At 71.9% G+C, this 113708-nt stretch carries 106 protein-coding genes, 2 tRNA genes and 1 pseudogene (1 of these 109 running past the window's edge); 71 read left to right on the top strand and 38 right to left on the bottom strand.

The features are described 5' to 3' along the window. The 3 genes from AB0J72_RS04075 to gatA form a co-directional block, all read left to right on the top strand. Positions 1–838: the final stretch of a bifunctional diguanylate cyclase/phosphodiesterase gene (locus AB0J72_RS04075; RefSeq protein ID WP_363394195.1), read on the top strand. 1172 nt of this gene lie to the left of the window's left edge; the window shows 838 of its 2010 coding nt (coding positions 1173–2010); the start codon falls outside the window, past its left edge; it ends in the stop codon at positions 836–838. A gap of 249 nt (positions 839–1087) precedes the next feature. Further along, on the top strand, positions 1088–1387 hold the full coding sequence (gene gatC / locus AB0J72_RS04070; RefSeq protein WP_344508144.1) for an Asp-tRNA(Asn)/Glu-tRNA(Gln) amidotransferase subunit GatC: 300 nt from the start codon (positions 1088–1090) through the stop codon (positions 1385–1387). Positions 1388–1390: 3 nt separating this feature from the next. After that, positions 1391–2866, top strand: a complete 1476-nt coding sequence (gene gatA, locus AB0J72_RS04065) for an Asp-tRNA(Asn)/Glu-tRNA(Gln) amidotransferase subunit GatA (protein WP_363394192.1) — start codon at positions 1391–1393, stop codon at positions 2864–2866. A gap of 44 nt (positions 2867–2910) precedes the next feature. Here the strand turns inward: gatA and AB0J72_RS04060 are convergent, their stop codons facing one another. After that, positions 2911–3087 (bottom strand): DUF4236 domain-containing protein, encoded by a 177-nt coding sequence (locus AB0J72_RS04060; protein ID WP_344508140.1) that lies wholly within the window; start codon positions 3085–3087, stop codon positions 2911–2913. A 77-nt stretch (positions 3088–3164) separates the two neighbouring features. On the opposite strand from AB0J72_RS04060, the gene gatB reads away from it, so the two are divergent. Continuing rightward, positions 3165–4658: an Asp-tRNA(Asn)/Glu-tRNA(Gln) amidotransferase subunit GatB gene (gene gatB / locus AB0J72_RS04055; RefSeq protein ID WP_363394189.1), complete on the top strand. Its 1494-nt coding sequence runs from the start codon at positions 3165–3167 to the stop codon at positions 4656–4658. A 63-nt stretch (positions 4659–4721) separates the two neighbouring features. Here the strand turns inward: gatB and AB0J72_RS04050 are convergent, their stop codons facing one another. Both AB0J72_RS04050 and AB0J72_RS04045 read right to left on the bottom strand, forming a co-directional pair. After that, positions 4722–6359, bottom strand: a complete 1638-nt coding sequence (locus AB0J72_RS04050) for a metallophosphoesterase (protein WP_363394186.1) — start codon at positions 6357–6359, stop codon at positions 4722–4724. After that, on the bottom strand, positions 6356–7471 hold the full coding sequence (locus tag AB0J72_RS04045) for a PQQ-dependent sugar dehydrogenase (protein ID WP_363394642.1): 1116 nt from the start codon (positions 7469–7471) through the stop codon (positions 6356–6358). Before AB0J72_RS04045 ends, AB0J72_RS04050 begins: the two co-directional genes overlap by 4 nt. A gap of 154 nt (positions 7472–7625) precedes the next feature. Here AB0J72_RS04045 and AB0J72_RS04040 point away from each other — a divergent pair, with 154 nt between their 5' ends. Genes AB0J72_RS04040 through AB0J72_RS04030 form a run of 3 tightly spaced genes read left to right on the top strand, consistent with a single transcriptional unit; the run spans position 7626 to position 10242 of the window. After that, positions 7626–8117, top strand: a complete 492-nt coding sequence (locus AB0J72_RS04040; protein WP_363394184.1) for a SigE family RNA polymerase sigma factor — start codon at positions 7626–7628, stop codon at positions 8115–8117. Next, positions 8114–9340 carry a hypothetical protein gene (locus AB0J72_RS04035; RefSeq protein ID WP_363394181.1) on the top strand — a complete coding sequence of 409 codons (1227 nt, stop codon included), beginning with the start codon at positions 8114–8116 and terminating at the stop codon, positions 9338–9340. The genes AB0J72_RS04040 and AB0J72_RS04035 overlap by 4 nt, the downstream gene beginning before the upstream one ends. Before the next feature lie 17 nt (positions 9341–9357). Further along, positions 9358–10242, top strand: coding sequence for a 2-hydroxyacid dehydrogenase (locus tag AB0J72_RS04030; protein WP_363394178.1), 885 nt, complete (start codon positions 9358–9360; stop codon positions 10240–10242). On the opposite strand, the gene AB0J72_RS04025 is transcribed toward AB0J72_RS04030, so the two are convergent. Then, complete coding sequence (locus AB0J72_RS04025) at positions 10236–10595, bottom strand: PH domain-containing protein (protein ID WP_344508130.1); 360 nt, start codon at positions 10593–10595, stop codon at positions 10236–10238. The two genes, AB0J72_RS04030 and AB0J72_RS04025, sit on opposite strands and share 7 nt — an antisense overlap. A gap of 192 nt (positions 10596–10787) precedes the next feature. On the opposite strand from AB0J72_RS04025, the gene AB0J72_RS04020 reads away from it, so the two are divergent. After that, complete coding sequence (locus AB0J72_RS04020) at positions 10788–15437, top strand: hypothetical protein (RefSeq protein WP_363394175.1); 4650 nt, start codon at positions 10788–10790, stop codon at positions 15435–15437. A 68-nt stretch (positions 15438–15505) separates the two neighbouring features. Here AB0J72_RS04020 and glyA read toward each other — a convergent pair whose 3' ends face one another. After that, entirely contained in the window at positions 15506–16768 is a 1263-nt protein-coding gene (gene glyA / locus AB0J72_RS04015) for a serine hydroxymethyltransferase (protein ID WP_363394173.1), read from the bottom strand. 178 nt (positions 16769–16946) lie between these two features. Further along, positions 16947–18791, bottom strand: a complete 1845-nt coding sequence (ilvD, locus tag AB0J72_RS04010; RefSeq protein WP_363394170.1) for a dihydroxy-acid dehydratase — start codon at positions 18789–18791, stop codon at positions 16947–16949. 227 nt (positions 18792–19018) lie between these two features. On the opposite strand from ilvD, the gene AB0J72_RS04005 reads away from it, so the two are divergent. Genes AB0J72_RS04005 through ilvC form a run of 3 tightly spaced genes read left to right on the top strand, consistent with a single transcriptional unit; the run spans position 19019 to position 22454 of the window. After that, positions 19019–20899, top strand: coding sequence for an acetolactate synthase large subunit (locus AB0J72_RS04005; RefSeq protein WP_363394167.1), 1881 nt, complete (start codon positions 19019–19021; stop codon positions 20897–20899). 1 nt (position 20900) lies between these two features. Continuing rightward, entirely contained in the window at positions 20901–21419 is a 519-nt protein-coding gene (gene ilvN / locus AB0J72_RS04000; RefSeq protein ID WP_344508120.1) for an acetolactate synthase small subunit, read from the top strand. 21 nt (positions 21420–21440) lie between these two features. Then, entirely contained in the window at positions 21441–22454 is a 1014-nt protein-coding gene (ilvC, locus tag AB0J72_RS03995) for a ketol-acid reductoisomerase (protein WP_344508119.1), read from the top strand. Between the two features lie 35 nt (positions 22455–22489). On the opposite strand, the gene AB0J72_RS03990 is transcribed toward ilvC, so the two are convergent. Next, positions 22490–22867 carry a TipAS antibiotic-recognition domain-containing protein gene (locus tag AB0J72_RS03990; RefSeq protein WP_363394163.1) on the bottom strand — a complete coding sequence of 126 codons (378 nt, stop codon included), beginning with the start codon at positions 22865–22867 and terminating at the stop codon, positions 22490–22492. Between the two features lie 313 nt (positions 22868–23180). On the opposite strand from AB0J72_RS03990, the gene serA reads away from it, so the two are divergent. The 3 genes from serA (at position 23181) to AB0J72_RS03975 (ending at position 27125) form a co-directional block, all read left to right on the top strand. After that, positions 23181–24791: a phosphoglycerate dehydrogenase gene (gene serA, locus AB0J72_RS03985; RefSeq protein ID WP_363394160.1), complete on the top strand. Its 1611-nt coding sequence runs from the start codon at positions 23181–23183 to the stop codon at positions 24789–24791. Positions 24792–24932: 141 nt separating this feature from the next. Further along, positions 24933–25961, top strand: a complete 1029-nt coding sequence (locus tag AB0J72_RS03980; protein WP_344508113.1) for a 3-isopropylmalate dehydrogenase — start codon at positions 24933–24935, stop codon at positions 25959–25961. Between the two features lie 66 nt (positions 25962–26027). After that, positions 26028–27125, top strand: coding sequence for a branched-chain amino acid aminotransferase (locus tag AB0J72_RS03975; protein WP_363394157.1), 1098 nt, complete (start codon positions 26028–26030; stop codon positions 27123–27125). 77 nt (positions 27126–27202) lie between these two features. Here the strand turns inward: AB0J72_RS03975 and AB0J72_RS03970 are convergent, their stop codons facing one another. Further along, the gene (locus AB0J72_RS03970; RefSeq protein ID WP_344508109.1) at positions 27203–27403 is read right to left on the bottom strand and encodes a hypothetical protein; all 201 of its coding nucleotides are present in this window, start codon (positions 27401–27403) and stop codon (positions 27203–27205) included. A 980-nt stretch (positions 27404–28383) separates the two neighbouring features. After that, positions 28384–28914 (bottom strand): carboxymuconolactone decarboxylase family protein, encoded by a 531-nt coding sequence (locus AB0J72_RS03965; protein ID WP_363394152.1) that lies wholly within the window; start codon positions 28912–28914, stop codon positions 28384–28386. A gap of 370 nt (positions 28915–29284) precedes the next feature. On the opposite strand from AB0J72_RS03965, the gene cimA reads away from it, so the two are divergent. Continuing rightward, positions 29285–30886, top strand: coding sequence for a citramalate synthase (cimA, locus tag AB0J72_RS03960; RefSeq protein WP_363394150.1), 1602 nt, complete (start codon positions 29285–29287; stop codon positions 30884–30886). A 38-nt stretch (positions 30887–30924) separates the two neighbouring features. Here cimA and AB0J72_RS03955 read toward each other — a convergent pair whose 3' ends face one another. Continuing rightward, positions 30925–31416 (bottom strand): hypothetical protein, encoded by a 492-nt coding sequence (locus AB0J72_RS03955; RefSeq protein WP_363394148.1) that lies wholly within the window; start codon positions 31414–31416, stop codon positions 30925–30927. A 135-nt stretch (positions 31417–31551) separates the two neighbouring features. Continuing rightward, complete coding sequence (locus tag AB0J72_RS03950) at positions 31552–32562, bottom strand: endonuclease/exonuclease/phosphatase family protein (RefSeq protein ID WP_363394146.1); 1011 nt, start codon at positions 32560–32562, stop codon at positions 31552–31554. An 88-nt stretch (positions 32563–32650) separates the two neighbouring features. Between AB0J72_RS03950 and AB0J72_RS03945 the strand changes: the two genes are divergently transcribed. From AB0J72_RS03945 to AB0J72_RS03925, 5 genes are all read left to right on the top strand, one after another. Further along, positions 32651–33418, top strand: coding sequence for a prolipoprotein diacylglyceryl transferase family protein (locus AB0J72_RS03945; RefSeq protein ID WP_363394143.1), 768 nt, complete (start codon positions 32651–32653; stop codon positions 33416–33418). Next, entirely contained in the window at positions 33415–33789 is a 375-nt protein-coding gene (locus AB0J72_RS03940) for a hypothetical protein (RefSeq protein ID WP_363394141.1), read from the top strand. Before AB0J72_RS03945 ends, AB0J72_RS03940 begins: the two co-directional genes overlap by 4 nt. 85 nt (positions 33790–33874) lie before the next feature. Continuing rightward, positions 33875–35431, top strand: coding sequence for a radical SAM protein (locus AB0J72_RS03935; RefSeq protein WP_363394138.1), 1557 nt, complete (start codon positions 33875–33877; stop codon positions 35429–35431). Continuing rightward, entirely contained in the window at positions 35428–35694 is a 267-nt protein-coding gene (locus AB0J72_RS03930) for a hypothetical protein (RefSeq protein ID WP_344508095.1), read from the top strand. Before AB0J72_RS03935 ends, AB0J72_RS03930 begins: the two co-directional genes overlap by 4 nt. A 105-nt stretch (positions 35695–35799) precedes the next feature. Next, complete coding sequence (locus AB0J72_RS03925; RefSeq protein WP_363394136.1) at positions 35800–36081, top strand: hypothetical protein; 282 nt, start codon at positions 35800–35802, stop codon at positions 36079–36081. A gap of 406 nt (positions 36082–36487) precedes the next feature. Here the strand turns inward: AB0J72_RS03925 and AB0J72_RS03920 are convergent, their stop codons facing one another. Beyond that, positions 36488–37024 (bottom strand): CYTH domain-containing protein, encoded by a 537-nt coding sequence (locus AB0J72_RS03920; protein ID WP_363394133.1) that lies wholly within the window; start codon positions 37022–37024, stop codon positions 36488–36490. Between the two features lie 174 nt (positions 37025–37198). Then, a complete protein-coding gene (locus AB0J72_RS03915) occupies positions 37199–37969 on the bottom strand; it encodes a 3-methyladenine DNA glycosylase (RefSeq protein WP_363394130.1) in 771 nt (256 codons plus the stop codon). A 30-nt stretch (positions 37970–37999) separates the two neighbouring features. Here AB0J72_RS03915 and AB0J72_RS03910 point away from each other — a divergent pair, with 30 nt between their 5' ends. Continuing rightward, positions 38000–39352: a gluconolaconase gene (locus AB0J72_RS03910; RefSeq protein ID WP_363394127.1), complete on the top strand. Its 1353-nt coding sequence runs from the start codon at positions 38000–38002 to the stop codon at positions 39350–39352. Here the strand turns inward: AB0J72_RS03910 and AB0J72_RS03905 are convergent. Then, a complete protein-coding gene (locus tag AB0J72_RS03905; protein WP_363394125.1) occupies positions 39336–41372 on the bottom strand; it encodes a glycogen debranching N-terminal domain-containing protein in 2037 nt (678 codons plus the stop codon). The genes AB0J72_RS03910 and AB0J72_RS03905 overlap by 17 nt on opposite strands. A 23-nt stretch (positions 41373–41395) precedes the next feature. Between AB0J72_RS03905 and AB0J72_RS03900 the strand changes: the two genes are divergently transcribed. The 3 genes from AB0J72_RS03900 (at position 41396) to AB0J72_RS03890 (ending at position 43851) form a co-directional block, all read left to right on the top strand. Beyond that, positions 41396–42064, top strand: a complete 669-nt coding sequence (locus AB0J72_RS03900) for a hypothetical protein (RefSeq protein ID WP_363394122.1) — start codon at positions 41396–41398, stop codon at positions 42062–42064. A gap of 78 nt (positions 42065–42142) precedes the next feature. Next, positions 42143–43048, top strand: a complete 906-nt coding sequence (locus AB0J72_RS03895) for an ATP-binding cassette domain-containing protein (protein ID WP_363394119.1) — start codon at positions 42143–42145, stop codon at positions 43046–43048. Then, positions 43045–43851 (top strand): ABC transporter permease, encoded by an 807-nt coding sequence (locus tag AB0J72_RS03890; RefSeq protein ID WP_363394116.1) that lies wholly within the window; start codon positions 43045–43047, stop codon positions 43849–43851. Before AB0J72_RS03895 ends, AB0J72_RS03890 begins: the two co-directional genes overlap by 4 nt. Positions 43852–45453: 1602 nt before the next feature. Here AB0J72_RS03890 and AB0J72_RS03885 read toward each other — a convergent pair. From AB0J72_RS03885 to AB0J72_RS03870, 4 genes are all read right to left on the bottom strand, one after another. Next, positions 45454–45526, bottom strand: a tRNA-Glu gene (locus AB0J72_RS03885). Positions 45527–45593: 67 nt separating this feature from the next. After that, positions 45594–45665, bottom strand: a tRNA-Gln gene (locus tag AB0J72_RS03880). 74 nt (positions 45666–45739) lie between these two features. Continuing rightward, the gene (locus AB0J72_RS03875; RefSeq protein WP_344508050.1) at positions 45740–46528 is read right to left on the bottom strand and encodes a fumarylacetoacetate hydrolase family protein; all 789 of its coding nucleotides are present in this window, start codon (positions 46526–46528) and stop codon (positions 45740–45742) included. A gap of 10 nt (positions 46529–46538) precedes the next feature. Continuing rightward, the gene (locus AB0J72_RS03870) at positions 46539–47762 is read right to left on the bottom strand and encodes an FAD-binding protein (RefSeq protein WP_363394113.1); all 1224 of its coding nucleotides are present in this window, start codon (positions 47760–47762) and stop codon (positions 46539–46541) included. A gap of 114 nt (positions 47763–47876) precedes the next feature. On the opposite strand from AB0J72_RS03870, the gene AB0J72_RS03865 reads away from it, so the two are divergent. After that, a complete protein-coding gene (locus tag AB0J72_RS03865) occupies positions 47877–48410 on the top strand; it encodes a hypothetical protein (protein WP_363394111.1) in 534 nt (177 codons plus the stop codon). A 13-nt stretch (positions 48411–48423) separates the two neighbouring features. Here AB0J72_RS03865 and AB0J72_RS03860 read toward each other — a convergent pair whose 3' ends face one another. From AB0J72_RS03860 to AB0J72_RS03845, 4 genes are all read right to left on the bottom strand, one after another. Further along, complete coding sequence (locus AB0J72_RS03860) at positions 48424–48801, bottom strand: hypothetical protein (protein WP_363394108.1); 378 nt, start codon at positions 48799–48801, stop codon at positions 48424–48426. Between the two features lie 77 nt (positions 48802–48878). After that, a complete protein-coding gene (locus tag AB0J72_RS03855; protein ID WP_363394105.1) occupies positions 48879–49445 on the bottom strand; it encodes a DUF305 domain-containing protein in 567 nt (188 codons plus the stop codon). Positions 49446–49504: 59 nt separating this feature from the next. Beyond that, on the bottom strand, positions 49505–50245 hold the full coding sequence (locus tag AB0J72_RS03850; protein WP_363394102.1) for a lytic polysaccharide monooxygenase: 741 nt from the start codon (positions 50243–50245) through the stop codon (positions 49505–49507). A gap of 124 nt (positions 50246–50369) precedes the next feature. Beyond that, positions 50370–51242: a LysR family transcriptional regulator gene (locus AB0J72_RS03845; RefSeq protein ID WP_363394100.1), complete on the bottom strand. Its 873-nt coding sequence runs from the start codon at positions 51240–51242 to the stop codon at positions 50370–50372. A 70-nt stretch (positions 51243–51312) separates the two neighbouring features. Here AB0J72_RS03845 and AB0J72_RS03840 point away from each other — a divergent pair, with 70 nt between their 5' ends. Both AB0J72_RS03840 and AB0J72_RS03835 read left to right on the top strand, forming a co-directional pair. Then, a complete protein-coding gene (locus AB0J72_RS03840) occupies positions 51313–52260 on the top strand; it encodes an FAD-dependent oxidoreductase (protein WP_363394097.1) in 948 nt (315 codons plus the stop codon). A 7-nt stretch (positions 52261–52267) separates the two neighbouring features. Then, complete coding sequence (locus AB0J72_RS03835) at positions 52268–52645, top strand: YccF domain-containing protein (RefSeq protein WP_344508034.1); 378 nt, start codon at positions 52268–52270, stop codon at positions 52643–52645. On the opposite strand, the gene AB0J72_RS03830 is transcribed toward AB0J72_RS03835, so the two are convergent. The 3 genes from AB0J72_RS03830 to AB0J72_RS03820 all read right to left on the bottom strand — a co-directional run bounded on the left by AB0J72_RS03830 (position 52642) and on the right by AB0J72_RS03820 (position 55655). Next, on the bottom strand, positions 52642–54525 hold the full coding sequence (locus AB0J72_RS03830) for a hypothetical protein (RefSeq protein ID WP_363394094.1): 1884 nt from the start codon (positions 54523–54525) through the stop codon (positions 52642–52644). The two genes, AB0J72_RS03835 and AB0J72_RS03830, sit on opposite strands and share 4 nt — an antisense overlap. 73 nt (positions 54526–54598) lie before the next feature. Continuing rightward, positions 54599–54904, bottom strand: a complete 306-nt coding sequence (locus AB0J72_RS03825; RefSeq protein WP_363394091.1) for a hypothetical protein — start codon at positions 54902–54904, stop codon at positions 54599–54601. A gap of 64 nt (positions 54905–54968) precedes the next feature. Beyond that, complete coding sequence (locus AB0J72_RS03820; RefSeq protein WP_033357786.1) at positions 54969–55655, bottom strand: IclR family transcriptional regulator; 687 nt, start codon at positions 55653–55655, stop codon at positions 54969–54971. Positions 55656–55704: 49 nt separating this feature from the next. On the opposite strand from AB0J72_RS03820, the gene leuC reads away from it, so the two are divergent. From leuC to AB0J72_RS03805, 3 genes are all read left to right on the top strand, one after another. Further along, complete coding sequence (gene leuC / locus AB0J72_RS03815; protein WP_363394088.1) at positions 55705–57117, top strand: 3-isopropylmalate dehydratase large subunit; 1413 nt, start codon at positions 55705–55707, stop codon at positions 57115–57117. 25 nt (positions 57118–57142) lie between these two features. After that, complete coding sequence (gene leuD / locus AB0J72_RS03810; RefSeq protein ID WP_354888817.1) at positions 57143–57730, top strand: 3-isopropylmalate dehydratase small subunit; 588 nt, start codon at positions 57143–57145, stop codon at positions 57728–57730. A gap of 140 nt (positions 57731–57870) precedes the next feature. Further along, positions 57871–58509, top strand: coding sequence for an HU family DNA-binding protein (locus tag AB0J72_RS03805; protein WP_363394085.1), 639 nt, complete (start codon positions 57871–57873; stop codon positions 58507–58509). Positions 58510–58570: 61 nt separating this feature from the next. Here AB0J72_RS03805 and AB0J72_RS03800 read toward each other — a convergent pair whose 3' ends face one another. The 5 genes and pseudogenes from AB0J72_RS03800 to cofC form a co-directional block, all read right to left on the bottom strand. Then, the gene (locus tag AB0J72_RS03800) at positions 58571–59440 is read right to left on the bottom strand and encodes an NUDIX hydrolase (protein ID WP_363394082.1); all 870 of its coding nucleotides are present in this window, start codon (positions 59438–59440) and stop codon (positions 58571–58573) included. Next, positions 59428–60777, bottom strand: coding sequence for a CHAD domain-containing protein (locus AB0J72_RS03795; RefSeq protein ID WP_363394079.1), 1350 nt, complete (start codon positions 60775–60777; stop codon positions 59428–59430). Before AB0J72_RS03795 ends, AB0J72_RS03800 begins: the two co-directional genes overlap by 13 nt. Before the next feature lie 61 nt (positions 60778–60838). Then, a pseudogene (locus tag AB0J72_RS03790) lies at positions 60839–63121 on the bottom strand (RNA degradosome polyphosphate kinase); the annotation flags it as partial. A gap of 153 nt (positions 63122–63274) precedes the next feature. Beyond that, positions 63275–63472 carry a cold-shock protein gene (locus tag AB0J72_RS03785; RefSeq protein ID WP_344508022.1) on the bottom strand — a complete coding sequence of 66 codons (198 nt, stop codon included), beginning with the start codon at positions 63470–63472 and terminating at the stop codon, positions 63275–63277. A 263-nt stretch (positions 63473–63735) separates the two neighbouring features. Continuing rightward, on the bottom strand, positions 63736–64356 hold the full coding sequence (gene cofC, locus AB0J72_RS03780; RefSeq protein ID WP_363394077.1) for a 2-phospho-L-lactate guanylyltransferase: 621 nt from the start codon (positions 64354–64356) through the stop codon (positions 63736–63738). 73 nt (positions 64357–64429) lie between these two features. On the opposite strand from cofC, the gene AB0J72_RS03775 reads away from it, so the two are divergent. The 4 genes from AB0J72_RS03775 (at position 64430) to AB0J72_RS03760 (ending at position 68418) form a co-directional block, all read left to right on the top strand. Beyond that, positions 64430–65137 carry a lysophospholipid acyltransferase family protein gene (locus tag AB0J72_RS03775; protein ID WP_363394075.1) on the top strand — a complete coding sequence of 236 codons (708 nt, stop codon included), beginning with the start codon at positions 64430–64432 and terminating at the stop codon, positions 65135–65137. A 75-nt stretch (positions 65138–65212) separates the two neighbouring features. Next, positions 65213–66250 carry an NAD(P)H-dependent glycerol-3-phosphate dehydrogenase gene (locus tag AB0J72_RS03770; protein ID WP_363394073.1) on the top strand — a complete coding sequence of 346 codons (1038 nt, stop codon included), beginning with the start codon at positions 65213–65215 and terminating at the stop codon, positions 66248–66250. Positions 66251–66260: 10 nt separating this feature from the next. Then, the gene (locus AB0J72_RS03765) at positions 66261–67370 is read left to right on the top strand and encodes a cystathionine gamma-lyase (protein ID WP_363394070.1); all 1110 of its coding nucleotides are present in this window, start codon (positions 66261–66263) and stop codon (positions 67368–67370) included. Between the two features lie 61 nt (positions 67371–67431). Further along, complete coding sequence (locus tag AB0J72_RS03760; RefSeq protein ID WP_363394067.1) at positions 67432–68418, top strand: D-alanine--D-alanine ligase; 987 nt, start codon at positions 67432–67434, stop codon at positions 68416–68418. A gap of 26 nt (positions 68419–68444) precedes the next feature. Here the strand turns inward: AB0J72_RS03760 and AB0J72_RS03755 are convergent, their stop codons facing one another. Continuing rightward, a complete protein-coding gene (locus tag AB0J72_RS03755; RefSeq protein ID WP_363394065.1) occupies positions 68445–68957 on the bottom strand; it encodes a DUF3515 domain-containing protein in 513 nt (170 codons plus the stop codon). Then, positions 68958–69191: an Lrp/AsnC ligand binding domain-containing protein gene (locus tag AB0J72_RS03750; RefSeq protein WP_203846267.1), complete on the bottom strand. Its 234-nt coding sequence runs from the start codon at positions 69189–69191 to the stop codon at positions 68958–68960. Positions 69192–69355: 164 nt separating this feature from the next. Here AB0J72_RS03750 and AB0J72_RS03745 point away from each other — a divergent pair, with 164 nt between their 5' ends. Continuing rightward, positions 69356–70318: a thiamine-phosphate kinase gene (locus AB0J72_RS03745; protein ID WP_363394061.1), complete on the top strand. Its 963-nt coding sequence runs from the start codon at positions 69356–69358 to the stop codon at positions 70316–70318. Positions 70319–70346: 28 nt separating this feature from the next. Beyond that, positions 70347–70814 (top strand): GNAT family N-acetyltransferase, encoded by a 468-nt coding sequence (locus AB0J72_RS03740; RefSeq protein ID WP_363394058.1) that lies wholly within the window; start codon positions 70347–70349, stop codon positions 70812–70814. A 74-nt stretch (positions 70815–70888) separates the two neighbouring features. Here the strand turns inward: AB0J72_RS03740 and rpmB are convergent, their stop codons facing one another. Further along, positions 70889–71080 (bottom strand): 50S ribosomal protein L28, encoded by a 192-nt coding sequence (rpmB, locus tag AB0J72_RS03735; protein ID WP_033357799.1) that lies wholly within the window; start codon positions 71078–71080, stop codon positions 70889–70891. Positions 71081–71297: 217 nt separating this feature from the next. On the opposite strand from rpmB, the gene AB0J72_RS03730 reads away from it, so the two are divergent. Continuing rightward, a complete protein-coding gene (locus AB0J72_RS03730) occupies positions 71298–73391 on the top strand; it encodes a DAK2 domain-containing protein (protein WP_363394055.1) in 2094 nt (697 codons plus the stop codon). A 5-nt stretch (positions 73392–73396) separates the two neighbouring features. Further along, positions 73397–75595 carry an ATP-dependent DNA helicase RecG gene (gene recG / locus AB0J72_RS03725; protein WP_363394052.1) on the top strand — a complete coding sequence of 733 codons (2199 nt, stop codon included), beginning with the start codon at positions 73397–73399 and terminating at the stop codon, positions 75593–75595. A 364-nt stretch (positions 75596–75959) separates the two neighbouring features. On the opposite strand, the gene AB0J72_RS03720 is transcribed toward recG, so the two are convergent. After that, positions 75960–76118, bottom strand: a complete 159-nt coding sequence (locus AB0J72_RS03720; RefSeq protein ID WP_363394050.1) for an LPXTG cell wall anchor domain-containing protein — start codon at positions 76116–76118, stop codon at positions 75960–75962. On the opposite strand from AB0J72_RS03720, the gene AB0J72_RS03715 reads away from it, so the two are divergent. The 11 genes from AB0J72_RS03715 (at position 76105) to mutM (ending at position 84032) form a co-directional block, all read left to right on the top strand. Further along, on the top strand, positions 76105–76803 hold the full coding sequence (locus AB0J72_RS03715) for a hypothetical protein (RefSeq protein ID WP_363394047.1): 699 nt from the start codon (positions 76105–76107) through the stop codon (positions 76801–76803). The genes AB0J72_RS03720 and AB0J72_RS03715 overlap by 14 nt on opposite strands. Further along, positions 76782–76916, top strand: a complete 135-nt coding sequence (locus tag AB0J72_RS03710) for a hypothetical protein (RefSeq protein ID WP_363394044.1) — start codon at positions 76782–76784, stop codon at positions 76914–76916. The genes AB0J72_RS03715 and AB0J72_RS03710 overlap by 22 nt, the downstream gene beginning before the upstream one ends. Before the next feature lie 711 nt (positions 76917–77627). Further along, positions 77628–78194, top strand: a complete 567-nt coding sequence (gene rsmD, locus AB0J72_RS03705) for a 16S rRNA (guanine(966)-N(2))-methyltransferase RsmD (RefSeq protein ID WP_363394040.1) — start codon at positions 77628–77630, stop codon at positions 78192–78194. Positions 78195–78251: 57 nt separating this feature from the next. Beyond that, complete coding sequence (gene coaD, locus AB0J72_RS03700; protein WP_344507994.1) at positions 78252–78737, top strand: pantetheine-phosphate adenylyltransferase; 486 nt, start codon at positions 78252–78254, stop codon at positions 78735–78737. Positions 78738–78825: 88 nt separating this feature from the next. Next, positions 78826–79326: a hypothetical protein gene (locus AB0J72_RS03695; protein WP_344507992.1), complete on the top strand. Its 501-nt coding sequence runs from the start codon at positions 78826–78828 to the stop codon at positions 79324–79326. 82 nt (positions 79327–79408) lie between these two features. Next, positions 79409–79972 (top strand): YceD family protein, encoded by a 564-nt coding sequence (locus tag AB0J72_RS03690; RefSeq protein ID WP_363394036.1) that lies wholly within the window; start codon positions 79409–79411, stop codon positions 79970–79972. Positions 79973–79977: 5 nt separating this feature from the next. Next, positions 79978–80151, top strand: a complete 174-nt coding sequence (gene rpmF / locus AB0J72_RS03685) for a 50S ribosomal protein L32 (protein WP_033357807.1) — start codon at positions 79978–79980, stop codon at positions 80149–80151. Between the two features lie 13 nt (positions 80152–80164). Then, positions 80165–81229, top strand: a complete 1065-nt coding sequence (locus tag AB0J72_RS03680; RefSeq protein ID WP_363394034.1) for a phosphate acyltransferase PlsX — start codon at positions 80165–80167, stop codon at positions 81227–81229. A gap of 50 nt (positions 81230–81279) precedes the next feature. After that, positions 81280–81963 carry a ribonuclease III gene (gene rnc, locus AB0J72_RS03675; RefSeq protein WP_363394640.1) on the top strand — a complete coding sequence of 228 codons (684 nt, stop codon included), beginning with the start codon at positions 81280–81282 and terminating at the stop codon, positions 81961–81963. Further along, complete coding sequence (locus AB0J72_RS03670) at positions 81956–83122, top strand: mannosyltransferase family protein (protein ID WP_363394032.1); 1167 nt, start codon at positions 81956–81958, stop codon at positions 83120–83122. The genes rnc and AB0J72_RS03670 overlap by 8 nt, the downstream gene beginning before the upstream one ends. A gap of 43 nt (positions 83123–83165) precedes the next feature. Further along, positions 83166–84032 (top strand): bifunctional DNA-formamidopyrimidine glycosylase/DNA-(apurinic or apyrimidinic site) lyase, encoded by an 867-nt coding sequence (gene mutM / locus AB0J72_RS03665; RefSeq protein WP_363394029.1) that lies wholly within the window; start codon positions 83166–83168, stop codon positions 84030–84032. A 941-nt stretch (positions 84033–84973) separates the two neighbouring features. Here the strand turns inward: mutM and AB0J72_RS03660 are convergent. Further along, positions 84974–85729, bottom strand: coding sequence for a spherulation-specific family 4 protein (locus tag AB0J72_RS03660; protein ID WP_363394026.1), 756 nt, complete (start codon positions 85727–85729; stop codon positions 84974–84976). 26 nt (positions 85730–85755) lie between these two features. Further along, complete coding sequence (locus tag AB0J72_RS03655; RefSeq protein ID WP_363394023.1) at positions 85756–86412, bottom strand: CAP domain-containing protein; 657 nt, start codon at positions 86410–86412, stop codon at positions 85756–85758. Between the two features lie 421 nt (positions 86413–86833). Between AB0J72_RS03655 and AB0J72_RS03650 the strand changes: the two genes are divergently transcribed. The 3 genes from AB0J72_RS03650 (at position 86834) to AB0J72_RS03640 (ending at position 91647) form a co-directional block, all read left to right on the top strand. Further along, a complete protein-coding gene (locus AB0J72_RS03650; RefSeq protein ID WP_363394020.1) occupies positions 86834–87028 on the top strand; it encodes a hypothetical protein in 195 nt (64 codons plus the stop codon). A gap of 453 nt (positions 87029–87481) precedes the next feature. Continuing rightward, positions 87482–91054, top strand: a complete 3573-nt coding sequence (gene smc, locus AB0J72_RS03645; RefSeq protein ID WP_363394018.1) for a chromosome segregation protein SMC — start codon at positions 87482–87484, stop codon at positions 91052–91054. After that, positions 91051–91647, top strand: coding sequence for an HAD-IA family hydrolase (locus tag AB0J72_RS03640; RefSeq protein WP_363394016.1), 597 nt, complete (start codon positions 91051–91053; stop codon positions 91645–91647). The genes smc and AB0J72_RS03640 overlap by 4 nt, the downstream gene beginning before the upstream one ends. Here the strand turns inward: AB0J72_RS03640 and AB0J72_RS03635 are convergent. Then, positions 91644–92126, bottom strand: a complete 483-nt coding sequence (locus AB0J72_RS03635; RefSeq protein WP_360559614.1) for a glutathione peroxidase — start codon at positions 92124–92126, stop codon at positions 91644–91646. The genes AB0J72_RS03640 and AB0J72_RS03635 overlap by 4 nt on opposite strands. A 141-nt stretch (positions 92127–92267) precedes the next feature. On the opposite strand from AB0J72_RS03635, the gene AB0J72_RS03630 reads away from it, so the two are divergent. The 5 genes from AB0J72_RS03630 to AB0J72_RS03610 are packed head-to-tail and all read left to right on the top strand — an operon-like array spanning position 92268 to position 98847. Next, positions 92268–93710, top strand: a complete 1443-nt coding sequence (locus AB0J72_RS03630) for an aldehyde dehydrogenase family protein (RefSeq protein ID WP_363394013.1) — start codon at positions 92268–92270, stop codon at positions 93708–93710. Next, a complete protein-coding gene (locus AB0J72_RS03625; RefSeq protein ID WP_363394011.1) occupies positions 93707–95173 on the top strand; it encodes a sugar ABC transporter ATP-binding protein in 1467 nt (488 codons plus the stop codon). The genes AB0J72_RS03630 and AB0J72_RS03625 overlap by 4 nt, the downstream gene beginning before the upstream one ends. A gap of 32 nt (positions 95174–95205) precedes the next feature. Continuing rightward, positions 95206–96135 (top strand): ABC transporter permease, encoded by a 930-nt coding sequence (locus AB0J72_RS03620; protein WP_363394009.1) that lies wholly within the window; start codon positions 95206–95208, stop codon positions 96133–96135. Continuing rightward, positions 96132–97055, top strand: coding sequence for a substrate-binding domain-containing protein (locus AB0J72_RS03615; protein WP_363394007.1), 924 nt, complete (start codon positions 96132–96134; stop codon positions 97053–97055). The genes AB0J72_RS03620 and AB0J72_RS03615 overlap by 4 nt, the downstream gene beginning before the upstream one ends. A 10-nt stretch (positions 97056–97065) precedes the next feature. Further along, a complete protein-coding gene (locus AB0J72_RS03610; protein WP_363394005.1) occupies positions 97066–98847 on the top strand; it encodes a discoidin domain-containing protein in 1782 nt (593 codons plus the stop codon). A gap of 51 nt (positions 98848–98898) precedes the next feature. On the opposite strand, the gene AB0J72_RS03605 is transcribed toward AB0J72_RS03610, so the two are convergent. After that, a complete protein-coding gene (locus AB0J72_RS03605; protein ID WP_363394003.1) occupies positions 98899–100563 on the bottom strand; it encodes an alkaline phosphatase D family protein in 1665 nt (554 codons plus the stop codon). 172 nt (positions 100564–100735) lie between these two features. On the opposite strand from AB0J72_RS03605, the gene ftsY reads away from it, so the two are divergent. The 14 genes from ftsY (at position 100736) to rplS (ending at position 113548) form a co-directional block, all read left to right on the top strand. Beyond that, complete coding sequence (gene ftsY / locus AB0J72_RS03600; RefSeq protein ID WP_354888750.1) at positions 100736–101965, top strand: signal recognition particle-docking protein FtsY; 1230 nt, start codon at positions 100736–100738, stop codon at positions 101963–101965. Between the two features lie 54 nt (positions 101966–102019). Then, positions 102020–102808: an aminoglycoside phosphotransferase family protein gene (locus AB0J72_RS03595; RefSeq protein WP_360559622.1), complete on the top strand. Its 789-nt coding sequence runs from the start codon at positions 102020–102022 to the stop codon at positions 102806–102808. Positions 102809–102984: 176 nt separating this feature from the next. After that, a complete protein-coding gene (locus AB0J72_RS03590; RefSeq protein ID WP_363394000.1) occupies positions 102985–104379 on the top strand; it encodes an ammonium transporter in 1395 nt (464 codons plus the stop codon). A gap of 27 nt (positions 104380–104406) precedes the next feature. After that, on the top strand, positions 104407–104745 hold the full coding sequence (locus tag AB0J72_RS03585) for a P-II family nitrogen regulator (RefSeq protein ID WP_033358035.1): 339 nt from the start codon (positions 104407–104409) through the stop codon (positions 104743–104745). Positions 104746–104754: 9 nt separating this feature from the next. Further along, entirely contained in the window at positions 104755–107004 is a 2250-nt protein-coding gene (locus AB0J72_RS03580; RefSeq protein ID WP_363393998.1) for a [protein-PII] uridylyltransferase, read from the top strand. Positions 107005–107051: 47 nt separating this feature from the next. Next, positions 107052–108587, top strand: a complete 1536-nt coding sequence (gene ffh / locus AB0J72_RS03575) for a signal recognition particle protein (RefSeq protein WP_363393996.1) — start codon at positions 107052–107054, stop codon at positions 108585–108587. Then, the gene (locus tag AB0J72_RS03570; RefSeq protein WP_363393995.1) at positions 108571–109665 is read left to right on the top strand and encodes an amidohydrolase family protein; all 1095 of its coding nucleotides are present in this window, start codon (positions 108571–108573) and stop codon (positions 109663–109665) included. Before ffh ends, AB0J72_RS03570 begins: the two co-directional genes overlap by 17 nt. Next, positions 109662–110312: a DUF402 domain-containing protein gene (locus AB0J72_RS03565; protein ID WP_363393993.1), complete on the top strand. Its 651-nt coding sequence runs from the start codon at positions 109662–109664 to the stop codon at positions 110310–110312. Before AB0J72_RS03570 ends, AB0J72_RS03565 begins: the two co-directional genes overlap by 4 nt. Before the next feature lie 2 nt (positions 110313–110314). Further along, positions 110315–110968 (top strand): DUF402 domain-containing protein, encoded by a 654-nt coding sequence (locus AB0J72_RS03560; protein ID WP_363394638.1) that lies wholly within the window; start codon positions 110315–110317, stop codon positions 110966–110968. A gap of 154 nt (positions 110969–111122) precedes the next feature. Then, positions 111123–111593 carry a 30S ribosomal protein S16 gene (gene rpsP, locus AB0J72_RS03555; RefSeq protein ID WP_360559628.1) on the top strand — a complete coding sequence of 157 codons (471 nt, stop codon included), beginning with the start codon at positions 111123–111125 and terminating at the stop codon, positions 111591–111593. Then, positions 111568–111825: an RNA-binding protein gene (locus AB0J72_RS03550; protein ID WP_033357826.1), complete on the top strand. Its 258-nt coding sequence runs from the start codon at positions 111568–111570 to the stop codon at positions 111823–111825. The genes rpsP and AB0J72_RS03550 overlap by 26 nt, the downstream gene beginning before the upstream one ends. A 3-nt stretch (positions 111826–111828) precedes the next feature. Further along, a complete protein-coding gene (rimM, locus tag AB0J72_RS03545; protein ID WP_363393990.1) occupies positions 111829–112380 on the top strand; it encodes a ribosome maturation factor RimM in 552 nt (183 codons plus the stop codon). Next, a complete protein-coding gene (gene trmD, locus AB0J72_RS03540; RefSeq protein WP_363393988.1) occupies positions 112377–113093 on the top strand; it encodes a tRNA (guanosine(37)-N1)-methyltransferase TrmD in 717 nt (238 codons plus the stop codon). The genes rimM and trmD overlap by 4 nt, the downstream gene beginning before the upstream one ends. Before the next feature lie 98 nt (positions 113094–113191). Further along, positions 113192–113548 (top strand): 50S ribosomal protein L19, encoded by a 357-nt coding sequence (gene rplS / locus AB0J72_RS03535; RefSeq protein ID WP_033357828.1) that lies wholly within the window; start codon positions 113192–113194, stop codon positions 113546–113548. Positions 113549–113708 lie beyond the last annotated feature (160 nt).

Raw genomic sequence — 113708 nt, 5'->3', positions numbered from 1 at the left:
CGCGGTCTACGCGCCGGAGGCCGACCACAACTCGCCGGAGCGGCTGAGCCTGCTCGCCGATCTGCGCAAAGCGCTGGAGACCCCCGGTGACCGGGGGGTCGCGCTGTACTACCAGCCGCAGGTCGAGCTGGCGACCGGCGACGTGGTGGGGCTGGAGGCGCTGCTGCGGTGGCACCACCCGCAGCGGGGGCTCGTCGACCCGGAGGAGCTCATCAAGGTCGCGGAGCACAGCTCGGTGATGCGGCTGCTGACGTTGCGGCTGATCGACGCCGCGATCGACCAGCTCGCGGCGTGGGGCGACCGGGCCGGGCGGGTGCGGGTGGCGGTGAACGTGAGCGTCCGGGACCTGCACACCGGCGAGATCGCGGACCGGATCGAGGCGAAGCTGCGGCAGACGGGGATCGAGCCGGAGCGGCTGGAGCTGGAGATCACGGAGAGCGCGCTGATGGCCGATCCGCGGCGGGTGCTGGCGACGCTCGCCCGGCTGGAGCGGCTCGGGATCGCGATCGCGCTGGACGACTTCGGCACCGGGTACTCCTCGATGCTGCACCTGCGCCGGCTGCCGCTCAAGGAGGTGAAGATCGACCGGTCGTTCGTGCTCGGGGTGGCGACGGACCCCGACGACGCGGCGATCGTGCGGTCGATGATCGACCTGGCGCGGGCGCTCGGGCTGCGGATCGTGGCGGAGGGCGTCGAGGACGAACGGACCTGGCGGATGCTCGTCGAGGCGGGCTGCGACCTGGCACAGGGCTGGTACTTCGCCCGGCCGATGCCGCCGGACGGCCTGCTCGACTGGCTGGCCCGGCACCGCCGTTCCGCGGTCGCCCACAGCACCTGAACGAAACTGTCACACCCCCCGAGTAGGTTCGATGGCAGATCGAAGCGCGACTGCGGCGGCAGTTGAAGATCGCGCGGGAAAGACTGTGGGGGGACACGGTGAAGGAATGCTGTGCGGGTGAGAGCGCCGCGGCGTTGGGTACACCCGCAGGAAACGCCATTGGACAACGGCGAGCGGACCGTCGCGCACGGCGACCGCAGGGGACGAAATAGACTGCGTCGAGCCGACTGTTGAAGGAGCATCGCACCCATGGCCACCATTTCCCGCGAAGAGGTGGCGCATCTCGCCCGCCTCGCGCGGCTTGCAGTCACCGATGACGAGCTCGACACATTCGCCGGGCAGCTCGACGTGATCCTGCAGGCCGTCGCCCAGGTGGGCGAGGTCGCCGCGGTTGACGTGCCGCCGACGTCGCACTCCGTGCCGCTGACCAACGTGTTCCGCGACGACGTCGTCGTGCCGGGGCTGACGCGCGAGGAGGCGCTGTCGGGCGCGCCCGACGCCGAGGAGAACCGCTTCCGCGTCCCGCGGATCCTGGACGAGGAGGCCTGAGCGATGTCTGACGTCACCAAGCTGAGTGCGGCCGAGCTCGGCCGCAAGCTCGCCGCGAAGGAGCTGTCCGCGGTCGAGGTCGCCACCGCCCACCTGGAGCGGATCGAGGCGGTCGAGGGCAAGGTCCACGCGTTCCTGCACGTCGACCGCGACGGCGCGCTCGCCGAGGCGAAGAAGATCGACGACGCCCGTGCCAAGGGCGACGAGGTCCGCCCGCTCGCCGGCGTGCCGGTCGCCGTCAAGGACGTGATCACGACCAAGGGCGTGCCGACCACCGCGGGATCGAAGATTCTCGAGGGCTGGCGGCCGCCGTACGACGCGACGATCATGACGCGGATGCGCGAGGCCGGGCTCGTCATGCTCGGCAAGACCAACATGGACGAGTTCGCGATGGGCAGCTCGACCGAGTATTCGGCGTATGGGCCCACGTACAACCCGTGGGACACCGGCCGGATCCCCGGCGGCTCCGGCGGTGGCTCGGCCGCGGCGGTCGCGGCGTATGAGGCGCCTCTGGCCATCGGCACCGACACCGGCGGCTCGATCCGCCAGCCGGCCGCGGTCACCGGCACCGTCGGCGCGAAGCCGACCTACGGCGGCACGTCGCGCTACGGTCTCGTCGCCTTCTCCAGCTCGCTGGACACCCCGGGCCCGTGCGCGCGGACCGTCGAGGACGCGGCGCTGCTGCACGCGATCATCGGCGGCCACGACCCGCGCGACTCGACGTCGATCCCGCAGCCGATGCCCGACGTGGTCGGCGCGGCCCGGCTCGGCGCGACCGGTGACCTCAGCGGGGTCCGGCTCGGCCTGGTCAAGGAGTTCGCCGGCGAAGGCGCCGAGCCCGGCGTCGCCGCCGCGTATCGCGAGTCGGTCGACGCGCTGGTGAAGCTGGGCGCGGAGATCGTCGAGGTCTCGTGCCCCAACTTCAAGTTCGCGCTGCCGGCCTATTACCTGATCGCGCCGAGCGAGTGCTCGTCCAACCTGGCCAGGTTCGACGGCGTGCGGTTCGGGCTGCGCAGCGGCGACGACGGCAAGCGGTCGCTCGAAGAGGTCATGCAGCTGACCCGTGAGGAAGGCTTCGGCCCCGAGGTCAAGCGCCGGATCATCCTGGGCACCTATGCGCTGTCCGCCGGCTACTACGACGCCTACTACGGGCAGGCGCAGAAGGTGCGGACGCTGATCTCCCGGGACTTCGAGCAGGCCTTCGGCAAGGCGGACGTGCTGGTCGCGCCGACCACGCCGTTCGTGGCGTTCCCGCTCGGGTCACGCACGTCCGACCCCTACCAGATGTATCTGGCGGACCTCTACACGATCCCGTCGAACCTGTATGGCGGGCCCGCGATCTCCGTGCCGGCCGGTCTGTCCGAAGGGCTGCCGGTGGGGCTGCAGATCATGGCGCCGACGATGGCCGACGACCGGATGTACCGGGTCGCCGCGGCTCTCGAGTCGGCGCTGCCGCCGCTGACCCCGCCCGCGCTGTAACGGTCGAAGGGCGGCCCTGTGAAGAGCCGCCCTTTCATCGGGGTTCAGCCGCGGCTGCCCTGGCGCCACGAGAAGGGGCCGGGGAGGTCGACGCGGTTCTTCTTGGTCCGCGAGTTCCACGACCAGGGGCCCAGCTTGAAGCTCCAGGAAGAGAACCCTTCCTGGGTGAAGTGGAAAATGAACGGGCCGAACTTCTTGCTCTTCCGAAACTGCACCGGCATGGCGTTCTCCTCTCCAGGTGAGCAGTTGGTACCCAATGCCGGGCATGGATACACCAGAGGCTGAAAGTAGGCGTTAGATGAGCACCGCGACCCAGCTGTCGTACGACGAGGCGGTGGCGCGCTTCGAGCCGGTCATCGGCCTGGAGACGCACGTCGAGCTCGGCACCAACACGAAGATGTTCTGCGGCTGCCCGACCGAGTTCGGCGCGGAGCCCAACACCCAGGTCTGCCCGGTCTGCCTCGGCCTGCCCGGCTCCCTGCCGGTCGCCAACCGCGCCGCGATCGAGGCGACGATTCGCATCGGGCTCGCGCTCAACTGCTCGATCGCGCCGTGGGGCCGCTTCGCCCGCAAGAACTACTTCTACCCGGACATGCCGAAGAACTTCCAGATCAGCCAGTACGACGAGCCGCTGTGCGTCGACGGCTTCCTCGAGGTCGACGTCGACGGGGAGCTGGTCCGCATCGGCATCGAGCGGGTCCACCTGGAGGAGGACACGGGCAAGTCGCTGCACGTCGGCGGCTCGACCGGGCGTATCCACGGCGCCACCGAGTCCCTCGTGGACTACAACCGCGCCGGCATCCCCCTCGTCGAGATCGTGACCAAGCCCGTGCCGGGCACCGGGGCCCGGGCGCCGCAGATCGCGAAGGCCTATGTCACGGAGCTGCGCGACGTCATCCGTTCGCTGGGTGTCTCCGATGTGCGGATGGAGCAGGGCTCGATGCGCTGCGACGTGAACACGTCGCTGAACCGGCCCGGCGAGGAGTGGGGCACCCGCACCGAGACGAAGAACGTCAACTCGCTGCGCAGCGTCGAGCGGGCCGTCCGGTCCGAGATCATCCGGCAGTCCGGGGTCCTCACCGACGGCGGGACGATCACCCAGGAGACCCGGCACTTCCACGAGAACACCGGCGAGACCACGTCCGGCCGCAGCAAGGAGACGGCGACCGACTACCGGTACTTCCCGGAGCCGGACCTCGTGCCGCTCGCGCCGTCTGCGGAGTGGGTCGCGGAGCTCAAGGCGGCGCTGCCGGAGCTGCCGCGGGTCCGCCGCCAGCGCCAGCAGGCCGAGTGGGGCTTCTCCGACCTCGACATGCAGTCGGTGCTCAACGCCGGCGCGTGGGAGCTGATCGGGGCGACCGTCGCCGCCGGCACCAGCGCGGCCGCCGCCCGCAAGTGGTGGCTGGGGGAGCTGGCCCGGCACGCCAACGAGACCGACAAGGAGCTCGACGCGCTCGGCGTCAGCCCGGAGGCGGTCGCGCAGCTGCAGGGCCTGGTCGACGCCGGCAAGATCAACGACAAGCTCGCCCGGGTGGTGCTGGAGGGCGTCATCGCCGGTGAGGGCACGCCCGCCGAGGTCGTCGCGGCCCGCGGGCTGGAGGTCGTCTCCGACGAGGGCGCGCTGACGAAGGCCGTCGACGAGGCGATCGCCGCCAACCCCGACATCGCGGCGAAGGTCCGGGACGGCAAGGTCGCCGCCGCGGGTGCGCTCGTCGGCGCGGTCATGAAGGCCACCGGCGGCAAGGCGGACGCGAAGACGGTCCGCGAGCTGGTCATCGCCCGCCTGTCGTAGGCGGCCGGGTCACAGACGGAAGCGGCGTCGGCACCGGGGAACGGTGCCGGCGCCGCTTTGTCATCACCCGCTTGTCGTCGGTGACGGGGTCGCGGTCAAGGACGGCGTCGGCACCGGGGACGGGGACGGTGGTGGCGCCGCCTTGTCGGGGGCCACGATGTGCCGCTGGAGCGACACCTCCGTCAGGCCCGTCCCGCCGACCTGGATGTCGTCGTACGCCGTCAGGTGGCGGTCTTTGTCGAAGTACAGGATGGACAGCGCGAGCGGCAGCGGCTTGGCGCTCTCCAGGCCGCGCAGCCCGGCGCCGCCGGTGGAGCCCTCGACCATCAGCAGGGTGCGCTCCGGCTGCGTGACCGCGGGCGACGCGCCGTCGGACGGCAGCACGACCGGAATGGTCGGGTCGAGCCGCGTGATCGAGCGGGCGTGCCGGTGCCCGGCCAGGACCAGCGGGCAGATCCCCGCGAGGGGCTGCGCGGCCACCGGGTCGTGGACGAGGGCGACGTCGACCGGCTTCGGGCTGGCCAGGATCTTGTCCGCGAGCAGCTGACCGGAGGAGACGACCGCCGCGTGCTGCTCCTCGTTGGTCGCATCGGTCGACTTGTCCGGGGTGAACCGGGGGTCGCCGATGCCCGCGAACGTCAGGCCCTTGACCGTGGTGATCGAGTTGTCGAGCACGGTCGCGTTGGGCTGCTTGGCGACCGCGGCGGCGGTGACCGCCGAGTCGTGGTTGCCGCGGATGTACAGGTACGGCACCCGCAGCTTGCTGATCTCCCCGACGTAGGAGGCCTCCGGCTCGCTGCCCCAGTCGTTGATGTCGCCGGTGTCGACGACGACGTCGACGCTGAACTGGTCGGCGACGGTGCGGACCACGCCCCACGCCGCCGGGTTGAGGTGCATGTCGGAGATGTGCAGGACCTTCGTCGCGCTGGTGTCGGGCTCGTACACGGGCAGCGCGGAGATCGTGCCGTACAGCTTGGAGACGTTGAGGACCAGCTTCTGCAGCTGCGCGCGGTACTCCTCGTAGCGGTCGGTGATCCGGCGGGCGTCACCGATGATCGCCGGCGCGTTCACCAGCAGACCGCGGTAGGTCGGCTCCTGGATCGCGGCGGGCTTGAACGTCAGCGCGGTCGCTCCGCCGACCGAGGCGAGCACCGCCACGACCACCAGGCCGCCGATCGCCGTCTCGCGCCGGGCCCGGAACACCAGCCCGACGAGGATCAGCGCGCCGAGCAGCCCGGAGCCGGCGGTCTGCAGCGCCAGCCGGCGCACGCCCAGGTTGAGCTGGTCGACGGCGTCGTGGCTGACCTGCTCCAGGTTGCCGCCGCCGGCGACGACCGCCCTGGTCCGCGCCTCGTCGAGCGACTCCAGGCGGATCTCCAGGTGGGCCGGGCCGTCGTGGCTGTCCAGCTCCAGCGACCCCAGCGGCGGGATCTCCACCGACGTGTCGCCGTGCCACGACGGCGTCAGCGACAGCTGCGCCTGGAACGGGCCGATGTCCTGGGTCGTGTGCCCGCCGAGCTCGACGCCGATGAGCATGCCGACGATCGCGACGACCCCGAGCAGCGCGCCGTGCAGGATCCGCCGCCATACCGTCTGGCTGGTGCGGAACGTGCGGCGTTGCCGCCGGCCGGCCGCCATGATCGTCCGGCGCTGGATCCGGCGGGCGGCCAGCGCGGCCCGCCGGTGGAACGGTGAGGTCAACTCTTTCCGGCCCCGCCCACGTTGCTGATCACGATCCGCAGCAGCTTGTCATCGTCGGCCTTCGGTGTGCCGCGGCCGTCCTTGTTGGACGTCGAGACCCAGATGCTGTTGTCCGGCGCGGCGACCGCGGCGCGCAGCCGCCCGTGCGTGTCCTTCAGCAGCGCGCTCGGCTCGCCGAGGAGGCCGCCCTTGTCGGTGAGCTGCATCACGTACAGCCGCTCGCCCTTCAGGCACGAGGTGACGAGGAACCCCTCCATGGCCGCGAGCCCGGAGCACGACGCCTCGGACGTCTTCCACACCTGGATCGGGTCGACGAACTTCGGGTCGTTGCCCTTGCCCTCGTACGTCGGCCAGCCGTAGTTCTTGCCCGCCTCGATCACGTTGATCTCGTCCCATTCGCCGGCGCCGAACTCCACGGCATACATCCGGTTGTTCTTGTCCCAGGCGAAGCCTTGCACGTTGCGATGTCCGAGGCTGTACACGGCGGTTCCGAACGGGTTACCGGGGGCCGGCTTCCCGTCGGGCTGGATCCGCAGGATCTTGCCGCCGAGGCTGTTGAGGTTCGGCGCGTTCTCCGGCTTCGACGCGTCGCCGGTCGACACGTACAGGAACCCGTCGGGTCCGAAGTGGATCTGGCCGCCGTTGTGGATCCCCGCCTTCGGGATGCCGGTCAGGATCGGGGTCGGCGGCGCGCCGAGCGTGAGCTTGGCGACCCGGTTGTCGTCCTTGGCGGTGTAGTAGACGAACACCGTCTTGTCCGTGTCGTACTGCGGCGACACCGCGATGCCCATCAGGCCGCCCTCGCCGCCCGGCATGACTTCGTCGATGGTCTGCACGGTCGTCACGGTGAGCCCGTCGGACGTGGACTCCTTGCCGACCTTCAGGAGCTTCTTGCTGTCACGCTCGGTGATCAGAGCGGAACCGTCCGGCAGGAACGCGATGCCCCACGGCACCGCCAGGCCCTTGGCCAGCACGGTCGTCGCGACCTGCGTCTGGCCGCCCTCCTCCTCGCCGCCGGACGTCGATGCGCTCGGGTACGGCGACAGCTTCGGCGGGGAGCCCAGCTCGTCAGGGGGCGGCGGGCCGAACGAGCAGCCGGCGAGGGCCAGCATGACCGTGGCGCTCGCCGCCAGGCACTTCGCGTACGTCCGGGCTTTCACCCGCCCAAGACTAGCGTTGCGATACATCTTCTTCCTTTCAACCTTTGTCCGCGGGTCGGCGTCTGCTGGTGTGACGGTGCGTTGCGACCTTGTGCAGAGGAGCCATATGGCGGCCGAGGAGTTCCAGGACTTCGTCGAGGTTCGATACGGCGACCTGCTGCGCACCGCGTTTCTGCTGACCGGCAGCCGGCACGCCGCCGAGGACCTGCTGCAGAGCAGCCTGCTGAAGGTCATGCGGCACTGGGACCGGGTCGACGAGCCGTTCGCCTACGTGCGGCGGGTCATGGTCAACCAGCGCACCAGCATCTGGCGCCGGCTGCGCAACGCCGAGGTCCTGACCGGCGAGCCGCCGGACCGGCCGGGGGTGGACCCGTCCGATCAGGTCCTCGCCCGGCGGATGCTGCTGGAGGCGCTGGACGGGCTGCCGGCGCGGATGCGTGCCGTGCTGGTGCTGCGGTACTGGGAGGACCTGACCGAGACGGAGACCGCTTCGCTGCTGGGCATCTCGGTCGGATCGGTGAAGAGCCAGGCGTCGCGCGGGCTGGCCCGGCTGCGCGGCGTGCTCGGTGTGGATCTGCTGGCCGGGAGGGCGTCATGAGCATCGAGCTGGAACGGGCGCTCCGCGACGCCTTCCGCGACGCGGCCGGGACCGTCGTGCCCCGGCCGGAGCCGATGCGCCGGCTCCTGCGCCGCCGCCGGCGCCGGTGGGCCGGGCTGCTGTCGCTGCTGGCCACGGTCGCCGTCGCGATCGTCGCGGGGGTGGTCCCCGCCGTACAGCCGGCGACCTCCGAGAAGCAGCGGCCCTACCCGCCGCTGCCGACGTGGACGCTGGCGCTGCTCGACTCGCCGACCCGTGGCTCGCTCGCCGGCGACGCGGACCTGCTGCGTGCCGTCGAGTCCTCCTTCTCCGGCGGCGTCAAGGTGCTGTTCCTCGGCGACGTGTCGGGGCGCCGGTTCCTCGTGTACGTGCGCTACGACGAGCGTTCGGCGACGCTGTACCACAGCGACATCCCGGTGCAGGGCACTGTGGAGGACCTCGTCGGAGGGGCTGTCGCGGGGCCGCTCGGGCCGCTGGTCACCGTCACCAGCACCGCCGCGCCGGTCGCCATCGGGCTCGCCCCGGCGGCCTGCGTGATCGAACGGTCGATCGGCGCCTCCGCCAGCCCGGAGAACACCGTCGAGCACAAGTGGGCGGGCGCGCCGGACGGCAGCTGGACGGTCTGGGCGGCGCCCGACCCGCGGGAGCGCTGGCGGGTCAGCTGCGACGACAAGATCCGCTCGGAGGCGCCGGCCGTGCTCGACACCTCCTCCTACGAGAACCTGATCTCCTCCGCCGGCATCCAGCACGAGCCGCTGCGGCAGCGCTGGAGCGGTCCGATCGAGGGATCCGCCGGGACGTGGACGCTGTCGACCGCCCGCCTGCCCTCCGGGGCCGTCGCGGTGGTGCTCGCCGACGCCCCCGCCGCGGCGACGGTCGCGACCACGTTCACGGCGGCGCCCGGTCGCGGCGGCCCCGGGGTGGTGTCCACCTCCATCAGCGCCGACCCGGACGTGATCGTCATCCGGGTGCCGTCCCCTTCCGGCCGGCTCGGCGACCGGGTGCTGATCTTCGCGGCGAAGCCGGGTGCGACCCAGGCATACGTCCGCGCGGAGATCGGCGGCCTCGGCGCGACGCTGACCGGCGGCGTCGCCGTGACGAACGCCCGGCCCGGGCCCGTCGCCGTCCGGGACGCCACCGGGGCGGAGATCGGCTCGACCTGGCTGCTGGAGGAGGTGCCGCAGCTGTTCGGGGAGAGGCTCGTCTCGGACTGGGAGTCCTGATCGCTACTGTTCGCCGGGTGAAGGTTTGCATCCCGCACGAGGACGGGCTGGCGCTGCTCGGCCCGCTGCCTCCGTCGGTCTCGGTCACCGTCTCCGTCACGCCCGACGACGTCGAGTTCTGGGTGCCGCCGTTCCTCGCCTCGCCGGACGTGGTCGAGCTGGCGGCGGCGCTGCCGCGGCTCGCGGTCGTGCAGCTCATGAGCGCCGGCGCCGACCGGTGGGCGGGCCGGCTGCGCCCCGGCGTGCAGCTGTGCGACGCCCGCGGGGTGCACGACTCGTCCACGTCGGAGTGGGTGGTGGCGGCGATCCTGGCCTATCTGCGCGACTTCCCGCATTTCGTGCGGACGGGACGGGAGTGGTCGTACCGGCAGACCGACGAGCTCGCGGGCAAGCGGGTGCTCATCGTCGGTGCCGGCTCGATCGGCGCCGCGGTCGAGGCCCGGCTGGCGCCGTTCGAGGTGTCGGTGACCCCGGTCGCCCGCCGCGCGCGGGACGGCGTCCACGGCGTGGACGAACTGCCGTCGCTGCTGCCGTCCGCGGACGTGGTGGTGCTGCTGGTGCCGCTGACGCCCGAGACGACCGGCTTGGTCTCGGCCTCGTTCCTGGCGGCGATGCCGGACGGGGCGCTGCTGGTCAACGCGGCCCGGGGACCCGTGGTCGACACCGGTGCGATCCTCGCCGAGACGGTGTCGGGGCGGCTCGGCTATGCGACCGACGTCACCGACCCGGAGCCGTTGCCGGCGTCACATCCGCTCTGGGACCTGCCGAACGTGCTGATCACTCCGCACGTCGCAGGTTCTGTACGAGGTCTGCTCCGCCGTGCCTATGCGCTGGCGGGAGACCAGGTGCGACGGTTCGCCGCCGGGGAGCCGCTCATCAACGTGGTGGTCGACGGCTACTGAGTCATCGCCGTGATGCGCTCGACGTCCTGCGGGCGGACCGCGTCGAGCTTCACGAAATGTCCGTTGGCGAGGCGGGCCTGGACGACCCCCTCCTGACTGACCAGGCCGTCGACCGCGGCCCACGGCACGCGGCGGCTGCCCAGCAGCGCCCGCACCGTGAAGCCGTCGTCGTCCACGTCGGTGCCGGCCCGCCACGCCCACACGGCGATCGCGATCGGCACCAGCAGGACGGGCAGGAACCAGAGGCTCTCGGCCAGCAGCGGGATGGCGCCGATGGTGGCGATGCCGGCCGCCACGGCGAGCGATGCGCTGCGCCGGAACCTGACCTTGGGACGCGTGGTTCGGGTGGTCACGAGGACAAGTCTCGCACCTTTCGTGGAACTGCTTCTTGTCGGTGGGTCGGGGCATACTGGCGCGGTGGGGGAGCAGGATCGGGACGGGCGGCTCTCGCCCGGCACAGCGCTCAGGGTTACGCTCGGTGCCGTGTTCGTCGAGATCGCGACAAGTCGGCGTGCCGGTGGTCGCGGCTGCTTGGAGGCCCGGATTTGACCGGCAACACGTGGCACTCCGGCGTCAAGAGCAGCCGCCGGGTCGGCGTGCGCCCCACCGGCGTGCTCGCGGGTGCGCTGATCGTCGCGGCGGCTCTGCTCGCCCTCGCCGTCGCCGGCTGGGGCGTCATGGAGCTCAGCATCATCTGGAGCGTCGCCGCGGTCCTGTCGCTCATCGGTGTGCTCGTTCTCACGCTGCGTGGCTTCCCGATGTTCGCGATCCTGGCCGCGGTCGCCGGCGCCGTCGCCTGGGGCGCGGCCACCCGCACCTGGCTGCCCGGCGGCTGGACCGACTTCCTCGGCATCGTCAAGTTCATCGGCGTCAACCTCGGCTTCGACGTGCCGCTCATCGGCGCCTTCCTCGCCGCGCTGATGCTCGACGCGCGCCGGCTGTCCCGCGCCGCCGTCGACGAGGCGGTCAGCGGCCGCCGCTGGTGGGGCAAGCCCGACGACCACCTGCCGCGGCTCAAGGAGCTCGAGGTGCTGCCGTCGGCCCGGTTCTTCGCCCTCGGCGAGGGCGGCTGCACCCATCTCGTCGTCGCCGGGCGGCGGGTCGCCCTGTTCCTGCCGACCGTCTGGCCACACGGCGAGTTCTCCATGGACGCCTCCGGCCAGGTCCTGCGCGGCGGCCGCCTCTTCGTCCCCGGCTCCGAGGACATCGACGGCCTCGCCGCCGAGGTGCACACCTGGCGCGAGCAACTCGGCAAGGTCGGCGGCGCCGTCCGTGGCTACCTCGTCGTCGCCCCCTCCCGCGGGGACGTCAGCGAGGACCTCGTCATCTCCGTCGCCCCCGGCGAGCACCTCCACCTCGTGCACGCCCACGAGATGGTCGAGGCCGCGGGGCGCTGGCTCGCCGCCGAGCCCTACCGGGTCGAGCTCTCCGTCATGGAGCGCCTCCTGGTGATCGCCGCCGGCAACAAGCTGCCCGAGCCGTCGCCCCTGGCCCGGTCCTTCGCCCGTATGACCACCGGCTCGCACCCCACTGTCCCGGCGTCGCCCACCGTCGCGGACGCCGCCTTCGCCGCGGCCGCCGGCACGTCCCCCGACGCGGAGCCCGCCTCCCTCCGCGACCGCCTCACCCGGGGCCGCTTCGGCCGCTCCGCCACTTCGGCCAACCCCACCTCCCCGCAGGCTTCCCGCCGCGGCGACCATGACGAGGACGGCTCGGTGCGCGACCGCTTATCCGACGGCGACGGGTTCTCCTCCCGCCGCGGCGACTACGACGAGGACGGCTCGGTCCGCAGCCGCTTCGGCCGCTCGTCGGACCTGCCTTCTGCTTCTTCCTCTTCTTCCTCCTCCGAGCCTGAGTCGGCCGCCCCGGCCAGCGACTCGTGGGAGTCCCGCGCCACCCGGGAGCTGGTCGGCTCGTGGGACAGCGAGTCGGCCAACAAGCTGGCCGCGTGGGCGGCGGCGGGCTCCGACACTGACCCCGGCTCCCGTGCCGACGAGGGTGCTGACGACCACGTGCCGCTCGAGGACTTCGGCAGCGAGCCGGCCGCCGACCGCCGCTGGTCCACATCTTCGTCGTCCTCCTCTTCCCCGTCGTTGCCCGACAGCGACGGGGAGTTCCGGTTCTCGTGGTCGTCGGACCGTGCCGAGCCGGCCCTGGCGGAGCCGGATGCGCCCCGGGGGGTCGGCCGCCGCCGCGCTCCTGAGGACGAGCCTCCCCCATCCCGGCCGTCGTCCCCGCCGCCCTCGACCTGGCCAGCCGCATCGGCCGAGCCGCCGTCCCCTGCCGCGTCGACGCTGCCGCCCGCACCTGAGTTCCGGCCCGCTCCTCCGGCACCGGAGCCGACGGCCGACCGGTTCGCGTCGCTGATGTCGGAGTTCGACCGGATCGCCAGCGACCCTGACCGGTTCGGGTTCGCCCTGGACACCCCCGCAGACCCGGACACCCCACCCTCGACGCCGCCCCGCAGTTCCACGGACCGTGCCTGGTCCTCGTCCCGTGAGCCGGCGGCGGAGATCGGTGATTCGTCGGACCGCGGCTGGTCCTCATCTCGTGGGTCGTCATCGGAGCCGATCGGTGGCTCGCCCGACCGCAGCTGGTCGTCGTCCCGTGAGCCGGCGGCGGAGATCGGTGATTCGTCGGACCGTGGTTGGTCGTCGTCCCGTGGGTTGTCGTCGGAGCCGATTGGTGGCTCGCCGGACCGTGCCTGGTCCTCGTCTCTTGAGTCGGCGTCGGATCTGCCCGGTGGCTCGTCGGATCGTGGCTGGTCGTCCTCTCGTGGGTCGTCGGATCTGGACGGTGGCTCGTCAGACCGTGGCTGGTCCTCGTCTTTTGAGTCGGCGTCGGATCTGCCCGGTGATTCGTCGGATCGTGGCTGGTCGCCCTCTCGTGAGTCGGCGGCGGAGTCGGCTGGCAGGGCTTCGGACCGTGGTTGGTCGTCGGAGCCTGGGCCGGCGTCCGATCTCGGCGGCCGGACGTCGGATCGCGGGGGCTTCGCCGACCTGGACAGCCCGGGCCGGACTCCGGCAGACGCGGCGCGTTCCGGCACGCCGGCGAGCGACCGCCCGGCCCGGCGTCCCGTCGAGCGGCCGGCCGAGCGTCCGGCGTGGAGCGGCAGCCTGTTCGACGGGGACAAACCCGAACTCGTCGCCGAGCCCCTTGAGCTCAGCCGCTCCTGGCAGGCCGACCCCGAGGCCCGCTCCCTCCGCCGGCGCGAGCGCCAGCAGCCCTCCGCCACCCACAACTCCGCCGACAACCCCGTGTCCAGCGCTCCGACATCGGGCGTTCCCACCTCCGGCATCCCGACGTCGGGCGGACCCACGTCCCGCATCCCCACGTCCGGCGCGCCGACCTTCGGTGGCCCCACGTCAGGTGCTCCGGCCTACGGTGGACCGACGTCAGGCGCTCCGGCCGCCGGTTTCCCGGGGCCGGGCGGCTCCCGGTTCGACGGCTCCGCGTTCGGGAGCTCGTCGGACGGTCCCTCCGGCGCATGGCCGGTGTCCTCGCCCGCCTCCGTCGGCCCGGCCGCCGCCAGCCCTGTCGAGCGGCCTTCCGTCCCGCCGTCGGCGCCGTCCCGGGCGGACTCGTCGCCGGAACCTTCGTGGGGACGTGACTCTTGGTCGCAGGGCTCGTCCGCGGGGGTGGCACCGGCGGAGCGATCGTCCTCGGGTTCCTCATGGTCGGCGCAGGGCCGTTCCGAGGATTCGTGGTCGGGCTCGTCCTGGTCTGACTCCTCGCAAACGGATCATCTCCGCTCGGATCGGACCTGGTCAGACGCTCCGGGCTCGGATCGCCACAGCTCGGATCACGCTGCCGCGGACCCCCTCGGTCTGGACCACACTGCTTCGGACCGCACGTTCTCGGACCGCACCGCTTCGGATCGTGCCTTCTCGGACCGCACCGCTTCGGACCGTGCCTTCTCGGATCGCGCTGCTTCGGATGTGGCTGGTTCGGATCGGGCGTGGTCGGAGTCTTCGCATTCGGAGGCTGCGCGTTCTGATTCTTGGCGGTCGGAGTCTGCGCGGTCGGAGCAGGGCTGGTCGGATCGGGCTCGGTCGGACGAGGGGCAGGTGGGGGTTCCGAGAGCTGGGGCTCCGGCAGCCACGTGGTCGGAGCAGGGGCAGACCCGCGTATCGCGAACGGGTGGACGAGACGACGACCAGGCCGGCGCGCAGCCGGGCACGCGGGCGGCGGGTGCCGCTGAGGACGGCCCTGACTGGTGGGACGCCGAGGCGGCGGCAGGGTCCCGCGCCGGTGTCGACGAGGCGCCGGTGGAGCAGCCTGCCAAGCGGTCGCGGTGGGGGTTCTCGAAGGCGGGGAAAGGCAAGAAAGGCCAAGCCGCCGCCGAGTCTGCCGCGGGCGATGCCCCGGCCGGGCGTTCCGGGTCCGGAGCGCCGGCGGCCGATCCCTCGACGCCTGCTGGACGGCCTTCCTGGGCGACCGACCCGACGACCGGTTGGGAGAGCGACCCGAGTGGGGAGTTCACGTCCGAGCGGCGTGCCGGCTCCGCGTCGCGCACCACCAACACCACCGGCTCCACCCGCACCGACCACACCGGCGACTGGGCCACCGGCTCGGACCACGGCAGTGACAACGGCCGGGGCAGTGACGACTGGGCCAGCGGCTTGGACCGCGGCGGCTCGGCTGGCCGCGGTGGCTCCGACCGGGCCGGGGACTGGGGCGGCGGCTCGGACCGTGGCGGGGTCAGTGGCGGCAACGGTAGGGGCAGCGACGACTGGGCCAGTGGCTCGGGGCGTGGTGCTGACAACGGCCGGGGCGGCGGTGACTGGGCCAGTTCGGACCGCGGCGGTTCGGATCGCGGTGGGGACTGGGCCGGTGGAGCGGGTCGTGGCGGGCTGAGTGGCGACAGCGGTCGCGGCAGTGGCTCGGATCGTGCGGGGGACTGGGCTGGTGGGGCGGACCGCGGCGGACTGAGTGGGCGCGGCGACGACCGGGACGGGCTCGGTGGCCGTGGTGACGACCGGGGTGGGCTCGGGGGGCGCGGTGGGGACGCCGAGCGGGCCGGGGATCGTGGCCGGGCGGAGCGGGGCGGGTTCGGTGGGGGTGTGCCGGGGCAGCGGCAGCGGGCGCGGGACATGGTGTTCGACGAGGATGTGGCGCCGTTGGAGCTCAACCTCGACGAGGAGCCCAAGAACCCCGACCAGAAGTCGCGGCGGTTCCTGCGCCGCGGCAAGTAGCGACGAACAACCACACGAGGGGCGGATCCGGTCACACGAACCGGAACCGCCCCTCGTGGGTTGTGGGGTCAGTGCCAGCCGGGCATCGGGTACGCGGACAGCAGCTCGCGGACCTCGGCGGCGATCGTGTCCAAGGCGTCGTCGTCGGACTTGACGGCGGCGTCGACGGCGCGGGAGATCCAGTCGGCGACCTGGGGCATCTGGGCCTCGGTGAGGCCGCGGGTGGTGAGGGCGGGCGTGCCGATGCGCAGGCCGGAGGGGTCGAAGGGCTTGCGGGTGTCGTACGGGACGGTGTTGTAGTTCGTCTCGATGCCGGCGCGGTCGAGGGCGCGGGCGGCGGGCTTGCCGCCGATGTTCTTGCCGGTGAGGTCGATCAGGATGAGGTGGTTGTCGGTGCCGCCGGAGACCAGGTCGAAGCCGCGCTCCAGCAGGGCGGCGGCGAGGGCGCGGGCGTTGGCCACGATCTGGTGGGCGTAGGCGCGGAACGACGGCTGGGCCGCCTCGCGGAGCGCGACGGCGATGCCCGCGGTCGTGTGGTTGTGCGGGCCGCCCTGCAGGCCGGGGAAGACGGCCTTGTCGATCGCCTTGGCGTACTCCGCGGTGGAGAGCAGCATCGCGCCGCGCGGGCCGCGGAGGGTCTTGTGGGTGGTGGTCGTGATGACGGAGGCGTGGCCGACGGGGGAGGGGTGCGCGCCGCCGGCGATGAGGCCCGCGATGTGCGCGATGTCGGCCACGAGGACCGCGCCGACCTCGCGGGCGATCTCGGCGAAGCGCGGGAAGTCGATGGTGCGGGGGATGGCCGTGCCGCCGGAGAAGATCAGCTTCGGGCGTTCCCGCAGGGCGATGTCGCGGACCTCGTCGAAGTCGATGAGGCCGTCGGACCGGCGGACCGTGTACTGCACGGGGCGGAACCACGCGCCGGTCGCCGAGACGGACCAGCCGTGGGTGAGGTGGCCGCCCATCGGCAGGGCCATGCCCATGACGGTGTCACCGGGGGCGGCCAGGGCCATGTAGACGGCGAGGTTCGCGGGGGAGCCGGAGTAGGGCTGCACGTTGGCGTGCTCGACGCCGAAGACCGACTTGGCGCGGGCGATCGCCAGCTCCTCGATCGGGTCGATGAAGCGCTGGCCCTCGTAGTACCGCTTGCCGGGGTAGCCCTCGGAGTACTTGTTGGTGAGGACGGTGCCGGTCGCTTCGAGGACGGCCTGTGAGACGTAGTTCTCCGAGGCGATCATCCGCAGCGTGTCGTGCTGCCGGGCGGCCTCGTGCTGGATCAGGTCCGCGAGGTCGGGGTCGGCCGAGGTGATCGACGGCAGGGCGGGAACATGCATGGGGCTTCCTCCCATACGGGTGACCGTGGCACCCAGGCGCGCGGTGCCAGCGATGCAGGAAGCTCCCCGGTGGTCGGTTCCACCTTGATGTGCGCCAGTCGCAGTACCAGCGATGCTAGTGCACGACCGGGCAGTAACCCCGGGCCAATCCGATCGAACTGGCCCGGGGTGACGACCGTTACGGCACCTTGCGGTAGGCGCCGTCGCTGGCCGCGGTGGCCATCGACGCATACGCGCGCAGCGCCGCCGAGACGGGTCGCTGCCGGTCCAGCGGCGTGTACGGCCGCTCGCGCTTCTCCTGCGCGACGCGGCGCGCGGTCAGCACGTCCTCGTCGACGACCAGGCTGATCGAGCGGTGCGGGATGTCGATCTCGATCCGGTCGCCGTCCTCGACGAGGGCGATGAGCCCGCCGCCGGCCGCCTCGGGGGAGATGTGACCGATGGAGAGGCCGGAGGTGCCGCCGGAGAAGCGGCCGTCGGTGATCAGCGCGCAGGCGCGCCCCAGCCCCCGCCCCTTCAGGAACGACGTCGGGTAGAGCATCTCCTGCATGCCCGGCCCGCCCTTCGGGCCCTCGTACCGGATGACCACCACGTCACCGGGGACGACCTCCTTGGCGAGGATGCCGTCCACCGCGGACTCCTGCGACTCGAAGACCCGTGCCGTGCCGTGGAAGACGAGGTTCTCCTCGGGCACGCCGGCGGTCTTGACGACGCAGCCGTCGGGGGCGATGTTGCCGAACAGGATCGCGAGGCCGCCGTCGGCGCTGTAGGCGTGCTCCTTGGAGCGGATGCAGCCCTCGGCGGCGTCGGTGTCGAGCGTCGCCCAGCGGTTGGACGTGGAGAACGGCTCGACGGTGCGGACCCCGCCGGGCGCGGCGTGGAACAGCTCGAGCGCGGTCTCGGAAGCGGTCCCGGAACGGATGTCCCATTCGGCCAGCCAGCTGGACAGGTCGGGCGAGTGAACGCTGCGGACCCCATCCCGAAGCAGGCCCGCGCGGTTGAGCTCGCCGAGGATGGCGGGGATGCCGCCGGCGCGGTGGACGTCCTCCATGTGGTACTTGGGGCTGTTGGGCGCGACCTTCGACAGGCACGGCACCCGGCGGGAGATGCCGTCGATGTCGGCGACGCTGAAGTCGACCTCGGCCTCGCGGGCGGCCGCGAGCAGGTGCAGGACGGTGTTGGTGGACCCGCCCATGGCGACGTCGAGGGCGACCGCGTTCTCGAACGCCTCGCGGGTGGCGATCGCGCGAGGCAGTACCGACGCGTCATCACCCTCGTAGTACTGCTTGCACAGCTCGACGACGAGCGAGCCGGCCCGCTCGAAGAGGGCCTTGCGGGCGCTGTGGGTGGCGAGGGTGGAGCCGTTGCCGGGCAGGGCGAGGCCGATCGCCTCGGTGAGGCAGTTCATCGAGTTGGCGGTGAACATGCCGGAGCAGGAGCCGCAGGTCGGGCAGGCGGAGCGCTCGATCTGGCCCAGCTGCTCGTCGGTGACCGCCTCGTTGGCGGAGGCGATCATCGCGTCGATGAGGTCGAGCTTGGCGTGCACGACGCCCTCGATCGCGACGGTCTTGCCGGCTTCCATGGGGCCGCCGGAGACGAAGACGGTGGGGATGTTGAGGCGGAGCGCGGCGAGCAGCATGCCGGGCGTGATCTTGTCGCAGTTGGAGATGCACACGAGCGCGTCGGCGCAGTGCGCCTGCACCATGTACTCGACGGCGTCGGCGATGAGCTCGCGGCTGGGCAGCGAGTACAGCATCCCGCCGTGGCCCATGGCGATGCCGTCGTCGACGGCGATGGTGTTGAACTCCTTGGCGACCCCACCGGCCTCGGCGACCGCGTCCGCGACGATGATCCCGAGGTTGCGCAGGTGGACATGGCCCGGCACGAACTGCGTGAAGCTGTTGGCGATGGCGACGATGGGCTTACCGAAATCTGCGTCGGTCATGCCGGTGGCGCGCCAGAGGGCGCGTGCGCCGGCCATGTTGCGACCAGAAGTGGAGGTTTTGGATCGCAGCTCGGGCATACTTGTGAGTCTGACACGTTCCAGATCCTGGGACCGGTTGACTCGGGCGGTGAGATGCGCGAGAGTGGGGGCATGTCGTCGAGGTCGCTGCGAGTACTTATCATCTAGCGCGCCGACGCCTGCCGTCAGCGCGCTAGCCCCTCGTGCATCGCACGGAGGGGTTTTTTCATGTCCAAGCCAGTCCCAGCCGCGACCAAGACACCATTCGAGCGAAAGTGCGAAATGCGATGACGAGACCCACGCCTGAAGTCCTCGCCCACCGAGCGCACCCGGCCGCACCCGCCGCTCCGGCGACGCCGCCGGGCTCCACCGCGCCGGCCGCCGCCGACCGGTCGGACAAGACGGCCGTAGAGAAGAAGCCGGAGCTTCTGACCGGCGCTCAGGTGCTGGTGCGGTCGCTCGAGGCGCTCGGCGCGGACGTCGTCTTCGGCATTCCCGGCGGCGCGATCCTCCCCGCGTACGACCCGCTGTTCGACTCCGAGTCCGTCCGGCACATCCTGGTCCGCCACGAGCAGGGCGCCGGGCACGCCGCGACCGGCTACGCGCAGGCCACCGGCAAGGTCGGCGTCTGCATGGCGACGTCCGGCCCGGGCGCGACCAACCTGGTCACCCCGATCGCCGACGCGTACATGGACTCCGTCGCGATGGTCGCGATCACCGGCCAGGTCGCCTCGGCCTCCATCGGCACCGACGCGTTCCAGGAAGCCGACATCGCCGGGATCACGCTGCCGATCACCAAGCACAACTACCTGGTCAAGACCGGCGAGGAGCTGCCGCGGATCCTGGCCGAGGCGTTCCACCTGGCCTCGACCGGCCGCCCGGGCCCGGTCCTCGTCGACATCCCCAAGGACGTGCTGGTCAAGCAGACGACGTTCAAGTGGCCGCCGACGCTGGACCTGCCCGGCTACCACCCGACGCTGCACCCGCACGGCAAGCAGATCCGCGAGGCGGCCCGGCTCATCGCCGCGGCGAAGCGGCCCGTCCTGTACGTCGGTGGCGGCGTCATCAAGGCGCACGCCTCGGAGGTGCTGCGCAAGCTCGCCGAGCTGACCGGCGCCCCGGTGGTCACGACGCTGATGGCCCGCGGCGCGTTCCCCGACTCGCACCCGCAGCACCTGGGCATGCCCGGCATGCACGGCAGCGTCGGCGCCGTCTACGCGCTGCAGAAGGCCGACCTGCTGATCACGCTCGGCGCCCGCTTCGACGACCGGGTCACCGGTGACCTGAGCACGTTCGCGCCGAACGCGCAGATCATCCACGCCGACATCGACCCCGCCGAGATCGGCAAGAACCGGGTCGCGGACGTGCCGATCGTCGGTGACGCCAAGCACGTCATCGAGGAGCTGATCGGCGCCGTCACCGCCGAGCACACCGCGGGGCACAAGGTCGCGCTCACCGACTGGTGGGCGACGCTGGACGACATCCGCGGCCGGTACCCCCTCGGATACGAGGAGCCGTCCGACGGCACCCTTGCCCCGCAGTACGTCATCGAGCGCATCGGCGCGCTCGTCGGTCCCGACGCGATCTACACCGCCGGGGTCGGCCAGCACCAGATGTGGGCCGCGCAGTTCGTGAAGTACGAGCACCCGGCGACCTGGCTCAACTCCGGCGGTCTCGGCACGATGGGCTACGCGGTGCCCGCCGCGATGGGCGCCAAGGTCGGCCGGCCCGACAAGGTCGTGTGGGCGATCGACGGCGACGGCTGCTTCCAGATGACCAACCAGGAGCTCGCCACCTGCGCCCTGGAAGGCATCCCGATCAAGGTCGCCGTCATCAACAACGGCAACCTCGGCATGGTCCGGCAGTGGCAGACGCTCTTCTACGACCAGCGCTACTCCAACACCGAGCTGGGCACCCACAAGCACCGCATCCCCGACTTCGTGAAGCTCGCCGACGCGCTCGGCTGCGTCGGCCTGCGCTGCGAGAGCAAGCAGGACGTCGACGCCACGATCGAGGCCGCGATGAAGGTCACCGACCAGCCGGTCGTCATCGACTTCGTGGTCGGCAAGGACGCCATGGTGTGGCCGATGGTCGCCGCCGGCACCAGCAACGACGAGATCATGTTCGCCCGCGGGGTCGCGCCCAAGTTCGATAAGGACGACGTCTGAGATGACCACCCACACCCTGTCAGTCCTGGTGGAGAACAAGCCGGGCATCCTCGCGAGGGTCGCCGGCCTGTTCGCCCGCCGTGGCTTCAACATCGACTCCCTCGCGGTCGGTGAGACCGAGCACCCCGAGGTCTCCCGGATGACGATCGTCGTCAACGCCGAGGACAGCCCGCTCGAGCAGGTGACCAAGCAGCTCAACAAGCTGGTGCAGGTCCTGAAGATCGTCGAGCTCGACGGCAACGCCAGCGTCCAGCGCGAACTGCTGCTGGTGAAGGTGCGCGCCGAGCGGCCGGTCCGCTCTCAGGTCCTGGAGACGGTGAACCTGTTCCGGGCCCGCGTGGTCGACGTCTCGCCGGACGCCCTCACGATCGAGGCCACCGGCACGTCGGAAAAACTGGACGCGTTGCTCCGGGACCTGGAGCCGTTCGGTATCAAGGAAATGGTCCAGTCCGGCGTCGTGGCCATCGGCCGTGGCTCCCGCTCCATCACCACGGGCCCGGCGCTGCGCGCCGCGTCCTGACAAATGTTGAAAGGAAACACAATGTCCGCCGAGGTGTTCTACGACGACGACGCCGACCTGTCGTTGATCCAGGGCCGCAAGGTTGCGGTCCTCGGTTACGGCAGCCAGGGCCACGCCCACGCGCTGTCCCTGCGTGACTCCGGTGTCGACGTCCGCGTCGGCCTTCCGGAGGGTTCCAAGAGCCGGGCGAAGGCGGAGGAGCAGGGCCTGCGGGTCCTCTCGCCGGCCGAGGCCTCCGCCGAGGCGGACGTCATCATGATCCTGGCGCCCGACACCGCGCAGCGCTCCCTCTACACCGAGTCGGTCGAGCCGCACCTGACGGCCGGCAAGGCGCTGTTCTTCGGTCACGGTCTCAACATCCGGTACGGGTTCATCACGCCCCCCGCCGACGTCGACGTCGCGATGGTCGCCCCGAAGGGCCCGGGCCACCTGGTCCGCCGCCAGTTCGTGGACGGCAAGGGCGTGCCGTGCCTCGTCGCGGTCGAGCAGGACGCGACCGGCAACGCCTTCGCCCTCGCCCTCGCGTACGCGGCCGGCATCGGCGGCACGCGCGCCGGCGCCATCAAGACCACGTTCAAGGAGGAGACCGAGACCGACCTGTTCGGCGAGCAGGCGGTCCTCTGCGGCGGCGCCTCGGCGCTCGTCCAGACCGGTTTCGAGGTGCTCACCGAGGCGGGCTACGCCCCGGAGATCGCCTACTTCGAGTGCCTCCACGAGCTGAAGCTGATCGTGGACCTCATGTACGAGGGCGGCATCGCCCGGATGCGGTACAGCGTGTCCGACACCGCCGAGTACGGCGACTACTCCCGCGGCCCGCGCGTCGTCGACGCCCGGACCAAGGAGGAGATGAAGAAGATCCTCGCCGAGATCCAGTCGGGCGAGTTCGCCCGCGAGTGGATCGCCGAGGACGACGCCGGCCGCCCCAACTTCACCAAGCTCCGCGAGCAGGGTGCGGCGCACCCGATCGAGGAGACCGGCCAGAAGCTGCGCTCGATGATGAGCTGGGTCGACCGGCCCATCACCGAGACGGCCTGACATCTGGGAAGGGGGGCCCAGGCCCCCCTTCTTCGTTACGCGCGCGCCGCGTTCGCGTGGATCGCGTCCCGGATGAACTGCGCCAGCCCCGGGTGGTCCGTGTCGTAGTTCGCCGTGAAGCGCGGGTCCGCGACGTACATGTCGCCGAGGCCGCGGTGGATCTCGCTGCCGCAGTCGTAGAACCAGCGGCTGATGTGCTGCCGGTGCGCCTCGGCCAGATCCATCGCCAGCTCCCCCTGGGCCGGCTCGCCGTCGACGAACGCCCTGGTGAACGCCGCCGTGTTCGCGGCCGCCTCGGCCTTGATGCGTTCCCAGTCCTGCGGCGTGTACTTCGCGGTCCGCTCCGCCGACTGCCGGTAGGCCTCGGTCTGGCCCCACCGCTGCTCGGCCTCTTCCGCGTAGGGATTCTCCATCTTCGTCTCCTTTGCTGCGTCGGTACGACCAGCGTCAGGTCTCCAGTGACGGGAGAGTCAAGCGGGCCGTTCCGGCCTCCCAGCAACGGCCTCAGGGATTGTGAAACGGCAGGTCGGGTCCTTGACCACCGGTCACCCGAACGGGCGGCTGTGATCGCGCTCACGTCCGCGCGGGGACGGGCGGTCGCGGCCCCGGGCCTACCATCGGCGGAAGAGGCCGCCCCGCCCGGCCCCGTCGCCGTTCCAAGTGCGTGGCGTGCAGTGCCGCGCGCCTCGCATCGACGCCAGCCGAAGCCCGAGAGTCGAGGTCCGTATGACCCTCCCTCCTGAACGCCCGGTGGTGCTGATCGCCGAGGAGCTCGCTCCTTCCGCCCTAGAGGTGCTCGCCGACGACTACGAGGTCTGTCACATCGACGGCACCGACCGCCCGGCGCTGCTCAAGTCACTCGCCGACGCCAGCGCGATCATCGTGCGCAGCGCCACCCAGGTCGACGCCGAGGCCGTCGCCGCCGCACCAAGGCTCAAGGTCGTCGCCCGTGCCGGCGTCGGCCTCGACAACGTCGACGTCCCCGCCGCCACCGCCCGCGGTGTCATGGTCGTCAACGCGCCGACGTCCAACATCGTCTCCGCCGCCGAGCAGGCCGTCGCGCTGCTGCTCGCCGTCGCCCGCAACACCGCCGCCGCCTCCGCCGCGCTGAAGGCGGGGGAGTGGAAGCGGTCCAAGTACACCGGCGTCGAGCTGTCCGGCAAGGTCGTCGGCGTCGTCGGCCTCGGCCGCATCGGCGTGCTGTTCGCCCAGCGGATGGCGGCGTTCGGGGTCCGGCTCGTCGCGTACGACCCCTACATCCAGCCGGCCCGTGCGGCCGCCCTCGGCGTGCGCCTGCTCGGCCTCGACGAGCTGCTGCGCGAGAGCGACTTCATCTCGATCCACCTGCCGAAGACCCCGGAGACCGTCGGCCTCATCGGCGCCCGTGAGCTGGGCATCGTCAAGCCGGGTGTGAGGATCATCAACGCGGCCCGCGGCGGCCTCGTCGACGAGCAGGCCCTCGCCGACGCGATCGCCGACGGCCGGGTCGCCGGCGCCGGCATCGACGTCTTCGCCAAGGAGCCATGCGTCGCTTCGCCACTGTTCGTGTTCGACAACGTGGTCGCCACCCCGCACCTGGGCGCGTCGACGGTCGAGGCGCAGGACAAGGCCGGGCTGGCCGTCGCCCGCAGCGTCAAGCTGGCGCTGGACGGCGAGTTCGTCCCTGACGCGGTCAACGTCCAGGTCGGCGGCGTCGTCGCCGAGGAGGTGCGGCCGCTGCTGCCGCTCGCGGAGAAGCTCGGCCGGGCCTTCACCGCGGTCGCCGGCGGGATCGCCTCGGCCGTCACCGTCGAGGTGCACGGCGAGGTGGCACATCACGACGTGTCGGTGCTGAAGCTCGCCGCGACGAAAGGCCTGTTCAGCAGCGTCGTCGCAGAGCAGGTCACCTATGTGAACGCACCGCATCTGGCGGCCGATCGGGGGGTCGAGGTGGCCCTCGCGGTGTTCACCGAGTCCGCCGATCAGACCAACCTGGTGACCGTGCGCGGTGTGCTGCCCGACGGCAGGGTAGCCTCCGTGTCCGGCACGTATGTCGCGGGACCGCGAGAGGCCCTGAAGCTGACGGAGATCGACGGCTTCAGCCTCGAGCTCGCCGCGGAGGGCGTGCTGATGTTCTTCCGATATGCCGACCGCCCCGGCGTCGTCGGATTGGTGGGGTCGATACTGGGGACTGCGGGGGTCAACATCGCGGCGATGCAGGTCGCCCGGCGCGAAGCCGGCGGCGAGGCGCTGATGACGCTGACCGTCGACCAGTCCGTGCACGCGGACCTGCTCAACGAGGCCCAGCAGGCCATCGGCGCCACGGCGGCGAGCACGGTCGACCTGTCGGGCGAGTAAGACGTTCCTCCTAGGGGGCGGGGAGAGTGGCGGCTCTCCCTGCCCCCGTCTTATTTCATTCGCTGTCCATTGTTTGAGATGCGCGTCCACGCTCTAGGACAAGCGCGTACCGTGGGCAGGTCCGAGGAAAGGGGCACAGTGGTGGCGAAGATCGCGGTCGTGGCCGGGGACGGCATCGGGACCGAAGTGGTGGCGCAGGCGCTCAAGGTCCTGCGGGTCATCCTTCCGGACGTCGAGACGACCGACTATGACCTCGGCGCCGCCCGCTACCACCGCACCGGCGAGGTGCTGCCCGACAGCGTCCTGGAGGAGCTGCGCGGCCACGACGCCATCCTGCTCGGCGCCGTCGGTGACCCGACCGTCCCGCCGGGCGTGCTGGAGCGCGGCCTGCTGCTGAAGCTGCGGTTCGACTTCGACCAGTACGTGAACCTGCGCCCGTCGCGCCTGTGGCCCGGCACCACCAGCCCGCTCGCCGGCGTGAAGCCCGGCGAGATCGACCTCGTGGTCGTCCGCGAGGGCACCGAGGGCCTGTACGTCGGGGCCGGCGGCAACCTGCACCCGGGCACGCCCGCCGAGGTCGCCACCGAGGAGAGCCTCAACACCCGCCACGGCGTCGAGCGGGTCATCCGCGACGCGTTCGCCCGGGCCGCGAAGCGTGAGCGGCGCAAGGTGACCCTGGTGCACAAGACCAACGTGCTCACCCACGCCGGTGGCCTGTGGGCCCGCACGTTCAACGCGGTGAAGGCCGAGTTCCCGGACATCGAGACCGAGTACCAGCACGTCGACGCCGCCGCCATGTTCCTGGTGAGCAACCCGCAGCGCTACGACGTCGTCGTCACCGACAACCTCTTCGGTGACATCCTCACCGACATCGCGGCCGCGGTCACCGGCGGTATCGGCCTCGCGGCCAGCGGCTCGATCAACCCCGAGCGCGCCTTCCCGTCGATGTTCGAGCCGGTCCACGGCTCCGCGCCGGACATCGCCGGCAAGGGCATCGCGGACCCGTCCGCCGCCGTGCTGTCCACGGCGCTGCTGCTGGACCACCTCGGCCACCCCGACGCGGCCGCCAAGGTCACGTCCGCGGTCGGCGCCGAGGTCGCGGCCCGGACGCCCGGCTCGGCGCTGTCCACGGACGCGATCGGTGACCGGCTGGCCGCCGCGGTCGCCTGACCCTCCGTGCAGTTGAACGACCGTTCGGGGTAAGTTGCAGACACGACGCGCAACTGGAGGCACGCCATGAACGGCGGGGAAACGCTCGACTTCGAGATCCGTCCCAACCCGGCGCCGGTCAGCGCCGCGGAGCGGTCCGCGCTGCTCACCAACCCCGGCTTCGGGCGGATCTTCACCGACCACATGGTCACGGTGCGCTATGCCGAGGGCAAGGGTTGGTATGACGCCCGCGTCGAGGCCCGTGCGCCGATCCCCATGGACCCGGCGACCGCCGTCCTGCACTACGCCCAGGAGATCTTCGAGGGGCTCAAGGCCTACCGCGCGGCCGACGGCGGCGTCACGCTCTTCCGCCCCGACGCCAACGCCGACCGTTTCCAGCAGTCGGCGGCCCGCATGGCCATGGCGCCCGTGCCGCAGCAGCTGTTCCTGGACGCGCTCAGCGAGCTGATCCGCGTCGACCGCGACTGGGTCCCCTCCGACCCCGAGGGCAGCCTCTACCTGCGTCCGTTCCAGTACGCGAGCGAGGTCTTCCTCGGGGTCAAGCCCTCCTCGGAGTACCTGTTCCTGGTCATCGCCTCCCCGGTCGGCAGCTATTTCAAGGGCGGCGTCAAGCCCGTCAGCGTCTGGGTCTCCCGCGACTACACGCGCGCCGCCCCGGGCGGCACCGGCGCGGCCAAGTGCGGCGGCAACTACGCCGCCAGCCTCGTCGCCCAGGCGGAGGCCATCGAGCACGGCTGCGACCAGGTCGTCTTCCTCGACGCCGTCGAGCAGCACTACGTCGACGAGCTCGGCGGCATGAACGTCTTCTACGTCTTCGACGACGGCAGCCTGCTCACGCCGCCGCTGACCGGCACGATCCTGCCCGGCATCACCCGCGAGTCCGTGCTGCGGCTCGCCGCCGACCAGGGCATGACCGTCCGCGAGGAGCCGTACTCGTACGAGCAGTGGCAGGCCGACGCGCGCAGCGGCCGCCTGCGGGAGGCCTTCGCCTGCGGGACCGCCGCCGTCATCACCCCGATCGGCGTTGTGCGTGACCGCGACGGCGAGTTCACGATCGCCGACGGCGCCGCGGGCAAGGTCACGATGGACCTGCGGGAGCGCCTGGTCGGCATCCAGCGCGGCACCGCTGCGGACCCGCACGGCTGGGTGCGCCGCGTCCTGTAGCACCCGCGTGTTACGGGCGTTCGTACTGTCGGGCTTCTGTCAGGCGGGTGCCGGCTCGCTGGTTTCGCGCGGTTTTGTCACGCTGACCAGCGGCCCAGGTTGGAAGTCCGCCCGTAGCTGGGGCGGACGCCGCGTGGGGTCGGCCGCTCGTACGCCAGCAGCAACGCCTCCTCGGCGAGCTGCGCGTCCGGGCACGGCCAGAACGCCTTGCATTCGCAGAAGTTGTCGGTCCGCGGCTTGTGCGCGTCGTGCAGCGCCCGCGCGACGCGCCACAGCATCGGATCAGCGCAGCCGAACGGAGGCTCGAGCGGCGGCTCACCCCCCGCCTCGCCACCGGACCCCGGCGGAACACCCTCGTCGATCATTTCCGTCGCCCCCAGGCTCCATGTCCCACCGCCGCCGGCCCGCGTTCCGGCGACTGCTGCCGAAACGGTAACCGCCGATCCCGCCCCGGCGCAGACACGCTGTGCGCAACTTGCACGACCGGGCGACACCGTCCCCGTGTGCTACTGGGTCCGACCAGGACAAACACCCCACGGCCCGACCAAAACCCCACCCGAACCGGCAGTCCACAACAACCCGAAAAGTGTCATACCTCGGCGATAGGTTCGATGCGCATCGGAGGCGCTCTTACGCTGGGGGAGGCGGTGGTTGCTGTCCGCATGCGGGTTCGCCGATCCGTCGCGCTCGCCGCCGTGGTTCACAACCGGTGCAACGCACGCTGATCGCGGGCTTGGCCTCCGCCGTCGCGGTTTCCGTTCGTGCCGTGGGTGGCGTGATCGAAGTCGCGTGGTGGCCGTCCGGGCGGCCAGGGGTGTCCTTCGATCATGGTGGCGGTCGGCTCTCGTGGTTGCCGTCTGTGCCGTGGTCGCGGTGGTGCTTCCCGGCCGCCGTTCTCGCCTGGTCCTGCATCGTCGGGGCGTCGTTCGGTGCTTCCACACCGTCGTTGGCTTTCACACCCCGCCCACATCACACCGACCGCCGACGCCGCACCCCTCCGCCGTGGCCTTACGACCCGTCCACATCACACCGGCCGTCGACGCCGCACCCCTCCGCCGTGGGCTTACGACCCGTCCACATCGCACCGGCCGTCGCCGACGTGCCCGCCGTCGTTGGTTTCAGGACCGGTGCACGTCGGGCTGGCTGCGGCGTCGGATTTGCGGGTGTTGTGGGGCTGGTTGCCTGGGGCGAACCTGGGCGGAATGCAGAGTACGGGTGCCGGAGCCGCCACTCCGACACCCGTACAAGAGGAAAGCCCCTAAACGGAAGCTGCCTCTGCATCGAGGGTCACGGCCAACGCGTGAACTACCGCGGCGACGCGTAGACCCTCGTCGACCACTTCGCGGGACACCCCTGCACCACGAAGTGATCTTTCGTGCGATTCCAGGCACACCCCGCACCCGGTGATCGCGGATACTGCTATGGACCACAGCTCGGTGTCGACCGTGCCGACGCCGGGCCAGGTGGTCACCTGGCGGCGCAGCCGCGCCGGCAGGTGCTGGTACGCCTCGTCACCGATGAGGTGCTTGGCGCGGAAATATACGTTGTGGATTGCCATGCGCGCGGCAACCGCCTTGGCTGCTTCAACAGCCTCGGGCTTCAGATGATTCCCGGCCTCGGCAAGGATCGAGCGGAACACGAAGGCGCTCCGTGTGGTCATCGCGCAGGAGAGCGCGGTGCCCCACAGCTGCTGCTCGGTGAGCAGGGTGCCGGCGAGGGCGGCGTCGAGGTTCAACTCGACGTCCTTCGCATACGACGGCAGCGCGGCCTTCAGTGCCTCGATCGACATCAGACCGACGGCCTACCCGGACGGGCCTCACCAACGGTGAGCACGGGAACCTCCTTGGTGCGTTCGCTTGACTGGTTCCAACCTTGACCGACGCTCGTTACGGGGACATGACGAACAGGGTGAATCGTGAAGCAGATCACCTGGGTTCTCAGAATTCGGAATCACATGCCACGGATCGCGCGGTCGTGGCAAGCTACCCAACGTGACTCGGCTCATTATTGGCCCTTAGCGCGACCAGCATCCCCTCGCTGGCCGCGCAGACCTCTCGCATTCGCGAGGGGTCTTTTTGTTGGTCCACCCGCCGGAAGCCGCCAGGGCCGCCAGGGCCGCCCAGAAGCCAAATCCCAAAGCCCAAAGCCAGGAGAAGACCATGCAGGTGTACGACACCACGCTGCGCGACGGGGCCCAGCGCGAGGCGATCAGCTACTCAGTCGTCGACAAGCTGGCGGTCGCCCGGCTGCTCGACGAGTTCGGCGTCGGGTTCATCGAGGGCGGCTGGCCGGGCGCGATGCCGAAGGACACGGAGTTCTTCCGGAGAGCCAGGACCGAGCTGGACCTCAAGCACGCGGTGTTCGTCGCGTTCGGGGCCACCCGCAAGGCCGGCGTCCGGGTGCAGGACGACCAGCAGGTGCGGGCGCTGCTCGACGCGGAGACGCCGGCCGTGACCCTGGTCGCCAAGTCCGACCTGCGGCACGTGGAGCGGGCCCTGCGCACCACGGCGGAAGAGAACCTGGCGATGGTCCACGACACCGTCGCGTACCTGGTGGCCGAGGGGCGGCGGGTGTTCCTGGACCTGGAGCACTTCTTCGACGGGTACGCCTTCGACCCGGAGTACACCGCGAAGGTCGCCGCGACCGCGCTCGCCGCCGGCGCCGAGAAGGCGGTCATGTGCGACACGAACGGCGGGATGCTGCCGTCGCTGATCACCCGGGCGATCGGCGAGGTCAAGGGCAGGCTCTCGGTCGCGCTCGGGATCTCCGAGGCCGAGGCGGTCGAACGGCTCGGCATCCACTGCCAGAACGACACCTCGTGCGCGGTCGCCAACACGGTCGCCGCCGTCGAGGCGGGCGTCCCGCACTTCCAGTGCACCGCGAACGGCTACGGCGAGCGGCCCGGCAACGCCGACCTCTTCGCCGTCGTCGGCAACCTTCAGCTGAAGCTCGGCATGCCGGTCCTACCGGACGGGTGCGTCGAGCAGATGGTGCGCGTCTCGCACGCCATCGCAGAGATCGCAAACATCGCACCCGACACCCACCAGGCTTATGTCGGGTCGTCAGCGTTCGCTCACAAGGCGGGCCTGCACGCGAGCGCGATCAAAGTGGATCCCGTGCTCTACAACCACATCGACCCGGTCGTCGTGGGCAATGACATGCGGATCCTTGTCACCGAGATGGCCGGACGGGCCAGCATCGAGCTCAAGGCACGCGAGCTCGGCGTCGACCTGTCCGGTCATCCGGAGGCGCTGTCGCGGGTCACCACCCGCGTGAAGGACCTGGAGGCGCGGGGCTGGTCGTTCGAGGCCGCCGACGCGTCGTTCGAGCTGCTGGCCCGCGCCGAGCTCGCCGACGGTGCGGTGCCGAAGCCGTTCGCGCTGGAGTCGTACCGCGTCATCGTCGAGCACCGCGAGGACGGCGCCGTGGTGTCGGAGGCGACGGTGAAGGTCCGCGTCCGGGGTGAGCGGATCATCGCGACGGCGGAGGGCAACGGCCCGGTCAACGCCCTCGACGAGGCGCTGCGGGTGGCGCTGACCCGGCACTACCCCGAGCTGTCGCGCTTCGAGCTGGCCGACTACAAGGTCCGCATCCTCGAGGGCAGCCACGGCACGGGTGCCGTCACGCGGGTGCTGGTCGAGACGCGCTCGACGGGGGAGGACTGGACGACCGTCGGCGTCCACGAGAACGTCGTGGAGGCGAGCTGGACCGCGCTGGTCGACGCGCTGAGCTACGGCCTGTCCCGCCAGGTGCGGGTGTAGCGGACCCGAAGGGTGGGGCCGTCAGCCGGCCCCACCCGTCACGGGCACTTGTTCTGCCGGAAGGCGGTCAGTGATGCTGCGTCCGGCTCGAACTTCCACTGGCCGTTCTGATACTTGATGGTGTTGGTGCCGCTCGCCGCGGCCCCGCTCGCCGGCGTCCGCGTCCACTTGACCGTGGCCGTGGAGTCGTCGACCGGTGTCACGCCGGTGACCAGGTAGTCGCCCTGCAGCCCGGTGCAGGTCGAGACCAGGTCGACGTAGGCTTCCTTGTTGATGGCCGACTGCGCGGTGTCGGTCCAGAGCTCCCAGGCTCCGGCCCAGTCGCCGGATGACAGGTTTTCGAACACCTGCTCCGCCGTGACCTGCGCGGTCTGTGGGTCCTGCGGCTGGGCGGTCACCTCAACCGTCGGACGGTCGGCGGACGGTGACTCGCCCGAGTCATCCTTCTTGTCCGAGCAGCCCGCAAGGACGCTCGTCAGCACAACCGGCGCGATGACGGCGAGCGCGATGCCGCGGAAGGTTCGTGTCACCCATCTGCTCCAACGTGGTTCTGTCGGGGCGTTCCGCCCGATCCGTACGTGAAGGTACTCCCGGCCAACGAACCGCGTATAGCCGGAGGTACGCGCGAGTGATCTTTCGGGCGCCATTCGGCATGATCGGACAGGTCAGGCGTCGGCCTTTGGGAGCACCAGCTCGGCGAAGACGGCCTTGTGGTCGGTCCCCGCGATCTTGTGGATCACGACCTTCCGCACCCCGACGCGCTCATCGGTCAGCACGTGGTCGAGCGTCACGCCGGGGATGAACCACCGATCGTCGTAGGGCCACGACGTGTCGAGCCCGGCGCCGACGACGTCCGCGGCGTCGTGGTAGCCCTTCTCGAGCACGTCGCGGAACGCCTCGTGGTCGAGCGTCGCGTTGAAGTCGCCGATGAGCAGGTTGACCGGTCCGGCCGGGGTCGCGGCGGGCTGCGCGGCCAGATCCGACACCCAGCAGGAGTCCCGGGAGCCGTCCGACGGGGCGCACGGGTGCACCGACTCGACGTGCAGCTCGAGGGCGCCCGGGACCCGTACACCCGCCTGCGCCTGACCGAAGTCGGACGTGAACCGCCGGTATCCCTTGTCGGTGAGCGGGAAGCGGCTGTAGACGGCCGAGCCGCTCACGCCGGGGCGCGGGTAGGACACCGCGTTGGGCAGCAGCTGCTCCAGGCCGGCCCGGCGCAGCGCGGTGCGCGCCTCGTCGGTGTACTCCTGCACGGCGAGCAGGTCGACGGAGCCCGCGCGCACGAGGCCGACGATGCGGTCGGGGTCGGCGCGGCCGATGAGCATGTTGACGCTCATGACCCGCAGCGTCGGACCCTCGGTCGCGCCCGCGTCGCCGTCGGAGATCCAGCGGGGCAGCACACACGCCGCGAACGCGACGGTCACCACCGCCGCCGCGACCGCCGGCCAGATCCGCTTCGTCAGCAGGGCCATCGCCAGCGGTACCAGCGAAACAACCGCGACATAAGGGGTGAACGCGATCAGCTGGACCGTCGGGAAGCCACTCTCCAGGCCGAACACCCGGGCCGCCGCCCACGCCGCGAAGGGCGCGATGAGCAGCCACAGCAGCACGGTCAGCCACGGCCGCCGCCGCCGGGAGATCTCGGCGGCGGGCGCGAACTCCTCGGTGCTGACCATTCCGCCAGGGTAGGCGAGGCGCGCCAGCCGGCCCGGTCCCTGCTGAGAATCTTCACAGAACCCGCCGGCGGGCTACTACGCTGCGCAGGTGCATCCGGTCATCGTGCGGCTCGGTCCGGTCGCGATCCTGACCCACGACGTGTGCGTGGCGGCCGGCATCGCGGTCGCGGCGCTGGTCTTCCTGTGGGAGATCCGCCGCCGCCGGGCGCAGGACGACCGGCTCTGGTACGTGCTGGCCGGCGCCCTCGTCGGCGGTGCCCTCTTCGCCCGGCTCGGCACGTGGGCGCAGCACCTCGACCCGCGCGACAACGCGTCGCTGCTGGAGCAGTGGGCGTACGGCAACCGCAGCATCCTGTCCGGCCTCGTCGGCGCGTACGTCGGCGCGATCGTGGCCAAGAAGGTGTCCGGCTACCCGTGGCGGACCGGCGACCTCTTCGCCCCCGCCGTCGCGGCCGGGATGGCGGTCGGCCGCGTCGGCTGCCTGCTCGCCGAGCCGCCCGGCACCCCGACCGGCCTGCCGTGGGGCATCACGCTCGACGCGGCGCAGGCCGAGGCGATGCACACGCCCGCCGGCGTGCCGCTGCACCCGTCCTTCGCGTACGAGATCCTCTTCCACGCCGTCGCGTTCGGCGCGCTGCTCGCGCTGCGCCGGAAGGTGACCGCGCCGGGCGCGCTGTTCAAAATCTATCTGGCCGCTTACGCCGCGTTCCGTTTCATGGTGGAGTTCGTGCGGGGCAACGAGGTGGTGTGGGCCGGCCTGACCCGGCCGCAGCTGTTCCTCCTGGCCTGCCTGCCGCTCATCGTGGCGGGCCTCGTCAAAGATCTGGTGCGACAGAAGGAAACGGTGGCCGCATGAATCCGAACTGGACGGTGCCGACGCCGCCGCCGGACGGGGACCGCCCGATCCGCGGCAGGAAGGTCGCCGCGGGGCTCGGCATCGCCGCCGCCGCGCAGGTCCTCGTCATCATCATCGGCGTGGTCGTGACGATCGCCTTCGGCGCTTCGGACAAGAGCGAGAACGCGCTGCTCGGCGTCTACCTGGAGATGCTGCTGCAGGTGGTGCTGTTCGTCGCGTGCCTGGTGGTCGGCATCGTCTGGATCGTGCGCCGGGACCGGGGCCTCGGCATCGGCATCCTCATCGGCTGGGCGGTCAGCGTCATCGTCTTCCCCATCGCGGGGATCGGCGTCTGCATCGCCATCGTCAACGCGAACACGGGGACCGCATGAGCGGGCCGGAGCGCAGCGGAGGGCTGCGAATCGGTGTTGCAGGTTGGAGCTCAGGCCGGCGCCGGAGCGCAGCGGAGGTGACGGCATGAGCACCGGAATGCAGCTTCGTGGGGACCGGATCCACCGGTACGTCAACGCCTTCTGCCCACAGTGCCACGACGAGCACCCCGACCGTCCACTGGAGACGGTGCAGCGGCTGTCGGGCTGGCTCGCCGAGCGCGACGGCCGGATCTGGCTTGAGCGTGGCTGCCCCTCGCACGGTCTCGTCCGCACGCTGTACGACGAGTCGCCGGAGATCCTGCGGTACCTGGAGCAGTGGACCGCCCCGACGAAGTCGCACGTGCCGGACCTCGCCGGGAACTTCGCGCCCGTGCCGTCGGCGTACCTCGCCGGCCTGCCGGAGATGCAGACCCAGCACACCTGCATCCTGCTCGCCGACCTCACCGACAGCTGCAACCTGCGCTGCCCCACCTGCTTCACCGACTCCTCCCCGGCGATCGAGGGCGTCGTGCCGCTCGCCGAGGTGCTGGCCAGCGTCGACACGAAGCTGTCCCGGGAGAACGGGCGCATCGACGTGCTCATGCTGTCCGGCGGCGAGCCCACGCTGTACCCGCAGCTGGCCGAGCTGCTGCGGGAGGTCTCCGCCCGCAACGTCGTGCGGATCCTCATCAACTCCAACGGCGTGAAGATCGCCCGCGACGACGCGCTGCTGGACCTGCTCACCGAGCACCGCGAGCGGGTCGAGGTCTATCTCCAGTACGACGGCGTCTCCGAGCGCGCCGCCCGCCACCACCGCGGCGCCGACCTGCGCCGCCTCAAGGACCAGGCGGTCGACCGGCTCTCCTCCCGCGGCATCTTCACCACCCTCACCATGACGTGCGCCCTCGGCGTCAACGACGACGAGATCGGCGCCGTCGTGAAGCGCGCGCTCGACACCCCGTACGTCGGCGGCGTCTCCCTGCAGCCGCAGTTCGGCTCCGGTCGTTCGGGTGCGATCGACCCCCTCGACCGTCTCACCCACACCGGCGTCCTGGCCCGCCTCGGCCCGCAGACCGGCGACCAGGTCACCTGGCGCGACCTGACCGCCCTGCCCTGCTCGCACCCGCACTGCTGCTCCGTGGGGTACCTGCTGCGCGACGACGCGGGGGAGTGGCAGTCGATGACCAAGCTCATCGGCCACGACCGCCTCCTGACGTTCCTGGACCTCTCCCCGGACCTCGTCGCCAACCGCATCGCCGACGTCCAGCTCCCGTTGGCGCTGCGGACCGCCGTCAAGGACTCGCTGCTGGGCCTGCTGTCCGAGCAGTCGTCGCTGTCCCACCCCGACGTCGGCTCGCTCTGGCGCGACATCTGCGAGAACTGCGACCTCGGCATCTCGACCCTCACCACGCTGGTCTCCTCGTCCCTGCCCGGCGGCCGCAACCGCCTGCGCAAGATGCTCGGCGAACGCGTCAAACGCATCACGGTCAAGCCCTTCATGGACATGCACACGATGATCGAGGAGCGCCTCCTGCAGTGCTGCGTGCACGTCGCCACCGTCGCCACCGCCGCTGACGGCTCCCCGGCACACCAGTGCGCCCCGTTCTGCGCCGTCCAGGCCTGGCCGGCCCTCTCCGCCCAACGCCTGCCCAGGGCGCTGTGACGACCCCGCCCGCGCAGCCCTACGACCCGCTGCGCCTCTGCGTGTACGCGACGATCGCCGCCCTCGCGTGGCTCCTGGGCCCGGTCGCCCTGCTCGGCTTCGCCCTGCTCGGCTTCTTCGGCTACCTCCGCGCCCGCCGCCAGGGCCTGACCCGCTCCAAGTGCGTCCTGCGCGACACCCGCCTGGTCCTGACCTACCTGGCCGCCCTGACCCTGGCCGCCACCGCCGGCATCACCTGGAACGTCTACACCTGGCTCACCTGACCCCACCCCCAGGCCTCGCGAGCGGCGTCGGCGATCTGGGTCGCCAGATCCAGGCTGCGTGCCCCCGACGTCTCACCTGCGGTGCTCGAAGGCCTTCACGTCGCCGTGGAACAGCTGAACAACGACTACTCGCACATGGAGCCGGCAGTCCTGGTCGAGGAGGGCCAGCGGTGGCTCAACCGGCTGATCGCGCTACACGACGGCAGGCTGTCCCTCGAGCAGCACCGCGAGGTGCTGTCGCCCGCAGAAGAGGTCATCCGATCGGGCACCACTCCCGACGGCATTGTTCGCAGGCCAATGCGGGGGCAGAAGCGCACATCAGTCGCGGAGTTGTCGCTGCGAAGCAAGGCGATCTTGAGGCCGCGCAGAACGCCTGATACTGGTTGATCGCACCGCCGCATCAGCACCGCACGGGGGTGTCATGCTCCGTGGGGCAGCATCTGACCACCACGGCGTCGGCGCTCGCCACACGAACCATCACGGCACAGAGCATCGCGGCGTGGGCCGGCACAGCGCAGATCAGCACAGCGCATAGCCGCGCAGAGCATCATGGGATCGTCCGCTCAGTCCAGGTGGGCTGTGTCGCCGCTCCCGGAAGACTGACCCCCGGGCGATCGGCATGGGTCACCGCGTCGCCTGGCCGGCTCTGCTTGGGTCATCGCGCCGCTGAGCGGTTTCAGGCCGAACGGTCACGCCGCCAGCCCGACACCGCACGCCATGCCGCGCGGGCCGCTGCCCGGAGCCGGCGGCCGGGGGACCGATCAAGCGGACTGCCCAGAGGGAGGCTCCGAGGTCACGAGAAGCTCACGACCTCATGTTCGCCAAGCTCGATACCGTACCGCTTGTAGACCTTCGTGGTGTTCTCGCTCGTGAGCTGCGACTCCTCGTACCCGAGAAGGGCGGCGACGCGGCGCACCTCCTCCGGCGAGGAGGCCTCGATCTCCAGGTACGGCGGGATCATCGGCCACTCGTCGATCTCCAGTTGAGCGCCGTCGAGGGTGAAGCTGGTTCTGCGGTTCTCCTGGTAGGACTTCGGGTGGAAACCGAGGAAGCCCAGGAGCTCGTTCGTCGCGTCCAGGTCGTCCACGGTGACCTCGACCTCGTAGGTGCCGTCGATACCGTCGTGGGAGATCTCCTTGACGGCGAGCGTGGTCTTCGTGCCGTTGTCGCGCAGCCGGATCCACTTGCTCTCGTCGCCCGCGACGATGTCGTACACGTAGCGGCGCTGGAGCGTCGGGGTGCTGACCTCACTGCCGTTCTTGGAAAGAATCAGGTCCGCCATCGCGGCCGGGTCGATGTCGAGCACCTTCGCCTCGAACTCTGCGGGCACGTCGAGTCCTTTCACAGCAAATCGGTCGTCGGGCAACTGGCGGCGCTTGGGTCCTGCCGCGCCGCTGAGGACGGCCTGCACGACCTGGGCCAGTCCAACACCGCGATCGGGTTGTGCGCAGGTCGGTCGTGACCGCCGGCTAGACGAGGGCCGCGGCCGCATCCTCGGCGCGGCCTACTGTTCCACGGCTTGGGGCAGGGCGGTGTCGCAGTGGGTGATGAGGGCGGCGCGCAGGGGGGTGGCGCGGTCGGACAGGTCGCGTTGGCGGCGGGTGTACTCGGCGCGGCCTTCGGGGGTTTCGATCGGGACCGGGGGGTAGCCGAGGGTGGCCAGGTCGTACGGGCTGGCCTGCATGTCGAGAGTGCGGATGTCGGCGGCCAGCTCGAAGCAGTCGGCGATCAGTTCGCCGGGGGTCAGCGGGCTGAGCTTGTAGGACCACTTGTACAGGTCCATGTTGGCGTGCAGGCAGCCTGGCTGCTCGTTGGCGAGCTGGGTTTCGCGGGTCGGTTGCAGCAGGTTCAGCGACCGGGCGGGGGCGGTGTAGAAGCGGAAGGCGTCGAAGTGGCTGCAGCGGATGCGGCTCGCCTCGACGACGGCGTCGGTGCCGGTGGGGCCGAGGCGCAGCGGCCACGCGTTGTGGCGGAGCTCGTCCTGCGTCTGGCGGTAGACCATCGCCCACTCGTGCAGGCCGAAGCAGCCCAGGTGCGGGGGTCTGGCCGCGGTCGCCACGAGCAGGTCCCGGACCCAGGCGACGGTCTCCGGCCGGCGGTGCGGGGCGCCGCCCGGACGCCACTGGCGCAGCTGCGCGGGCCGGAACGAGTAGTACGTGAACAGGAAGTCGAGCACCGGGTGCTTCTCGCCGCGGCGGCGGCGCTCCAGGTGCGGCACGATCCACCGGTCGACCCGTGCCTCGTGGGCGGCCCTGCGGGCGTCGTCTGAGAGCACGCGACAAGCTTAGGTTGTACCGTCACACGCATGCGCAAGCTCGGTGCACTGCTCGCGGCGACCACGGCCTGCACATTGTTGCTCGCGGGGTGTGGTGGCGAGCCGGAGGAGCGGGGCGAGCCGGCGGCGCCGAGCTCGTCCACGGCGGGAGGCGCCTCGGCGGGGGCGCCGGCGCTGGCGCTCGGGAAGCCGACGAGCGTCAAGGTCGCCGTGGGCGCGGGGGTGAACGGGGCGCCGTTCGACGTGGCGCGCAACGTGACGATGCCGGCGGGGTGGGGCGCGTCGGTCTACGCGCGGGTCGAGAAGGCCAGGTTCCTGGCGGTCACGCCGAGCGGTGACCTGCTGGTGTCCCAGCCCGCGCAGGGCAAGGTCCGCGTGGTGCGGGCCGGGAAGGTCACCGAGTTCGCGTCCGGGCTCAACCGGCCGCACGACATGGTGTTCGCCGAGGTCGGCGGAGCGACGTGGCTGTTCGTGGCCGAGGCGGACAAGGTCGTGCGCTACCCGTACCAGAGCGGGGACCTCAAGGCGCACGACGGCCAGGTGGTCGTCGACGGGCTTCCCGACACCAGCACGCCGGAGCTGCGCGGCAACTACGCGCACGTGCTGAAGAACATCGCGGTGAAGGACGGCAAGCTGTACGTGTCGATCGCCTCCACCTGCAACGCGTGCGTCGAGGACACCGTCAGCGACCCGCAGCGCGCCGCGATCTACACGTTCGACGCCGCGGGGAAGAACGCGGGCAGGCACCTGCTGGCGCGCGGCATCCGCAACGCCGAAGGGCTGGCGTTCCGGCCCGGCACCGACGAGCTGTGGGCCGTGGTCAACAACCGCGACAACACGCTCGTCCCCGACGACCGCGACGTCGACGGCGACGGCAAGTCCGACAAGGGCAAGCGGATGAGCCAGTTCGTCGACCAGTACCCGGTCGAGGAGCTCATCAAGGTCCGCGACGGCGGCTTCTACGGCTGGCCGTTCTGCAACCCCAACAGCGACAACGGCACCCACAACCTGCCGTTCCACCGCGACTACGAGCTCAACCGCGACGGCCAGAGGGCCGACTGCACCAAGGCCGACCCGATCGACCTCGGCCTGCCCGCGCACACCGCGCCGCTGGGCCTGACCTTCGTGCCGGCCCTCGAGGGCGCCGTCGTGCCGCTGCACGGCTCGTGGAACAGCACGAAGCCCGTCGGCTACAAGGTCGTCTTCGTCCCGTGGACCACCGGCGGCCCCGGCGACCCGGTCGACCTCCTCAGCGGCCTCGTCGACACGAAGGCCGGCAAGCCCTGGCTCCGCCCCGTGGACGCCGCCCTCGACGCCGACGGCTCCATCCTCGTCAGCGACGACTTCGCCGGTGCGATCCTGCGCCTCACCCCGCCGAAGTAGACCCGATCTTCGCGGGGGTGCCGTCGGCGAGCAGGAACGCGACGCCGACGGGTCCATTGTGGACCGTGACGGCGCCGTCGGCGGAGACGGAGACGTCCAGCAGGCCGTCGGCGACCTTCAGGCCGCGGACGCGGAACGCGCCGACCGGCGACGGGGTGAGCGGGTCGAACGTGACGCGGCCGGCGGGGATGTCGACGTCCAGGCCCAGCAGCGCGACGAGCAGCGCGGGCCCCGCGGCGGCGGCCCAGGCCTGCGGGCGGCACGCCGCCGGGTACGGCGTCGCGTCGTCGTCGCCGCCGTACAACTCGGGCAGCCGGAAATCGAAGCGTCCGGCGGCGTCGAGGAGGGCGCCCACCAGCGCCGCCGCCTCCTTGCGGTGGCCGTCGCGGGCCAGGCCGAGCAGCGCGATCGCGGTGTCGTGCGGCCAGACCGAGCCGGCGTGGTAGGAGCCGGGGTCGTAGCCGGCCGACGACCGGGCGAGGGTCCGCAGCCCGAACGGGGAGCGCAGGCGGGTCAGCCAGCCGGCGACCGCGGCGCTCTCGGCGGGTGACAGCAGGCCGGTGCCGAGCAGGTGGCCCATGTTCGACGCCACCGCGTCGACCTGCTCGCCGGTGCCGGTGACGGCGAGCGCCGGAAAGCCGCCCGGGCACCAGAACGCGGCCCGGAACCGGTCCGCGAGGTCGGCCGCCGCCGAACGCCACCGCTCGGCGCCCGGGCGGCCGAACGCGTCGAGCAGGCCGGCGCCTTCGCGGAAGGCTTGGTACGCGTACGCCTGGACCTCGCACAGCGCCAGGGTCCCGCTCGCGACGCGCCCGTCGGCGAACTGGATGCCGTCGGCGGAGTCCTTCCAGCCCTGGTGGGTGAGGCCGGCGCCGGTGGTGCGATAGGTGACGAGGCCGCCGTGCCCGGCGAGCCACGCGAGGGCGGCCTCGACGGCGGGCAGCAGGGCCTCCACGGCGTCGGGGCGCATGCCCCAGCGGTACGCGTCGGCGAGGGTGCAGACGAAGAGCGCGGTCGCGTCGACGGTGCCGTAATAGACCGGCGGCAGTCGGTGCGCGGCGTCCTCGCGGCGGATCTCGTGCGGGATCCGGCCGGGCTCTTCTTCGGTTTCGCCGGTGTACGAGATGTCGTGGCGGGTCGAGGTGTCTTGCTGTTTCGGGGAGTCCTGCTCGGCCGAAGCGCCTTGGTGAGCCGAAGTGCCTTGTTGCGCCGAGGTCGCGGTGCCTTGGTGGGCGGCGAGCGTTCGTAGTGTGCCGGCGGCGACGTCGGTCCCCAGTGGCAGGGCGAGCCGCGCCGACCAGAGCGCGTCCCGGCCGAACAGCGTCAGGTACCACGGGCTGCCGGCGCTGTAGTACAGATCGCCGCGGCGCAGCGCGTCGAGGTCCTGGACGCCGGTGCGCACCAGCGCGTCGAGCCGGGCGTCGCCGGCCGCGACCCGCAGCGTGCTGAACCGCTTGGCCCGCGGGATCGGCGGGACGTCGGTGCGGGTGAAACGCAGCTCGACCGTCCACTGCTCCCCGGGCGCCAGCGTGACGGTCCACCGCAACGCGTCGCCGGCCTCATCGGGCGCCGGCGTGGCGTCGAGGCGGACCGACATGCCGTCCCCGGACCGCGCCCCGGCGAGCAGCGGCACCATGTCCACTGTGGAGCCGTCGCGGACCGCGCCGGTGGTGGCGAAGTCCGTCGCGGCCGCCACCGCCAGCGTGACCACCCGCGGCTCGCCGGCCTTGTTGGCCAACGAGATGGTCTCGGTGCCACCCAGCGGCTCGGCCAGCCGGTTACGTGCGATGGCGAGGTTTCCCCGTACATCCGCGAAAACCGCTGAAGCAGCACCGGTGCGACGCACGTCCCGCGCCGCCACGGCCACGCCGTCGACCGTGATCTCCAGCCGGGCGAGCACCCGGCGGTCCTCGACGTAGAGCCCGTCGGCGCCGCCGGTGAGCTGACCGGACGGCCCCGACAACCACGTCGCGGGGGCGGCCACACAGGTCACGTGCGCGTGCAGGTCGTGATTCGCCACACGTCGCACGGTACGTTAGCCGCGTGAGCAGCGATGCGAGACCGGGTTGGCTGCGGCGCACCGAGGCCGAGCAGCGGTGGCCCGCCGCGCTCGCGATCGCCGTCGCGGTGGCCGTGCACCTGCTGCTGCCGGCCGACCTGGCGCCCCGCCCGCGCTGGCTGCTGCCGGGCCTGGAGGCGGCCCTGCTGATCAGCGTCGTCGTGGTCAACCCGCTGCGGATCAACCGGGAGACCCGCATCCTGCGGCCGCTGAGCATCTGCCTGGCCGCGCTGCTCGGCGTCGCGACCGCGTGGTCGGCGGCGCTGCTCGTGCGGGCGCTGTTCGGGCAGGGGCACATCGCGCCGTCACATCTGCTGCTGTGGGCCGCCGCGATCTGGCTGACGAACGTCATCGTGTTCGCCCTCTGGTTCTGGGAAGGCGACCGCGGAGGCCCGGCGGCGCGCGCCGACGGGAGCAACCCGCACCCCGACTTCCTCTTCGCCCAGATGACCGCCGGCGACCTCGTGCCCCGCGACTGGGAGCCGGGGTTCTTCGACTACTTCTACCTGTCGTTCACCAACGCCACCGCGTTCAGCCCGACCGACACCCTGCCGATGTCCACCTGGGCCAAGGCCGGCATGCTCGTCGAGTCCGCCGTCTCGCTCGCCACCGTCCTGCTCGTCGTGGCCCGCGCGGTGAACGTGATCGGCTGAGGCCCGTCTCAGGTCCTCTCACCCTCGCCACAGCAACACTCGAATACCTTCCGCTGCAGCTACAACGGGAGGCACACCATGATCGAGGCTGTCGGCCTCACCAAACGCTACGGCGACCGCGTCGCCGTCGACCAGCTGTCGTTCACCGTGCGGCCGGGCCAGGTCACCGGGTTCCTCGGCCCGAACGGCGCCGGCAAGTCCACCACCATGCGGATGATCCTCGGGCTCGACGCCCCCACCAGCGGCCGGGTCACCATCGACGGCCGCCCGTTCGGCCGCCTCGACAACCCGATGCTCGAGGTCGGCGCGCTGCTGGACGCCAAGGCGATCCACGGTGGGCGCAGCGCGTACCACCACCTCCTCTGCCTCGCGCAGACCAACAACATCCCGCGCCGCCGCGTCGACGAGGTCCTGGAGATCGTCGGGCTCACCGCCGTCGCACGGAAGCGGTCGAAGGGCTTCTCGCTCGGCATGGGCCAGCGGCTCGGCATCGCCACGGCCCTGCTCGGCGACCCGCGCATCCTCATGTTCGACGAGCCCGTGAACGGCCTGGACCCCGAGGGCATCCTCTGGATCCGCAACCTCATGAAGTCCCTCGCCGCCGAGGGCCGCACCGTCTTCGTCTCGTCGCACCTGATGAGCGAGATGTCGCTGACCGCCGACCACCTGCTCGTCATCGGCCGCGGCCGGCTGATCGCCGACTGCACGGTCCAGGAGTTCATCGAGCAGAACTCGGTCCTGGCCACCCGCGTGCGCACGCCCGACGTGTCGGCGTTGGCGGCGTTGGTACGAGCGGCCGGCGCCACCGCCGTCGCCGAGCCCGACGGTTCGCTGCTCGTCACGGAGCTGCCGATGCGCGACATCGGCGACCTGGCCTTCGCGCACGGCCTGCGGCTGCACGAGCTGGCGCCCCTGCAGGCGTCGCTGGAGCAGGCGTTCATGGAGCTCACCAAGGACAGCGTCGAATACCGGGGGACCCGATGACGACTTTGACGGCCCGCCGCGCCGGCTTCGACGGCCTGCTGCGCTCCGAGTGGACGAAGCTGCGCACCGTCCGCTCCACCACCTGGTCCCTGGTGGCGATGGCCGCCATCTCCGTCGGCCTGATGTCGCTCATCGCCTGGCTCCTCATGCGCCAGTGGCCGTCGTTCTCACTGGAGGACCAGGCCGCCCTGGCCGCCGAACCCCTCCAGATCATCATCGACCAGCCCGTCTTCATCTCCCAGCTCATCGTCGCCGTCCTGGGCGTCATGGTCGTCTCCGCCGAGTACACCACCGGCATGATCCGCTCCACCCTCCAGTCCCAGCCGCGCCGCCTGCTGGTCCTGTCCGCGAAGGTCCTCGTCTTCGCGCTCCTCATGTTCGCCGTCGGCGAGCTCCTGAGCTTCGCCGCCTTCTTCACCGGCCGCTGGATCATGTCCGACCACATCCCGGTCACCCTCTCCGACCCGGGCATCACCAGATCCGTCTTCGGCGCCGGCCTCTACCTGACGGTCCTGGGCCTCTTCGCCCTGGCCTTCGGCGCCATCATCCGCCACACCGCGGGTGCCATCACCGGCGTACTCGGCCTGATCCTCGTCGTCTCCAACCTGACCGCCCTGCTCCCCGGCACGTGGGGCGCCCACATCCACGCCTGGATGCCCACCAACGCGGGCCAGCTCATCTACAAGCCGACCCTCCCCCCGGACCCGCTGCTGACCCAGTGGCAGGGCCTGGCCGTCTTCGCCGGCTGGACCGCCCTGCTCCTGCTCGTCGCCGCCTACCTGTTCAAGAAGCGCGACGCCTGACCCACCCACCAACCACTCCGCCCGCCCCGCCACTGTTGGACCGGCCGGGGCGGGCACCCCGCTCGAGCGGGCCGCTCCGCCTCCGCAGGTCTGGCCCCAGCAGCACGAACGAGCCCCCGCGCTTTCCGAGCACCCTCCACACGGCGTGCCACGTCGTCCCCGTGCGGCATCTGGTCGGCGCCCCCCGATGGGCTCAGCGGCCCAGTGGGGTTGATTCCACCGGCCCACAGCGCCCTCCAGCAACGCCGTTTATGGGCGCATGGTCCGTGCGGCGCGGTGTTCAGGTTCTGCCCGGCACGGCGTGGCGCCCCCCGTGCGGTGTCGTGCGCGACGGCGTGCCCGCTCGGCCTGAAACCGCTCATCGGCACGGTGACCCATGCGGGCCTGCCCAGGGGTGCGGGGGGTGGGCCCAGCGGCGTGAGGATCACGCTAGACGCAGCAACGGCAAGACAGCCCATCTGGATTGAGCAGACGATCCCCATGCTCTGCTCTGCGCTGACCCGCACGGTGATGCCCCGCCCCGTGGTGGTTCGTGCGGCGTGCACCGACGCCGTGGTGGCCAGGTTCTGTCCCGGCGAGGCATGACGCCCCGTGCGCGTTGGGTGTGGCGGCGCGATCGCCACCCCTGAACCCACCGAGCGGCGCGGCGACCCGTGCGAGCTGGATCGGGCGGGCGTGATGGTGCGGGGCTGGCCGCGCGGTGTGCTGCCCCGTGCGGGACAGGTCGGCCGTGACGGTGCGGTGTAGCTGTGCGGCATGCTGGCCCGTGCCGCACGGGCCGGCGCCGCGGTGGCCAGGTGCTGGACGGCCCGGTGTGGCGCCCCGTGCGGTGCTGGTGTGGCGGTGCGATCGCCACCCTCGAAGCCGCTGATCGGTGCGGTCACGCATGCAGGTGGGCCGGACTGCGCGACGGCCCGTGCCCCGTGCGGCGCTGGTGTGACGGTGTAATCGCCGCCCTCGAAGCGCCGTGTGGCTCGGTGGCCCATGAAGGGGTGGGCTGGGCGGCGTGCTGGCCCGTACGGCGCGGCCCGGCCCGGTGTCGGTTCAAGTATCGGACGACCCGGCGCAGCCCCCCGTGCGGCGCGGTGAAGTCGGGGCGCCGCGGTGACTCCTGCGGGGTGGACCGGACGGCGCGACGGCTCGTGTGGGTGGACCGGGCGGCGTGTAGTGCACGACGGCCTGTCCAGCGTGATGTCCATGTCGGATGAGCCGACCGTGACGGTGCGGGGCTGCCTGTGCGGCGTGCTGCCCCGTGCGGTGTAGGCCGGCTGACCGGTCCCATGCCGGGTGGTGGGCCGACCATGAGGGTGGCGGGCGGTCCGGCCATCGCGATGACCAAAGAACGCGGACAGCGCAGCGGCGTGGGGACGAACGGATGGGAGGGGGGTGTTCCGGCTGGGCGGGCCGCCCAAAGCGGGGCGATGCGAAGCAAGCCCCGCCCCCGCGATGCGCAGCGAGCGGTGCGACGCGAAGCGGAGCATTGGGGGTGTGGGGTGAGAATCCCCCACTGGGGAGCGGCGGCGGAGCCGCTGCGCGGGGGGATGCGGAAGTCCACCAACGCGAACGGGTCCACCCCGTGAACAGGGTGGACCCATTGGACTGTAGCCCCGACCGGATTCGAACCGGCGCTACCGCCTTGAGAGGGCGGCGTCCTGGGCCGCTAGACGACGGGGCCCCAGGTCTTGCTCTTTGTTGCTGTGTCGTGCGGTGGAACAATACAGCACCGCGATCTTGCTGCGGTGCTGGGGTACCAGGACTCGAACCTAGACTAACTGAACCAGAATCAGTTGGGCTGCCAATTACCCCATACCCCATCGGCGCTGTTGGCGCCGGTTGAGAACTTTACCGGAGCGAACGCACCAGGCCAAATCGGTTGTCGCAAAAACGCCTATTCCAAGGTCAGGACCTTGTTGGTGAGCGCGCCGACGCCCTCGATCGTGACGGTCACCTCGTCGCCGGCCACCATGCGGGAGACGCCGGCGGGGGTGCCGGTGAGGATCACGTCGCCGGGGAGGAGGGTCATGACGTGTGAGACATATGACACAAGGGTCGGCACGTCGAAGACCATGTCCTTGGTGCGGCCGAGCTGGCGGACCTCGTCGTTGACCTCGCAGCGGACCTCGACGTCGCTGACGTCCAGGCCGGTGACGATCCAGGGGCCGATGGGGCAGAAGGAGTCGAAGCCCTTCCCGCGCGTGAACTGCACGTCCTTGCGCTGCAGGTCGCGGGCGGTGACGTCGTTGGCGGCGGTGTAGCCGAAGATGGCCGCGGCGGCGCCGGCCCGGTCGACGCGGCGGGCGCCTGTGACACCGATCACGACGGCGAGCTCGGCCTCGTGCTCGACCTGCTGCGACTGCGGCGGGATCCGGATGGCGTCGTTGGGGCCGATGACCGACGTGGAGGGCTTCAGGAAGAGCAGCGGCTCCTTCGGCACGTCGTTGCCGAGCTCCGCGGCGTGGTCGGCGTAGTTGCGCCCGACGCACACCACCTTGCTGGGCAGGATCGGCGAGAGCAGCCGCACGTCGGCGACGGCCCAGCGCTGACCGGTGAACCGGAGCTCCCCGAACGGGTGACCCTCGATCTCCGCGACGGTGAGCCCGGCGAGCCCGGCCGAGGGCTCGCCCTCGACGACTCCGAACGACATGCCACTGCTGTGGGCGAAACGAGCGATACGCACGCCGTGAAATCTACTCCGCCGCCAGATGCCGCTCCACGAACGCATTGCTGAACTTGCGGTCCGGGTCGAGCCGGTCACGCAACGCGAGGAAGTCGGCGAGGCGCGAAGGGCGCGCCGCGTGGTGGAACACCTTGCCCCAGTGCGGCCGGGGCGACAGCGGCGCCAGCGCCTCCTCCAGGGCCGCGACGACCGGCGCGACCCGCTCGGCGTCCTTGATCCAGGTGAAGTGCAGCGCCACGCTGTCCCGCCCGTACGTCGGGCTCAGCCACAGGTCGTCGGCCGCCACGACCCTGATCTCGGAGATCTGCAGCACGGGCGTCACGAGGTGCCGCAGCCGCTCGACCGCGGCGAACGCCTCCACCGCGTCCTGCCGCGCCACGAAGAACTCGCTCTGCAGCTCCTCGCCGCTGCTCGGCGTGAACTCCAGCTTGAAGTGCGGCAGCCGCCGGTGCCACGGACCGGGCACGCCGCCCTGCTCGGTGCAGCTGACCGCGGGCATCGCGGCGATCGGGTGCATCGGCCGCGTCGCCGGCACCGCGCCGAACCCGTCGGGCTCCTCCCCGTCGGCGAGCTTGAGCCACAGCTGATCGACCGTGTCGCCCGCCCAGGTGGTGAACAGGCTCACCGAATAGCCCGCGGTCGCGATCTCGTCCCAGCGGGCGTCGAGGACCTTCCGCGGCAGGTGCTCGAAGACGTGTTGGCGGATGGTGTACGACTGCCGCACCTCCAACGTCACGCCCACGACCACGCCGAGGGCGCCCAGCGCCACGACGCTGCCCGCGAAGTCGGGGTCGCCCCGCTCCAGCCGCACCAGCTCCCCGCCGGCGGTGACCAGCTCGACCCCCGCCACGGCCGTCGCCAGGCTGCCCAGGGCCGCGCCGGACCCGTGCGTGCCGGTGGCGACCGCCCCCGCCACCGAGATGTGCGGCAGCGACCCGAGGTTGTGCAGGGCGTGCCCCTCGGCGTCCAGGAACGTGGCCAGCTCGCCATACCGCACCCCGCCGGCCACGGTGACCGTCCCAGCCGCCGCGTCGATCCGCGGCTCGGCCGGCAGCCCCGCCACGCTCACGAGATCCGCCGGCGTGTCGGCGATGTCGTTGAACGAGTGCCCCGACCCGAGCACCCGCACCCGCTCCGCCCCTGCCACGATCTCCCGCACCGCGTCCACCGTGGACGGTCGATGCACCCGGGCGGCGCCGAACGTCAGATTCCCCGCCCAGTTGGTCACGCTCATGTGCCCGAGTCTATGCACGCTCCGCCGTTCGCGGCCGCGATCAGCCGTCGATCTCACCAGACGCGTCCGTTCGGCTACTGTCCGCCAGATGGCGCCGGCAGCAGACTTCCCGAGGTGACTCAACCGCCGATCAACCAGCGGGGCCGGCGCTCCGGCCGGGCCCCGACCATCGCGATGGTCTCCTTCGTGGTCTTCGTCGTCGGGATCTGCGGCATCGCCGCGATCGGCGCGGGCACCGAGCGCCCGGAAGACACCCGCGACGTTGCCCGGACGGGCGCGCTCGCGCTGCCGCAGACGTCCTCGGCGGCTGTCGAAGCCACGGCCACCACGACGAGCGCCCCGGCGACGACACCACCCACGACGACCGCACCACCGCCGACCACCAGCCCGGCGACGAACCCCACGACGAACCCCGCCACGAACCCGGCGACCAAAGCGCCGACCAAGGCACCCACCACGAAGGCGACCACGAAGCCCGCCGGGAACTGCAACCCGAACTACACCCCGTGCGTGCCGAACGACCCGGTCGACGTCGACTGCAAGGGCGGCAGCGGCAACGGCCCGTCATACGTCCAGGGCCCCGTCCGCGTCATCGGCGACGACGTCTACGACCTCGACCGCGACGGCGACGGCATCGGCTGCGAATAGCGGCTGGGAACGGTCAGCCGGTCCGGATCGTCGAGCCGGTGGCGCCGTCCACGACGGTGCGGCGGTCGAGCGGGGCCTTCAGGGGGACCGGGGTGGACGTCGTCGTGGTCGGGACGGTGCCGCAGGAGTCCGGGGCCCGGGAGCGCAGGTGGGCGGTGAGGGTGACGGTCCGGGCGTCCTCGGCGACGTCGATGTGGTCGAGCGCGTCGCAGCTGGAGTACGTGAGCGACACCTCCAGCTCAGGGCTGTTGCCGGCGGCGGTGGCGACGGACGCGATCGGCGTCGTGGTCGTGCCGGGGCCGCGGGTCAGCCACCGGACCCCGAACCCGGCGGCCAGACCGATCACCGCGACCGCCGTCGCGACCAGCCACACCTTGCTTCGTGTCAGCATTGCAGACCCCCGTCCGCCGAAGCCGTCGTCGACACCCAAGGTAATGGGCGTCGATACGCGGCGGGGTCCCGGAAGCGTTACGGGGATTCCAGATAGCGCAGCATCTGCTGGATCTCGGCGGTGCGGGAGTCGGTGATGCGCTTGGCCAGGTCGAGGGCGCCGGGGTTGACGCCGGAGCCGGTCTCCATGCGGGCGATCTCGACCGCGTTGTGCTGGTGGGCCACCAGCATGTTGAGGAAGCGCTGCTCGAACGCGGTGCCGTCGAAGGTGGCGAGGGCGGCGATGTCGTCGGCGTTCGTGCCGTGGGCGCCGCCGTGGCCCGAGTGGGAGTCGGGGGCGGCGGTCGGGGGCTGGTTCCACGACTCGAGCCAGACCTGCATCGTCTTGGTCTCGTCGGCCTCGGTGACGTCGATCGCGGCGGCCAGGGTCCGCACGTCCTCGCGGACCGCCTTGGTGCGGGCCAGGCGCACCATCGCGAGCGCCTGCGCCTGATGGGCGACCATCATCTGGGCGAACATGACGTCGGTGTCGTTGAAGACCCGGGACGAGGCTGTGCCCCCGGCGGCGCCGGGAGGGGCCGGCTGCGCCGGGGCGGCGGCACAGCCGGCGAGGAGCAACGCCGAGACCAGTACCAGGAATCGCATCCGTTCCTCCTCCAGGAACCGGGGGCGCCCGGCGGACGGGCGCCCCCGCGAGCATCGAGCTAGACGCGCTGCCAGAGCGCCGGGACGTTGGGCGGCTCCCAACCGGCGATGGCGGTGTGTGCCTGGCGGCACTGGTAGGTGGCGCCGCCGTACGTGACGCGGTCACCGGCCTTGTACGCGGTCCCGGCCGCCCACGTGCCACCCGCGGGCGGCGTGGTCGGGGTCGGGGTGGGGTTCGCGGTCGGCGTGGGGGAGGGTTGGGTGGGCGTCGGGGTGGGGTTCCCGCCACCGCCGACCTGCAGGTCCACGCAGGAGTAGAAGGCGTTGGGCGTGTCGGCGATGTTCCACCGGGCCAGGACCATGATCCGGCCGGTGCGCCCGCCGAGGCTCACCGTGTGGGAGACGGTCGCGCCGGGCTGGCGGCCGCCGTCGTCGACGACCGCGATGCGCGTGCCGCCGACGAAGTACTCCCAGGTGCTGGTGGAGTGCCGGGCGGTGAGCACCCAGTTGAACGTGACCGAGTTGCCGACGGCGGTCGCCGGCCAGCCCTTGTTGTTGTCGTCGAGCTGGGCGAACCGGCTGTTGCCGCCGCTGCAGCTCATCAGGCCCTTCGGGCCCTCGACGCTCTGCGGCTCGTAGACGATCTCGCCGCAGTTGGCGACCCGGCCCTGGGCGCACATCGCCTGACGGCTGGCGGGGGAAGAAACGTAACCGTGAGCGGCCGCCGGCTGGGCGGACGCGAGCAGTGACGTGGCGACGGCGCCGAGCGCCAGTGGAACCAGCGCGACCGTTCTTCGCATCGATCGCTCCCTTCGTGCAGTGGGGGTGATGCGGCCAATGTAAAGGAAGGATTGTTAACAGTAAATAACCTTTATGGAAATCGGTCGATAGAGCGCTCTCACTTAAGGTAGGGTCCAGCCGGCCTTAAGGCGACACGAGTGCGAGCAGGGCGCGGACCGCCGGATTCCTGCTGGAAGCGGCCCACGCCAGGCCGATGTCGACGGTCGGCGGCACCCCGGTGAACCGGCGCAGGACCACGCCGGGCACCCGCAGCGCCGTCGCGCGCCCCGACGGCACCGCCGCGATCACGCCGCCCGCCGCCACCGAGCGCAGCAGCTGCTCGTCGTCCGGCTCGTGCCGGGCGAGCACGAAGCCGCCACCGGGCCAGACCTGCGCGACGATCCGGTCGTACATGCCGGGGCCGTTGTCGCGCGGCCACATCACCGCCGGCTCGCCGCGCAGCAGCTCCCGCGGCACCCGGCGGCGCGCGGCCAGGGGGTGCCCGGCGGGCAGCGCGAGCAGCAGCTCCTCGGTGCCGATCGGCAGCCACCGGATGCCTGGGTCGTCGACCGGCGGCCGCACGAACGCCGCGTCGTAACGCCCCGCGAGCAGACCGGCGACGTTGGGCGCGGTCCAGCCCGTCTCCGGCACGACCTCCACGAGGGGGTGCGCGGCGCGGAACCGCTCGACGAGCTCGTCGACGCTGCCGCCGCGGGCCGATCGCGTGTACGCCAACCGCAGCCGCCCGCCCTGCCCGCGCACCGCCGCGGCGATCCGCTCCTCGGCGGCGGCGACCTCCGCCAGCAGCGTGACCGCCTCCGCCGCGACGACCGCGCCGACCGGGGTGAGCGCGCAGCCGCCGCGGCCCCGCTCGACCAGCCGGGCGCCGATCTCCCGCTCCAGGACGCGGATCTGCTGGCTGAGCGCCGGCTGGGCGATGCGCAGCCGGGCCGCCGCCCGCGTGAAGTGCAGCTCCTCGGCGAGGACCATGAAGTACCGCAGCCGCCGCAGTTCCATAAGCCAGGCTTATCAGACCGCAACGAGCCGGTCTTGGACGCCGCGGCGGCGAGGACCACACAGTGAAGACATGAGCGACGTGACAGTTCTCGGCGCCGGGATCATCGGGCTCACCTGCGCCGTCCGCCTGCAGGAGCACGGGCACACCGTGACGGTCGTGACCGCCGACGAGCCGGGGCGCACCGTGTCGAGTCTGGCCGCCGCGGTCTGGTACCCCACCCGTACCGACGCCGACCCCCGCGTCCTGAGCTGGGCCGGCCGCACCTTCGACGAGCTGACCGCGCAGGCGGCGCGGGGCGTGCCCGGCGTCGTGCCCCGGCCCACCCGCATGATCCTGCGCCGCCCGCACGTGACGCCCTGGTGGGCCCCGGCCGTCCCGGACTTCGCGGAGGGGCCGGGCGAGTGGCGTTTCACCGTCCCTTCCGTGGAGATGCCGGTGTACCTGCGGAGCCTGCTCGACCGGTTCGGCACGGCCGGCGGGCGGCTCTTGCGGCACCGGGTCGAGCGCCTCGCCGACGTGCCGCGGCTCGTGGCCGGCGCGCGGGTCGTGGTCAACGCGACCGGGCTCGCCGCCCGCGACCTCGCGGACGACCCCGCCGTGCACCCCGCCCGCGGCCAGATCGTCGGTGTCGCCAATCCCGGCCTCGTCACCTCGGTGCGTGACGAGGAACACCCGGCGGGCATGACGTACGTCCATCCCCGCAGCCGGGACGTGGTCCTCGGCGGCACGTTCCAGTCCGGCGAGTGGGACACCGCCGTCGACCCGGCGACCACGGCGGCGATCCTGGCCCGCTGCACCGAGCTGGTCCCCGAGCTGGCCGGGGCGCCGGTGCTGTGGCAGGCGGCGGGGCTGCGGCCCGCGCGGCACGGCGGCGCCAGGGTCGAGGCCGACCCGGTGGGGCTGCCCGGCGGCGTCCGCCTCGTGCACGCGTACGGCCACGGCGGCGCCGGCGTCACCCTCTCCTGGGGCTGCGCCGACGACGTCGTCACCCTCGCCGGTGGCGCGGCAGGCGCATGATCGAAGCATGATTCGCTTCGTGCTGAACGTGCTGTGGCTGATCTTCGGCGGCGGCTTCCTGTTGTTCGTGGGCTATGCCTTCGCCGCGGCGATCTGCTTCGTGCTCATCGTGACGATCCCGTTCGCGGTGGCGTCATGGCGGCTCGCCCTGTATTCGCTCTGGCCGTTCGGGCGGACGGTGCAGGCCAAGCCCGACGCCGGGGTGGCGACGGGCCTGGCCAACATCCTGTGGGTCGTGCTCGCCGGCTGGTGGCTGGCGCTCAGCCACGTGACGGCCGGGGTGGCGCTGTGCCTGTCGATCATCGGGATCCCGTTCGGGATCGCCCACTTCAAGCTCGTGCCGGTCGCCTTCTGGCCGCTCGGGCGCGAGGTGGTGGAGGTCTAGCCGATCAGGACCCGGGCCATGACGACGGTGTCGCCGCCGTCGTGGCCGACGGTCACGCCGATCCCCTTGGCCGGGGCGGTGTCGCCGCGCTCGCCGTCGACGTAGAACGCAGCGGTGGCGCCGGGGACCCCGCCCGCGGTCGCGGCCCGGAAGCGCTCGCTGTCGGCGAGTTTTCCGCTGGTACCGGCAGCGAACGTCTTCGTCCGCAGGACCACGTGCTCCTCGCGCACCTCGCACACCGTCCCACCGGCCTTCAGCAGCTCGGCGAGGTCGGCCTGCAGCTGCTTGGCCGCGGCGGCGTCGGCGAGCCGCAGGTCGACCTGCAGCGGCTCGCTCAGCTCGTGCTCCTTGGGCTCCGGCCCGGCCACGGCGAACGTCACCGACGTCGCGGCGGCCATCGCCTTGTCCAGCGCCTGGATGGCCTTCTGGACCGCCTCCGAGCTGGGCAGGGTCGTCGTGAACGACCGCACCACGCCGCCGTCGCCCAGCTCCGGGTGCTCCCGGAAGTACTTCTCGATCGCCGCCGGGTCGGTGAGGTCGACGCCCGGCGGGAGCGTGATCACCAGATCGGGATCGCCGCCCGGCGGCGGGGGAAGGTCGTCCAGGTCGATGTCGCCGGCGAGGCCGCCGAACTGGGCGAGCGGGAACAGGGTCGAGGACAGGATCATGCCGGCACCGCCGAGGAGCGACAGGTCGCCGAGCGGGCCGCCGGCGGCGCCGGCCGCGGTCGCGTCCGCGGGCAGCGCGCCCAGGAGGGCGAGCGCGTCGGTGCCGGTGGAGGTGGCGGTGAGCGGCAGGCCCGAGCCGCCCGACACGCGGGCCCGCAGCTCCAGACCGTCGTCGCCGGCCTGGACGCCGACGACGACCGTGCCCTTCAGCTCCGGCAGCGCGACCGGGGGCCCGGCGACCTCGGCGCCGGCCTCTCCGCCTTCTTCGCCTTCTGCGCCTTCGAGGTCGCCGTCGAACGCGAAGAACGCCTGCGTCAGGTCGCCGGCGCGGGCCAGGTCGGCCCACGCGAGGCCGGGCTGGCCGGCGGGGAGCTTCGCCACGGCGGCGGTGAACGCGGGATCCTTCGACAGCGGGGCCTTCGCCGCCGCGGCGGCCGCCGCGGTCGCGGCCCGCTGGAGGTCCTTGCCGTCGAACGCGAGCAGCACGTGCCCGTCGCCGACGACGAAGCCGAGGTCGTCGGTGCCGGCCTTCTGCTGGGCGGCGGTGAGCGCCTTGCGGGCCTTGGCGTCGTCGCGGGAGGAGGCGACGACGAGGGTGACGGCCTTGGCGTCCGGCTCCGGGGCGGCCCACATGGCGACGCCGATCCGGTCGTCGAACCAGGAGGCCACGTCGTCGTAGCCGATGGGCGCCTCGAGGTCGGCGAAGATGTCGCGCTTCGTGTCGTCCAGGGTCTTCGGGCCGTTGCCGCCGGCCTTGCGCAGCAGGGCCTCGACCTTGACCCGCTGGCCGATGCCGGGGGAGAGGTCGATGCGGGCGAACGCGGCGACCGAGGCGGGCACGAGGTCCTCCGGCAGGGTGCCGGTCGGGCCGTTCCACATCCTGGCGAGCGCGAAGGCGCCGCCACCGAGCAGCACGGCGACCGCGACCGCCGCGGCGCTCAGGACCACGGCGAGCCGCCGCCGCGGCCGGACCGGTGCCTCGGTGAGCTCGTCACCGACTGCGAACGCCGGGGCGTCACCGTCGAGCGTCCGCGCGCCGGCGCCCGCGTCCGCCTCGGAGGCGACGACCGTGAGGTCCGCCTCGGGCGCGGCGACCGCGACGTCCGCCTCGGGCCTGCCGGCCCCGGGTTCCGCCGCCGGTAAGGGCGAAGGGGTGTCGTCGGAGTCCTGGGGCAGCAGGGAATCGTCGGGCGATCGGGTGCTCTCGGACATGTGGCGTTCCTCCCCGTGGATGTCGTCGCGCATCGTAGCGGGAGGGCTGCGCCCGGGAGCACCCGACAAACGGCTAGAACTGGGCGGCGATGCCCAGCAGTGCGGCGACCAGGACGATCAGGCCGAGCATGGCGGTCATGCAGCCGCCCCGCCCGCCGCTGCCGCCGCTCGGAGCCGGTGGCGCCGGCGCGGTCGGTGCGGTGGGGGTGCCGGGGCGCTGCGGGCCGTCCGGGGTCGGTGAGCCCGGCGCGTTCGACGGCCGGTCCGGGGCACCCGAGGGGGCCTGGCCGACGCCGGACCCTTCACCCTCTGGGGTGTCGGGTGCCTCGGAGAGGCCGTCGTCGATGGGCTCCGGGCTGGCGGGGGTGGACTCAGGCACGGGGGGCTCCTCAGTCAGTCGGGCTCGATGTGCCGCACGCTACAGGCCCCCGATGTGCCGCACGTTACAGGCCGGAGAGGCGCTGCCCGGCCCGCACCACGGCCATCGCGTGGCGGTCGCCGGGGCGCCGGCCGAGCCGCTCGATCGGGCCCGACACGCTGATCGCGGCGATGACCCGGCCGGTCCGGTCGCGGATCGGCGCGGAGACGCTGGCCACGCCGGCCTCGCGCTCGGCGACGCTCTGTGCCCAGCCGCGGCGGCGGACCTCGGCGAGGGTGCGGCCGGTGAACTTGCAGCGCGGCAGCAGCGGCATCACCGCCTCCGGCGGCTCCCACGCGAGGAGCACCTGGGCGGCGGAGCCGGCGGTCATCGGCAGCACCGAGCCGATCGGCACCGTGTCGCGCAGCCCGCTGGCGCGCTCGGCGGCGGCCACGCAGAGCCGCTCGTCGGCGCGGCGGAGGTAGAGCTGCGCGCTTTCGCCGGTCGCGTCGCGCAGTGCGGTGAGCATCGGCTCGGCCGCGGTCAGGAGAACGTCCGGTGCCGCGTTGGCTAGCTCGCCCAGACGCGGGCCCGGCCGCCAGCGTCCTTGCGCGTCACGAACAAGCAATCGGTGGATTTCCAGGGCCTGTGCGAGCCGGTGCGCCGTTGCCCGGGGAAGCTTGGTCCGGTCCACCAGTTCGGCAAGGCTGGCGCCGTCGACACAGGCGGCCAGAATGACCACCGCCTTGTCGAGCACGCCGACACCGCTCATACTGTGTCCCACAGACCGAAACATACCTCCCAAACTTTAGGATGTCCAGATGGTGGGAGAAGCACGACCGCGGACGCTCGCAGAGAAGGTGTGGGACGCGCACGTCGTCCGTTCCGCCGCAGGCGAGCCGGATCTGCTGTACATCGACCTGCACCTGGTCCACGAGGTCACCAGCCCGCAGGCGTTCGACGGCCTGCGGCTGGGTGGGCGGCCGGTGCGCCGTCCCGACCTGACGATCGCGACCGAGGACCACAACACGCCGACCGACAACCTGCTGACGATCAGCGACCCCGTGTCGCGCACCCAGATCGAGACGCTGCGGCGCAACTGCGACGAGTTCGGTGTGCGCCGGCACTCGCTCGGCGACGCGCAGCAGGGCGTCGTCCACGTCATGGGACCGCAGCTGGGCCTGACCCAGCCGGGCATGACGATCGTGTGCGGCGACTCGCACACCTCCACGCACGGCGCGTTCGGCTCGATCGCGTTCGGCATCGGCACCAGCGAGGTCGAGCACGTCCTGGCGACCCAGACGCTGCCGCAGCCGCACCTCAAGACGATGGCGGTGAACGTCGTCGGCGAGCTCGCCCCCGGCGTCACGGCGAAGGACCTGGTGCTGGCGCTCATCACCCAGGTCGGCACCGGCGGCGGCCGCGGCCATGTGGTGGAGTACCGCGGGCCCGCGATCGAGAAGATGTCGATGGAGGGCCGGATGACGGTCTCCAACATGTCCATCGAGTGGGGCGCCAAGGCCGGCATGATCGCGCCGGACGAGACCACGTTCGCCTACGTCGAGGGCCGCGAGTACGCGCCGAAGGGCGAGGCGTGGGACCGCGCGAAGGCGTACTGGCAGACGCTGCGCACCGACGAGGGCGCGAAGTTCGACACCGAGGTGACGCTCGACATCACCCACCTCACCCCGTTCGTCACCTGGGGCACCAACCCGGGCCAGGGGGCGCCGCTGGGCGCGAGCGTGCCGAACCCGGCCGACTTCGCCGAGGACGCCGACCGCGTCGCGGCGCAGAAGGCGCTGGAGTACATGGACCTGACACCGGGCACGCCGCTGCGCGACGTCGCGGTGGACGTGGTCTTCCTCGGCTCGTGCACCAACGGCCGGCTCGAGGACCTGCGGGCCGCCGCCGACGTGCTGCGCGGGCGCAAGGTCGCCGACAGCGTGCGCATGCTCGTCGTGCCGGGGTCCGCGTCGGTCCGTGCCGCGGCCGAGGAGGAGGGCCTCAACGAGGTCTTCACCGCGGCCGGGGCCGAGTGGCGCTTCGCGGGCTGCTCGATGTGCCTGGGCATGAACCCGGACACGCTGAAGCCGGGCGAGCGCTCCGCCTCGACCTCCAACCGTAACTTCGAGGGCCGGCAGGGCCGTGGTGGGCGCACCCACCTGGTGTCGCCGCAGGTCGCCGCCGCTACCGCCGTCGTCGGCCGCCTGGCGGCCCCCGCGGACCTGAACTGACCGAGAAGACAGGCAGGAATCCGACATGGAGAAGTTCACCGTCCACACCGGCACGGCCGTCCCGCTGCGCCGGTCCAACGTGGACACCGACCAGATCATCCCCGCCGTCTACCTCAAGCGCGTCACCCGAACCGGGTTCGAAGACGGGTTGTTCAACGCGTGGCGCTCGGATCCCGCATTCGTGCTCAACAATCCCGCGTACACGGGCGCCTCGATCCTTGTCGCCGGGCCCGACTTCGGCACCGGATCGTCGCGCGAGCACGCCGTCTGGGCGCTGCAGAACTACGGCTTCAAGGCGGTCGTCGCGCCGCGTTTCGGCGACATCTTCCGGGGCAACGCGCTCAAGGCCGGGCTCCTGCCCGTCGAGCTGGACCTGAAACTCGTCGAGGAGCTGTGGGCCGCGATCGAAGCGGATCCGCAGTTGGCGGTAACGGTCGATCTGCAGGATCGGCAGTTGCGTGCGGGGGACCGTGAATGGGCCTTCCCGATCGACGATTTCAGCCGTTGGCGCCTGCTGGAAGGCCTGGACGACATCGGTCTGACGCTGCGCCACGAGGAGGCCATCACCGCCTTCGAACAAGGCCGTCCGGAGTGGACACCCGTCGTTCACTAGGCCCCGCCTGGGCGTCTCGATGAGCCGCCGGCCGAATCCGTTGCTCCACAACGATTTCTTTTCCGTCTAATGTTTGTATTCTGTGAGCGTTGGGATACCTTGCCCACAGGGACTTCATTTCTGGTACGGGAGGAAACAACGTGAACAAGGCCGAGCTCATCGAGGCGCTCAGCGCTCGCCTGGGCGACAAGAAGTCGGCAAACGCGGCGCTGGACGCGGTGCTCGCCGAGATTCAGGCCGCCGTGACCAAGGGCGACAAGGTCGCCATCACCGGTTTCGGCGTCTTCGAGAAGCGCGTGCGTGGTGCGAGAACCGCGCGTAACCCGCGCACCGGTGAGGCCGTGAAGGTGAAGAAGACGTCGGTGCCTGCTTTCCGGGCCGGCGCCAGCTTCCGCGAGATGGTCGCCGCCGGCAAGGTGCCGAAGGCCGCGCCGGCCAAGAAGGCCGCCGCCGCCACGAAGACCGCCGCCGCGAAGGCGACGACCGCCAAGGCCACCACGGCGAAGGCCGCTCCGGCCAAGGCCGCCGCCAAGGCGACGACCGCCAAGGCCACCACGGCGAAGGCCGCCCCGGCCAAGGCCGCCACCAAGGCGACCGCGACCAAGGCGGCGGCGAAGGCCGCTCCGGCCAAGGCCGCCGCGACCAAGGCCGCCCCCGCCAAGAAGGCCGCCGCGAAGACCACGCGCGCCGCCGCGTCGACGACCGCGCGCAAGACGGCCACCGCCGCCACCACGACGGCCGCCAAGAAGGCGCCCGCCAAGAAGGCCGCCGCCAAGTGAGGTAAGGCAACGGAAAGGGGCGGCGCCGCGAACTCGCGGCGCCGCCCCTTCCGTTTGTGCGTCAGACCCGCAGCGGGCGCACCGGATCCCAGCCGAGGAGCCGGTCACCGCTGAAGGTGAGCACCCAGCCGGTGCCCTTGCGGGTGTGGAAGTCCACATTGGTGCGTCCGGTCAATACGGTCAGCAGCGGCGGCATCAACTTGCCCTGGCTGCACACGACGCTCGCCCCGCCCCGCGCCGCGAGGGTTCGCAGCGCGGCCGCGGCCGCCTCGGGGGACCGGCCCTCGTCGAACGCGCCGTCCAGGTCGAACGGCATCTCCAGCGGCTCCACCGTCTGCCGGCACCGCAAGGGGGTGGCCGACACCACCCATTCGGGCCGCAGGAGCCGCAGGAGGGCGCTCAGCGCCGCCGCGTGGCCCACGCCGGCCGTGTCCAGCGGGCGGTCCGCGTCCGGGCCGGCCCACTCCTTGCGCTTGCCCGCGTGCGCGTGGCGGACCAGGGCGACCACCGCCGTCACGGGCGGCAGGTCCAGGAACGCCTTCACCACACCCCGGTCGTGCGCGTAGCTCAGCAGCGCGGGCGCCTGCGCGACCGGCACCCAGCGCGCCTCCTCGATCTCGTCGTCCGCGGGCCGGTCCTGCCACAGCAGCGCCCGCATCGACCAGTAGTCGACGACCTTCTCCACGCCCGGCTCGCTGGTCAGGTAGCGGATCGAGGGCAGCCTGGCCTGCGGCACACCCCGCACCAGCGTCTCCTCGTGGACCTCCCGCACCGCGGCGGCCAGCTCGTGCTCGCCGGGGTCGACCTTGCCCTTGGGCAGGGACCAGTCGTCGTACCGCGGGCGGTGCACCAGCACGATCTCGACACCGTCCCGCGCCGGGCGCCACACCACGCCACCCGCCGCGCGGACGACCGTGTTCACTTCAGCCATGCTGTGGTGTTCTCCTCGCAGACCGCGGCCCACACCGCCGGGAACGCGGCGCGTGCCCGGGTGACGGCGGCCCGCTCCCGCTCGAACAGTCTGCCCGCCGTGACGGCGAGACGGTGGTCGCCACGGTCGAGGAACCGCGCCACGAACAGCCACGTGTCGGCCGCGGTCGCCGCGTCCTGGTGCTCGCCGAGCACCTTCTGCGCCTTCGCGACCCGCTTGGCGAGCACCGCGGCCTCGGGGCCGGGCACCCAGGAGAACGCGTACCGGGCCCGCTTGGCCAGCTTGCGCACCTCGTGCCAGTCGTCGTCGGGCAGCTCGGGGGTCAGCGCGTCGGCGCCGGCCACCAGCTGCCGCCACGGCTTGCGGACCAGACCCGGCAGCACCCGCCCGGCGGGCGCCCCGTGCCGGCCGACGAGCCTGGGCGGGCGGGTCAGCGCGTCGAGGAGCTGGACGTAGCGCGGCGAGCGCAGCGCCTCGTCCAGCGCCGACAGGGCCGTCTCCTGCCGCCCGGCGAGCGCGGCGTCGATCCGGCCCACCGACTCGGCGTCCACCGCCACGAGCGGGTCGGCGGCGGCGGTCACGTGCAGCCGGGCCCGCATCACCTCGATGTCGCGGGCGCCGCCGAGCGCGCCGGCCAGCCGGCCCAGCTCCGCCCGCAGCGGCCGGCTCCAGGCCGGGTCGAGCAGCGCCTGGAACGTCTGCAGGTCGCTGCGCAGCCGCCGGGTGCCGACCCGCATCTGGTGCACGGGGGTGTCGCCGTTGGGCATCGTCTCGCGCAGCCGGGCGAACGCGTCGTGCCGCAGGATCCGCGCGACGCCGTCGCGGAGCGCGTCGGTGAGGACCGCGCCGGCGCTGTCGTCGGGCTCCGGCGGGCCCGCGGCGCCGTCCGGGTCGGGCACCGCGCCGGCCGCGGTCAGCGCGCCCGCGATGCGGGCCAGGTCCTCGGGCGTGCCGTCGACCGGCAGCACCTCGACCCGCCGGGGGCGGCGGCCCGTCCCGCGCTCGGACAGGAGGCGGACCTCGGCCAGTACACCACCCGCCGCCGAAGACACGTGCACGGCTGAGCGGACCGTCCGCACCGCGCCGAGGTCCGCGCCGCGGCGGAAGGCGGTCACCGCGTCGAGCAGGTCCGGCGGGACGACGCCGGCACCCGCGGCCTGGCTGTGCAGCTCCCGGCCCCGCCGCGGCAGCAGCAGCGTCCACGTGCCGTCGCCGTGCTGGCGCAGCGACACCCCGGCGCGGGCGAGGGCGCCGTCCGGGGTGTCGTGGAAGGTGGCGTCGACGTCGCGGCCGTCCAGGTCGGGCAGCGTGAACCCGTCCCCGACAGAGAACCTCACGTCGCCGCCTCCGCCGCGACCGCGCCTGTGGTTCGGGGGCTTCCGCTGCGCTCCGGCCCGCTCACGCCGGCTCCACCCGGTCGACGATGCGGCGCAGCAGGGCCTCCTGCGGGTTCTTGCCCTGCCGGCGGTGCCAGGTGCCGTCGCCGGCCAGCTCGAACGCGCCGGTGTCGTCGCTCATCATCAGCTTCAGCACCCGGTCGAGCTCGCCGGCCGCGACCGGGTCGGTGACCTTGACCAGCGCCTCGACCCGGCGGTCCAGGTTGCGGTGCATGAGGTCCGCGGAGCCGATCCAGTATTCGGCGGAGGCGTCGCGGCCGAACCGGAACACCCGCGAGTGCTCCAGGAACCGGCCGAGCACCGATCGGACCCGGATGTTGTCCGACAGGCCCGGCACGCCCGGCCGCAGCGCGCAGATGCCGCGCACGATCAGGTCGACGCTCACGCCGGCCTGGCCGGCGCGGTAGAGCGAGTCGATGATCTCCTCGTCGACCAGCGAGTTGACCTTCAGCTGGATCAGGCCCTGCTCGCCGAGGGAGATCTCCCGGTCGATCCGGTCGATGATGCCGCGCCGGACGCCGTGCGGCGCGACCAGCAGCCGGCGGTAGGAGGTCTGGCGGCTGTACCCGGTGAGCACGTTGAACAGGTCGGTGAGGTCGGCGCCGACCTCCGGGTCCGCGGTGAGCAGCCCGTAGTCCTCGTAGAGCCGGGCCGTCTTCGGGTGGTAGTTGCCGGTGCCGACGTGGCAGTACCGCCGGATGTGGTTGCCCTCCTGGCGCACCACGAGGGCCGTCTTCGTGTGGGTCTTGAGCCCGACGAGGCCGTAGACGACGTGGCAGCCGGCCCGCTCCAGCGTCCTCGCCCAGCCGATGTTGGCCTTCTCGTCGAACCGGGCCTTCACCTCGACCAGCACCACGACCTGCTTGCCGGCCTCGGCCGCGTCCACGAGCGCGTCCACGATCGGGGAGTCGCCGCTGGTCCGGTACAGCGTCAGCTTGATCGCCAGCACGTTGGGGTCGGCGGCGGCCTGCTCGACGAAGCGCTGCACGCTGGTCGAGAACGAGTGGTACGGGTGGTGCACCAGGATGTCGTGGTCGCGCAGCCGGGCGAAGACGCTGCGCGGGGTCTCGCCCTCGGCGAAGTGCGGGTGGGTCGCCGGCACGAACGGCTGGTCCTTCAGCGACGGCCGGTCCACGCCGTTGTAGATCTCCCACAGCGCGGTCAGGTCGAGCAGGCCCGGCACCCGCAGCACGTCGTGGGAGTCCATGTCGAGCTCGCGGACCAGCAGCTCCAGCACGTGGTCGGAGATCGACGCGGCGACCTCCAGGCGCACCGGCGGGCCGAAGCGGCGCCGCGCCAGCTCCCGCTCCAGGGCCTGCAGCAGGTCCTCGTCGCGGTCCTCGTCCAGCTCGACCTCGGCGTTGCGGGTCACCCGGAACAGGTGGTGCTCGACCACCTGCATCCCCGAGAACAGCTGCCCGAGGTGCGCGGCGATCAGCTCCTCCACCGGCAGGAACCGCACCGTGCGCACGCCGTCGCGGGTGGTCCGGTCCAGCGCGTAGAAGCGCGGCACGTTGTTGGGCACCTTGATCCGGGCGAACAGCTCGGGGCCGCCGTCGTGCTCCCGCACCACGACCGCCAGGTTGAGCGACAGGCCGGAGATGTAGGGGAACGGGTGCGCCGGGTCGACCGCCAGCGGCGTCAGCACCGGGAAGATCTGCTCGCGGAACGACGTGCGCATCCGCTCCCGCTCGGCCGGGTCGAGGTCGCTCCACGGCACGATGTGGATCCGCTCCTCGGCCATCGCCGGGGCGATCTCCTCGGCGAAGACCCGCGACTGGCGCGCGACCAGCGCGGTGGTGCGCTCGGCGATCTGCTCCAGCTGCTCCGTCGGCGGCAGGAACCCGGGGCGGCGCACCGGGATGCCGGTCTGCAGCCGCCGCTTCAGGCCCGCGACCCGGACCATGTAGAACTCGTCGAGGTTGCTGGCGAAGATGGCGAGGAACTTCGCGCGCTCCAGCAGCGGGGTCGCGGGGTCCTCGGCCAGGGTCAGCACCCGGGCGTTGAAGTCCAGCCAGGAGAGCTCCCGGTTGAGATACCGGTCCTCGGGCAGCGGTTTCTCGGATGGTACGACCAGCGCGTCGGACTCGGCGTGTGTCTTACCGGGGGACTTCTGGGTGGGGACCAGCAGGGGCTGCTCCGTCACCGTCTCGCTCATGGTGACCTCCTCGGGCTCGGCCTGATTCGCCTGCACGTCTTCACCGGGTGCTGGTGCCGCGGCCTTCGTCGCCCGCCGGACCCGTGGCGCGGTGCCGCCCGCCGGAGGGGCCGCCCGTCGCGGTGCCGCCTTGCGCGGGGCGGCCTTGGGAGGCGCGCTCTGCGGGTCGGAGCGTTGCGCTGCGTTACGGGGGCGGCTGCGACCGGTCGGCGTCTCGTCCACCGGATCATCATGGCCCGTTTGTGCCGATCTGAACATGAACTTCCCGCTGCATGGCCACTACGGGAAGGTGGGCAGCGTGACCTTGACGACGGCCCCGGCGGCGTCCCGGTCGATGCGGACCCGCTGCCCCAGGCGGAGGTGGCGCAGGCCCGACGCGTCGAAGGCAGCAGCGGGGAACCGCAGCTCAGCACCGTCGTCGAGCAGCACCGTGCCGGTGCGGGTGTCGTCGTCGAACGTCGCCACGGTCCCCTGCATCAGTCCACGCTACCGCGCATCGATTACCGGCGCGTGTCTCGCGTCACCGCGGCGCCGCCGCTGCCACCCGCGGCCGGCCTGCTCGACGGCACCGGGGTGCTTTTCGTCACTCACCGGTACCCGGCCGTGTTGCGCGGGGCGCCCGCCGGTCCTGCGTGGGGTGCCCGCCGGTCCTGCGCGGGGTGCTCTGCCGTCGTGCGGGGGTGGCCGTCGTGCGGGGTTGGTCGTCAGGCGGGGTTCGGTCGTCAGGCGGGGTTCGGTCGTCAGGCGGGGGTGCAGAGGACCTCGCCCGTGTGGGGGCCGAGGCCGAGGCCGGTGGCGGCGTCGAGGTCGGCGGCGGTGTCGACGTCGCGGCGCAGGCTGGGCCAGTCGCCGTCGAGCCGGACCGCGCCCGAGCGCAGGTGCGCCGCCGCCGAGCCGGGCCCGAAGTGCGGGTCCAGGGCCACCCCGGCGGGCGCGGCGAGCAGCACGGTGCCGCTGCCCTCCAGGTCCGGCACGAACGCGCGGCGGCCCAGCGCCTCCGCCGCGGCCAGGGCGACCGCCAGGTCGGCGGGGCGCATCGCCGGCAGGTCGGCGGTCAGCGCGACCACGGGCGCGCCGCCCGCGGCCCGCGCCCCGAAGGCCAGCGCCGCGTTGAGTCCGGCGGCCGGGGTGTCGGGCAGACAGGTGGCGCCGTCGGCGACGAGCTCCGCCCGCACCAGCGGGTCGTCGCAGACCGCGACGACCCCGGCCACCGACGGGCAGGCGAGCGCCGCCGCGACCGTGTCACGGGCCATGGCCAGCACCAGGCCGGGATGCGCGGGCCGCGGGACGGCGCCGCGCAACCGTGTCTTCGCCGCCCCGAGCGGCTTGACAGGCACGACCGCCACCCAGGTGCTGAGCATGACCCATCCTGACACGGCGCCACGGCGCCCGGCAGTGGCATGATTCGCAGCAGAACCGTGAGGGGAGGGTGAGATGAAGCGCCGGAGGCTCGGCTTCTGGCGGCGTTTCGCCGTCATGACCGTGAAGCCCACGATCCAGTTGCTGACCCGCCGGACCTGGACGGGCATGGAGCACATCCCCGCCGAGGGTGGGGTGATCATGGTCGTCAACCACATCTCCCATGCCGACCCGCTCGCCGTCGCGCACTACATCTACGACGCCGGCCGATGGCCGTCGTTCCTGGCCAAGGCCAGCCTGTTCAAGGTGCCGGTGCTGGGTTACCTGCTGCGGGCCAACCACCAGATCCCGGTCCACCGCGGCACCACCGACGCCGTGAAGGCCCTGGAAGCCGCCCGGGCGGGCGTCCGGGGCGGCGAGGCCGTGGTGATCTACCCCGAGGGCACCACCACCCGCGAGCCCGACCTGTGGCCGATGCGGGGCAAGACCGGCGCCGCCCGCCTCTGGCTGGACACCCGCGCGCCGATGGTCCCGATCGTCATGTGGGGCCCCGAGCGGATCTACGACCCGCGCACCAGCAAGCTGAAGCTGCTGCCCCGCGCCGACGTGACGATCATCGCCGGCGACCCGATCGACCTGTCCGCCTGGGGCGATGCGCAGCCGACCGCCCAGACGCTCAACGAGATCACCGACCACATCATGCTGCACCTCCGCGACATGCTCGTGGAGATCCGGGGCGGCACCCCGCCGCCGCTGTGGACACCGCGCAAGACGCTCGCATGAGCGCGCCGGAGCGCAGCGTCGGCATGAGCGGCCCGAGCGCAGCGCAGGACCGTACATGAGCATGACGGAGGGCATATGAGCATTCGACGCGCCGCGGTGCTCGGGGCCGGGTCGTGGGGCACGGTGTTCGCCAAGCTGCTCGCCGACGCGGGCACCCCGGACGTCACCGTCTGGGCCCGCCGGCCGGCCGTGGCCGAGGCGATCCGCGAGCGGCACATGAACCCGGACTACCTGCCCGGCACGTGGCTGCCCGGCGCGATCACCGCGACCGACGACGCCGCCGAGGCCGTCGACGGCGCCGACCTGGTCGTGCTCGCCGTGCCGTCGCAGACGCTGCGCGACAACCTGGGCGCCTGGGCGGGCACGATCCGCTCCGACGCCACGCTCGTCAGCCTGATGAAGGGCATCGAGCTGGGCACGCTCAAGCGGATGAGCGAGGTGATCGTCGACTCCGCCGGTGTCGAGCCCGACCGCATCGCCGTCGTCACCGGGCCCAACCTGGCCCCCGAGATCGCCGCCGAGCAGCCCGCGGCCACCGTGGTGGCGTGCACCGACATCCGGCGCGCCGAGCTCGTCCAGCGTGCGATCAGCACGCGCTACCTCCGGCCGTACACCAACGACGACGTCATCGGGTGCGAGCTCGGCGGCGCCGTCAAGAACGCGATCGCGCTCGCCTACGGCATGGCCTCCGCGCTCGGATTCGGCGACAACACCCGGGCGACGCTGATCACCCGCGGCCTCGCCGAGACCACCCGCCTCGGCGGGGCGCTCGGCGCCAACCTGATGACGTTCGCCGGGCTCGCCGGCCTCGGCGACCTGGTCGCGACGTGCTCCTCGCCGCTGTCGCGCAACCGCACGTTCGGCGAGCACCTCGGCCGCGGCGAGACCCTGGAGCAGGCGCAGGCCGCCACCCGGCAGACCGCCGAAGGCGTCAAGAGCTGCCTGTCGATCCGCGACCTGGCGCACAGCGTCGGCGTGGAGATGCCGATCACCGAGCAGGTCGAGCTGGTCTGCCACGAGGGCGTCGACCCGCTCAGGGCGCTCGCCGCGCTCATGTCCCGCGAGACCAAGCCCGAGCGGCCCGGCGTCCCGTCGACGGCGGAGCATCAGTAGGGTTTTCCGCATGACTGGTGACGGCACACGGGTCGTGCACGCCGGCGTTCCCGAGGCCGTGCCCGGCCGGCCCTTCCTGCCCGGTCCGGCCTTCGGCGCGCCGTACCACCTCGATCCGGTGCTGGGGCCGCAGCCGGGCGTCGACGGTTACGGGCGCACCGACAACCCGACCTGGCGCGCGCTGGAAGGCGCGATCGGCGAGCTCGAGGGCGGCGAGTGTGTGACCTTCGCCTCCGGCATGGCCGCCATCAGCGCCGTGCTGCTGAGCGTGCTGCGCCCCGGCGACACCGTCGTCGTGCCCGCCGACGGCTACTACAAGACCAGGGCGTTCGCGGCGTCGTACCTCGGCGAACGCGGCGTCACCGTCGTCGAGGCGCCGACCGCGGGCCCCTACCCGGCCCTGGAGACCGTCCGGCTGCTGCTGGTGGAGACCCCCGCCAACCCGGGGCTCGACGTGTGCGACATCGCCGAGCTGGCCGCGCGCGTGCACGCCGGCGGCGGGCTGGTCGCCGTCGACAACACCGCGGCGACCCCGCTCGGGCAGCGCCCCCTCGACCTGGGCGCCGACATCTCCGTCGCGTCCGGCACCAAGGCCCTGACCGGCCACTCCGACATCCTGCTCGGCTATGCGTGCACCCGCGACCCGCAGCTCACCGCGGCGCTCACCGGCTGGCGCGGCGCCACGGGCGCGGTGCCCGGCCCGTTCGAGGCGTGGCTCGCGCACCGCTCGATCGGCACCCTCGACCTGCGCCTGGCCCGCCAGACCGCCAACGCGGCCGCCGTCGCCGAGGTGCTCGCCGCGCACCCGGCGGTCGTCTCGGTGCGCTGGCCCGGCCGGCCCGAGGACCCCGCCCACGAGGTCGCGTCCCGGCAGATGCGCCGCGTCCCGGGCGTGGTCACGTTCACGCTCGCCGGCAAGGCCGCCGCCGACCAGTTCCTGCAGGCCGCGACCCTGGTGTTCGCCGCCACCTCGTTCGGCGGGCTGCACACCTCCGCCGACCGGCGGGCGCAGTGGGGCGACGACACCCCCGAGGGCCTGATCCGCCTCTCGTGCGGCGTCGAGGACACCGATGACCTGATCGCCGACGTACGGAAGGCACTCGACGCGATCGTCGCCTGACGCAGCGTGGGATGCTGACCAGTCGACAGCGCGAGCTTGACCTTGCGGTTAGGGTCGGCGCGTGGAAACGCCAGAGAAGACCCGGGTCGCCGTCGTGTTCGGCGGCGGCAGCACCGAGCACGCCATGTCCAGCGTCGGCGCCGCCGACCTCCTCGACGCCCTCGACACCGACGAGTTCGAGATCGTGCCGGTCGGGGTGACCCAGGAGGGTCGCTGGGTGCTCGGCGCGGCGGCGGGCTCCTCGCCGGCGTCCACGGATCTGGTGCCGGCCGGCGCCGCCGTCACCGTGGTCGACGCCCGCGACGGGGTGGCCCGGCTCGGCGGCGTCGACGTGGTGTTCCCCGTCCTGCAGGGCGTCTTCGGCGAGGAGGGCACGATCCAGGGCCTCCTCGAGATGGCGGACCTGCCCTATGTCGGCTCCGGCGTGCTCGCCGCGTCGGTGGCGATGGACCACGACTTCCTGCGCAAGCTGGCCGTGGCGTCGGGGCTGCCCGTCGCGCCCTACGTGGTGCTCAGGGACTCCTCGGACGTCGCCGGCGCCGACCGGGAGCGGCTCGGGCTGCCCGTCGTCGTCCGGCCCGCCCGCGGCGCCGGTGGCATGACCGAGATCACCGACTGGGCCGAGCTGCCCGCCGCGGTCGCCGCGGCCCGCACCGTCGACGCGAAGGTGGTCGTCATTGCCGCCCCCGCCGGCCGCAGGGTCACCGTCGGCGTCCTCGACACCTCGGGGCAGCCCGAGTCCAGCGTGCCCGGCGAGATCGTCGACGGCCGGGTGACCGCGCCGGCCGACCTCGACCGCGCCGTCGAGCGCCGCGCCCGTGACCTCGCCGTGGAGGCGTTCGTCACCCTCGACTGCGCCGGGCTGGCCATGGTCGAGTGCACGGTCACCGCCGGCGGCGACGTCCTGTTCGACAGGATCGACACCATGCCCGGCTTCGACCCCGGAGCGGCGTTTCCCGTGGTGTGGCAGGCCAGCGGCGTCGCGTACACCACCCTGATCACGCAACTGGTCAAGGCGGCGGTGCGGCGCGGGACGGGCCTGCACTGACCCGGGTCAGGCGCTCCGCGTGGCGGTCAGCAGTGCGTCGCGCCCGGGTCCTCGTAGGGCACCGTCTCGGTGATCGGCGCCGACAGGTGCGACAGCCACGAGCCGTCGGCCTTCTTCGGCACCACGACCCGCAGCGGGACATGGCGGTCGATCGTCGTCCAGACGGTCTCCTGCTTGTGCTCCTCCGGATACCAGCAGACGCCGGAGACGCCCACCAGCTGGGCGTCGCGCGGGACCGCCCGCTTACCGATCGCGCCGCAGGACAGCACGATCGCCGGGTCGCCGAAGGCCGCATGCTGCTCGGTGCCGGCGCTGACCGGACGCCGGTGCAGCCCGCCGAGGGTCTCCGGCATGCGCGCCACCAGCGCACGGCAGACCACCGTCGTGGCCTCGTCCATGGCCACGGCGTCGGTGTGGACGGTGCCCGTGGCCTCCGCCTTGGGAAAGCCGCCGAGCAGCCAGAACGCCAGGACGCCGACCAGCAGCGCGACGGGGATCGCGGTGACGGTGGCGATCCTGGCGGGGCTCTTCGCCGTCATCTATAAGTGCACCACCGAGCACGTCAGCGTGCGGGTGATGCCGGGCACCAGCTGCACGTTGCTGACGATCAGTTTGCCCAGCTCGTCGACGCTGCGCGCCTCCGTGAGCACCACCACGTCGTACGGCCCCGTGACCGCGTCCACCCGGACGACCCCGGTCAGCTCCTGGATGGCGGTCGCCACATCGCGTGCCTTGCCGACCTCTGTTTGGATCAGGATGTATGCCTGTACCACGACACGACTCCTTCCTGCGCCGCGCGAGCGCTGATCAGCGCTGAACCTACCGCACCATGGGATACAGCGGACCAGCAGCCGTGCGTGATCGTGCCACAACACGCTGCGTTACCCGCAACATCGCGCATTCAATGTTCAGTTTTTCTGTTTGACTTGGAGGACGGGTGACCGTTGCAACCGCCGGGGAGTTCGGGCTCATCTCACGGGTGACGGCCCGGCTCGGGGCGGCGTCGCCCCTGGTCCTGCTGGGGCCCGGCGACGACGCGGCCCTGGTCGCAGCGCCTGACGGCCGGGTCCTGGCCAGCACCGACGTGCTCGTGGACGGCCGGCACTTCCGCCGCGACTGGTCCTCCGCCCGCGACATCGGCCACCGCGCCGCCGCCGCCAACCTCGCCGACATCGCCGCCATGGGGGCCCGGCCGACGGCGCTGCTCGTCGCGCTCTGTACCCCCGCGAACCTGGAGATCACCTGGGCGGAGGAGCTCGCGGACGGGCTCGCCGCGGAGGCGGGCAAGGTCGGCGCGGTCGTCGTCGGCGGCGACATGTCCGCGAGCCCGACCCTGACCATCGCGGTGACGGCCCTGGGCCACCTGGAGGGCCGCGACCCCCTGGTGCGCACCGGCGCCCGCCCCGGCGACGTGGTCGCGATTTGCGGCCGGATCGGGTATGCGGCAGCCGGGTACACCATCCTCTCCCGCGGCTTCCGCTCCCCGAAGCTGCTGGTGGAGGCGCACCGCCGGCCGCAGGTGCCCTACGCCGCCGGGCCGTCCGGCGCCCTCCTCGGTGCCACCTCCATGATCGACGTATCCGACGGGCTGCTCGCCGACCTGGGCCACATCGCGACCGCCAGCGGCGTCGGGATCGACCTGCGCCGGTCCGCGTTCGTCGTGCCCGAGCAGATGCGTGACGCGGCGACGGCGCTCGGCGTCGACCCGTACGGCTGGATCCTCGCCGGCGGGGACGACCACGCGCTCGCGGCCACCTTCCCGTCGTCCGTGGAGCTGCCCGACGACTGGCGCGTCATCGGCGAGGTCCTACCGCCCAGTCTCTTCACCGCCGGTGACGGTGTGACCGTCGACGGTAGGCGGTACACCGGTGGAGCCCCAGGCTGGGACCACTTCCGGTAACGAGTGATCGCTTCTATACCCTTTACGCGTGACTGAGCTCGACATTCGACTGACCCGCTACGGCTCGCGGGTCGCCACCGAACTCATCAGCGCCACGCTCGCCGACCTGAGCGAGCGCTACGGCGGATCGGGGGACACCACCCCCATCGAGCCTGGTGATTTCGACCCGCCGCTGGGCGGTTTCTTCGTCGCGTACGTCGACCACGCGCCGGCGGGGTGCTGCGGCTGGCGGACCTTCGCCGAGGACGAGAGCACCGCGGAGCTCAAGCGGCTCTACGTGGACCCGGCGTTCCGCGGGATCGGCCTGGCCCGGCAGCTGATCACGGCGGTCGAGGACTCGGCCCGCGCGGCCGGGCGGAAGCGGGTCTGGCTGGAGACCGGCACGGCGCAGCCGGAGGCGATGGCCCTGTACGAGTCGGCCGGCTACGCGCTGATCCCCGACTTCGGGCACTACAAGGGCTATCCGAGCGTGCGGTCGTTCGGCCGGTCGTTGTAGCGCGTTGAAAAAGGCCCCGCCGGTGGCGGGGCCTTTTCTTGCTGCTGGTGTTCTTGCTTTGCTGGTGCAGGCGATCAGCCGCGAACGACCTTGCCGGCCTTGAGGCAGGAGGTGCATGCCTGCACCTTCCGCGTGGTGCCGCCACCGGCCGGGGTGCGCACCGTCTGAATGTTGGGGTTCCAACGGCGGTTGGTCCGCCGGTGCGAGTGGGACACGTTGTGGCCGAAGCCCGGTCCCTTGCCGCAGACGTCGCACACGCTAGCCACGGGGATCTCCTGGGATTGATTGCGTCTCGGGCTGGACCCCTCCACCGGCCGGGCCGGGGGCGGGCTCCAGGTGTCGCCGACCGGTCGACCGGCGGGCAACCCCGCAAGGTTACCTGATGAGCCCCGCTGACTCCCAATCGGGCCTTGCCGGGGTCGCTTTCCTGGGGCTCGGGTGGCGAGCGGGGAAATTGTCGGTGGTCGCCGATAGGCTCGGCGCGTGCCAGTGAATGTCGATGCTGCTGCTGTTCGCCGGTGGTGCGCCGCCGGCCTCGACGCGCTGCGCCGGCACCGGTCCGAGATCGACGCCCTCAACGTCTATCCCGTGCCTGACGGCGACACGGGGACCAACCTGGCGTTGACCATGTCCGCCGCCACGGCCGCGGTGGAGGCCGCCCCTGGCTCCTCCAGCGCGGGGGAGCTGCTCGCGGTCGCGGCAAGGGGTGCGCTGCTGGGCGCCCGGGGCAATTCGGGCATCATCCTGGCCCAGCTGCTCAAGGGTCTGGCGACCTCCCTGGCCTCGACGCGGGCGATCGGCCCGGCCGAGCTGGCGGCGGCGCTGGAGCGGGCGGCGGCGTCGGCGTATGCGGCGGTGGCGGCACCGGTGGAGGGCACGGTCCTGTCGGTGGCGTCGGCCGCGGCCCGCGCGGCCGCCGGCGCGTCGTCGCGGGTCTCGGCCGGCGGGTCGACCGGTCCCGGCGGTGAGCCGTCGGCGGCGGGCGGGTCGTCACCCGGGGTCGGGGCTGGGTCGCCGGGAGTCGGGGACGGGTCGCGGGGTTCCGGTAGGTCGTTGCGGGGTTCCGGTGGTGAGCTGGTGGGGTCCGGCGGGTTGTCGGCGCGGGTCGGTGGCGAGTCGGCGGGCTCCGGTGGGGCGTCGCGGGATTCCGATGGTGAGCTGGTGGGCTCCGGCGGGTCGTCTGCGGGGTTCGGTGGTGAGCTGGGGAGCCTCGGCGGGTCGTCGGGGGGCGGTAGTGAGCCGGCGGGCTCCGGTGGGTTGTTGTCGGGGGTCGGCGATGAGGCGGCGGGCTCCGTGGCCGGGGCGGCGCCGGTGGGGGCTGGCGGGGTGTTGTGGGAGCTCGGGGGCGGGGCGGGTTGGGGCGGAGTGGTGGAGGTGGCGCGGGCGGCGGCGGAAGGGGCCCGGGTGGCCCTCGCGCGGACGCCTGAGCAGCTGCCGGCGCTGGCCAGGGCGGGGGTGGTCGACGCCGGGGGGCGTGGACTGGTGGTGCTGCTGGAGGCGTTCGTGACCTCGCTGACGGGGGAGACGCCGCCGGTCCCGGTCGACGTGCCGGCCCGGGTCGCCGATCCGGGTGGGGTGATGGAGCGTGAGGCGGGGTCGGTCGAGTTCGGCTATGAGGTGCAGTTCCTGCTGGACGCCCCGGCCGCCGCGATCGAGCCGCTGCGGGAGGCGCTGAGCGCCCTCGGTGACTCGCTGGTCATCGTCGGGGACGAGTCGACCTGGCACGTGCACGTCCACGTCAACGACGTCGGGGCGGCGATCGAGGCAGGGATCGGGGCGGGGCGGCCCAGCAGGATCACCGTGACGCGGTTCGCCGAGCAGATCGCCGAGCGGCGGGCGGCCGACGCGGCAGCGCCGTCCGGTCCGGTGGGCGTGATCGGGTCGGAGGGCACCGTTCGTACGCCGGCCGCAACCGAAAACGAGAGCGCCGGCTCGGGGATCGTCGTCGTGTGCACCGGGCGGGGGCTCGCTGAGCTGCTCGCGGCCGAGGGGGCCACGGTGGTGACCGGGACGCCGTCGATGGCGGAGGTGCTCGCGGCGATCCGGGCGACGGGCGCGGGCAGGGTGGTCGTTTTGCCCAACGACGCCAACGTCCTCGCCGTCGCCACCGCGGCGGCGGCCGAGGCCAGGACGGCCGGGATCCGGGCGGGTGTCGTGCCGACCCGGTCGCCGGTGCAGGCGCTGGCGGCGATGGCGGTGCGGGACACCGGGCGCAGGTTCGAGGACGACGTGATCGCGATGGCGGAGGCCGCGGCCCGGTGCAGGTCGGCGGAGCTGACGGTCGCGGCCCGGGAGGCGCTCACCGTCGCCGGGCGGTGCCAGCTCGGGGACGTGCTCGCCATCGTCGACGGGGAGGTCAACCTCATCGGGCAGGACCTGGAGGGCACCGCGTGCCTGCTGCTCGACCGGATGCTGCTGGCCGGCGGGGAGCTGGTCACCCTCATCGCGGGGCAGGGGGCGCCGCCGGGGCTGGGGGAGACGCTGCGGCGGCATGTCGCGGGGGCGTGGCCGTTCGTCGAGGTGCAGTGCTATGAGGGAGACCAGCCGCACTATCCGCTGCTGGTCGGGGTGGAGTGAGACCGGTGACCGAGATCGACCTGACCACGCCGCTGCAGAAGGTGATCGGCAACGGCGCGAAGCTGCTCGCCGACAGCCTCAACCTGCACACCGTGGGTGACCTCGTGTATCACTTCCCGCGGCGGTACGAGGAACGCGGCGAGCACACCGACATCCGGTCCCTGGAGATGGACACCGAGGTCACGGTGTTCGGGCAGGTGAAGCGGGTGTCGTCGCGGACGTTCGTGCAGCAGCGGGGCAAGACCGCGGGCAAGCGTGGGTCGCTGCTGGAGGTGGTCGTCGGCGACGACAGCGGCGGCGAGCTGAGCGTGACGTTCTTCAACCAGCCGTGGCGGGAGTCGCAGCTGCGGCCCGGGCGGTGGGGGCTGTTCTCCGGCAAGGTCGGCCGGTTCCAGAGCAAGCTGCAGCTCAACCAGCCCGACTACATCCTGCTCGACGGCGCCGAGGGGGAGGAGAGCGTCGAGGAGTTCGCGGGCGCGATCATCCCGGTGTATCCGGCGACGGCGAAGGTGCCGACGTGGCGGATCGCGGCCGCCGTGCGCACCGTGCTGGACGTGCTGCCGCCCACGCCGGACCCCGTGCCGGGGACGGTGCGCGCCAAGCGGAAGCTCTCGTCCCTCGACAAGGCCCTCCGCGAGATCCACCGGCCGGAGTCCCGCGAGTCGCTGCACTTCGCCAGGCGCCGGCTGAAGTGGGACGAGGCGTTCGCGCTCCAGCTGACCCTGGTGCAGCGCAAGCACCGCGCCGCCGACTGGCCCGCCCGGGCCCGGCCGCTGCGCGACGACGGGCTGCTGGCGACGTTCGACGGGCAGCTGCCGTACGAGCTGACCCGCGGCCAGCGTGACGTCGGCAACGAGATCGCGGCCGACCTGGCCCGCCCCCACCCGATGCACCGGCTCCTGCAGGGCGAGGTCGGCTCCGGCAAGACCGTCTGCGCCCTGCGGGCCATGCTGCAGGTCGTCGACGCCGGCGGGCAGGCCGCGATGCTCGCCCCGACCGAGGTCCTCGCCGCCCAGCACCACCGCAACGTGATCGACCTGCTCGGCGGCATGGCCCGCGCCGGCGAGCTCGACGCCGCCCCCGACGCGACCCGGGTCGCGCTGCTGACCGGCTCGCTCGGCGCCGTCGCCAAGCGCAAGGTCCTGGAGGAGATCGGCTCCGGCGCCGCGGGCATCATCGTCGGCACGCACGCGCTGCTGTACGAGGGGGTCACGTTCAAGGACCTGGGCCTCATCGTCGTCGACGAGCAGCACCGCTTCGGCGTCGAGCAGCGCGACGCGTTGCGCGCCAAGGCCGACCAGCCGCCGCACGTGCTGGTCATGACGGCGACGCCGATCCCGCGTACCGTCGCGATGACGGTCTTCGGCGACCTGGAGACGTCGGTGCTCAGCCAGCTGCCCAACGGCCGCTCCCCGATCGCCTCGCACGTCGTGCCGGCCACGGACAAGCCCGCGTTCCTGGACCGGGCGTGGCGCCGCATCCGCGAGGAGGTGGCGGCCGGCCACCAGGCGTACATCGTCTGCCCCCGCATCGGCGACGCCAAGTCCGACGGCGAGGACCTGGCCCTCGCACCCGGCGACGACGACCGCCGGGCGCCGCTGGCCGTGCTCGACGTCGCGCCGCAGCTGGCGGAGGGCCCGCTGCACGGCCTGCGGATCGGCATCCTGCACGGCCGCCTGCCCGCCGACGAGAAGGACGCGGTCATGCGCTCGTTCTCCGCCGGTGACCTGGACGTGCTGGTCGCCACCACGGTCATCGAGGTCGGCGTCGACGTCCCCAACTCGACGGTCATGATGATCCTCGACGCGGACCGCTTCGGCGTCTCCCAGCTGCACCAGCTCCGCGGCCGGGTCGGCCGGGGCAGCGCCGCCGGCCTGTGCCTCCTCGTCACCGAGTCCGTCGAGGGCACCCCGGCCCGCGCCCGCCTGGACGCGGTGGCCTCCACGACCGACGGCTTCAAGCTCGCCGAGCTCGACCTCGAGCAACGCCGCGAGGGCGACGTCCTGGGCGCCACCCAGTCCGGCCGCCGCTCCCACCTGAAGCTCCTGTCCCTGCTCCGCGACGCCGAACTGATCGGCGACGCCCGCGCCGAGGCGTTCGAGCTGCTGGAGGACGACCGCGAGCTGACCCGCCACCCCGGCCTCGCCGCCACCGTCACCCAACTCGTCGACGAGGAGCGCGCCGAGTACCTCGAGAAGGGCTGACCCGCCCTCTGCCGGCTCCCACCGGAGTGGGGTGATCGGCCAGCCCGGCCCGCGCCGCACCAGCCGACCACGCCGGCGTGGGCCTTCGGTATCCGTGGTGGCGGCCCGGTGCTGTTGCCTTTTCGGCGGGAATCCACACAATCGTCCGGTCCTTGGACTCGAGTAGCTGCGGTGGACCGGGCCGGTCGGATCGGCGTGGCTGGGGTTGCTGTAGACGTTGGTCAATGCCCGGATCTGTGGCTTTTGGGAAATGACGCTGCGCGATCCACCCACGAAAGGATCTTCAAAGTGGGGGTTGATCGCGCAGTGTCTATGGAAGGAATGGGGCGTTTCGGGGTATTGATCGATGTTTTTGTGGGGCTCGTTAGGCGGCGTGGCGGCCGCGGTGGGGGCGGCGGCTGAGGAGGATCAGGCCGCCGCCGAACGCGATCATGAAGATGGCGGCGCCGCCGAGGACGGTGGCGTTGGTGCCGGTGACCGGGAGGCTGTTCGAGATGGCAGGGGCGGTCGTGGTCGGGGTCACGGTGTTGCCGTTGCCGTTGCCGTTGGTGGGGGTGATCTCGGTGATGGTCTCGACCGGGTTGTTCGTCTGCGGGGCTGAGGCGGACGGGGATGCGGTCGGGGAGGTGGAGGTTGTCGCGGTGGGGGACGGTGCGGCCGGAGCTGTGGTGGTCTCGGACTCCGACGGTGTGGTGGGGGTCGACGTCGACGCGGAGGGTGTGGCGGTGGCCGGCTCCGACGCGGTCGCCGACGGGGCGGCGGATGTCGACGGGGAGGCGGGGATGGAAGCGGACGTCGACGGAGAAGCGGATTCCGAGGCGGAGGGCGAGACGGAGGTGGAGGGCGAGGCGGTGGTCGACTCGGAGGTGGACGGAGAGGTCGACGAGGAGGACGGAGAGGTCGACGAGGAGGCGGACGGCGAGGCAGAGGGGGAGACGGACTGCGAGGCGGAGGGGGAGGCGGACGGGGCGGTGGTTGTGGACGGGGAGGTGGTGGGGGTGTCGCAGGAGGAGGGGGCGGTCCAGGTGGCGGTCACCGTCTTGAACGTGTTGTCGCGGACCGTCACCTGCTTGGCGGCCACCGGCAGGTCGCGGGTGGTGCCCGGGGCGACCCGGACGAGGCCGCCGGGGAGGTCGAAGACGGCGTCCACGTTGGCGGTGGGGGAGTTGGCGAGGTGGGCGGCAGGGTGCCGTCGCAGTCGGCGGTGAAGGTCGCGGCCGGCTGGGGGGTGCAGGTCGTGGTGCCGCCGTTGTACCAGGCGCGCACGCCCGCCGAGCGGCTGCCGGGGGTGGCGGTGTCGCCGAGCCTGGTCGTGCCGTAGCGGGGGCCGCCGTCGACGATGGGGTTGATCACATTGGTGCCGAAGACGGTGTCGACCTGGGTGTAGCAGCCGGGGACGTCGACGCGGAGGGTGATCGACGGCGTGGTGGGGGTGATCGCGGCGGTGTCGGTGGCGTAGACGAACTGCGGGTTGCCGAAGGACCTCGACGGGGCGGTGTAGGAGACGAGCGTGAAGGGCTGCCGTTCGCCGGAGCACAGGGGGGGCGGCCGAGGTGATTGTCGCGGTGCCGGCCGGGCCGTCGAACGTGTGCCGGTAGGTGGCCGAGGACGCCGGGGTGCAGGACGTGCCGGAGATGGCCGACGAGGCGAACGCGGTGCCGGCGAAGGCGCCGCCGAACAGCAGCGTGCTACCGAAAACGAGCAGGGTCTTGCGCAAGACGTGCCCCCAACATCGCAGGTCTGGGGGCGGTCTCACCACTGACTCCCCGGCCGCAAAGCGGTGACCGATTGTGCTCGGCCCGGATCTACGTCTCCCCAATTCATGGGTAGTCGTGACGGTTTGTCGCGACTGCAAACAGCGTGAGACCAGCTACGCAACGCTGAAAAGTCCTGCCGGATGGCGCGCTACTCTCCGTAATCGAGCACGCAGAGTAGTCATGCCGGATTGAATCGCAGTACACAATGAAAAATCGGAAAAGTCCGAATTGGGAGTGGCGCGGGTCACGTCGACGGCGCGCCTAGGCTGGACGGCGTGACACGCATCGTGGCCGGCGCGCTCGGCGGCCGGCGCCTGACGGTCCCCGCGGGACAGGGGACCCGGCCGACCTCCGACCGGGTCCGGGAGGCCCTCTTCAGCAGCCTGGAGGCCATGGTCGACCTCGATGGGTCCCGGTTCGCCGACCTGTACGCGGGATCCGGCGCCGTCGGGTTCGAGGCGTGCTCGCGCGGCGCCGCCCACGTGCTGCTCGCCGAGAGCGATGCCAAGGCCGCCAGGATCGTGCGGTCCAACATCGCCACCCTCGGCGTCGGCGGCACCGTGAAGCTGGTCGCGGACAAGGTCGAGCGGCTGCTCCAGCAGGAGCCCGACGAGCGCTACGACGTGGTGTTCGTCGACCCGCCGTACGCCGTGACCGACGAGAAGGTGGGTGCGGTCCTGGACGCGCTGGTCGCGCGCTGGCTCGCCGCCGGCGCCGTCGTGGTGGTCGAGCGCAGCAGCCGCGGCGCCCCGATGCGCTGGCCCGAGGGCCTGCGGCAGCGCGCCGAGCGGCGCTACGGGGAGACGACGCTGTGGTATGCGGAACGCGAGCCGGGCACGTGAAGCGGGCGGCCGAGCGGCTTTGGTACGGTCCCCGCTCATGAGGCTTGGGCTGGTGCAATGAGGCGCGCGGTGTGTCCGGGTTCGTTCGATCCGGTGACCAACGGACATCTGGACATCGTGGGACGCGCGTCGAAGATGTTCGATGAGGTCGTCGTCGCCGTGCTGATCAATACGAGCAAGGCGGGGCTGTTCACGGTCGAGGAGCGGCAGGAGATGCTCGCGGAGGTGACGGCGCCGTACACCAACGTGCGGGTCGACGTCTTCCAGGGCCTGCTGGTCGACTTCTGCCGGGCCAACGACGTCAGCGCGATCGTCAAGGGCGTGCGGGTCGCCGGTGACTTCGACTACGAGCTGCAGATGGCCCAGATGAACTACGGGCTCGGCGCCATCGAGACGCTCTTCATGCCGACCAACCCGAAGTACTCATTCGTCTCGTCGAGCCTCATCAAAGAGGTCGCGAAATGGGGCGGCGACGTTTCGCCGCATGTGCCCGACCTTGTGGCAAACCGGCTGCGCGAGCGGCTCGCCAAACCCGGAAACTGAAAGCTTTCCGTGTGGCGATGGAGCGGCATCATGGTTTGGGCCGCATGATGGTGTCGTTGTTTGCCGTGGGGACAGGGAGTGACCGCAAGTGGATCCGCTCGAGAGCATCGACCAGATCATCGCGCTGGTCGAGGGTGCACGGTCGGCGCCGATGTCGCGGAGCAACTTCGTGGCCGACCGCGCCGAGATGATCAACCTGCTCGACCAGCTGCGCGCCGACCTGCCGGGTGAACTTCGGCGTGCCACCGCGCTGCTCGACGAGCGGGACAAGATCGTCGACGCGGGGCGCCGCGAGGCCGAGCGGATCATCACCGAGGCGGAGCAGGAGCACAACCGGCTCGTGTCGATCAACGAGATCGTCGTCTCCGCCGAGCACGAGGCGTCTCGCATGATCAACGAGGCGCGGGCCGAGACCCAGCGGCTCCGCGACGAGGTCGACGACTATGTCGACACGGCCCTCGCCAACTTCGAGCAGTTCCTCACCCGATCGCTCGCCTCGATCGAGCGTGGCCGCGACAAGATGCACGCGCTGCGCGAGATAGGCTCTTTCACACCGTCCGGCGACGACGACCGGCCGCTGCCGTTCTAACCCGACCGGCAGGGGCGATTCGACGGGAGATCTGCCGCTCGGGTAGCCTTGTCCGTCGGCCCTGCCTGGCCGGAGTCTGAAGATGCCACATCAACCGCACCCGCAACTGGATCCCCGGAAGCCGCTGGTCCTCGAGACGAGAGACCTGCCGCGACGACCGGGCGCTCTTCATGCGGTGTCGCGCCAAGTGCCGGCACCCGAGGACCTCGGTCTGGAGCTGATCGGCGTGCCTGCGGGCGCCGAGCTCGACCTCCAGCTGCGGATGGAGTCGGTGTCAGAAGGCGTTCTCGTCTCCGGCACCGTCACCGGCCCGCTGGCGGGCGAGTGCGGACGCTGCCTGCGCCCGATCAGCGACACGTTGGAAGTCCCGATCCAAGAGTTCTATGCCTATGCGCACAGCACCACGGACGAGACGACCGACGAGGACGAGGTCGGAAGGCTACAGGGCGACCTGATCGACCTGGAGCCGGCATTGCGGGACGCGGTGGTGCTCTCCCTGGCCGCCAATCCCGTGTGCCGTGAAGACTGCCCAGGGCTGTGCCCCGACTGCGGGGTGCCGCTGGATGAGTTGCCCGCCGGCCACGGCCACGAGCAGCTCGACCCGCGCTGGGCCGCCCTGACCCAGATCCAGCACTCAGAGGAGTAAGACCCGTGGCCGTTCCCAAGCGGAAGATGTCGCGCAGCAACACCCGGTCGCGCCGGAGCCAGTGGAAAGCCGTCGCGGTGCAGACGCAGCCGTGCCCGCAGTGCCGCTCTCCGAAGCTGCCCCACGCTGCGTGCTCGGTCTGCGGCACGTACAACGGCCGTCAGGTCATCGAGGTCTGATTTCCGGATCCGGGTGACGCGATCCGACAGGTCGCCGCACGGCGGGCAGCCCCCGTCCGGCACCGCGCGGATCGCCGTCGACCTCCTCGGCGGGGACAGTGCTCCCGCCGTCGTGGTTGACGGCGCTCTGCGCGCGTGCAGCGCCGATCCAGACCTGCATCTGCTCCTCGTAGGGCCGCGCGAGTCGGCCGACGAGGTCATCGGCGCGCTCGCGGTCCACGACCGCGAGCGCGTCAGCGTCAGCGTGGTCGACCGCACCGTCGGCATGGGTGACGCCCCGATGCGCCACGTCAGGCGGGAGTCCACCGTCCGCGCCGCGGCGGAGGCCGTCTACGCCGGCCGCGCCGGCGCGATGGTCTCCGCCGGATCCAGCGGCGCCGCCGTCGCCGCGTCGGCCCACGTGCTGGGGCGGCTCCGCGGGGTCCGACGCCCCGGCCTCGCCGCGCACGTGCCCACCCCGCACGGCCCGGTGCTGCTGCTCGACGTGGGCGTGACGATCGACGGCACGATGCTGGAGCTCGTCCAGCACGCGGTCCTCGGCGCCGCCTACGCCAAGGTCGCCCTCGGCGTGACCGACCCGCGCGTCGGGCTGCTGTCCATCGGCAGCGAGCCCGGCAAGGGCGACCGGCTCCGCCGGGCCGTCGCCGTCGCGCTGTCCGACACCGTCCTGCCCGCCGGCGGGCGCTACATCGGCCTCGTCGAGGGCCACGACGTGCCCCTCGGAGGCCCGGCCGACGTGATCGTCACCGACGGTTTCACCGGCAACATCCTGCTCAAGGGCATCGAGGGTGCGACGGCTGCTGCCAGTACAGTCGCCGCAAACCGCACAGGAGCGGCCGAAGCGCCACATGTCGTGGCCGCTAGCAAAGGCGCCGCACTGCTCGGCGTCGCCGGCGCCGTCGTGGTCTGCCACGGCTCCGCCGACGGTCCCGACATCGCCTCCGGCATCGCCCTCGCCGCGCGCCTGCACCGCGAGCGGATCATCCCCGCGGTCGCCGGGCTCGCCGACGAACTGCTGACCGAACTCTCCTCGGCCGGCGGCCTCACCATCCGTGACGCATTGGGAGAGCGCTCGTGAAAAACCCGGCCCCACTCGAGTCCGCCTTCGAGGTGGATTTCGACCCCGACATGCTCCGCAGGGCGCTGACGCACCGCTCGTACGCCTACGAGAACGGCGGCCTGCCCACCAACGAGCGGCTCGAGTTCCTCGGCGACGCCGTGCTCGGCGTGGTGATCACCACCGCGCTGTTCAAGAACCACCCCGACCTCGCCGAAGGCCAGCTGGCGAAGCTGCGCGCGAGCGTGGTCAACATGCGCGCCCTCGCCGACGTCGCCCGCCGGCTCGGCCCCGAGGGCATCGGCCCGTTCCTGCTGCTCGGCAAGGGCGAGGAGGCGACCGGCGGGCGCAACAAGGCCAGCATCCTCGCCGACACGCTCGAGGCGCTCATCGGCGCGATCTACCTCCAGTACGGCCTGGACACCGCCGCCACGGTGATCCACAAGCTGTTCGACGAGCTGATGGCCGAGGCCGCGCTGCGCGGCGCCGGTCTCGACTGGAAGACCAGCCTCCAGGAGCTCACCGCCGGCCGCGGCCTCGGCGTCCCCGAGTACCGCATCGACGAGGAGGGCCCCGACCACGCCAAGCGGTTCACCGCCTGGGTGATCGTCGCCAAGCGCCGCTACGGCGGCGCGCAGGGCGGCAGCAAGAAGGAAGCTGAGCAGCGGGCCGCCGAGGCAGCCTGGCGGGAACTGTCGGCGCGGCCCCCGGAGCCCCCCGGGGCGCTGAAGGGTGACGATGACCGCGGTGACTGAGGTGGCGCGGCGGCCGAGAACACAGTTCCTGTGGGCTCTGCCGCTGGCGGTGTACGCGCTGAGCCGTCTTCTCCAGCTGCTGCTGGTCTGGTGGATGGCCGACAACGGCGAGGTCCGCAGCCGGTTGCTCGCGTGGGACGGCGGCCACTTCGTCCGGCTCGCCGAGGAGGGGTACCCGACCGGGTACAGCTACACCACCGAGGGGGCGCTCACGGGCAACGGCCTGGCGTTCTTCCCCGGCTACCCGATGCTGGTCCGCATCGTGCACCTGGCGACCGGCCTCGAGGTCGGCACCGCCGCCATCACGGTCGCGTGGATCGCCGGAGCGTTCGCCGCGATCCTCGTGTGCGCACTGGGCACCCGCCTCTACGACGAGCGGGTCGGCGTGGCCCTGACCGCGCTCTTCTGCACCCAGCCGATGTCGATGGCGCTGTCCATGGCGTACTCGGAGGCGCTGTTCGTCGCGATGGTCGCCGGCATGTTCCTGTTCGCGCACCGCGGCGACTGGCTTTTCGCCGGTCTGTTCGGCCTCGGCGCGGCGCTGTCCCGGCCGACCGGCGCCGCCGCCGCGCTCGGCCTGGCGGTCGCCGCCGCGATGGCTGTGTATCGAATCCACAAGTCGGACAAATCTGATAAATCGGACTCGTTGGACAATCCTCCGATTTGGCATCCGATTCTCGCGGCCGCTGTCGCGCTCGCGGGGGTGCCCGGCTACCTGCTGTGGGTCGGCATGCGGGTCGGCGACCTCGGCGCGTGGTTCGACATCCAGACCGCCGGCTGGGGCACCACGTTCGACTACGGCACGTCCACGTTCAACTTCGTGCGCGACGCGTTGCGTACCGGCGAAGGCTGGATCCAGGTGAGCATCGCCTGGATGGTCATCGGGGTCGTCGCACTGGCCGCCATCGCGGTGGTGCAGAGGGTGTGGCCGCCGCTGCTCGTGTACGGCCTGATCGCGCTCGTCCTGGTCCTCGGTCAGGGCGGCTACTACCACTCGAAGCCGCGGCTGCTGGTCCCCGTGCTGGTGATCCTGGTCCCGCCGGCGATCGCACTCGGACGGGCGAAGCCGCGGACGGCGGCGCTAGTGTTGTCGGGCTGCGCGGCGTTCGGGCTGTGGTACGGGTCCTACCTGATCACCGTCTGGCACTACGCCATCTGATGGTTTTCAGCCTCTTTGGGGCTTTCCTTCGCATTGGAGCCTGATGCCCGAGTTACCCGAGGTCGAGACCGTCCGCCGGGGCCTCGACAAGTGGGTCTCCGGCCGGCGCATCGCCACCGTCGAGGTGCTGCACCCGCGCGCGATCCGCCGCCACCTGCCCGGCGCCGTCCACTTCGCCGACGTCCTCGCCGGCCGCCGCGTCGGCGCGGTCCAGCGCCGCGGCAAGTACCTCTGGCTGCCGCTGGACGACGAGGACGCGCTCGTCGGCCACCTCGGCATGTCGGGCCAGCTGCTCATGCAGCCGGTCGAGGCGCCCGCGGAGGTGCACCTGCGGGTCCGGTTCACGTTCGACGACGACGGCCCCGAGCTGCGCTTCGTCGACCAGCGCACCTTCGGTGGCCTCGCGGTCTCCGCCGGCGGCGCGGTGCTGCCCGTGGAGCTCACCCACATCGCGCTCGACCCGGTCGACCCGTCCTTCTCGGACGAGGCGTTCGTGGAGAACCTGCGCCGCCGCCGTACCGACGTCAAGCGCGCCCTGCTCGACCAGACCCTGATCTCCGGCGTCGGCAACATCTACGCCGACGAGGCCCTCTGGCGCGCGAAGCTGCACGGCGCCCGCCAGACCGACCAGATCTCCCGCCCCGCCGTACGCCGCCTGCTCGCCCACGTCCGCGACGTCCTCAACGAGGCGATCGTCCAGGGCGGCACCAGCTTCGACGCGCTCTACGTCAACGTCAACGGCGAGAGCGGCTACTTCGACCGTTCCCTCAACGCCTACGGCCGTGAGGGCCTGCCCTGCCCCCGCTGCGCCTCCCTGATCCGCCGCGAGTCGTTCATGAACCGCTCGTCCTTCTCCTGCCCCCGCTGCCAGCCCCGCCCCAGGACCGCCACGCTCCGCTCACCCCGCTGACCCCGGGGACGGATCTTGGCCCCCCGGCTGGCTTCGGCGGCTCGGGGTGCGGCGCTGGCCTGACCGCGTTCGGCGGCACGTGCGCCAGCCCGGCCTGGCCGGATGCCTGCTGTGAGAGCCGGGCACCGACCCGGTCGAGGTGCGGCTCGACGTCGCCGCTTCATCAGCCGCAGCACCGGCTCCCGCACCGCGAGGCGCTCTCAGCGCCCGCGAAGGGGCGTGACCATTGCTGCACCGCGCGAAGATCGTCGCGGCGACCTCGGCGGCGATGGTGGCCCGCCCGCCGATGTCGGCTGTACCGGCCGTATCGATCTTGGCTAACCCGGGCCCGGCAGTGCAGACCGGGCCCGGCAGTGCAGACCGGGCCCGGCAGCGCAGACCGGGTCAGCCCGCAGACCGGGCCAGGCGCCTGCAGGCCGGCCCGGTCGCTCCGCCGTCCAGGGCTGGCTGTCCCATGGTGCTAGGTTGCCCCGCCGTCCAGGGCCGACCGGCCTGCACCGCGTGCCAGGTCGTTCCGCTGTCCAGGGCTCGCTGCCCTGCGGCTCCACGTCGGGCGGTCGACACGTCGGGCGGTCGACACGTCGGTCGGTCGCCGGCTTGCGGTGCTCGCCGCAGGTCGACGGCCTTGCCGCGCCGCGTCCGGCGCGCCGATGGCCACCGCACCGGGGCGCGTGGTCGGCGGCTTGGCGCGCCACGCCGGGCAGCGTCGGTTCCCCGTGCTGCGTCGGACAGTGATCAACGGTTACTGCGCCACAGGCAGGTGGGCGGGCGGGCGGTGGTCGCGGGCGCGCGAAGTGGGCTTGATCAATTCCGTCGGCGGGTCAGGGGATGGCCGGTCGCTGGTGGAGGGCAGCGGGGGAGGCCTGTGCCGTGCCTGGCAGTTCTCACTGCACCTTACATCCACCGAACTAATTGATCACGGACATGTTGCTCTGCGTAGCCTAACCCGTGCGGCCTGTTCTGGCGGCTGCGGTGGTAGCGGTGGCGGTGTTGGTCAGGCGGTGCGGGCGGGGTCGGCGGGGGAGAGGGGTCGGCGGGTTGAGGTCGGCGAGGCCGGGGAGCTGGCCGCACCAGGCGGGCAGGTCGGAGTACGGGTCCGGGGCGCCCAGGTCGGTCACCATGCCGAAGCCCGCGCCGCGGGCGACCTGCAGGCGGGCGGCCTCGTCGAGCTCCCACGGCGGCACCGCGTGGACGAGGTGGCCGTCGCCGGGGAGGGCGCCGGCGCCGTTCCAGCGGCGGTAGTCGCGCCAGCTGCCGTCGAAGACGCAGATGGGCAGGCCGAGGTCGCGGTAGGTCTGGTCGGGCGGGCCGCCCGGGTTGAGGACCACGTCGGGCAGGTCGGCGCGCTGGGCGAACCGGGCGGCGATGGCGACAGGGCCGATCGAGTGCGGGCTGACCGGCACCCTGTCGAGGAAGACGCCGCGGACCGGGTAGCCGGCCCAGCGGTACACGTCGGCGCGGATCTGTTCGATCGGCCTGGTGGACAGGTCGACGTCGACGTAGCCGAGCAGCCGGACGCCGGCCGCGGCGAGCCTGCTCATGGCGGCCGTGTACACCGGGTCGCGCCCGCTGCCGGGGCCGCCCGCCACGTCGACGACGACGGTGAACGCGGAACCGTGTCCCGCGACGATCTCCCATGCGTGTGGCCGGGCGAGGGGATGCGCCCGCAGTGGCAGGAGCGTCGGAACCCGGTCCACGACCGGACTAACGATGCTGGGCCCCCTCAAGCACGGCCGGTGTCCACGGTCCAGTAGGGCGTCTTGCCGCGCATGGCGGCGCCGACGCCGATCGACTTCGTGGCACAGTCCAGCAGGATCTCGCGGTCGCCCTTGTCGCGCAGCCAGCTCTTGACGACGCCACCGGGGTCGCCGCCCTTGGCGACCAGCTCGCCGGCGAAGGCGGTGTAGCCGGCCTGGCGGGCCCGGTCGGCCGGGGAGCTGCCGTCGCTGCCCTGTGACCGGCTGAAATCGTGGGTGAGCATGTCGGCGCTGTGTGCCCTGGCCGCGGTACGCAGCTGCGGGTTCATCCGCAGCGCCTCACACCTGGCCTTGCGGCGCTCGCCGTTGACGAGCTGCACGACCCGGTCCTCGTAGCCGCTGTTGAAGCTGGCGTTGAGGGTCGGGGTGGCCTTCGCCGTGGTGGGGGCGGCGGAGGTCGGGGCGGCGCTGGTGGCGGCGTCCGCGGGTGAGGAGGTGTCCCCCTCGGGGGCGGGGGCCGCGAGCTGGGGAGCCGCAGCGGCGGCCGAGGGCTCGCTCCCGCCGTCGGTCAGCGCGGGCACGATCATCGCGCCGATGCCGAAGAGGATCAGGACGGCCGTGACGGCCGCGGCGATGCCGATGGGTCCGAGCCGGGCCAGCAAGGCAGGCTGCGGCGCGGTCATCGGGGATCTCCTTCAGGTGGGGGCCGATCAGTGCAAAGAGCAGTACAAAGAGCAGTGCGAAGAGCGGTGCGAAGAGCAGTGCGAAGGGCAGCGCGAAGCGCCGGACGCGGGTGAGGCGGGGCGAGTGATCTGAAACGGGTGAGGCGGAATTTCTTCGACACGACGCTACTTTGCAGTGGCGCTTGCGGGCAACTGGTGGCACACTGCCACGATCGGCTACAGGGGTGTGATCACGCACCCGGGTGAGTGAGAACACCCTGGCCAGGACGTTTGGCGTGCCGGTTGGCTTGACGAAGTCGCCGACCGGGGGCGAACATAGAGGTGTCGCCAGTCGCGCCCAATCATGCCCTAGTGCTTCGGTCGCGGGTGCTGGGCGCGCGTTTGCCGGAATCCGACCGGCTGCGCTTATCAAGGAGACGATATGGCTAAGGCCCTCTTCGGCCACGTAGGCGGCGCGCCCGATCGGCGCCTCGTAGACGAGGTCACCCAGCTGCGTGCCAAGGTTCGGGCGCTCGAGTTCGAGGTCGTCCGGCTGCGCGCCGAGAATGACCGGCTCGCAGCGGCGGCCGCAGAGGCGGACCACCTGGTCCGGCTCGTCGAGCCGGCGATGGCCTGACCCTAGGCCTTCGCGACCACGTAAGGAACGCCGGAGAAATCCGGCGCTCTGCACTGGAACCTACGCAGAACTGAACAGTAAACCCGCGCGCCGATCATCCTCTGGGTATCGGCGCGCAGTCATGTCATCACGCACCGCAAAGCAACGCCATACAACGCCAGGCAACGCCAAGAAAAGCATCAACATCAAGAAAGCGCCGTGCAGTCGTGTAACGACGCAGCGTCGACAATGGTTGCGAATGACTTCCGGGTGACATTTTCGCGGGTGCGCATCGGCGCATTATGGTGTGCGGCACTGCCGGATTGGGTATCCTGCCGGGCGATAGTCTGCCCAGTACAAGCACGAGTGACGAACCCGAGCGGCAGTCACGAGTGACGAACCCGAGCGGCAGCCACGAGTGACGAACCCGAGCGACAGCACCCGAGCGGCGCCCAACCCACCCCGTGGAGATCCGTGCATCTCAAGAGTCTGACGGTCAAGGGCTTCAAGTCCTTCGCGTCCGCGACCACGCTGCGTCTCGAGCCGGGCATCACCTGCGTCGTCGGCCCCAACGGGTCGGGCAAGTCCAACGTGGTGGACGCGATCTCCTGGGTTCTGGGCGAGCAGGGTGCCAAGGCGCTGCGCGGCGGCAAGATGGAAGACGTGATCTTCGCCGGGACCGCCGGCCGGGCGCCGCTGGGCCGGGCCGAGGTCACGCTCACGATCGACAACACCGACGGCGCGTTGCCGATCGACTACACCGAGGTCTCGATCACCCGCCGGATGTTCCGCTCCGGCGAGAGCGAGTACGAGATCAACGGCAACCAGTGCCGGCTGCTCGACATCCAGGAGCTGCTGTCGGACTCCGGCATCGGCCGCGAGATGCACGTGATCGTCGGTCAGGGCCGGCTCGACGGCGTGCTGCACGCCCGCCCGGAGGACCGCAGGTCCTTCATCGAGGAGGCGGCCGGTGTACTGAAGCACCGCAAGCGCAAAGAGAAGGCGATCCGCAAGCTCGACGCGATGGCCGCCAACCTCAACCGCCTCGGTGACCTCACCACCGAGCTGCGCCGCCAGCTCAAGCCGCTCGGCCGGCAGGCCGAGGTCGCCCGCCGGGCCGCCGGCATCCAGGCCGACCTGCGCGACGCCCGGCTGCGCCTGCTCGCCGACGACCTCGCCACGCTGCGCACGACCCTCGACAAGGAGATCGCGGACGAGACCGCGCTGCGGGCCCGCCGCGAGGAGGTCGAGGCCGAGGTCGAGTCGATCAACGAGCGGCTGGCGACCCTGGAGGCCGAGCACGCCGCCGACGCGCCGGTGCTCGCCGAGGCGCAGGAGACCTGGTTCCAGCTGTCGACGCTGCAGGAGCGGTACCGCTCGCTGCACCAACTGGCCGCGGAGCGGCACCGCAACCTGTCCGCCGCCCCCGTCGACGAGCGGCCCGGCCGCGACCCCGACCAGCTGACGGCCGAGGCGGAGAAGGTACGGGAGCAGGAGGACGAGCTGCGGGCGGCCCTGGAGGCCAGCCAGGAGCGGCTCGCCGACGCCGTGGACCGGCGGCAGGACCTGGAGCGGCGGCTCGCGTTCGCGGAGAAGGCGATCGTCGCCGCGCACAAGGCCATCGCCGACCGCCGCGAGGGCCTGGCGAAGCTCGCCGGCCAGGTCGAGTCCGCGCGCAGCCGCGCGACCGCCGCCGCCGACGAGATCGAGCGGCTGTCGGTGCAGCTCGCCGAGGCCGAGACGCGCTCCGAGCACGCCCACGCGCTGTACGAGGAGGCGAGCGCCGGCGCGAGCGTCGCCGACCACGCCAACGCCGACCTGGAGATCCGTCACCAGGAGGCGACCCGCGAGCTCGACGCGATCAACAACGAGGTCAAGCAGCACAGTGACGCCGAGCGGGCGGCCGAGAAGGACGCCGCGCAGTGGAAGGCCCGCGAGGAGGCCCTGGCGACCGGCCTGCGCCGCAAGGACGGCGCCGGCACGCTGCTCGCCCGCGCCGACCGGATCCCGGGCGTGCTCGGCAGCGTCGCCGCGCTGCTGTCGGTGCAGGCCGGGCACGAGGCGGCCCTCGCCGCCGCGCTCGGCGCGCTCGCCGACGCCGTCGCGGTCGCCAACATCGACGGCGCCACCGCGTCCGTGGAGATGCTCAAGCAGGACGACGCCGGCCGGGCCGCGCTGCTGATCGCGTCCGCGCCGACGCACAGCGCGCCGCCGGTCGAGCGGGTCCCGCTGCCGCCCGGCGCCGCCTGGGCCCTGGACCTGGTCCGCGCGCCCGACGAGCTGCGCCCCGCCCTCGAACGGGCGATCGGCGACGTGGTCTTCGCGCCGGACCTCACGGTCGCGAAGCGGATCGTGTCGTACGCGCCCAACCTGCGCGCGGTCACGCCCGAGGGCGACGTCCTCGGCGCGTACGCGGCCGCCGGCGGGTCGGGCAAGCAGCACAGCTACATCGAGGTCCAGGCCGCCGTCGAGGAGGCCCGCCAGCAGAAGGTCGACGCCGAGCGTCGCGTCGCCGAGGCGCGCGAGCTGCTCGCCCTGGCCCGGCACGCCGCGACCGGCGCCAAGCAGCAGGTCGCGGAGGCCGCCGCGGCGAAGAAGGAGGCCGACAGCGCGCGCAACGCCGCCGCCCGCCGCCTCGCCGAGTTCGGCGCCGCCGCCAAGTCCGCGAAGGCCGAGGTCGAGCGGCACGCCGCCGCCCGCGCGAAGGCGGAGGCGGCCCGCGAGTCCGGTGTGACCAGCCTCGCCGACCTGGAGGAGCGGCTCGCCCTCGCCGAGGAGACGCCGATCGACGAGGACCCGTCGACCATGGAGCGCGACGACCTCGCCGAGCAGGTGCCCGTCGCCCGCCAGCAGGAGATGGAGGTCCGGCTCGCCGTCCGCACCGCCGAGGAGCGGGTCGGCGCCCTCGCCGGCCGGGCCGACGCGCTGCTGCGCCAGGCCGCCCAGGAGCGGGCCGCCCGCGAGCGGGCCGCCGCCCGCAAGGCCACCCGCGCCCGCGGTGCCAGGGTCGCCGAGACCGTGGTCGCCGCCGCCCAGCTGGCGCTGGACAACCTCGCCGAGTCGATCGCCGAGGCGCAGGAGACCCGCGACGCGCTCGCGGAGACCCGGGCCGAGCGCGAGTCGACGCTGACCGAGGTCCGGGGCCGCGCGAAGCAGTTCACCGCCGAGCTGGACCGGCTCACCAACGCCGTGCACCGCGACGAGGTCGCCCGGGCCGAGCAGCGGATGCGCATCGAGCAGCTGGAGGCGCGCTCCGCCGAGGAGTTCGGCCTCGACGCCGACACGCTCGTCGCCGAGTACGGCCCGCACCTGGAGGTGCCGCCCACCGCGCCCGAGGTCGCCGCCGCGGAGGCCGAGGGCAAGCCGGCGCCCGCGCCGGTGCCCTTCGACCGGGCCACGCAGGAGAAGCGCGCCGCGAAGGCCGAGCGCGAGCTCAACCTGCTGGGCAAGGTCAACCCCCTCGCCCTGGAGGAGTTCGCGGCGATGGAGGAGCGCTACAAGTTCCTCTCCGACCAGCTCGAGGACCTCAAGGCGACCCGCCGTGACCTGCTCACCGTCGTGAAGGACGTCGACGACCGCATCCTCGAGGTCTTCACCAGCGCCTACCACGACACGGCGCGCGAGTTCGAGCAGGTCTTCTCGGTGCTGTTCCCCGGCGGCGAGGGCCGCCTGGTGCTCACCGACCCCGACGACATGCTCACCACCGGCATCGAGGTCGAGGCCCGCCCGCCGGGCAAGAAGATCAAGCGGCTGTCGCTGCTGTCGGGTGGCGAGCGGTCGCTGACCGCGGTCGCGCTGCTGTGCGCGATCTTCCGGGCCCGCCCCTCGCCGTTCTACATCATGGACGAGGTCGAGGCGGCCCTCGACGACGTCAACCTCGGCCGCCTGATCACGCTCTTCGAGCAGCTTCGCGAGAAGAGCCAGCTGATCATCATCACGCACCAGAAGCGCACGATGGAGGTCGCCGACGCCCTCTACGGCGTCACCATGCGCCAGGGTGTGACCGAAGTCATCTCTCAGCGCCTCCGCACGGAAGAAGCCGCATGACGATTCGCCCCACCGCTCTGTTGATCGATTTCGACGGTGTACTGCGCCGCCACGACCCGGCGATCGCCGAGCTGGTCGAGCTGCGGCACGGCCTGGAGCCCGGCGCGATCCTGGCCGCCGGGCTCGAATGGGACCGGCGGCTGCCGGCGATCACCGGGGAGATCAAGCGCGACGAGTGGCTCGAGAGCATCGCCGAGGCCCTGGGCGTCGACGTGTCCGTCGTGCAGGAGTGGGACGCGTACAAGGGCGAGATCGTGCCCGAGGTGCTGCGCTTCGTGAAGGACGTCAGGGCCGCGGGCATGAAGGTCGGCCTGGCGACCAACGCCATGGACGACCTCGGCGACGTCCTCGCGCTGCACGGGCTCACCAAGCAGTTCGACGCGGTCGCCAACTCCTCGGAGATCAGCGTGCACAAGCCGGCGCCGGGCTTCTTCCGCGCCGCGTGCGCGCTGGTCGGCACGCACCCGAAGCAGTGCCTGTTCATCGACGACACCGACCGCAACATCCGCGCGGCGCGAGCGGCAGGCCTCTCGGCCTACCGCTACACGCCCGGCGACGACCTGAGCTACGCGAGGAAAGCCCTGGGGATCTAGAGCGCGGTCTCGATCGCCTTCACGACGAGATCGGACTTGGGCGTGTCCCGCGGCGAGAAGCGGGCTGCGACCGTGCCGTCGGGGGCGATCAGGAACTTCTCGAAGTTCCACCGGATGTCCCCGGTGTAGCCCTCGGCGTCCGGGACGTCGACCAGGTGCTGGTAGAGCGGGTGCCGGCCGTCGCCGTTCACCTCGACCTTCTCCGTCATCGGGAAGGTCACGCCGTAGGTCGTGCTGCAGAACTCGGCGATCTCCTCCGTGGTGCCCGGCTCCTGCCCGCCGAACTGGTTGCACGGCACGCCGAGCACGGTGAACCCGCGGTCGCCGTACTCCTTCTGCAGCGCCTCCAGCTCGGTGTACTGCGGCGTCAGTCCGCACTTCGAGGCGACATTGACGACCAGCACGGGGTGCCCGCGGAACTGGCCGAGGTCCAGCGGATCGCCCTGCAGCCCGGCGATCTCGACGTCGTAGATGCTCATGGGGTGATCGTATGCCGACCTTGACTTCGGGGGTTCGTTCGGTACATTAACAAAGACCGATCCCGGTGAGCCCACCCTCACTCACCGCGGTCTCGCCCGTGATCCTCGCCGGACGGCGCCGGCGGACCTGCCCTTGCGCGCATGCGTGAGAGGCACGCCCGCGACCGCCGTATCCCCGAGGAGGGCCCAGCCATCATGGCCGTTGTCACCGTGCGCAACCCCGGCACCGGCGAAGTGCTGGGGGAGGTGCCCGCGACCGGCGCGGCGCAGGTCGCCGCGACCGTCGAGCGGGCCGGCAAAGGCCAGCGGGCGATGGCCGCCACCCCCGCGCACGAGCGCGCCGCGCTGCTGCGCCGCGTCGCCGACCTGATCGAGGCCGAGCTCGAAGGCCTCGCCCGGCTCCTCGCCGCCGAGAACGGCAAGCCGATCCAGCAGACCCGCGGCGAGGTCGAGGCCGCGATCCGCATCTTCCGCGCGACCGCGGGGGAGGCGACCAGGCTCTTCGGCCGGCAGATCCCGCTGGACGCCGTGCCGGGCCTGGAGCGGCACCTCGCGGTCACCATCCGCGAGCCGCTCGGCGTCGTCGCCGCGCTCGTGCCGTTCAACTACCCGGTCGAGCTGTACGCGCACAAGGCCGCCGCCGCCCTCGCCGCCGGCAACGCGGTCGTCGTGCAGCCACCCGCCCGCTGCCCCCTGGCGGTGCTGCGAATCGCGGAGCTCGTCAATCAACACGCCCCACGCGACGCGCACCAGGTCGTCCTCGGCGGCGCCGAGGTCAGCCGGCAGCTCGCCGAGATGAGCGGGATCGCCGCCGTCACCCTGACCGGCAGCACCGCCGCCGGCCGCGAGATCGCCCGCCTGGCCGCGGGCACGCTCAAGCAGGTCCACCTGGAGCTCGGCGGCAACGACGCGCTGATCGTCTGCGCCGACGCCGACGTCGAGGAGGCCGCCCGCGCCGTCGTGCTGGGCCGGCTCGCCCGGGGCAACGGGCAGATCTGCTGCGCGGTCAAGCGGGTGTACGCCCAGACGGCGGTCCACGACGCGTTCGTCGACGCCCTGGTCGCGCAGACCGCGAAGCTGACGGTCGGCGACCAGCTGCTGGAGTCCACCGACGTCGGCCCGCTCATCGCCGAGGAGGCCGCCGGGCGGGTGCTCGACGCCGTCCGGACGCTCGTCGCCGACGGCGCCCGGCTCGTCGCCGGCGGGGTCCGCACGCGGGCCTTCATGGACCCGACCGTGCTGGTCGACGTGCCCGCCGCCAGCCCGGCGTTCGCCGAGGAGATCTTCGGGCCGGTGGCGCCCGTGGCCCGCTTCGACGACCCGGCGGAGGCGGTCCGGCTCGCCAACGACTCGCCGTACGGCCTGCACGCCGCCGTCTTCACCCGGGACATCTCCCGCGCGCTGAGCATCGCCAGGCAGCTGGACGTCGGCGGCGTCGTCGTCAACGGCTCGACCGCGCTGCGGGCGGAGAACCTGCCGTTCGGCGGCACCAAGGACACCGGCGGCTACCGGGAGGGCGTCCACGACACGGTCCTCGACTTCACCCGGCAGAAGACGGTCGTCGTCATGGACGCCTTCCGATGACGCTGCGGCTGCGCGACGTCCACAAGTCCTACGCCGGCGTCGAGGTCCTGCACGGGGTGACGCTGCACGGCGAGCCCGGCGAGGTCCTCGCGATCGTGGGCGCCAACGGCGCCGGCAAGTCCACCCTGATCAAGGTGCTTGCCGGAGTCGTACCGATGAGCTCCGGCACCCTCTCGCTGGACGACACGGAGCTCGCCCTGCGCACCCCGCACGACGCGCACGCGGCCGGCATCCGCACCGTGCACCAGGAGCTCTCCCTGGTGCCCGAGCTGTCGGTCACGGAGAACCTGCTGATGGGCGACTTCCCGCGCCGGTTCGGCCTGATCGACTGGCCGGCCGCGCACCGCCGGGCCGGTCGGCTGCTGGAGGAGATCGGCTTCGGCGGCATCGACCCGCGGCTGAAGGCGGCCACGCTGTCCGTGGCCCGGCAGCAGATGGTCGAGATCGCCAAGGCCCTCGTCAGCGAACCCCGCGTCCTCGTCCTCGACGAGCCGTCCGCGGTCCTCGCCGGCGCGGACCTCGACGCGTTGTTCGCGGTGATCCGGCGGCTGCAGGAGCGCGGGGTGCTGGTGGTGTACGTGTCGCACCGCCTCGCCGAGGTCCTGGAGCTGGCCACCCGCATCGTCGTGGTCAAGGACGGCCACGTCGTGGCGACCACCACCCCGGACGCCACCGACGAGGGCACCCTGATCCGGCTGATGGCGGGCCGGACCGTGGACCGGATCTACCCGGAGCGCCGGCCCGCCCTGGGAGAGCTGTCCGGGGAGCCGCTGCTGACCGTCGACGGGCTCGGCAGGACGGGGGAGTTCGACGGCGTGTCGTTCACGCTGCGGGCCGGCGAGATCGTGGGGCTCTTCGGCCTCGTCGGGTCGGGCCGCAGCGAACTGGCCGCGTGCCTGTTCGGGGCCGCCCGCCCGACCGCGGGCGCGGCGTTCCGCAGCCCGAAGGAGGCGATCCGGGCGGGCGTCGCGATGGTGACCGAGGACCGGGCCGGCAGCGGCCTGGTGCTCGGCATGACCGTCCGGGACAACATCGGCCTCACCACCTGGCGGTCGACCGCCCGCGGCCCGTTCATCGACCGCACCCGGCAGCAGGCTGCCGTGCACGGCATGATCGAGCGGCTCGGCATCCGCCCCGACCGGTGCGCGGGCATGCCGGTCGTACACCTGAGCGGCGGCAACCAGCAGAAGGTCGTGCTCGCAAAGTGGCTGCTCACGGGCCCTCGCGTGCTGATCCTCGACGAGCCGACCCGCGGGGTCGACATGGCCACCCGGGTCGAGATCTACCGCACCGTGGACGGGCTCGCCCGCGAGGGAATGGGCGTGCTGCTCATCTCCTCCGACCTGACCGAGGTGCTCGGCGCCACCGACCGGGTCCTCGTCATGCGGCAGGGCCGGCTCGCCGGTGAGCTGCCGTCCGAAGGCACCACCGAGGAACAGGTCCTGGAGAGGGCGATCGCGTGACAACGTTGGCTCTTCGGATACGCAACCGGGACGTGACCGTCGAGGCGGCCTTCACGCTGCTGATCGCGGCGCTGATCGTCGTCGCGGCCACCACGTCGGACAGTTTTCTCAGCGGCACCAACCTCACCAACCTCCTCAAGCAGATGGTCACCACGGGGCTGCTCGCCTTCGGCATGCTCGTCGTGATCCTCACCGGCGGGATCGACCTGTCCGTCGGGTCGGTCGTCGCGTTCGCCGGGATCGTGACCGCGGGCCTGGCCGCGGACCTGCCGATCCCGTTGGCGATGGCGGTCGGCGTCCTGAGCGGGCTCGCGTTCGGCGCGGTCAACGGCGTCCTGGTGGCCCGGTTCGAGCTCGCGCCGTTCGTGGTCACCCTCGCGGCGCTCACCACCGTCCGCGGGCTCGCGTTCGTCTACTCGGAGGTGCCGATCGCACCGGCCGACCCCGCGTTCCTCACGCTGGGCTCGGCCATGGTCGGTCCCGTCCCCCTGATCACGCTGATCATGCTGGCCGTCTTCGCGATCGGTGGCGTGTTCCTGGCCCGGACGCCACCCGGGCGCTCGATCATCGCCATCGGCGGCAACGCGGAGACGGTCCGCCTGGCGGGCATCGACGTGCGACGGCACATCGTGCTCGCCTACTGCGTCAGCGGCTTCTGTGCCGGACTCGCCGGGGTCATCCTGACCAGCCGGGTCGGCATCGCACAACCCAGCGTCGGGGTCGCTTTCGAGCTCGACGCGATCGCGGCCTGCGTCATCGGCGGCGCGAGCCTGTCCGGAGGCCGGGGTTCGGCGAAGGGTGCCTTCGGCGGGGTGCTCGTCCTGGTCCTGATCAACAACCTGCTGAACCTGTACGGCGTGCAGTCGTTCTGGCAGCAGGTGCTCAAGGGACTGATCATCATCGCGGTCATCCTCGTGCAGCGCTCGAGGCGGCCGCGCTCCGTCGCGAAGGGACGCGCATGAGAAGAGCCTTATCCCTGCTTCTGGTGGCGGCGCTGGGCCTCACCGCCTGCTCCGACGACCCCGCGGGGAAGGACGGGTACACCGTCGGCGTCGCGAACTTCCTGCTCAGCGGGCCGTACTTCAGCGGCATGGACGCCGCGATCGCCGCGCAGGCCAAGACCAAGGGCAACGTGAAGATCGTCAGCACCGACGCCGGGGGCGACGCCGCCAAGCTCGCCGCCAACGTCGAGGACCTGCTCAGCAAGAACGTCGACGCGATCATCATCTCGGGCGGTCCGCTCGAGTCGGCGCCGGCCGCCCTGAACGCGATCAAGGCGGCGGGCAAGCCCGTCGTGCTGGTCGACCGGAAGTTCGCCACCGGCGAGTACACCAGCTGGATCGGGCCCGACAACGAGGCCATCGGCAAGCAGGACGGCGAGTTCCTGGCGGGCCGGGTCAAGGGCAAGGTCGCGATCATCAAGGGCGGGCCGGCGGACAACTCGATCGGTCTGGCCCGCACCAACGGGTTGAAGTCGGTGCTCAGTACAAAGGCCGACATCACCCTCATCGAGGCCCCCGACTTCGGCAACTGGGGCTCCGACGGCGGGCTCACCGTCATGGAGGGGCTGCTCGCCAAGCACCCCGACCTCGTCGCCGTCTTCTGCGAGAACGACGCGATGTGCCTCGGCGCGCAGCGGGCGATCGCCGCCGCCGGCAAGGCCGGGCAGATCGTGCTCGCCGGCGTCGACGGGCAGGCCGAGGCGCTCAAGGCGATCCTCGACGGCACCAACTACGTCGTCACCGGTCTCAACAGCCCGAAGGTGATCGGCTCGCTCGCCCTGGACCGCACGGTCGAGGTCCTCGGCGGCGCCAAGGTCGAGAAGGACACCGTCGTGCCCTCGCCGCAGATCACCAAGGACAACGCGTCCCAATACCTCTAGGAGCGTCCACATGAGACGACTGCTCGCAGGTGCCCTGGTCGCCGGTTCGCTGGTCGCGATCCCGGTCGCCCCCGCCGCGGCGGCACCGACCTGGCGGCTGCTCTACTCCGAGAACTTCGCCCAGCCCATCAACACCGGCAACGCGCCGTGGGTCCGCGAGACCTACGCCAACCCGTTCGACACCATCACCGACGACGCCGGGCAGTGGTACCGCAACGACTACGGGCCCGCCTGGACGGCGCAGTTCAACTCGTTCGACACGTACCGCAAGGAGTTCACCGTCGGGCAGAACGGCTGGCTCACCGCCTCGCTGTCGGCCCGGGACTTCAACAAGGACGGCGTGCTGGAGGCGCCGCCGTCGATCACCACCGCCACGGTCGGCGGGGCCAGCGCCGCGGTCCTCAACGTGCCCGAGAGCACCGGCGGCGCGATCTTCCGCCCGACGCAGGCGCTGCCCGACCAGTACCGCATCGAGTACAAGCTCAAGACGATCGACTTCGGCGGCAAGCGCAACGGCACCATCAACTACAACGGCCGGGTCAACGGCTACTCGACCGCGGGCTGCAAGACCCAGCACCCGTGGGGCGAGGGCTCCAACAGCCCCGGCTGGAGCGGCGACGCGTCGGTGCCCTACTGCGAGTGGCAGGACGTGCGGGCCGGACCCTACGGGTACAACGGCTTCCACTTCCTGTCCATCGTCGACTTCGCCAACCCCGCGCCGCGCAACAACCACTTCTGGCACTACCACCGCAAGGTGCTGATGGACTCGTTCTCCCAGCACCCCGACCGGGTCGGGTCCGGCACCGGCGGCCGGGTCTGCAACGCCTCGAACAACACGTACTACAACTACCGCGACGGCAACTTCAACACCGTCAACATGTGGATCTCCGGCATGCCCAACTGGAACCCGGGCGCCGGCGGCCTGCCCGGCAACTCCCAGTGGTTCATGACCAGCTGCTCCGGCGGCGCCGCGGAGAACCAGCTGTCCAGCGCCGGGGAGCTGCAGCCGGAGCTGATGCCCAACGAGTACTACACGTTCGCGATCGAGCGCGACGCGACCGGCTACACGCTCGAGGCGAGCGGCAACTTCGCCCGCTCCGGGCAGCGGACGCTGCGCTTCCACCGCGACTTCGTCGTCAACAACGTGCCGATCTGGCACTACAACACCACCGCGGCGGGGTACAACGGCCAGTTCAACGGCAACCTGGTGCAGAACGACGACTTCGGCAGCACCACGTGGCCCAACCAGTGGCCGTCCGGCTCCGCCTACCCCGACTCGTTCGTGATCGGTGACCTCTACACCAACGTGTACGAGGGATCCGCCAGCCTCACCGACATCAAGCTCTTCGTGCCCGACACCGCGTCCGCGCCCAACCTGGCCCTGAACAAGGCGGCCACGGCGTCGTCGCAGTGCGCGGCGGCCGAGGCGCCGGCGAAGGCGGTCAACGGCAGCTGGACCGGCGGCCTGTCGGACAAGTGGTGCGCGCTGGGCGCGAACAAGTGGCTGCGCGTCGACCTGGGCTCCAACCAGCAGGTCGGCAAGATCGTCCTGCGGCACTCGGGGGCGGGCGGCGAGAAGGCCAGCTGGAACACGAAGGACTTCGACCTGCAGACCAGCCTGGACGGCGACACCTGGACGACCGTCGCCCAGGTGCGGGGCAACACCGCGAACACCACCACGCACACGTTCACCCCGCGGACGGCACGACATCTCCGCCTGAACGTGATCACCCCGACGAGCGACAGCGACACCGCCGCCCGGATCTTCGAGCTGGAGGCGTACGCGGCCTAGCCGCGCGGCACACCCGGCCGGCCAGGCCGGGTGTGCCGGCCCTGGGCAAGGTCAGCTCAGCTGCAGCGACGCGACCTTGCCCAGGGTCTTGTCGGGGCGGGTGCCCTCGATCATGACGTGGGCGGAGCGGCCGTCGAGCAGGAGCACGCCGACCGCGTTGCCGAAGTAGGGGTCGGCGGTCTTGCCCCAGTGGACCGGCGGCGGGGGCAGGCCCACGGAGCGGGCGAGGGCCCGCATCAGCTTCGCGGCGGGCGGGTTCCAGCCGAACTTCATCGCCGGTCGGATGTACTTCGGCATGTCGTTGTGCACCGGCGAGCAGGTCAGCTGGTGCACGGGGCTGACGACGGACGGGCCGAGGTCCGCGCGGGCCGCGTAGGAGTGGTGAACATCACCGGACAGCACGCTGATCGTCGCCGGGGCCGGTGAGACGCCGCCCTCGCCCGCGCCGACCTTGCGCAGCAGGGCGGTGAAGGCGTCGAACGAGCGGGTGAACGCCGCCCAGTGCTCCAGGTCGACCGCCTGGCGGAGCTTCTCGCCGAACTTCGACACCCAGTCGCGCGGCGACTCGGCGATCCGCTCGGTGGCGGCCTCCAGGTGGTGGATCGCCGGCGGCAGCAGCCACGGCAGCGAGGAGCCGATCAGCAGGTGGTCGTAGTCGCCGGGGATCCGCTCGGTGAGCCACTGCCACTCCGACTCCCGGAGCATCGCCCGGTGGCCGCGCTCCAGCACGCGGGCGGCGCGGTTGTCGACCACGATCAGCCGGGTGCGGTCGATGTCGATGGCGTAGCTCCACCGGTACGCGGTGGGCTCGTGGTCCGCGCGGGTGCCGAAGGCGTCCAGGACCCCGGTGGCGTCGCCGCCGGCCCGCATGACCGCGGCATAGACGAAGTCGTCGTCGAGGGCGCTGGGCGCGATGTTGCCCAGGTGCTGGTAGACCCAGTAGGAGGAGAGGCCGGCCTGGATGCGCTGCTCCCACCAGGACAGGTCGGCCATCTTGGCGCGCCACCGGTCGGAGGTGTTCCAGTCGTCGATGATCTCGTGGTCGTCGAAGATCATCACGCTCGGGACGGTGGACAGCAGCCAGCGGATCTCCGGGTCGCCCCACGAGTCAAGATAGAGCTTCGTGTACTCGTGGTAGTCCACCACCTGCTTCTTCGGCGCGTCGGCGCGGCGCTTGCGGCGGCGGAGCCACTTCTGGATCTTCTCGGGGGTCTCGTCCGCGTACACCTGGTCGCCGAGCAGCACCAGCAGGTCGGGCCACTCGGTGGGCGCGTCGGCGTTGATCGACTCGATGAGCCGGCCCGCGTAGGCGTCCAGCGCGTCGGGTGGGAACCGGGTCACGCTCAGTGGGCTCGACTCACGGCAGGAGCCGAAGATCAGCCGGACCGGCGCGCCCGAGGGTCGCGTGCGGATCGCCGAGGGCGGCGAGTGGCTGTCCGGCGGCGGCCAGACCACCGAGCCGTCGATGCTCACCCTGTACGGCGTGACCGCGTCCTCCGGCAGCCCGGACACCACGACCAGGGCGTAGTGGTGCCCGTGGACGGTGAAGGTGCGGGCTGATCCGCCGGCGGGCGCGGCGTCGACCTCGACGGTCGCCGGGTGTGACGTCTCCACCCAGATCGTGGCGCGGTCGCCCTCGACGCGGCGGAGCACGGGTCCCAGCAGCAGTGGGCCGTGGTCCTGGTCGAGCGAGTGGGAGGGGTCGTCGTCCGGCATGTCTGTTGACCTCCAGGACGCCGCTGGGGCGCTTCGGGGCAGGGGCGGACCGTTCGGTGGTGCTTCGGGTGGTACTTCGGTGGTGGTGCGAGGTGCACTGAAGATGATCCTGCGTGGGCCGACCTGGCGCCACTGCAGGCCCCGGAGCGCGTCGTCTGGGAGGATTCCTGCCATGGAGTCGTACATCGTCTTCGGCCTGGTGCTGCTCGTCGTGGTGATCGGGGCGACCCTCGCGCTGGTAGCGCCCCGTTTCCGCAAGCCACCGACCCTCCCGCCGGCGCAGAAGCCGACCGTCACCCCTCCCACCAAGCAGGTGCCGCCCGCTCCGCCGAAGGCGCCGCCGGTGAAGACCGTGCCGCCGCCGGTGAAGGCCCCGCCGCCCGTCGTGCAGGCGCCGCCGCCGACCGTGGAGGCGCCGCCGCCGGTGGTCGAGGCCCCGCCGCCCGTCGAGGTCCCGCCGGTCGAGGTGCCCGAGCCGACCGCCGGGCGGCTGGTGCGGCTGCGGGCCAGGCTGTCGCGCTCGCAGAACGTGTTCGGCAAGGGCCTGCTCGCGCTGCTGTCGCGGGACAAGCTCGACGATGACACCTGGGACGAGGTCGAGGAGACCCTGATCGGTGCCGACGTCGGCGTCGCCGCGACCACGGAGATCGTCGGGAAGCTGCGCGAGCGGGCCCGGGTGCACGGCACCGCGACCGCCTCGGAGCTGCGCGGGATGCTCGCCGACGAATTGGTCGCCGCGCTGCAGCCGGACCTGGACCGCAGCCTCGCCGCCACCGCCCGCGACGGGCGCCCGGCGGTGCTGCTCGTCGTCGGCGTCAACGGCGCCGGCAAGACCACCACCTGCGGCAAGATCGCGCGGGTGCTGATCGCCGACGGTCACACGGTCCTGCTGGGCGCGGCCGACACGTTCCGCGCCGCCGCCACCGAGCAGCTCGCGACCTGGGGCAGCCGGGTGGGCGCCGAGGTGGTCCGGGGCCCGGAGGGCGCGGATCCGGCGTCGGTGGCGTTCGACGCGGTCAAACGGGGTATCGATACGAGTGTGGACACCGTGCTGATCGACACCGCCGGCCGGCTGCAGAACAAGGTCGGCCTGATGGACGAGCTGGGCAAGGTCAAGCGCGTCGTGGAGAAGCACGGGCCGGTCGACGAGACCCTGCTGATCCTCGACGCCACCACCGGGCAGAACGGGCTGGAGCAGGCGCGGGTGTTCACCGAGGTGGTCGATGTCACGGGCGTGGTGCTCACCAAGCTCGACGGCACCGCCAAGGGCGGGATCGTCATCGCCGTCCAGCGCAAACTGGGCATCCCGGTGAAGCTGGTCGGCCTCGGCGAGGGCCCCGACGATCTGGCGCCCTTCGATGCCCGGCAGTTCGTCGACGCACTCGTTGGCACGGACGCGTAACCTCGGACGGAAAGCAAGGCACGCGAAGCTCGATCGGGACGCGAAGGACGACACGTGACGCAGCAGGAGATCCCCCTCCACGGCGGAAACACCTCCGTCGTGGTGCGCTCGGGAGACACCGTGCGCCGCAACGCCGGACCCTGGACGCCGGCGGTGCATGCGCTGCTGCGGCACCTGGAGTATGTCGGGTTCACCGGCGCGCCTCGGGCGTTCGGCATAGACGAGCGGGGCCGCGAGGTCCTGTCCTACCTGGAGGGCGAGCCGGGTAGCTATCCGCTCGCCCCGCACTGGGTGACCGACGAGGCGATGGTCACCGTGGCGACCATGCTGCGGATGTTCCACGACGCGCAGGCCGGGTTCCGCCCGCCGCCCAACGCGGTGTGGCGCTCCTTCGGCCCGCCGCCGCCGGACACCGAGGTCATCTGCCACCACGACGCGGCGCCGCACAACGTGATCTGGCGGCCCGACGGGACGCTGTCGCTGATCGACTTCGACCTCGCCTCGCCGGGCGCCAGGATCTACGACGTCGCCTATGCCGCGTGGACCTGGGTGCCGCTCTTCTCCGACCGCGACTCCTACACCCTCGGCTGGAAGCGGCCGAACCGGCCGCGGCGGCTGCGCATGTTCGCCGACGCGTATGGGCTGACCCCGCGTGACCGGCACCGTCTCGTGCGCGTCATCCGGAAACGGATCGTCGATCACATCGAGGGAATTCGACGCATGGCGGCCGCGGGAGACCCCGCTTTCGTGCGGATCGTGCACAAGGGACATCTCCGTCGTCCGGTCCGTGACCTGCGGCTCATCGACTATGAACGGCACACGCTCGAATACGCCCTTCGATAGGGCTATTTGTGTGTGTGAGCGTTTCTTCACACGCTGGAAACATGACGTGACGCCTTAGAAATCGCTCAGCGCCGGTGCGCGAAACGTGGGCCCTGGAAGCTCTCGCGCAACCGGCTGGAAGGGCGACGCTGCTTCTTCAGGTCGGGAGGGAGGATCTCGACTACTAGGAGGCCAGCGTGCCTGAAGCGACCATCGATACCGGCAACACCGCTTGGTTGCTGGTTTCGACAGCGCTTGTGCTGCTCATGACGCCGGGTCTGGCACTGTTCTACGGTGGCCTGAACCGTTCCAAGGGCGTCCTCAACATGATGATGATGAGCTTCTCGACCATCGGGCTCGTCAGCATTCTCTGGCTGTTCTACGGCTTCTCGGCCTCGTTCGGCACGGACAGCCTGGGTGGCTTCATCGGTAACCTCGGCGACTACATGGGCTCCAAGACCTACACGGACCTGTTCTGGGGGGCCACGGACGAGAACCCGTCCGGCATCGGCATCCCGACGTACGTCTTCATGGTCTTCCAGATGACGTTCGCCGTCATCACGGTCGCCCTGATCAGCGGCGCGATCGCCGACCGGGCCAAGTTCGCCGGCTGGCTGCTGTTCGCGTTCGGCTGGGCCACGCTCGTCTACTTCCCCGTCGCCCACAACGTGTGGGGCGGTGGCTGGATCTTCCAGAAGCTGCACCCGCTCGACTTCGCCGGTGGCACCGCCGTCCACATCAACGCCGGTGCGGCAGCGCTGGGCGTGGCACTGGTCCTCGGCAAGCGCATCGGCTGGCCGCGGGAGAGCATGAAGCCGCACAACGTGCCGTTCGTCGCCCTCGGCGCCGGTCTGCTGTGGTTCGGCTGGTTCGGTTTCAACGCGGGCTCCGAGCTCACGGTCGACGGCGTGACCGGCCTCGCGTTCGTCAACACCCAGGTCGCGACCGCCGCCGCGGTGCTCGGCTGGGTCATCGTCGAGTGGATTCGTGACCGGAAGCCGACCCTGGTCGGTGCCTCCTCCGGCGCCATCGCCGGTCTGGTCGCGATCACCCCCGCCTGTGGCTTCATCGACTCGTGGGCCGCGGTCCTGCTCGGCCTGGCCGCCGGTATCGTCTGCGCCCTCGCGGTGAGCCTCAAGTACCGCTTCGGCTTCGACGACTCGCTCGACGTCGTGGGCGTCCACTTCGTCGGCGGCTGGCTCGGCTCCCTGGCGCTGGGCTTCTTCGCCAACTCGGACATCAACTCGGCGATCACCGACGTCGTCGGCGCCAAGGACGGCCTGTTCTTCGGCGGCGGCGCGGCCCAGCTCGGCGCGCAGGCAGCGGCGAGCGCCATCGTGACGGTCTACTCCTTCGCGATCGCCTTCGTCCTCGCCTTCATCATCGAGAAGACGATCGGGTTCCGGGTCAGCGCGGAGGCCGAGGTCGAGGGCATCGACATCTCGGAGCACGCGGAGAGTGGTTACGATCTCCACAACCCGGGTGGTGGCGGCGGCTCGGCCGGTGCCTTCGCCCTGGCGGGGATCGGTGGAAGCGCAAGTGCATCAGCACCGGCGGCGCAAGCCCCGGCGTCGGAATCAGTTGCCGGTTAGCGTCGAGGGATGACGGAGGGAATGGGCATGAAGCTGGTGACCGCGGTCATCAAGCCGTACCAGCTCGACGCGGTGAAAGAGGCCCTGCACGCGCTTGGCGTGGCCGGCCTGACCGTGAGCGAGGTTCAGGGATACGGACGTCAGAAGGGCCACACCGAGGTCTACCGCGGTGCGGAGTACACGGTGGAGTTCGTCCCGAAGATCCGCGTCGAGATCGTCACCGACGAGTTGGACTTCGAGAAGGTCGTGGACGCCATCGTCACCGCCGCCCGCACCGGCAAGATCGGTGACGGCAAGGTGTGGGTCACCTCGGTCGACGAGGTCATCCGGGTCCGCACCGGCGAGCGCGGCCTCGACGCGCTGTAGCCGGCAGACGTGACGCAACTTCCGGCGCCCGCCCCGGTCCTTTCGACCGGGGCGGGCGCCGCCGCGCGTGCCTCACGCTCGGCGGCCCTCGACTCCTGGCTCGCGGACGTCTACACCTTGGCGGGCGGTGCCGGCGAGGGCGCCGCGCTGGTCGCCGTCGGCGGTCTCGGCCGCCGCGAATGCGCCCCGCGCAGCGACCTCGATCTCGTCCTGCTCCACTCCGCCGGTGGCGCCGCCGCCGCCGACGAGGTCGGCACGCGGATGTGGTACCAGATCTGGGACGCCAAGTTCGCGCTCGACCACTCCACCCGTACCCCCGAGCAGGCCCTGGAGCTGGCTCAAAAAGACCTGAAGGTGGCGCTCGGGCTGCTCGACGCCCGGCTCGTCGCCGGCGACGGCCGCCTGCTGGACCGCCTGCACGCCGACGCCGTCGCGCAGTGGCGGCGCGAGGCCCGGCACCTGCTGCCCGCGCTGCGCGCGCTCACCCAGGCCCGCTGGGACGCCCACGGCGAGCTGGCCTTCCTGCTCGAAGGCGACGTCAAGGAGTCCCGGGGCGGCCTGCGCGACGTGGGCGTGCTGCGCGGCATCGGCTTCGCCGGCGTCGCCGACGGTCCCCGGCCGGCGGTTCGCGGCGCGTACCGCACCCTTCTCGACGTCCGGGACGCGCTGCACGCCGTGCGGGGCCGCCGCGTCGACCGGCTGCTCGCCCAGGACCGCGACGAGGTCGCCGAGCTGCTCGACCTCGGCGACCGTGACGAGGTGCTGCGGCGCATCGCGGAGGCGGCCCGCACCATCGCCTACGCCAGCGACGACGCCTGGCGCGCGGTCGAGCGCTGGTCCTCGCCGGCCACCCGCGGCCTCGCCGGGCGCCGGCCCCTCGCCCGTGACGTCGTCGAGCAGCACGGCGAGGTCGTCCTCGCGCGGGCGGCCGTGACGCCGCGGCCCGACCCGTCGCTGCCGCTGCGCGTCGCCGCCGCCGCGGCCCGCGCCGACCTGCCGATCGCGCACGCGACGCTGGAGTGGCTCGGCCAGTTCGCCGCGCCGATGCCGCAGCCGTGGCCGGCGCCGGCCCGCGACGCCCTGCTCACGCTCCTGGGCGGCGGCCCGTCGATGATCTCGATCTGGGAGGCGTGCGACCGGTACGGGCTGGTCGTGAACTGGCTCCCCGAGTGGGCCCGGATCCGCAGCCTGCCCCAGCACAACCCGGTGCACCTGTTCACCGTCGACCGGCACCTGGTCGAGACCGCCCGGCACGCCACGAAGCTGTCCCGCGACGTCGACCGCCCCGACCTGCTGGTGCTCTGCGGCCTGCTGCACGACATCGGCAAGGGCCTGCCCGGCGACCACAGCACCGTCGGCGCGCCGATCGCCGCCGCCATCGCCGCCCGCCTCGGCCTGCCGCCCATCGACGTCGACCTGGTCGAGCGGGTCGTCCGGCTGCACCTGCTGCTGCCGGACACGGCGACCCGCCGCGACCTCAGCGACCCGCGGACGATCGCGGGGGTCGCCGGCGCCGTCGGCGACCACTCGACCCTGTCCGTGCTGCACGCGCTCGCCCGCGCCGACGCCGCCGCGACCGGGCCCGCCGCCTGGTCCGACTGGAAGGGCCGGCTCATCGTCGAGCTGGTCCGGCACGTCGAGCGGGCCCTGGACACCGGGGTGGTCGCGGCGCCGCCGTCGCCGGCCGCCGCGCTGCCCGTCGCCGGGAAGCTGCCCGCGGTGCACGTCGACACCGACGTCGTGTCGGTGACCGCGCAGGACCGGCGGGGGCTGCTCGCCGCGGTGGCCGGCTGCCTGTCGCTGCACCGCCTCGACGTGGTGGCCGCCGACACGATCAGCACGGGTGACCTGGCCAGGATGGTCTGCGCCGTCCAGCCGCGGTACGGCGGGGAGGTCGACCGGGAGGCGGTCGCCAGTGACCTGCGCCGCGCCGTGCTGGGCGAGCTGCCCGTCGCCGAGCGGCTCGCCGCCCGGGAGCGCTCCGCCAGGCAGCGCAACACCGTCCCGCCGCGCGTGGTGTGGCAGCCGGCGAGCGCCGCCACCGCCGCCACCGTCCTGGAGCTGCGCGCCTCCGACACTCCAGGGTTGCTCTTCCGGGTCGCGCACGCCCTGGAGGACGTCGGCGCCGACGTGCGCTCGGCCCGCATCTCGACCCTCGGCGGCGAGGTCGTCGACGCCTTCTACCTGGCCGGGGAGCTGTCCGCGGACGACCGCGCCCGGGTGGCGGACGCGGTGCTGCAGGCGGCGACGCCCGGGTAGCGTCGGTTACCCTTTGCAGCAGCGCCTACCTCGAGGACGGATTCGTCGTGTTTGACACCCTGAGTGATCGGCTCTCCGGCATCTTCACGAAGCTGAAGGGCAAGGGTCGGCTCACCGAGGCGGATGTCGACGCCACCGCGCGGGAGATCCGCCTCGCGCTGCTCGAGGCCGACGTCGCGCTGCCGGTGGTGAAGGACTTCATCGCCCGGCTCAAGGAGCGCGCCCGCGGCGCCGAGGTGTCCAAGGCCCTCAACCCGGCCCAGCAGGTCATCAAGATCGTCCACGAGGAGCTGGTCGCGACGCTCGGCGGCGAGGCGCGCCGGCTGCAGTTCGCCAAGACCGCGCCCACCGTGATCATGCTCGCCGGCCTCCAGGGCTCCGGCAAGACCACCCTGGCGGGCAAGCTCGCCCGCTGGCTCAAGGCGCAGGGCCACCAGCCGCTGCTCGTCGCCTGTGACCTCCAGCGCCCCAATGCCGTCAACCAGCTGCAGGTCCTCGGCGGCCGGGCCGGCGTCGAGGTCTATGCGCCGCAGCCGGGCAACGGCGTCGGCGACCCGGTCAGCGTCGCCCGCGAGTCGATCGAGCACGCCCGCCGCCAGATGCGCGACATCGTGATCGTCGACACCGCCGGCCGGCTCGGCATCGACACCGAGATGATGCAGCAGGCCGCCGACATCCGCGACGCCGTCGACCCCGACGAGGTCATCTTCGTCATCGACGCGATGATCGGTCAGGACGCGGTCACCACCGCCCAGGCCTTCCGCGACGGCGTCGGCATCACCGGTGTCGTGCTGTCCAAGCTCGACGGCGACGCCCGCGGTGGTGCGGCGCTCTCCGTCCGCCACGTCACCGGCCAGCCGATCATGTTCGCGTCGACCGGTGAGAAGCTCGAGGACTTCGACGTCTTCCACCCCGACCGGATGGCCTCGCGCATCCTCGGCATGGGTGACGTGCTCACGCTCATCGAGCAGGCCGAGGCCGCCTTCGAGGACGACCAGAAGGAGCGGATGGCCGCCAAGCTCATGGGCGGCGAGACGTTCACCCTGGAGGACTTCCTCGAGCAGCTGCAGGCGGTGCGGCGGATGGGCCCGATCGCCAACGTGCTGGCCATGATGCCGGGCATGGGGCAGATGAAGGACCAGATCGCCGAGATCGACGACAAGCACTTCGACAAGGTGACGGCGATCATCCGCTCGATGACCCCCGGCGAGCGCACCAACCCCAAGATCCTCAACGCGTCGCGCCGGGTGCGCATCGCCAACGGCTCCGGTGTCACCGTCACCGACGTCAACCAGCTGCTCAACCGCTTCGCCGACGCGCAGAAGATGATGAAGCAGATGAGCGGCATGATGGGCATGCCCGGCATGCGCCGCAAGGCCACCAAGTCGCCGAAGAACAAGCGCAAGGGCAGCAAGAGCGGCGGTGGCGGCGCCCGCCAGCCCCGGCTCGGCGGCGGCGTGCCGCAGCTGCCGCCCGGCTTCGACCCGGCGGCCATGGACCCGAATGCGGCGGGGCTGCCGGCCGGCTTCAAGCTGCCGAAGCTCGACTTCTCGAAGCTGCAGAAGCGTGACGGACAGTCCTGAGGCGCTGCACGTCCGGGGCGTTCTCCTCCCGGACGACACGCAGACCGACATCTGGCTCGTCGGCGACCGGGTGACGCTGTCACCCGTGCCGGGTGCCGTGACCGTCGCCGACGGCGGCTTCGTGCTGCCGGGGCTCGTCGACGCGCACTGCCACCTGGGCATCGCGCCGGGCGGGCACCCGTCCGCCGGCGTCGCCGCCGCCCGGGAGCTGGCGCTGGTCGACCGTGCCGCGGGCGTGCTCGCGATCCGTGACGCGGGGTCGCCCATCCCGTACCCGATGCTCGACGACGACCCGGAGATGCCCCGGCTGGCCAGGGCGGGCCGGCACGTGGCGCCGCCGAAGCGCTACCTGCGCGACATCGGCGTCGAGGTCGGCGCCGCGTCGCTCGCCGAGGAGGTCACCCGGCAGGCCGGGCTCGGCAACGGCTGGGTGAAGCTCGTCGGCGACTGGATCGACCGGGGCGTCGGCGATCTCGCCCCGGCCTGGGACCTGGACGCGATGGCCGGCGCGGTCGCCGCCGCGCACGCCGCCGGGGCTCGCGTCGCGGTGCACACGTTCGCCGAGGAGTCCGTCGCGGCGCTCGTGCGCGCGGGCGTCGACTCCGTCGAGCACGGCACCGGCCTGTCGCCGGACGACATCGATCTCATGGCCCGGCAGCGGACCGCGCTCGTCCCGACCATGATCAACATCGAGACGTTCGACGGGATCGCCGCGACGGCCTCGGGCAAGTTCCCGGCGTACGCCCAGCACATGCTGGCGCTGAAGGACCGCTTCCCGTCGGTGGTGCGGGCGGCGCACGAGGCGGGAGTGCCGATCTACGTCGGCAGTGACGCCGGTGGCGGCATCGCCCACGGGCTCGCCGCCCAGGAGATGCTGCTGCTGCACCACGAGGCCGGCATGCCGGCGCTCGACGTGCTGCGGGCCGGCTCGTGGGGCGCCCGCGAGTGGCTGGGCTTCCCGGGCCTCGTCGAGGGTGGCCTGGCCGACCTGGTGGTCTACGACGGCGACCCCCGCGCGGACCTCACGGAGCTGCTCCGTCCCCGCCGGATCGTCCTCAAGGGCCGGGTCGTCAGGTGACGCTGAGCCCCGGACGGGCCGTGCTGCACCGGCATTTCGCCCGTGACACGCTCGTCTGGGCGCCGCTGGCCAGGGTCGTCGCCGACGACGAGCTCGGGCTGCGCCTGTGGATGGCGACCGGCAGCCCGCTCATCCGCGAGGTCACCACCGACGGCCGGGGGCCGCGGGACATGCCCTTCGCCGAGTGGGTGCTCGCGCCGAAGAAGATCATCCAGGATGTGTACCGGGGACCGAGCACGCTCAAGTTCAACCCGCGCGGCGCCGCGTACTCGGTGTGGTGGCTGTTCGACCCCGCCGGTCGCTTCCGGGCCTGGTACGTCAACCTGGAGGAGCCGTCCGTCACGTGGGACGACGGTGCCGTGGCCGGCGTCGACCTGACCGACCAGGACCTGGACATCTGGGTCTGGCCCGACCGGCGCTGGGACTGGAAGGACGAGGACGAGCTCAACGAGCGCCTCGCCTTCCCCGAGCACTACTGGGTGGGCGACGCCGAGGCGGTCTGGGAGCAGGGGCGGCGGGTCGTGCCGGCGATCGAGGCCGGCATGTGGCCCTTCGACGGCACCTGGACCGACTTCCGGCCGCCGGCCGGCTGGAGCATCCCCCCGCCCGTCGCCGAGGGCTGGGACCGACCGAGGGAGCGTCGTTGAGCGTGAGGTTCACGCCCGGGCAGGTCATCGTGCACCGCAACGTGCGCCTGGGCCGGCTCGGGTGGGTCCGGCCGGCCCGGGTCGTCTCCGACGACGAGCGCGGCCTGCTGCTGTGGATCGCCCGGGGCACCCCGGTGGTCAACGAGGTCTCCGGCGACGGCTTCGGCATGCGCACGATGCCCTTCGCCGAGTTCGTGACCCGGGGCACGGCGCTGAAGCACGGCACCTGGGACGGGCCCGGTGTGCTCAAGCTGCACCGGCCCGGCGACCCGGCGCACTCGGTCTGGTGGTTCCACGACGAGCGGGACCGCTTCAAGAACTGGTACGTCAACCTGGAGCGCCCGGCGGTCCGCTGGAGCGACGAGGGCGGCGCGTCCGGCGTCGACGTCACCGACTGGGACCTCGACATCGTGGCGGCCCCGGACCGGACCTGGCACTGGAAGGACGAGGAGGAGTTCCTGGAGCGCCTCGCCCTGCCGGAGCACTACTGGGTGCCCGACGAGGCCTTCGTGCGGGCCGAGGGTGAGCGGGTCGTGAAGGAGATCGAGGCGGGTGACTTCCCGTTCGACGGCACGTGGACCGACTTCACCCCGCCGGCGAGCTGGACGGTCCCGGATCTTCCGCAGGGTTGGGACCGCGGTTTTTGCGGTGGGTAGCGGGTCTGGCACAATGGACTGCTGGTATCAGGTTTCGCGTCGAGCCCTCTAACCCGGCGTCGGGTCCTTTCCATCAGAGCAGCCGAAGGCGCCAATCCCCACGGTGTCCGGACGTTCGCTCGGCTTCCACACAGATCCAGGAGCGAGCAACCAAGTGGCCGTCAAGATCCGGCTCCTGCGGATGGGCAAGATCCGCAACCCGCAGTACCGCATCGTCATCGCCGACTCGCGCACCAAGCGTGACGGTCGGGCGATCGAGTTCGTCGGGCTTTACCACCCGAAGGAGGAGCCCTCGCGCATCGAGGTCAACTCCGAGCGCGTCCAGCACTGGCTGTCGGTCGGCGCGCAGCCGAGCGAGGCCGTGCAGGCGATCCTCTCCAAGACCGGTGACTGGCAGAAGTTCAAGGGTCTGCCCGCGCCGGCCGAGCCGCTGAAGGTCAAGGCCGTCGCCGCCGACCGCCGCGCCACCTACGAGGCCGAGGCGCAGGCCGCCGCCGGTCTCGCCGAGGCGCCGAAGGCGAAGAAGGCCGAGCCCAAGAAGAAGACCGAGGCCGAGGCTCCGGCCGAGGCCCCGGCCGCGCAGGCTGAGGAGCAGACCGGTGCCGGCGCCGGCGCGGAGGCCTGACGTGTTGCGCCCCGCGCTGGAGCACCTGGTCAAGGGCATCGTCGACAACCCTGACGATGTCCGCGTCCGCATGGTCGACTCCCGTCGCGGTCAGCGCCTCGAGGTCCGGGTCAACCCGGAGGACCTCGGCACGGTGATCGGTCGCGGTGGTCGCACCGCGAAGGCGCTGCGCCAGGTGATCACGTCGATCGGTGGTCGCGGCGTCCGCGTCGAGATCGTCGACGCGTACTGATCCATGCTCCTCGTCGTCGGTCAGATATTCCGTGCGCACGGCATCCGCGGCGAGGTCGTCGTGGACATCCGCACGGATGATCCGGCAGATCGTTTCGCCGTCGGGTCGGTCCTGGTGACCGACTCGACGGCGGTCCGGCATCTGCAGAAGGTCCCGGCCGGTGCCTGGCGCCCGCCGGCGACCGTCACCGTCGAGTCGGTCCGCCCGCACCAGGGCCGGCTGCTCGTCGTGTTCGAGGGCATCTACGACCGCAACCTCGCCGAGGACATGCGCGGCGTGCTGCTCTGCGTCGACAGCGCCGACATTCCCGCCCCGACGGACCCCGACGAGTTCAACGACCACGACCTCGTCGGTCTCTCGATCGTCGACGTGGCGGGGGAGAAGGTCGGCGAGCTGCTGCGCATCGACCACGCCCCGGCGCACGACCTGCTCGTCGTGCGGCTGGTCGACGGGCGCACCGGCCTCGTGCCGTTCGTCCGCGAGATCGTGCCCGAGGTCGACGTGCCGGGTGGGCGGATCGTCATCACCCCGCCGGAAGGCCTCTTCGACCTATGAGGGTCGACGTCGTCACGATCTTCCCGGAGTACCTCGCCCCGCTCGACCTTTCGCTCATCGGCAAGGCCCGCCGCACCGGGATCCTCGAGCTCGCCGTGCACGACCTGCGGACCTGGACGCACGACGTGCACCGCACCGTCGACGACACGCCGTATGGCGGCGGTCCGGGCATGGTGATGCGGCCCGAGCCGTGGGGGCAGTGCTTCGACGCCCTCGCGTCGCCTTCCACGCATCTCGTCGTTCCCACGCCCGCCGGTGTGCCGTTCACCCAGGACCTCGCACGCGAGTTTTCTTCGGAGTCGCACCTTCTGTTCGCTTGCGGGCGATATGAGGGGATCGACCAGCGGGTGATCGACCACGCGGCCACCCGGATGCGGGTGAGCGAGGTCTCGCTCGGCGACTACGTCCTGTTCGGCGGCGAGGTCGCCGTGCTGGTCGTCATGGAGGCGGTGACCCGGCTGCTGCCGGGCGTGCTCGGCAACGCCGACTCCCTGGTGGAGGAGTCACACTCCGCCGGTGTACTGGAAGCGCCCATGTACACGAAGCCGCCGACCTGGCGGGGGCTGGACGTGCCCGAGGTGCTGCGCTCCGGCGACCACGGCAAGATCGCCCGCTGGCGGCGCGAGGAGGGCCTGCGGCGCACCGCTTCCCGGCGGCCCGACCTGCTCGAGGGGACCGGATTTCAGGTTCCGGGTGTCGATGTGGCAAAGTAGTGGGGTTGCTGCGGGCCGACGCCTGCGCACCTCCTGATCATCTTTACGTTCGCGCGCCATGGATTCGGGCGTGCCTTGAGTGACGAGGAACTGCCGCGATGAACACGCTGGACGCGCTCGACGCAATGTCGCAGCGGACCGATATCCCGAGCTTCCGCGCCGGCGACACCATCAAGGTGCACGCGCGGGTCGTCGAGGGCAACCGGTCCCGGGTCCAGGTCTTCCAGGGCGTCGTGATCCGTCGCCAGGGCGACGGCCTGCGCGAGACCTTCTCGGTCCGGAAGGTGAGCTTCGGCGTCGGCGTCGAGCGCACCTACCCGGTCAACAGCCCCGCCGTCGACCGCATCGAGGTCGTCACCCGCGGTGACGTGCGCCGGGCCAAGCTCTACTACCTGCGCGACCTCCGTGGCAAGAAGGCCAAGATCAAGGAGAAGCGCGAGACCAAGGTCGGCTGAGCCGCACCCTGATCGACTTCCGACGAGGAGGACCCGTCCACGGGCCCTCCTCGTCGTCGTTGTGCGGGCAGGGCACGATTGGGGGGAACCGCCCCCGGGCCGCCCCCTTTGTGTTTTTAGGATAGGGTGTGAGATAGGTAAATAGAAACGGCTAAAACCC

This window comes from Dactylosporangium sp. NPDC049742, from assembly GCF_040674675.1.
Classification (GTDB): Bacteria; Actinomycetota; Actinomycetes; order Mycobacteriales; family Micromonosporaceae; genus Dactylosporangium; species Dactylosporangium maewongense.
The sequence above is the reverse complement of the archived record's forward strand: the minus strand, read 5'-3'. Positions and strand labels throughout refer to the sequence as shown.

Excerpts from the sequence above, each read along its gene's own strand:
- AB0J72_RS03650 (WP_363394020.1), top strand. The coding sequence starts at position 86,834 with ATGGCTAAGGCCCTCTTCGGCCACGTAGGCGGCGCGCCCGATCGGCGC.
- AB0J72_RS03765 (WP_363394070.1), top strand. The coding sequence starts at position 66,261 with ATGACTGGTGACGGCACACGGGTCGTGCACGCCGGCGTTCCCGAGGCC.
- AB0J72_RS03770 (WP_363394073.1), top strand. The coding sequence starts at position 65,213 with ATGAGCATTCGACGCGCCGCGGTGCTCGGGGCCGGGTCGTGGGGCACG.
- glyA (WP_363394173.1), bottom strand. The coding sequence starts at position 16,768 with ATGCATGTTCCCGCCCTGCCGTCGATCACCTCGGCCGACCCCGACCTC.
- AB0J72_RS03910 (WP_363394127.1), top strand. The coding sequence starts at position 38,000 with ATGCGCAAGCTCGGTGCACTGCTCGCGGCGACCACGGCCTGCACATTG.
- trmD (WP_363393988.1), top strand. The coding sequence starts at position 112,377 with ATGAGGGTCGACGTCGTCACGATCTTCCCGGAGTACCTCGCCCCGCTC.
- AB0J72_RS03970 (WP_344508109.1), bottom strand. The coding sequence starts at position 27,403 with ATGCTGTGGCGCGTCGCGCGGGCGCTGCACGACGCGCACAAGCCGCGG.
- AB0J72_RS03585 (WP_033358035.1), top strand. The coding sequence starts at position 104,407 with ATGAAGCTGGTGACCGCGGTCATCAAGCCGTACCAGCTCGACGCGGTG.
- AB0J72_RS03890 (WP_363394116.1), top strand. The coding sequence starts at position 43,045 with ATGACGACTTTGACGGCCCGCCGCGCCGGCTTCGACGGCCTGCTGCGC.
- rplS (WP_033357828.1), top strand. The coding sequence starts at position 113,192 with ATGAACACGCTGGACGCGCTCGACGCAATGTCGCAGCGGACCGATATC.
- AB0J72_RS04040 (WP_363394184.1), top strand. The coding sequence starts at position 7,626 with ATGGCGGCCGAGGAGTTCCAGGACTTCGTCGAGGTTCGATACGGCGAC.
- ilvC (WP_344508119.1), top strand. The coding sequence starts at position 21,441 with ATGTCCGCCGAGGTGTTCTACGACGACGACGCCGACCTGTCGTTGATC.
- ilvD (WP_363394170.1), bottom strand. The coding sequence starts at position 18,791 with ATGCCCGAGCTGCGATCCAAAACCTCCACTTCTGGTCGCAACATGGCC.
- AB0J72_RS03855 (WP_363394105.1), bottom strand. The coding sequence starts at position 49,445 with ATGCGATTCCTGGTACTGGTCTCGGCGTTGCTCCTCGCCGGCTGTGCC.
- AB0J72_RS03820 (WP_033357786.1), bottom strand. The coding sequence starts at position 55,655 with ATGAGCGGTGTCGGCGTGCTCGACAAGGCGGTGGTCATTCTGGCCGCC.
- AB0J72_RS03850 (WP_363394102.1), bottom strand. The coding sequence starts at position 50,245 with ATGCGAAGAACGGTCGCGCTGGTTCCACTGGCGCTCGGCGCCGTCGCC.
- AB0J72_RS03965 (WP_363394152.1), bottom strand. The coding sequence starts at position 28,914 with ATGTCGATCGAGGCACTGAAGGCCGCGCTGCCGTCGTATGCGAAGGAC.
- rnc (WP_363394640.1), top strand. The coding sequence starts at position 81,280 with ATGCTCCGCAGGGCGCTGACGCACCGCTCGTACGCCTACGAGAACGGC.
- AB0J72_RS03785 (WP_344508022.1), bottom strand. The coding sequence starts at position 63,472 with ATGCAGGGGACCGTGGCGACGTTCGACGACGACACCCGCACCGGCACG.
- AB0J72_RS03630 (WP_363394013.1), top strand. The coding sequence starts at position 92,268 with ATGCGTGAGAGGCACGCCCGCGACCGCCGTATCCCCGAGGAGGGCCCA.
- AB0J72_RS04035 (WP_363394181.1), top strand. The coding sequence starts at position 8,114 with ATGAGCATCGAGCTGGAACGGGCGCTCCGCGACGCCTTCCGCGACGCG.
- AB0J72_RS04005 (WP_363394167.1), top strand. The coding sequence starts at position 19,019 with ATGACGAGACCCACGCCTGAAGTCCTCGCCCACCGAGCGCACCCGGCC.
- AB0J72_RS03835 (WP_344508034.1), top strand. The coding sequence starts at position 52,268 with ATGATTCGCTTCGTGCTGAACGTGCTGTGGCTGATCTTCGGCGGCGGC.
- gatA (WP_363394192.1), top strand. The coding sequence starts at position 1,391 with ATGTCTGACGTCACCAAGCTGAGTGCGGCCGAGCTCGGCCGCAAGCTC.
- AB0J72_RS03605 (WP_363394003.1), bottom strand. The coding sequence starts at position 100,563 with ATGCCGGACGACGACCCCTCCCACTCGCTCGACCAGGACCACGGCCCA.
- ilvN (WP_344508120.1), top strand. The coding sequence starts at position 20,901 with ATGACCACCCACACCCTGTCAGTCCTGGTGGAGAACAAGCCGGGCATC.
- AB0J72_RS03615 (WP_363394007.1), top strand. The coding sequence starts at position 96,132 with ATGAGAAGAGCCTTATCCCTGCTTCTGGTGGCGGCGCTGGGCCTCACC.
- AB0J72_RS03655 (WP_363394023.1), bottom strand. The coding sequence starts at position 86,412 with ATGACCGCGCCGCAGCCTGCCTTGCTGGCCCGGCTCGGACCCATCGGC.
- AB0J72_RS03755 (WP_363394065.1), bottom strand. The coding sequence starts at position 68,957 with ATGACGGCGAAGAGCCCCGCCAGGATCGCCACCGTCACCGCGATCCCC.
- AB0J72_RS03975 (WP_363394157.1), top strand. The coding sequence starts at position 26,028 with ATGAACGGCGGGGAAACGCTCGACTTCGAGATCCGTCCCAACCCGGCG.
- mutM (WP_363394029.1), top strand. The coding sequence starts at position 83,166 with ATGCCCGAGTTACCCGAGGTCGAGACCGTCCGCCGGGGCCTCGACAAG.
- AB0J72_RS03635 (WP_360559614.1), bottom strand. The coding sequence starts at position 92,126 with ATGAGCATCTACGACGTCGAGATCGCCGGGCTGCAGGGCGATCCGCTG.
- AB0J72_RS03775 (WP_363394075.1), top strand. The coding sequence starts at position 64,430 with ATGAAGCGCCGGAGGCTCGGCTTCTGGCGGCGTTTCGCCGTCATGACC.
- gatB (WP_363394189.1), top strand. The coding sequence starts at position 3,165 with ATGAGCACCGCGACCCAGCTGTCGTACGACGAGGCGGTGGCGCGCTTC.
- AB0J72_RS03610 (WP_363394005.1), top strand. The coding sequence starts at position 97,066 with ATGAGACGACTGCTCGCAGGTGCCCTGGTCGCCGGTTCGCTGGTCGCG.
- ftsY (WP_354888750.1), top strand. The coding sequence starts at position 100,736 with ATGGAGTCGTACATCGTCTTCGGCCTGGTGCTGCTCGTCGTGGTGATC.
- AB0J72_RS03990 (WP_363394163.1), bottom strand. The coding sequence starts at position 22,867 with ATGGAGAATCCCTACGCGGAAGAGGCCGAGCAGCGGTGGGGCCAGACC.
- coaD (WP_344507994.1), top strand. The coding sequence starts at position 78,252 with ATGAGGCGCGCGGTGTGTCCGGGTTCGTTCGATCCGGTGACCAACGGA.
- AB0J72_RS03625 (WP_363394011.1), top strand. The coding sequence starts at position 93,707 with ATGACGCTGCGGCTGCGCGACGTCCACAAGTCCTACGCCGGCGTCGAG.
- AB0J72_RS03840 (WP_363394097.1), top strand. The coding sequence starts at position 51,313 with ATGAGCGACGTGACAGTTCTCGGCGCCGGGATCATCGGGCTCACCTGC.
- cimA (WP_363394150.1), top strand. The coding sequence starts at position 29,285 with ATGCAGGTGTACGACACCACGCTGCGCGACGGGGCCCAGCGCGAGGCG.
- AB0J72_RS03690 (WP_363394036.1), top strand. The coding sequence starts at position 79,409 with ATGCCACATCAACCGCACCCGCAACTGGATCCCCGGAAGCCGCTGGTC.
- rimM (WP_363393990.1), top strand. The coding sequence starts at position 111,829 with ATGCTCCTCGTCGTCGGTCAGATATTCCGTGCGCACGGCATCCGCGGC.
- AB0J72_RS03800 (WP_363394082.1), bottom strand. The coding sequence starts at position 59,440 with ATGGCTGAAGTGAACACGGTCGTCCGCGCGGCGGGTGGCGTGGTGTGG.
- gatC (WP_344508144.1), top strand. The coding sequence starts at position 1,088 with ATGGCCACCATTTCCCGCGAAGAGGTGGCGCATCTCGCCCGCCTCGCG.
- AB0J72_RS04060 (WP_344508140.1), bottom strand. The coding sequence starts at position 3,087 with ATGCCGGTGCAGTTTCGGAAGAGCAAGAAGTTCGGCCCGTTCATTTTC.
- AB0J72_RS03940 (WP_363394141.1), top strand. The coding sequence starts at position 33,415 with ATGAATCCGAACTGGACGGTGCCGACGCCGCCGCCGGACGGGGACCGC.
- AB0J72_RS03935 (WP_363394138.1), top strand. The coding sequence starts at position 33,875 with ATGAGCACCGGAATGCAGCTTCGTGGGGACCGGATCCACCGGTACGTC.
- AB0J72_RS03640 (WP_363394016.1), top strand. The coding sequence starts at position 91,051 with ATGACGATTCGCCCCACCGCTCTGTTGATCGATTTCGACGGTGTACTG.
- AB0J72_RS03895 (WP_363394119.1), top strand. The coding sequence starts at position 42,143 with ATGATCGAGGCTGTCGGCCTCACCAAACGCTACGGCGACCGCGTCGCC.
- AB0J72_RS03870 (WP_363394113.1), bottom strand. The coding sequence starts at position 47,762 with ATGAGCGTGACCAACTGGGCGGGGAATCTGACGTTCGGCGCCGCCCGG.
- leuD (WP_354888817.1), top strand. The coding sequence starts at position 57,143 with ATGGAGAAGTTCACCGTCCACACCGGCACGGCCGTCCCGCTGCGCCGG.
- AB0J72_RS03830 (WP_363394094.1), bottom strand. The coding sequence starts at position 54,525 with ATGTCCGAGAGCACCCGATCGCCCGACGATTCCCTGCTGCCCCAGGAC.
- serA (WP_363394160.1), top strand. The coding sequence starts at position 23,181 with ATGACCCTCCCTCCTGAACGCCCGGTGGTGCTGATCGCCGAGGAGCTC.
- leuC (WP_363394088.1), top strand. The coding sequence starts at position 55,705 with ATGGTGGGAGAAGCACGACCGCGGACGCTCGCAGAGAAGGTGTGGGAC.
- AB0J72_RS03860 (WP_363394108.1), bottom strand. The coding sequence starts at position 48,801 with ATGCTGACACGAAGCAAGGTGTGGCTGGTCGCGACGGCGGTCGCGGTG.
- AB0J72_RS04045 (WP_363394642.1), bottom strand. The coding sequence starts at position 7,471 with ATGCTGGCCCTCGCCGGCTGCTCGTTCGGCCCGCCGCCCCCTGACGAG.
- AB0J72_RS03845 (WP_363394100.1), bottom strand. The coding sequence starts at position 51,242 with ATGGAACTGCGGCGGCTGCGGTACTTCATGGTCCTCGCCGAGGAGCTG.
- cofC (WP_363394077.1), bottom strand. The coding sequence starts at position 64,356 with ATGCTCAGCACCTGGGTGGCGGTCGTGCCTGTCAAGCCGCTCGGGGCG.
- AB0J72_RS03950 (WP_363394146.1), bottom strand. The coding sequence starts at position 32,562 with ATGGTCAGCACCGAGGAGTTCGCGCCCGCCGCCGAGATCTCCCGGCGG.